Origin of the sequence: Burkholderia pyrrocinia, from assembly GCF_001028665.1 — a bacterium.
GTDB classification, from domain to species: Bacteria; Pseudomonadota; Gammaproteobacteria; order Burkholderiales; family Burkholderiaceae; genus Burkholderia; species Burkholderia pyrrocinia.
Window position 1 is genome coordinate 400,588 of sequence record NZ_CP011505.1, and the last position, 112,495, is coordinate 513,082.

A 112,495-nucleotide genomic window follows, 5' to 3' on the forward strand; every position below is an offset into this window, starting at 1 on the left:
CGCACGTAGCGCGGCGGATAGCCGTCGACGGGATCGGGGTAGAGCACGCACAGGACGGTGGCCATCGGAAGCGCTCCTGGTGACGGAATGAAGGCGGGGCGGCATGCGGATTGCGCGGGCCGCGCGGAAGTCCGGACGCGCTGCGGCCGGCGTGTTGCGCCGCAACGTTGCTGACGTTCTACGCCGGTCATGGATCGCGTACAAGCTACAGTCGATGTTTGCGTGCGCTGCGGGGCGTCTGTGCCTGTTCTTTTCATGAGGGACGCCGATAATGGGATCGTTACCTGACTTTGCGGGAGCGACGTCATGTCCGGAAGCGACTCCTCGTCTTCACCCCCCGATCTCGCGCAGGGCATCGCGCTCGACGATCTCGCCGACGGCGCGATGATCGAGGGCCATGTCGGCGACGCAGCGGTGCTGCTCGTGCGTCGCGCCGACGAACTGTTTGCCGTGGGTGCGCACTGCACGCACTACGGCGCGCCGCTGGCCGACGGCCTGCTGGTCGGCGACACGATCCGCTGCCCGTGGCACCACGCGGCGTTCTGCCTGCGCACCGGCGCCATGCTGCGTGCGCCGGCGCTCGACGGGCTGCCGTGCTGGCGCGTCGAACGCCGCGACGGTCGCGCCGTCGTGCTCGATGCGCGGCCGGCCGCCGCACCGCCTGCGCTGAATGCGGCCGGGTTGCCTGCATCGGTGGTGATCGTCGGCGGCGGCGCCGCGGCGATCGCAGCCGCCGTGACGCTGCGGCAGGAAGGCTATCCGAATCCAGTCACGCTGTTGAGTGCCGACCGCGATCCGCCGTACGACCGGCCGAATCTGTCGAAGGACTATCTCGCGGGCACGGCCGACGCCGACTGGCTGCCGCTGCGCGCGCCGTCGTTCTACAGCGAGCATCAAATCGACGTGCGATGTGACACGCGTGTCGCACGGATCGATCCCGCGCAGCATGCGGTCGAGCTGGCGGACGGCAGCCGCGTCGAATACGGCGCGCTGCTGCTTGCAACGGGCGCCGAACCGAACCGGTTGACCGTGCCCGGTGCCGACTTGCCGCACGTATGCGTGCTCCGCTCGCGTGCCGACTGCGATGCGCTGATCGGCAAGCTGAAAACGGCGCGCCGTTGCGTCGTGATCGGCGCGAGCTTCATCGGGCTCGAAGTGGCCGCTGCATTGCGCACGCGCGGGCTCGACGTGCATGTCGTCGAGCCCGACGCGCAACCGATGGCGCGCGTGCTCGGCGAAGCGCTCGGCGGCACGATCAAGGCGCTGCACGAATCGCATGGCGTCGTGTTCCATCTCGGCGCGACGCCTGCGCAGATCGCAGCGGACAGCGTGACGCTGTCGACCGGCGACGTGCTGCCGGCCGATGTCGTGGTGGTCGGCATCGGCGTCCGTCCGAACGTCGCGCTCGCGCAGGACGCGGGTCTTGCCGTCGAGCGCGGCGTGACGGTCGACCGTTTCCTGCAGACGAGTGCACCCGACATCTACGCGGCCGGCGACATCGCACGCTGGCCCGATCCGCTGACGGGTGAGCGCATTCGCGTCGAGCACTGGGTCGTCGCCGAGCGGCAGGGCATCGTCGCGGCGCGCAACATGCTCGGGCAGCAGCGGCCGTTCGACGCGGTGCCGTTCTTCTGGAGCCAGCATTACGACATGACGGTCAACTATGTCGGGCATGCGGAGCGATGGGATCGCGTCGAGATCGACGGCGACCTCGGCGCGCACGACTGTTCGATCGCGTACTGGCGCGGCGACACGCGGCTCGCGGTCGCGACGATCGGCCGCGATCTCGTCAGCCTCAACGCGGAAGCGGCATTCGAGGGGCAGATTGCCGCCGCGTGACAGCGGCCCGGCGACATGATTCGAACCAGGAGGAACAATGAATCCCGACGTCCGTGCACGTTTCGAAACCGAGTTCGCGCCGCGCATCGCGGCGCGTGTGCTCGACCTGTACCGGCCTGGCGAAGTGAAGGTCGATGTCGTGCCGCACGACGGGCAGGGCAGCCCGACCTGCGTCGACGTGATCGGCCTCACGTCGACCGTCGGTTTGCCGAACCCGTTGAATGCGCGGCTCGCGTGGCGCGACGATGCGATCGACGATCTGCTGGCCGAGCGCGACCGCGGCCGCTTCGACCGTTATCTCGCGGCGCTGCCCGTCACGATCGAACGATGGCAGATGGAATTGCCGGTCGACTTCAGCACGCGGACCCAGCGCGACCGCGAGATCCTGATCGGCGATCTGGATTTCGATGCGTGATCGCGCCGTGCCGTTCGCACGTGATGGGTGGACGGCGATCCCTGTGATCCGGACGATTCAGGGCCGCGCCGCAATCTCGTCGAGATGCCACAGCAGATCCGCCGGATCGTCGTACACGCGCAGCGCGCCCGCGCGTTCCAGTTCGTCGCTGCCGTAGCCGCCCGACAGCAGCCCGACGCCGAGCGCGCGGCAGCGGCTGGCGGCGAGCATGTCCCAGATGCTGTCGCCGACGACCACCGTGTGTTCGATCGGCACGTTCAGTTGCGCGGCCGCGGTCAGGAACAGGTCGGGGTCCGGTTTCGCATATTTCACCTGGTCGCGCGTGACGACGACGTTCTTTGCCGGATCGACGCCGAGCGCCTCGAGATTGATGGCGGCCGTTTCCATCCGCCCGCTGGTGGCGATCGCCCAGCGGATGCCCGCGCTCGACAGCGCGGCGAGCAGTTCGCGTGCGCCCGGCAGCGGACGAACCTGCGCGCGCAGCCGCTGGTACGCGGCCGCATGCAGCCGGGCGAGCCGTTCGACGCGCTCGGCGTCGATGTCGCCCGCCGTCTCGCGCAGCAGCTGGTTCAGGAAGAGGCCGCCGCTCATCCCGATCTTGCGGTGGATGCGCCATACCGACAGTTCGATGCCCTCGGCATCGAGCGCTTCCTTCCACGCGAGCACGTGCTGATAGACGCTGTCGACGAGCGTGCCGTCGAGATCGAACAGAAAAGACGTTTCAATGCGCATGTGAATCTCCTGGCCCGATCGGGTTCGGGCGAATCGTCGGTGAAAATCCTGTCGACACATTATCGGCGCACGGCCATGTCATGAGCATGTCCCGTTTCCGCGCCGTGCCGTGCCGCGATGAGTCAAGCGCCGCTGGTACAATCGCGGCGATGCGCCGGGCCGGGCTTTCCGCGCCGTACGCGCCCCCAACCCTCGTCTCGTCGATTCCAGGTATGGCAACACCGGATGCCGTCAGTTCCCAGCATGCGTGGTGGGGCGTATTGGCCCTGGCACTCACTGCCTTCATCTTCAATACCACCGAGTTCGTGCCCGTCGCGCTGCTCAGCGCGATCGGCGACAGCCTGCACATGCAGCCGACCGACGTCGGCCTGATGCTGACGATCTATGCGTGGGCCGTCGCCGTCGTATCGCTGCCGCTGACGCTGGTCACGCGTCATGTCGAGCGCCGCAGGCTGCTGGTCTGGGCGCTGGTGGTGTTCATCGTCAGCCACATCGTGACCGGTGTCGCGTGGAATTTCGCGGTGCTGATGGTCGGGCGGCTGGGCATTGCGTGCGCGCACGCGGTGTTCTGGTCGATTTCCGTCCCGCTGGCCGTGCGGCTCGCGCCGAGCGACCGGAAAAGCCGCGCGCTCAGCATGCTGGCGATGGGTACGTCGATCGCGATGGTCGCCGGCATTCCGCTCGGGCGCGTGATCGGCGAGGCGTTCGGCTGGCGCGTCACGTTCCTGATCATCGCGGGCGCGGCGGGCATCGCGCTGTTGCTGCTGCGCGCGACGTTACCCGAACTCCCGAGCCAGGGCGCGGGCTCCGTCAGCAGCATCGGCGTCTTTCTGCGCAAGCCGGCGCTGGTGGCGCTGTACGCGATCACCGTGCTCGTCGTGTCCGCGCACTTCACGTCGTACACGTACATCGAACCCTTCGTCCAGAGCGTGAACCACGCGAGCAACAGCCGGATCACCTATGTGCTGATCCTGTTCGGCATCGCCGGCATGCCGGCCGCGATCTGCTTCAACCGCGTCTATCCGCACCAGCCGGACAAGTTCCTGCTGGCGTCGATCGTCGCGTTGTCGGGCTGCCTGCTGATCCTGTTCCCGTGCGCGCTGAACATCGTCACGCTATCCGTGCATACGCTGGTCTGGGGCGGGGCGATCGTCTGTTTCGGCCTCGCGATGCAGGCGTGGGTGCTGAAGCTGGCGCCGGAGGGGACCGACCTGGCCGTGTCGATCTTCTCGGGCCTGTACAACGTCGGCATCGGCGCTGGCGCGCTGCTCGGCAACCATATCGCGGGCGACTTCGGGCTGCCGTGGGTCGGCACCTTCGGCGGCGTGGTCGGTGCGTTCGCGGTCGGGATCGCATGGCTTGCGTTGCGCCTGCACGCGAAACGGGCGGTGGTGCAGCCGACAGCGGCCACCGGTATGTAGTGACGGCGGTACGAACCGAGGCCTTCGCTTCCCGTACGACGAACCCGGATGCGCGAACCGGCAGCGCGCAGTCAGTGCGCGCTGTCAGTCCGGTTACGCAACGATGAACGGCCACGACATTCCGGATCGCGCTTCAGGCGTCATGCAATCGAATAGCCGCCGTCGGCCACGAGCGCATGCCCCGACACATAGCTGGAATCGTCCGATGCGAGGAACGCGACGATCGTCGCCATTTCCTCGGCGGATCCCCACCGTCCTGCCGGTGTCGCTGCGGCAAAGCCCTGCCGTGCATCGTCCGACGGCCAGATGCCGCGGTGATGGAACGGCGTTTCGATCAGCCCGGGGCACAGTGCGTTGACGCGCACGCCTCGTTTGAACCACTCGATCGAAGCCGTCTTCGTCATCCCGATCACCGCGTGCTTGCTCGCGATATAGACCGACGCATTCTCGAAGCCGATGAGCCCGCCCATCGATGCATTGTTGATGATGCTGCCCGAACCCTGGCGCAGCATGATTTCGGCCGCGTACTTCATCGAATTGAACACGCCGCGCACATTCGGTTCGAACACCATGTCGAAGCGTTCGGCATCCTGCTCGAGCAGTGGCGCGAACACACCTTCCGTGCCGGCATTGTTGAACGCGATGTCGAGGCGTCCGTAGGTCGATACCGTGAAGTCGAAGAGCTTGCGGAGATCGTCTTCGCTCGCGACGTCCGCGACGAAGGCCTTCGCTTCGCCGCCGGCGGTCGTGATTTCGTCGACCAGTCGATCGAGTTCGGTCTTGCGCCGCGCGGAGACGACGACCTTTGCGCCGCGACGGGCGAGTTCGATCGCAGATGCGCGGCCAATGCCGGAACTGGCACCCGTCACCAGTGCGATGCGGCCCTCGAGTTGAGCCGGATGTGTGCTTGCGTTCATGATGAGATGCTCCAGAGTGGTTGACCATCCACGTCGAAACGACGTCTGGTGCTTATTGTGGTCGTTCGTCGGTCGAGAAAAAATGGAACAATGGCGCATTCAGAATTCCTGTCGCAGGAATTAAAATCGCTTCTTCGCGAGCGTCAAAGGGGTTCCTCATGCTCAACCGGCTCGACATCCTGAAGATCTTTTCCGCGGCGGCCGCGGCGCCCACGTTCCGCGAGGCGGCGGCGCGTCTCGGCGTGTCGCCGCAGGTCGTCACGCGCGCGGTGCGCGAACTCGAAGAGATGCTGGGCGAAACCCTGTTCCACCGGACGACCCGGAGTATCCGGATTACGGCCTTCGGGCAGTCGTTTGCGCTTGAAGCGCAGGCGGCGCTTTCTGCCGTCGACGGGCTGTTCGGGCCCGCGAACGGTCAGCCCGATGAACCGGTCGGCATCGTCAGGATCACGGCCCCGTCAGGCATGGGGCGTTTTTACGTCCAGCCGATCCTGACCGATCTCGTGCAGCGGTATCCGGGTCTCGTGCCTGACCTGAGGCTGTCGGATGTGCCTTCGCCGGTGGTCGACGAACAGATCGACATCGGCGTGCGGGTCGGGGCGATCGGAGACAACCGCTTTGTCGCGCGAATGGTCGGGCCGCTGCCGATGTGGGTCGTTGGCGCACCGTCGCTGATCAAACGGCTGGGTGAGCCGAAAAACCTCAAGGCACTCGAATCGATGCCGGTGACGTGCCTGATCGACCGCGCGAGTGGCCGGGCGTGGCCGTGGATTTTTCGCGGGGAGCAACAATTCAAGCCGGTGTCGCCGGTCTATCTGACGGACGATGCCGAGGCGGAGATCGAGGCCGTGTGCGCGGGGTTGGGATTCGGCCAGTGCTCGGAATATCTCGTCCGGCAATACATCAAGAAGGGGCGCCTGGTGCGGTTGCTGTCCAGCCTCGAACCCGAACCGTGGAAGTTGCACGTCTATCGGCCGCGGCGTGGCCCGATACCCCGTCGTATCCGGGTGGTGTACGACGAACTGGTGGCGAAGCTGGCGCAGGCAACGTGGCGAGGATAGCCGGTGGCGCCAGGTTGAGTCGGCGCCACCGACCGGCCGGTAAAGGTTGCCGCGCCATGCTCCGGATGGGGACCTGACGAGGTTCGCCGCCCCGCGTCGGAGGGCACGTGGAAAGCCGACATATTGCGGCGTCATCATGGGGCCGACGCACCGGCGCCCGGTGCCCGACGATCGACTGGAGACCCTGCATGCCGATACCCCGGATTGAAACGCGCGACGCGATGGGCGATCCCGATGTCGTTTATGTGAACCCGGATCACGTGCTCTGGATGTCGCTGCCGACCGCCGCGCACCGGCGGCCGGACAGCATGGCCATCCGCGTGGACGATCGCGTCAAGGGCGGCAGTTTGCTGATGGCCGACCTTCCGCCGGCCGCTCAACTTCTGCAGGACCTCGGCCCGTTCGTGACGGTGACGCTGGCGAACCCGTCGTCCGACTATCCGGAGGGTCTCGTGCATATCCGTGCGCATGCGATCGTCAAGATCGCGACGGACGAGCACGACAAGCCGCTGGCCGACCGGACGCTGGGCTGGGTCCATGTCCAGGACGGCTCGGCTTTCAAGGTCAGGGATTACGCCGGCGTGGCCGCGCAATGGCAGGCGTCGGTCGCAGCGGCTGGCCGCTGACCGGCCATTCACGCATGCCGGATGAAGCAGCGGCCCGTCGTGCCGCTGCCGTCCGGCCCGCTTTCCCCTCAGGAAAACCCTTGGTTTACCGCGACGACCGCTGATTTCCGCGGTCGCTACCCGTCTGCAAGCGGCCGCAGCGCAACGCGCGAACCGCCGTATCCCGCACCCGTTCTCATCCCGCTCCAGCAAGGCGCCGTGCACCGATAACCAGCCAATATAGGTATGGTGCACCGCAGTGATTCGCGTATATTTCCGAATTTCAATACCTGTCAGGTATGAAAATCCGAGGCCAAAAGTATTGGACGGTGCATTTGCCCGGCGCGTATAAATCCGTCCCATGAACTCCCCACAAGCAGCGCGCCCCATGTCCTCCGCCACCGTCGAACGCATCGAAACCCGTCTCGTCGACCTGCCGACGATCCGCCCGCACAAGCTGTCGGTCGCGACGATGCACGGCCAGACGCTGATGCTCGTGCAGGTGTTCTGCAGCGACGGCGTGACGGGCATCGGCGAAGGCACCACGATCGCGGGCATGGCCTACGGCCCCGAAAGCCCCGAGGCGATGAAGCTCGCGATCGACACTTACCTCGCACCGGCGATCGTCGGCAAGGACGCGACGCGCATCCAGGCGCTGATGGCATTCGTCGGCAAGCTCGCGAAGGTCAACCACTTCGCGAAGAGCGCGCTCGAAACCGCGCTGCTCGACGCGCACGGCAAGCGGCTCGGCGTGCCGGTCAGCGAACTGCTCGGCGGCCGCCGGCGCGACCGCCTGCCGGTCGCATGGACGCTCGCTTCCGGCGACACGGCCACCGACATCGCCGAAGCCGAACGGATGCTCGACCTGCGCCGCCACAATGTGTTCAAGCTGAAGATCGGCGCGAAGGCGCCGGAAGCGGATATCCGGCACGTGGCCGAGATCAAGAAGGCCGTCGGCGATCGCGCGTCGGTGCGCGTCGACGTGAACATGGCGTGGAGCGAAACGCAGGCCGTGCGCGCGATTCCGGCGCTGGCCGATGCCGGCTGCGAACTGGTCGAGCAGCCGGTCGCGTCGGCCGCGGCGCTCGCGCGCCTGATGCGCCGTTTCCCGGTCGCGCTGATGGCCGACGAAATCCTGCAGGGCCCCGACAGCGCGTTCGACATCGCGAAGCATCACGGCGCGGACGTGTTCGCGATCAAGATCGAACAGAGCGGCGGGCTCTTCGCGGCACAACGCGTGGCCGCGATCGCGGACGCGGCCGGCATCGAGCTGTACGGCGGCACGATGCTCGAAGGCGCGTTCGGCACGGTTGCCTCCGCGCACCTGTTCGCGAGTTTCGCGAACCTGCAGTGGGGCACCGAACTGTTCGGGCCGCTGCTGATCACCGAAGAGATCCTGACGCAGCCGCTGGATTACAGCGAGTTCGAACTGACCGTGCCGGACGGCCCCGGTCTCGGCATCGAACTCGACGAGGACAAGGTCAGGCGTTTCACCCGCGACGGGCTGACGAAAGTCGCGCGGTAACCCGAGTCACGCAAAGCCGTCATTCCCCTAAAACCACGTGGAGACATCATCATGAGCGTCAAAGTTTTCGATACCCGGGAAGTGCAGGATCTGCTGAAGGCCGCGTCGAATGCCGGCGGGAGCGGCGGCAACGCGCGTACGCAGCAGGTCGTGCTGCGCCTGCTCGGCGACCTGTTCAAGGCGATCGACGATCTCGACATCACGCCCGACGAAGTGTGGGCCGGCGTCAACTACCTGAACAAGCTCGGTCAGGATGGCGAAGCAGCGCTGCTCGCGGCCGGCCTCGGCCTCGAGAAGTATCTCGACATCCGGATGGACGCCGAGGACAAGGCGGTCGGCCTCGACGGCGGCACGCCGCGCACGATCGAAGGGCCGCTGTATGTGGCGGGCGCGCCGGTGCGCGACGGCGTATCGAAGATCGACCTCGACGCGGACGACGGCGCGGGCCCGCTCGTGATCCACGGCACGGTGACCGGCCTCGACGGCAAGCCGGTCGCGGGCGCGGTGGTCGAATGCTGGCACGCGAACTCGAAAGGCTTCTACTCGCACTTCGACCCGACCGGCGCGCAGACCGAGTTCAACCTGCGCGGCGCGGTGAAGACGGGCGCCGACGGCAAGTACGAATTCCGCACGCTGATGCCGGTCGGCTACGGCTGCCCGCCGCAGGGCGCGACCCAGCAACTGCTGAACGGCCTCGGCCGCCACGGCAACCGCCCGGCGCACGTGCACTTCTTCGTCGACAGCAACGACCACCGCAAGCTGACGACGCAGTTCAACATCGACGGCGATCCGCTGATCTGGGATGACTTCGCGTATGCGACGCGCGAGGAACTGATCCCGCCGGTGGTCGGCAAGACCGGTGGCACGGCGCTCGGCATGAAGGCCGATGCGTACCAGGACATCGAGTTCAACTTCGTGCTGACGCCGCTGGTACAGGGCCAGGACAACCAGATCGTCCACCGCCTGCGCGCAGCCGCGACGGCGTAACCGCCCGACGGCGCGGCGCGGATGCGCCGCCGCCGGCCGGGTTCCCCCGAGATTCAACCGATACCGATGCGAGCGTGCGTTGCAGGACGCGGCACGCGCATGGGAGGAGCCAGCATGTCCGCCACCCTCGACCAAGCCAACGAACTGGATCACCTGCTCGCCACCGCCGTGCAGGATGACAAGGCGGCCGGCGTATTCCGCTGCCGCCGCGACATCTTCACCAACGCGGAACTGTACGAGCTCGAGATGAAGCACATCTTCGAGAGCAACTGGGTGTACCTGGCGCACGAAAGCCAGATCCCGGACAACAACGACTACTACACGACGTGGATCGGCCGCCAGCCGGTGGTCATCACGCGCGACAAGACCGGCGAGCTGCACGCGGTGATCAATGCATGCGCCCACAAGGGCGCGATGCTGTGCCGCCGCAAGCACGGCAACAAGGGCAGCTTCACGTGCCCGTTCCACGGCTGGACGTTCTCGAACACCGGCAAGCTGCTGAAGGTGAAGGACGAGAAGACGACCGAGTATCCGGTGCAGTTCAACACGAACGGGTCGCACGACCTGAAGAAGGTCGCGCGCTTCGCGAACTATCGCGGCTTCCTGTTCGGCAGCCTCAGCGCCGACGTGCTGCCGCTCGAGGACTACCTCGGCGAAACGCGCGTGATCATCGACCAGATCGTCGACCAGGCGCCGAACGGGCTCGAAGTGCTGCGCGGCAACTCGTCCTACATCTACGAAGGCAACTGGAAGATGCAGATGGAGAACGGTTGCGACGGCTACCACGTCAGCACCGTGCACTGGAACTACGCGGCGACGATGGGCCGCCGCAAGGAAGACGGCACCAAGGCCGTCGACGCGAACAGCTGGAGCAAGTCGGTCGCCGGCGTGTACGGGTTCGACAACGGCCACATCCTGCTATGGACGAAAACGATGAACCCGGAAGTGCGGCCCGTGTACCAGCACCGTGAAGAGATCAAGGCGCGTGTCGGCGACGTGCAGGCCGATTTCATCGTCAACCAGACGCGCAACCTGTGCGTGTACCCGAACGTGTTCCTGATGGACCAGTTCAGCACGCAGATTCGCGTCGTGCGGCCGCTCGGCGTCGACAGGACCGAAGTCACCATTTTCTGTTTCGCGCCGAAGGGCGAGAGCGAAGCCGACCGCACGCTCCGCATTCGCCAGTACGAGGATTTCTTCAACGTGACGGGCATGGGCACCGCCGACGATCTCGAGGAGTTCCGCGCATGCCAGGCAGGCTACGCGGGTATCACGGCGATGTGGAACGACCTGTCGCGCGGTGCGCCGCTGTGGGTCGACGGCCCGGACGAGAACGCGAGGAAGATGGGGCTGAACCCGCGCATTTCGGGCGAGCGCAGCGAGGACGAAGGGCTGTTCGTGTGCCAGCACGAACACTGGGTGCAGGTGATGCGCGATGCGCTGAAGAAGGAACGCGGGGAGGTGGCGGCATGAACTTCGATTACCGGACTGTCTGCGCGGCGCTGTATCGCGAAGCGCGCCTGCTCGACGATCACCAGTGGGACGAGTGGCTGACCTGCTACACGGAAGACGTCACGTACTGGATGCCCGCGTGGGACGACGACGATCGGCCGACCGACGACCACCAGAGCCAGATCTCGCTGATGTACTACCCGGATCGCGGCGGCCTCGAGGATCGCGTGTTCCGGATCAAGACCGAGCGCAGCGGCGCGTCGACGCCCGAGCCGCGCACCAGCCACAACGTGACGAACGTCGAGGTGCTGGCCGAACGCGAGAACGAAGTGGACGTGCGCTACAACTTTCACACGCTGAACCATCGTTACCGCGTGACCGATCACTTCTTCGGCACGATGTTCGTCACGTTGCGCAAGGCGGGCGGCGAGTGGCTGATCTCGTACAAGAAGATCGTGCTGAAGAACGACTACATCCGGCAGGTGCTCGACGTCTATCACGTCTGACGCCGTTGTTTTGTCATGAAGGGAAGTGGAGGTGATGCCATGTCCAGCTACAAGATTGCACTGAATTTCGAGGACGGGGTGACCCGCTTCATCGACTGCAAGGCCGGCGAGAAAGTCCTCGACGCGGCCTTCCGCGCGAAGATCAACCTGCCGATGGACTGTTCCGACGGCGTGTGCGGCACCTGCAAGTGCCGCGCCGAAAGCGGCAGCTACGACCTCGGCGACGACTACATCGACGACGCGCTCACCGAAGACGAAAAGGACAGCGGCCTCGTGCTGACCTGCCAGATGGTGCCGCAAGGCGATTGCGTGATCGCGGTGCCGACGTCGTCGGTCGCGTGCAAGACCGGCCAGGGCGGGTTCGCCGCGACGGTGACGAAGGTCGAGCAGCACAACGATGCGGCCGTCGTGCTCGAACTCGCCGTCGGCGAGTCCGCGCCGGTGTTCCTGCCGGGTCAGTACGTGAACATCGATGTGCCCGCGAGCGGCCAGCACCGTTCGTATTCCTTCTCGTCAGCGCCGGCCGATGCGAAGGTCAGTTTCCTGATCAAGAAGATTCCCGGCGGCGTGATGAGCACGTGGCTCGAGTCGGCGCAGCCGGGCGACAAGCTGGAACTGCACGGGCCGCTTGGCAGCTTCTACCTGCGCGACGTGCAGCGTCCGCTGCTGCTCCTCGCGGGCGGCACGGGCCTTGCGCCGTTCCTGTCGATGCTCGAGGTGCTGGCGCGCACCGGTTCGCAGCAGAAGGTGCACCTGATCTACGGCGTGACGCGCGATCTCGATCTCGTGCTGGTCGACGCGATCGAAGCCTGCGCGGCCAAACTGCCGAACTTCAGCTTCGCGACCGTCGTCGCGGACGCTCAATCGAGCCATCCGCGCAAGGGCTGGGTCACGCAGCACATCCCGGCCGATGCGCTGAACGACGGCGACGTCGACGTGTATCTGTGCGGGCCGCCGCCGATGGTCGACGCGGTGCGCAAGTACTTCGACGACGAAGGCGTGAAGCCGAACAGCTTCCACTACGAGAAATTCACCCCCAACGTCACGGCAAAGGCGGCATGACCATGCAACGATTCTCCGGCAAGGTCGTCGTCGTCACCGGCGCGGCGCAGGGCATCGGCCGCGGCGTCGCGCTGCGCGCGGCAGCCGAAGGCGGCAAGGTGCTGTTCGTCGATCGCGCGGATTTCGTCGCCGAGGTGGCGGCCGAAGCGACGGGTGGCGAGACGGCCGGATTCGTCGCGGATCTCGAAACCTACGACGGCGCGCACGCGGCGATTGACTGCGCGGTGCAGACGTTCGGCGGCATCGACATCCTGATCAACGGTGTCGGCGGCGCGATTCGCATGCGCCCGTTCGCCGAATTCGAGCCGGCACAGATCGACGCGGAGATCCGCCGCTCGCTGATGCCGACGCTCTATACCTGTCACGCGGTGCTGCCGCACCTGCTCGCGCGCGGCGGCGGCACGATCGTCAACATCTCGTCGAACGCGACGCGCGGTATCCGCCGCGTGCCGTATTCGGCGGCGAAAGGCGGTGTCAACGCGCTGACGCAGGCGCTCGCGATGGAATACGCGGAGCACAACATCCGCGTCGTCGCGACCGCGCCGGGCGGCACCAGTGCGCCGCCGCGCCGCGTGCCGCGCAATGCGGCCGGCGACAGCGAGCAGGAGCAGGCGTGGATGAGCGAAGCCGTGCGGCAGGTGACCGATTCGACATTCTTCAAGCGCTACGGCAGCCTCGACGAGCAGATCGCGCCGATCCTGTTCCTGGCCTCCGACGAGGCAAGCTACATCACCGGCACGGTGCTGCCGGTCGCGGGCGGCGATACGGGTTGAGCGGCGCGCGGTGAAGCCGCTTGCCTTGCATGTATTCATCGATAACCAACTAGCCGGCCGGCGCCGAGACGCCGGCCACGGAGACATCCATGCGTGATCGCAAAGCCATCGTTCCGGCGGGAATGGAAGCGGTGTACGAAAAAATCGGCTATGCGCCGGGCCTGAAGGTGGGCGATACGCTTTACGTGTCCGGCCAGATCGGCCGCGACGCGGCGCTGCAACTGGTCGAAGGCCGCGAAGCGCAGATCGTGCAGGCGTTCGAGAACCTGAAGCGCGTGCTGGAGGCGGCCGGCGCATCGTTCAACGACGTGGTCGACCTGACGACGTTCCATACCGACATGCGCGACCTGCCGCTGTTCATGCAGGTTCGCGACCGCTACCTCGATGCGCATCCGAAGCCGGCGTGGACGGCGGTCGGCGCGCACATGCTGGGCGGGTCGCCGGGTTATATCATCGAGATCAAGGCGGTGGCGGTGCTGCCCGACTGATCCGGTTCGCCGTCGAACGCTACTTCGCGTCCTCCGGCGTGAGCGGTGCGGGGATGTCGACAAACGACCCTGCCGGCCACTGCTTTCCGTGCCACGTAACCGGTGCGGCCAGAAAACACGATCTCAGCGCGGGCCCGGCCGGCGTGAGGTCGAAATTCGTATTGCCGCAGGGCCAGCCGTCGATGACCGTACCTGCGCTCACTTCTGCCCGGGCCCGGTCGCAACAATTTTCGGGGATGAAGATCAGTCCGTCGATCGGGACGTTGCCGAGCAGGACAGGGCGCGGGCTGTGAATCGACTGCAGCGTGCGCTTTGTACCCCAGCCGAAAAATCCGCCATCGCCGTTGTAGACGGCGTGGCTGCCGGGCGGGAAAGTCACCCCGAGCACCTCCTGAGACCTGATCGTGACCTCTTCCCGGTCGTGGTAGCCGTCGAGCGCGTATTCCCTGAGTAGCTCGGCGCCGCACAACAGGACGGGCAGGAAGAAGAACAGCGCGGTACACGCGACCCGCTTCGGCATCGGCATTCGACGAAGGAGCAGCAGGAACACCAGCAGGGTCATCACGACCCAGAAGGCTGACGCACCCGTGAACGCTGCCATCGCGATACCGCCCAGCTCGCCGGCTTCCGCACGGCTGACGGACGGGACCAGCGCCAACAGCAGCGCCGCCGTCATGGCAAACTTCCTGCAACGGGATCGAACGGGTCGGAGTTGCATCGGTCGTTTCTTCAATGAACGTGGATGGTTATTCGAAGCCGCAAAGGACGACTTTCATGAGCTTGCGCGCGATGGACCTGAGCCGGACGCTCGTCATCGGAAACTCGGGTTCGGGGAAAAGCTGGCTGGCGGAACGTATCGCCGCGTACATCGGCGCCGCCTGCATCGATCTCGATCCGATCCATTGGCTTCCGGGCGGATACAACGCTGCCCGCGAGCGGGCTGACGCGATTCGGCTGGTTCGACAGGCTGCCGGCGCCGATCGCTGGGTCATCGAAGGCATTTACGGCTGGCTGGTCGACGAAGTCAAGCGCGATGCGAGCGCGCTGATCTGGCTGTGCATCGACGAAGCCGAATGCGTGGCCAATATTCGCCATCGCGGCATTCGACGCGGCGGCTCCGCCGAGGTGTTTGCCGCGTTGCAGGATTGGGCCGCGACTTACCGGTCGCGCAGCGGATCAAGTTCACATGCTGGCCACGAGGCCATGTTCAATCGGTTCGCCGGCGACAGGATCATGCTTCGGTCGCGCGATGATGTCACACGGTTTGCCGGTCGGTTGCCGACCTGAACGAAGGCGACTTGACGATACCGGGGCTGCCCGGGCACGCCGCGTGGCACCCGTGCGTTGCGTGCACATTCCCCCGAACGTTGGCCGGTTGTCGATCTGGCGCCGGCGCACGGCATGCGTCCGGGTCGCGCGGTCGCCCCGCGGGGTGGCACGCGGATTGCCGGGTCGTTCGTGTTCCGGCGCGCCGGTCACCACGAACCACGGGCGGAACCGGACATGAAGACGATCGTGAGCGCTAGTATGGATATTGGCCGTGCGACTGCCCAAGCGTTGCCGCGGTGCGGCGCGAATGCCGCGCTTGACCGATGCCCGGCCCGTTGTCGAACCATGCGATCGCTGTCGCCGGCGACGCGGTGATCGACGAACGACACGCATTCGGCGCGCGTATGGCTGCCGGCCTGACGGCAACGTGGCGCCTCATCCGGAGACAAGCGATGACCGAACGCCAGCCCCCCGACATGACGCCTCCGCACGCGGAGCCCAGTGCGCACGACGCGCTCGAACACCTGCTCGGCAGCCTGCACCGGCATGGTTTCCTGCATTTTGCGAACGAGGTCGTCACCGCGAACGCGCGGCTGGCCGACACGTTCGTCGATGCGCTCGACAAGCCGGGCATGCAGAGCGGCATGCAGAATCTCGCGGTGCTGCTGATGGCGCTGTCGCGCATTCCGCCCGAACAGTTCGGCAAGGCCGTGTTCGCGGCGGCGGATGCGCTGCATCACGTGGGCGCGTGGCAGCCGGCACAGCACGAGCACGTTGCGCCCGGCGTGCGCGGCGCGTACCGGTTGCTGCACGACGAAGCGCTGTGGGATGCGTTGACGCCGTTGCTCGAAGGCTTGAAGGTGTTCGCGCAAGGGCTCGCGCGCGATCCGGAACAGGCTGTCGCGGCGTTCGGCGAAAAGACAGCGGGCAAGTGACAGCGCCGCAGACGGCGCCGCATTGTGTGTCGGCCGCGCGCGAGTGCGCGGCCTTGCGCTCACCGGCTCGCGCGTGAAAACAGCAACGAATCGGCGTCGTTGAAGCGGATGCGCACCGGATCCCCATAACCGGCTTTCTCCGCCACGCGGATCGACGCGACGTTGGTCGGCGCGATCAGGCACACGCTGCGTTCGAACCGCTGCTGCGCATCGAGCCACGCGAGCGCGGCCGCGAGCGCCTCGGTCGCGTAGCCCTTGCCGTGCGCCCATGTCGCGAGTGCCCAGCCGGCTTCCGGCACGCCGCGAATCGACGGCTCGATGAGCCGGTGGAAATCGGCGAAGCCGAGATCGCCGACATAACGGCCCGACGCCTTCTCGCGAATCGCCCAGTAGCCGTAACCGAGCAGCGGCCACAGCCCGCGATACGCGAGCATGCGCATCCACGAGTCGCGCGGCGCGGGCGGGGTGCCGTTGAAGATGTGCGCGACGACGTCCGGCTCGGTCCACATCGCGGCGAGCGCGTCGAAGTCGCCGAGCGGATGGCCTTCGAGGACGAGGCGCGGCGTGTCGAGAACGGGCGGGGAGGAGACGGGCGGCATCGCGGTTTCCGGGAGGGCGTAGAACAGGGCGGCCGGGCGGCCGGCACGTCGATGCCGGGTTGCCGACGGTCGTCGACTACGGCCGCATCGGTGATCGGCATGTCGAGCGGCTCGACGTTCGCGATCACGAACAAGTTGCGCTTCATCGGCTTCGACGGATCGGTGACGGCGATCACCCGGCCGGCACGGCAGAGCGCTGAAATGATATCAAAACCCCTCGCCCGGGTGAGTGCGCGCAACGCCGACCTACGGTGCGACATACGGCCCGGGCCAGTAGACCGTCCTTCGCCGCCAAGGATCCTCTCATCCGCCGTAGCGCATGGCACGGCACGGCGGTCGGCATTCGGCGAATGCTGTTCCGACGCGTCGCCCGCGCAAGCGGCAGGCCCGCCATCACGCAAGCGCTGCTTCCCGATGAAACGGATGGTCCGTGTGCCCGTGCGCATCGCCGCCGTAGAACGTCGTGCGGTCTTGGCGCGTCAGCGGCGCACCGCCGCGGCCCGCGGCACGGCCGGGTGAGATTGCACGACCGTCCCGCGCGATAATCGGGATTGCACGTGGCGCGCGTCGTGCGCGCGCCGCATTCCCGATTCGCCACCACCTCTCATCATGACGCTCGAATCCGACTGGCTCAGCCGCTTCATGGCGCTCGTCACGGTCACGGGGAAGCTGGAAATCCGCTGCGCGTTCGGCGCGCCGTGGGCGATCGCGTACGAGCGCTCGCCCGCGCGCGAGATCCCGTATCACGTCGTGCTGCGCGGCCGCGCGATCCTCGAGAATCCCGACGACGGCACGGTGCACGAGCTCGGCGGCGGCGACCTCGTGCTGTTGCCGCACGGCTCCCCGCACGTGCTGCACGACGGCAGCGGGCTGCCGCCGGTGCCGGCGATCAAGCGGCCCGGCGGTCACGTTTTCATCGGCGAGAACGCGGGCACGGGGGCGCGGCTGGACATGTTGTGCGGGCGTTTCGTGGTCGCGCCGCCGCACGACCGGCTGATCCGGCGTCACCTGCCGTCGGATCTCGTCGTGCGCGCGGCGGCGGACAGCCGGACGCCCGATGCGCTGGCCGCGACCGCGCGGCTGACTGCACTCGTGGAACTGATGCGTGCGGAATCGCTCGAGCAGCAGCTCGGCGGCCTCGCGATCCTGAACGCACTGTCGGCGGCGCTGTTCGCGCTCGCGCTGCGCGCGATCAGCGAATCGGGGCAGGCGCCGACCGGCTTGCTGGCGCTGGCCGGCCATCCGCGCCTCGCGCCCGCGATCGTCGCGATGCTCGACGATCCGGCGAGGCCGTGGACGCTGCCCGACCTGGCCGCGCTGTGCAGCATGTCGCGCGCGACCTTCATGCGTCATTTCCAGTCGAAGCTCGGGCACTCGGCCGCCGACCTGCTGACCGACATCCGGATGAGCCTCGCCGCGAATGCGCTGCGCCAGCCGTCGGCCAGCGCCGAGGCCGTGTCGGCCGACGTCGGTTACCAGTCGGTCGCCGCGTTTCGGCGCGTGTTCACGCGCTGGGCGGGGATGACGCCCGGCGACTGGCGGCGCCAGGCGTTCGGCGATCGACGAGATGCGGCAGCAGCGGACGACGGTGTTGCCGACGACGCGGAGTAGGCGGGAAGGGGGCATCGCATCGGGTGTCGTTGGCCCTGACAGCCGTCGCGGGCTGACATGACGCTCTACCGGGTCGCAGCTCAACCGGCTTTCGGTTCACACCGACTGTTGCCGGAACGAACGGTGTGCCGGCGAAGAACAAGGCCTATGCGCGAACCGAAACGAGCGCAATCGACGTCGAGAATCCAGGCCGCGGCCCCAGCGGGCACCGATTGCGTTGCGGGAAACGTATTCTCCTTTGGAAGAGCGGCCTGGCGGATGCAAACAACGGCGGCAGGCGCTGCGGGGGGCTGTTCGGCTGCACGTAAGCCCGGGCGGGGCAGCCAGCGGAATCGCGTTGGTTGCAGGAAGCTGGGCAAGCCCGTGGGAGATACGGGTCATAGGCTTTGAGTGTGACGGGACGCCGGATCGCGTCGTATGGCCGCCCGGAGGGCCTCGCATGAGGGGCCCTGTAAATTCGGATTCGCGTTGACTTTCTTCTATAGGAGATTTAATCTCCGGGGTGCCAGTCGTTGCGCGTCGAAATCTTCTCGAATGGTTGGCCGCAGGCAGCAGGAATGTCCGAGGAGATCTGATCCGGTCCCTCCACGGATGGCTGCATCGTATTTTGCAGTGCTTATGAATGTCTGCCAGATCGATCGGTGCCGACCGGCGGGATAAAAGGTAGCCGCCGGCGCGAAATGGATGTGTTGTTTGTCTTCAATCGGGTATTCGAAGGAGTTAGCGATGAGCATCAAATTGCACAATCCGGCCAGCATGGCGCCGCCGTTCTCCTGCTACAGTCAGGGCGCTTCGGTGCCCGGTGACGCACGCTGGCTGTATGCTTCCGGTCAAGTAGGCGTGACGGCGGACGGTGTCGTTCCGGACGATCCGGAGCGGCAAACCGAGTTGGCGTGGGATAACCTTCTGGCCGTGCTGGCCGATGCCGGGATGACCGCGAAGGATCTGGTCAAGGTCGACGGCTTCATCACGAGCCCGGACCTCGTGCCGTTCTTCCGCAAGGAGCGCGAACGGCGATTTGCGGGGCACGCTGCTGCAACCACGATGGTCATCGTCGCGGGGCTGGCCGAGTCCAATCTTCTGGTGGAGATTCAGGCGGTCGCGGCCCGCTGACGCAATGTCGGTTCTGGTCGGGCGGCGGACATCCGTTGAGCCGTGTTCGGCGCTTGACCAGGCGTTGGTGTCCATCGCGAGCCGTGGCAGTCGTCGTGCGCCTGCCACGGCTCGTCTGTCGGCAAGCCGTCCGCGCAACCGCGGCACCGGCGAACAGCCGCGCGCGTGCCGGTTCAACGCGGATTGCCGCGACGATCCGCCGAACGACCGGACACAACGGTATCGATGCGGCTTGGCAGGACGGGCGGGCTAGGTGCGGCGAGAAATGACCATGAAATAGCCGCACGGCTCCGCCGTCTGATTGACGAAACCGTGCTCGACGTCGGCCTGGAAGAACAGCGAGTCGCCTGGTCCCAGATATTCCTTCCTTGTCCTGAACTCCACGACGAGATTTCCGATCGTCACGACGATCTGTTTCTCCACCCCGGGCGGGTATCCGGGAAGCAGGCCGGTCGCCACGCCGGCGGGAAGGTAGTGATAGATGAGCTCCACGCGGCTGCCGCCTGTCGCTGGCGAAACGATGTGCCGTTCAAAACCCGTTTCGGGGTCGCGAAAGACCGGGCGTGCCGCCCTGCGCATGACCACCGTACTGCCTCCGGGTTGATCGCCCCCGACCAGTTCCGTCAGCGACGATTGAAGGCTGTGCGCGATTCTCGTTGCGATGCCGATCGTCGGGCTCTTCTCCCCGCGCTCAACCTTGGAGAGCATGGCACGGCTGACCCCCGAAAGTTGCGACAGTTGCTCCAGCGTCAACCCGGAAGCTTCCCGCAATCCGCGAACACGGCCCCCAAAGGCACGCGAGAGCGAGTCATTCTCGTCCGCCGTGCTCGATTCGGCGTCTTGTCCCTGCGGCATAGGTTCCTTTCCCGTGATGAGTCGAATCGACAAACGGATATTATCATCCACCATAGAAGAAACAATCAAGCTCGGAAGATGCGTCTTGCTGCGCTCGTGGGCACGCATCGTCTGGAAGGACTATTGGTACGGGCCGGGATGCGCAGCCAGGGCGGCCGTACTGACGGCTGAACGTTGCCCCCGGGCCGTACGCTTGCTTGCGTCTCCTATGGTAGATATTATTCCACCCATTGATGGGTCAATTATCTGATTTTGAGGGGCGGCGAGCATGGACACGAACACGATGAAGCTGATTGCAAAAGGCCGGAACTTCGCATCCTTCCAGTTTGGCGATCTGAAGATCGTTGCGCTCCGCGACGGATACGTCGATATGCCTGCCACGAGGCTCCGGCAAGTCGGCGGGGGGACTTTCGACCAGCCGCCCGTCGGGACGCATCTGGTCGACAACCAATTGCGACTGTCGGTCAATGCGTTCGTCATCATTGACGGCGAACGGTCCGTCATCGTCGACACCGGCGCGTCGAACACGTGGTATCCCACGATGGGAGAACTGGTGGATGGTGTCGCTGAAGCCGGGATCGACAGGTCCAGTATCACGGACGTGTTGCTGACGCACACGCATGAGGATCATGTGAACGGCCTGATCGCACCGGACGGTTCGGACGCATTTCCGCAAGCGAAGAGAATCCTCGTCGGCCCGGAGGAAATCCCGGAATTTACCGGCCGGTTGGCCCGGCTGCGGGATCGCGTCACGCCGGTTACGGACAATTTCGCCGTGAGCGACCGGATCACTGCGGTTCGCGCGACCGGGCATTCTCCCGGACACACCGCATACGAAGCGGCAAGCAGTGTCGGGCGCTTGCTGGTGTGGGGCGACATTATCCACGTGCCGTCGGTGCAGTTCGGGCGCCCCGAGATTTCATGGGAATTCGACAGCAATCAGTCGAGGGCTCGCGATACACGATTGGCACTTCTGGAGCGTGCGGCACGGCCGCATTATTACGTGGCTGGCGCCCATCTGGATTTCCCCGGTATCGGGAGCGTGACGGCGGGTGGTGACGGCTTCGCGTTTCATCCCGTTGGCGTTGAGTGACACGTTGACGAACTCGTCAACGACGAACGCGCGACGTTGTGGATCGATCACGATATCGATCGGAATGCGACGCTGCCTCACGCGCCTCAGCGGATCGAGCGGGCAGCCTGGCCGCTCGCGATCAGTTTGGCCGTCGCGCGTTCCATGAGAGAGGGCCGGCATCGGAACCGCATGCCGTCCCGAATGCCGGCGCTACCGATTACTTCACGGGCGGGAAATCGACGACCGTGTCGTTGATGCGGTTGAACGTGTTGGTGAAGATCGTCAGCGCGATCGCGAGCGAGATTTCCGCGAGTTGTGGGTCCGTGTAGCCGGCTTCGCGGATCGACGCGAATTCGTCGTCGGTGATCGTGCCGCTGGTCCGTTGCAGGTTCAGCACGAAGCGGATCAGCGCGTCGCGCGTCGCGTCGCCGGTGTTCGGCTGGGCCGAGCGGATCGCGCGCAGCGCGTCGGCCGACAGGCCGGTCATCTTGCCGAGCAGGTTGTGCGCGGCGACGCAGTAGTCACAGCCGGTGTCGGCGCTGACGAGCAACTTGATCGTTTCGAGATCCTGCTTGCTCAGCGTGCCGCCGGCGAGCACGCCTTCGGCGTTGAGCACGGCCGCGAGCGCGTTCGGCGCGAGATGGCCGACGGCGGCGAACAGGTTGGGGACGGTGCCGCCGGCGACCTTGCGGACTTGTGCGTAGACGTCGGCGGTCGCGCCGGTGGCGGATTCGATGGCGGGGATGGCGATGCGGCTCATGACTGGCTCCTTGATCGGAAAGTTGACGCCCGTTCGTTCGGGGTGACTCCACTTTAGAAGCGCAGACTGATCCTCGTAAGACGCAAAATCGCAAAATCAATGCTCAAAAGTATCAATCGACTGCGCGGCAGTTCCCGATCGCCGGCAGCCGTCGCCCGCCCCGGGCCTCGCGGCTCACCGGCGCTCTACTTCCGGCTTTTCAGGAAGGTCCGCCCTTCGGCCGTGATCGACGCGCCGGAGCGGCCGTGCACGGGATGGCTGACGAAACCCGCGCTGACGAGCTCCCGTGCGATCGACCAGCCGAGCGCCGGCGCATCGCGTCCGTAGCGAACGTCGGCGAGGCGTTCGAGCGCCCAGATTGCGGAGGCTGACAGGTTGGGGGTGTTGGACGTGTCGTTGTCGCTCATCGCTTCCTCGGAGAATGGAGATTCGGGGTGGGCGGCGCGATGCCGCGAGAGTGGCGGTGCAAGCGTCAGCGCGCCTGCAGCAACGGAATCAGCGCGTGCAGCGCCGCTTCCTCGTCGGGGCCGGTGGCCAGCACCTGGGCCGACGTGCCGCCGTGTACCTGCAGCGCTGCGATGGCGGCGCCGTCCTTCGCGTTCTCGCCATGCCCGTTCGCGATCAGCAGGATGTCGCTTTCGAAGCGGCGTGCCGCGTCGACGGCCGCGTCTCGTGCGGCGCAACCGCGGTTGCGGTTCCACGCGGGGCCGATTTGAACGTACACAACGGTTGCCACGATGCTGGAAAGCCTCCGGACGGGTGGTCGGGCGGTACGCGGTGCCGGGCCGGCAACGCACCGGGGGGCGCGCGAAACGCGGTTTTGCGATGCGTGTCGCGTACATCGGCCGGCTGGCCTTTCACGATTTCCCGCAGGGGCGCGGGGCGTCGATCGGGTGGTCGAGGTGCGCCATTCGATGCGAACATGCCGGCATCCTCACGGAAGCTGCCTTCAAGTTCGCTGAATGTCGCGAAGTGGGGGATTATAATGCATAGGTCAGGTTATGTGTATTGCATTATAATGTCGTGTGCGCTGATGCCGGTCCGCTGCTCCTTTGGCGGGCGTGCCCGGCCACACTTGCCCGGGCGCGGAGCCTGCTCGCCCGGCATTTCTTTTCGACCGACCCGAACGCCTCCCGAATGGAATCTGCAATGAACGCCGCCCCCGCCTGCCCGCAATGCGCGATGGAAAACACCTACCCGGACGGCACGCTGACCGTGTGCGCGGACTGCGGCCATGAATGGTCGGCCGGCGCCGGCGCCGAAGCGGGCGACGAGCCGGCGGGCGACGTCGTCAAGGACGCGAACGGCAACGTGCTGTCGGACGGCGATTCGGTCGTGCTGATCAAGGACTTGCGCGTGAAGGGCTCGTCGATCACGCTGAAGATGGGCACCAAGGTGAAGAGCATCCGGCTCGTCGGCGGCGATCACGAAGTCGACTGCAAGACCGACATGGGCGGCTTCATGCTGAAGGCCTGCTATCTGAAGAAGGTCTGAGCGTACACTGCGATCGTCCGTTCCCAACCGACTACCCGAGCATGATCGAGGATCGCACTTCCTACGAAGCGTTCGTCAGATTCCTGGCGACGCCGCTGAACGACGGCCGGCCTTTCGTGCTGGAGACGCGGCACGCGCTCTCGCTGCACTTCGATCATTTCGGTACGCAGAGCTTCATGTCGCTCAGGGATCCGGCCCGGCTCGAGCTCGGCTATACGCGCGTGATGATGGGCTTTCTGCTGCTGCAGCCCGAGCCTGCACATATCTGCATGCTCGGGCTCGGCGGCGGCTCGCTCGCGAAGTACTGCTACCGGCACCTGCCCGGCACGGCGATCGACGCGGTCGAGATCAATCCGGACGTGATCGCGCTGCGCGACGTGTTCAGGATTCCTGCCGATGATGCGCGGTTCGCGGTGGTGTGCGCCGACGGCGCGGATCATGTGGCGCGGGCGGACGTCCGGACGGACGTGATCCTGCACGACGTGTTTGTCGCCGACGGCACGCCGGGCCGGTGTACCGGCGCCGCATTCCTCGACGCGTGCCGCGCGCGCCTGAGCGAATCAGGCGTGCTGGCGATCAACCTGATGGACGACAACCCGGCGCTGCCGCAGCATCTCGAGCAACTGCGAGCGGTGTTCGGTGCGTCGTATGCGCTGGTGCCGTGCGGCGACGACAACAACTTCGTCGCGTTCGCGTGGAAGGACGACCGCCGGCTGCCGTCGCTGCGCATCCTGCTCGAACGCGCGCTCGCGTGTGCGCAGGCGGGCGAGCTCAAGCTGGCGGCCACCGCAAGGCGCATGAAGGCCGGGGAAGGCGTCGATCCGCAGCGGCTGGTCCGGCGTGCGCAATCGCACGGGCGATGGGAAATCGGCGCGTAACAGGCTCGTAACCGGCGCCGCGGGCGCGGCCTGCGCGGCCGCGCTTACTTCACGCGCTTGCCGAGCGCGCTCTTGGTCTTGTACGTCACGCCGTGCCGGTCGAGATACTCGCGGATCAACTGCCGCACGACTTGCGACGGCGTGAGATCCTGCTCCGCACAGAGCATCTCGAAGGCTTCTTTCTTCGCGGGGTCGATCAGGACGGTCAGGCGGGCGGTTTTCGTTTCCATTGCGAGGCGAGCGTGGTCGGTATGTTAATCAAATTATAATCGATCCGCTTTCGGCGCCGCCGCCGGAGTGCCATCCTCGCGTCCGATCAGCGCCTGCTGCGGAGCAGCGCGAGCAGGTCGTCGATCACGGGGACGATCGCGAGCGTGACGAGCACGGCGGCGAGCGGCACGGTCGACACGTAGCCGACATGCTTGAAGCCGATCGCGCCGGCCAGGCCGCCGACGAAGAACGACGCGAGCATCGTCGCGTGAATCCTCAGTTTCGAGCGGTTGGCGATCACCGCATGCGCGTCGACGTCGACGGCCGACCGGTTCCAGTAGAACAGCTTGCCGAGCTCGATGCCGAGGTCGGTCACGATGCCGGTCATGTGCGTCGTGCGGATCTCCGCGCCCGACAGTTTCGTGATCGTCGCGTTCTGCAGCCCCATGATGAAACACAGCAGCGTCACGGTCACCGGCACGAAGAACGTTTCCCACAGCGCGAGGTGGCTGCCGAGCAGCCCGAACAGGAGCAGCAGCGCGGCCTCGACGAGCAGCGGCAGCATGAACTGGCTGTGCAGGCCGCGGCGGCGGCCCCAGTTGACGAGGATCGCCGAGCAGCTCGCACCGATCAGGAACGACCCCAGCGAGCTGATGCCGGCCAGCGCGAGCCGCACGTCGCCGAGCGCCGTCTGGTCGGCGATCGCCGACACGATGCCGGTCATGTGCGACGTGTATTGCCTGACCGCGAGGAAGCCGCCGGCATTGGCCGCGCCGGCGACGAACGCGAGCGAAAACCCGAGCTGACGGTTCGCGGTCGCGCTGCGGTGTTTTCCGGTCAGGTTTCGAAAGTACTGCGCTGGCATAGGGGCTTCGCTCAATCGCCGCGGATCGCGGGCACGGACGGCTAGACCGGCGCCGGACAGCCGCGCGGGCAGGCCGCCTGCACCGGGCACCGGGTCTCTCGAATCATGTGACGAACATGATAATGCCATTATCATACTCTGTTAGCCGGATGGCGCTTTCAGTACAATGGCGCGACGTGCAGCCGGCCTGCGGTCTCACTGCCGCTCGGCCTGCGTTCGCGATCACTTCTGGCCACCGCTTCATGACCCCGACCAAGTTCATTCTTCGCTACACGGCGATCCCTTTCACGGCCATCGTGGCCGTGGTGATCTGGACTGTCATACCATCGTCGAAAGAGATCGATGCGAGACAATATGCGGCGCTGTCGCGTGCGTACGCGAGTTTCCCGCTGCCGTTCCGGCACGAGATCTCGGAAGCGATGGACCACGGCCGGATCAACGACCGGCGCTACCAGACACTCGTGCGCGATTCGCTGGGCAACGGCGTCGCGCTGGACTGGCCGGCGTCAGGCGTCGGCGACATCGCGGACGAACGACAAAAACTGGCCGAACTGATTCAGGCCGATTCGGATCTTCAAAGGCAACACCCATGAAAACTCTGCTGGTTTCTGTGGCATTCGCGATGATCATCGCGAGCCTGATTTTCGCGCTGTATTTCATGAATCACGATCGCGGCAAGTCCAAGCGGATGGCGTGGTCGCTCGCGGCACGCGTCGGGCTGTCGGTCACGCTGTTTCTGTCGCTGCTGATCGCGTACAAGCTCGGCTGGATCGAACCGACCGGGTTGCCGATCGGGCGTTGAGCAGGGCATGCCCCGTTGCATGCGGGGCGTTTTCGTAAATGCAAGTTTGATTCAGTAATCGAGGTGTTGTGATAAGAATACTTATCCTGATGCGATTGATATGAATTAAGGCGACCGGTGGGATTGCAACGTCGAAACGGTCATTTCGTATCACCGGGCCGCGATGAAATCGCAGCCCGGTGCGCGTGCACCGGCGAGGGCAGCGGCACTCTTCCGCCGCGCTACCCGCGCGCAGCCGCCTATCCGTGAGTCCGGCGAAGCGCGCGGCTCATCTCCGCGATCGGCATCGACGCAATCGAGTTCAGCAGGCGGATTTCCCCGGCATCGGGGCGGGCGATCTCGCGCACTTCATCGAGCGTCTGCGCGACGCTGCGATCGAGCGGTTCGAGAAAGCGCCGAAGCTCGTTTTCGGCCGCCTTGTCCTTGAGCCCGAGCGCGTTGCCGAACGCGACCAGCGCGTTCACGTCGATGTCGGAGAACCGCGTCGCCGTGCCGAGCGGCATCGTCAGTTCGCAGTGCGGCCAGTGATCGCCGCGATGGTCGGGCCGGTGCGTGGGCGTGTGATAGACGACCGTGCTGACGATGTCGTAGAACGGCGCAAGCCGGTAGCCGCGCGCGTCGACGAAGAACGACAGGTTCTTCAGGTGCGCGTCGCCATTGCCGACCACCACGTTGAAGATCGTCCAGCGGAACACCGACAGGCGCGCGAGTGCGCGCGTGCTGGTCTGCCCGATCGCGCGGCCGAGCTCCTCCGCGTTCGCGCGCTGATACTTGAAGCCGCGATCGTAGTTCAGCAACTGCATCGCATCGATCGTGTGCAGGCGTCCGGCCGGCTCCGACGCGGTATCGCGGTCGAAGCGGTCGATCACGTAGCACGCGGACGGCACACGAAGAAAATGCACGTCCGGGACGTCGAGGCCCATGCGCTTCGCGAGCTTCATGCAGAAGAATTCGTTGATCGCCGAATGCGGATAGCCGGCGGCGCGCATGTCCGGCTTCAGCAGATGCATCGACGGCTCGCTGCCGACCGGTTCGAACAGCGCGTAGTCCGGCGCGTCGCCGCGCAGGATCAGCAGCAGCTTCTGCTGCGCGCCGGCCGCCGACATGCGCTTGGGCGCGGTGGCCGTCAGCGCGCGCTCGGGCATGGCCTGGATGCGACGCTCGAGTTCGTCGAGCGCAAGCGGCTGCATGCTGCCGGCGGCCTCCTGTTCGCCTTCGGCCAGCAGCGTGAGCGCGCCGGCCGATTCGCGCCCGAAATACGCGAGCAGGCCCCACGCATCGGCGGCATCGACCTTCGCTTCGCGCGCGAGCGACGTCCGCATGCCTTCTTCGGGCAGCAGGTTGTCGAAGAACCACTGGACCGGGCGATCGGTCGAGCCGTCGGTGAAGGTGTCGGCGCGCAGCGCGAATGCGGGCGACAGCGGGTACGCGCGCGGCGAGGCCAGCCACTGCGCGTCGTACGTGAACGACCAGACGCCCTTGTCGTCGGTCAGCCTGCCCATGCGCAGCCCGTTCGCGGACGCGATCAGTGTTCTAGCCATGGCTGCTCCTGCGGCGTTGAGCGGCCTTGAGCGCGTTTTCCGCCGAAATCTCGATCGACGACTCCGCGAACAGGCTCACGCCCAGTTCGCCGAGCAGCAGCAGCACCTTGCCGATTTGCGCGGTCGGCTTCCCGGCTTCCACCTGGCTGATGAATTTCGGCGAGAGCCCCGTGGCGTTCGCGAGCTCGTCCCGCGTGAACCCCTGCTGGAGCCGCACGGCGCGAATGAGGTTGGCGAGGGCGCCGATCGTGTTGACGGACCGAGTCTCCGGCATGATGTTCTCCGTGCTTCGTATCTGAGCGGGAACAGTATTGCACAACTCGCGGGTTCGGGCATTGATTCGTATCCGTTCGGAAACGGAAGCGCCTCGCAGGTGGCTGGATGGTTGTTTCGTTCCTGAGCGGGAACCAAATGGCTTGAAATCGCTGGCAACGGCATTTCCGTATCCGGGCGGATACGTGATTGGCGCGCAGGACGAAGCCGGCCGCGCGTGCAACCCGGGAACGATACGGCGTGCAGCGACGCTGACGCTACGTTGTGCTTGTCCGGACCGACATGAGCGTGCACGTCTGCCTGACGATCGTGCAGCGCGCGTCAACGCCGCCGTGCAGCGGTCGGCAGCGCGTCGACATCGTTAGAATGACCGCGGCACATCAGTCCATTCCGTGACGCGTCACCCGATCGACATGAATCCATGACCGTCCAAGAACTCGAAAAACTGATGCGAAGCCTGTTCGACGACGACAGTCTCGAAGTCTTTGACGAGACCGGCTACAGCCTCTCTTTCGTCGTGCCGACCCGGCCGATGGAATTGTGATGGCCCCGAGCGGACGGTTTTGCGCGCGGCGCAACCGCCTGTTGCCGTGCGTATGCCCGAGCAGCGATCTTTATGACCGCAGCAGATAAACGTCTCCGAATCGCTTCGTTGACGCAGTCCGGCAACCGGGCGCGACGCGGCAAACAACGATTCCCGCTTTGCTTATCGCGCGGCGCCCGATGCGCGTGCCGTCAGAACTTCACGCGCAGCCCGCTGACGAGCGCGACCTGGCGGTTCGTCGACGACGCGCTGCCGATGTTCGAGATCGCCGCGACCTTGCGATAGCCGCCCGACGTCGCCGTACTCGGATCGCCGGCCGCGAGCTGGTAGATGCCGGACAGGTAGATATCGGTGCGCTTCGACAACGCGTAGTCGAACCCGAGCGTGAACTGGTGCCAGCGCGGCTTCAGCGTCTGGCCGCCGGTGCCCGGCAGGCCGCTCGCGCGCCCGTCGGTGAACGTATAGACGCCGATCAGCGTGGCCGCCGGCGTGATCTGGTAGCGCGCGTTCGCGTCGTAGTTGTTGAACTTGCGTGACGAGCCGTCGACGTAGTCGAGCTGCGTGTGGCTCCACGTGAAGCCGAGCGTCGCGCGGCCGAGCGCGTAGTTCGCGCCCACGGCGCCGATCTGCTGCTTGAGCACGCCGCCGTTCAGCCCGTAGAAGAACGCGCCGCTATAGTCGTTGCCGGTGGTCGAGGTCGCGCCGCCCACCGCGCCGCTCGTATTCGACGTCGCGTTCGGATGATTGAGCCGCACGTAGCCGCCGCCGACCGACAGCGGGCCATTTACATAGTTCGCCGACACGCCCCACGCGTTGTTGTTCGAGAAACCGGTGCCCGCGCCGCCGTTCGCCTGGTTGCTGAACGCATAGAGCAGGTCGGCCGTGAAGCCGGCGATCGTGTCGCTGCGGAACTTCACCGCGTTGTTCAGCCGGAAGCTCTGGTTCAGGTTGTCGTTGTCGCCGACGTGCGTGGCCGGCGACCAGAAGCCGGACCCCGAGTACTGCGCGACGAGATCGGTGATCGGCTCGTACTGGCGGCCGAACGTCAGCGTGCCGAGGCCCTTCTTCGCGAGGCCCACGTACGCGGAGCGGCCGAACAGGCGGCCGCCCTGGCCGAGCCCGCCGTCGCTCGGCCGGAACCCGCTTTCGAGCGTGAAGACCGCCTGCAGGCCGCCGCCGAGATCCTCCGCGCCTTTCAGGCCCCAGCGGCTGCCGCTCAGCTTGCCGCTCGTCTGCTGGATGTTGCTCGCACCGCCCTGGTTGTTCGTATAGGCGATACCGGCATCGACGACGCCGTACAACGTGACCGAACTCTGCGCATGCGCGCTGACCGAACCGATCGAAACCAAACCCAGGACTACCGATTTTTTGATCATGACCATCCTCTGTTTTTATGACTACGTCTGCGAGGATCACGATGCTATTGACGACGGGCGCCGCGATGAACGGTCGATCTGTGGTTTGTAAATCGCCGCGCGGCCGATTTGTAATGTGCATTGCCGCACGCTCGACGCGTGCGGCGCGATCGCGTCCGGCGTGCATGCTGCGGCGAACGCATCGCACCGACGGCGAACGTCGAGCGCCGGAAACGTGCGCCCGCCGTCATATCGATCGATGAAATCGTTCGATGTCCGCAACGCATGCGGCTCGCCTCGCGATGCTTTTATGCAACGGCCCCCAGTGCGGCGAACGGCCGATGCGTTATGCGCGACCGCATATCGATTTCGCAAAACGTTGGTAGGGCAGGGCGATGCGTGACGGTAGAGTCGGGCATCCGGTCGCGGGCAGGCATGCTCCGGGAGTGCGAGGGCGCCGACGTGCGCGTTCGTCCCGGTCGTACAACGAACACGGGAGCCGTTCGACATGAGTCGCGATGTGCTGTTTTTGCTGGAACCGGGCTTTACCGATCCGAAGCATCCGGGCCAACGCTTCGTCTGTCCGCATGGACTGCCGATCGAAGGGCTGCTGGCGAGCGCGCCCGACCGCGCCGGCCGCATCGACGTGCGGCGCATCGGTTTCGAGCGGCCGCGGCACGCGGTGATCGACGCGCTCGACGACGCGCACCAGGGCCTGCCGGTGCTCGTGCTCGGCCGCGACCGGCCGGCGCCGGACGACGCTCAGACGCTCGGCGACGTGCGCTTCGTCACCGACGCGCGGCGCATCCTCGAACTGTTGGCCGAGCGCCACGGGTTTCCGGTGCTTCACTGACGCAACGCTTTTCACTGTTTATCCGATTCACAGGAGCATCCGATGTCGTCAATCTCGGTGGCACGCCGCCGCCTGCTGCTCGCCGGTGCCGCGGTCGTGTCGGCCCCGTTGGCCGCAAGGGCCGCGTTCGCCGCGCCGGCCGTCAATGCCGATCTCGCCGGCACGACGTTGCGCGTCGCGACCTACAAGGGCGGCTGGCGCGCGCTGCTGCAGGCGGCCGGCCTCGACGACACGCCGTACCGGATCGAATGGCGCGAACTGAATAACGGCGTGCTGCACATCGAGGCGCTCAATGCGGACGCGCTCGATATCGGTTCGGGCAGCGAAATTCCGGCGGTGTTCGCCGCGCGCCAGAAGGCCAATGTGCGGTTCATCTCCCGCGCACGCGAAGACCTGAACAACCAGGTCACGCTCGCGCGCAAGGACACGCCGATCCGCAGCATCGCGGAACTGAAGGGAAAGCGCGTCGGCTACGTGCGCGCGACGACGTCGCACTATTTCCTGTATCGCCAGCTTGCGGAGGCCGGCTTGAGCTTCGACGACATCCAGCCGATCAACCTGTCGCCGACCGACGGGTTGTCCGCATACGATCGCGGCGATATCGACGCGTGGGCGATCTACGGCTACAACGGCCAGCTCGCGCGCAATCGCTACGGCGCGCGCGTGCTGAAGACGGGGAAGGGTTATCTGTCGGGCAATTTTCCGGTCTACGCGAATCCGCGCACGCTCGACGATGCGCGCCGTCGTGCCGCGACGGGCGATCTGCTGCTGCGGTTTCGACGCGCGTATGCGTGGGCGAACGGCCATTTCCGTGACTATGCGCTCGTGCAGAACCGCGAGACGCGCGTGCCGGTTGCCGATCTCGTCGCGATGTTCGAGCAGCGCAGCGACGACTACGCGCTGCTGCCGGTGACGCCCGACGTGGTGGCGCAGCATCAGCAGGTCGCGGATGTGTTCGCTCGCATCGGCGTGCTGGACGGGCCGGCGAATGTCGCGCCGTTCTGGGATACGTCGTTCAACTCGGTGGTTGCCGCAGCGTGAAGCGGTGCGGCAAGAAGAAGCCTATGTGATCTCACGGCTTCAAGCTCGACGTAGACCTGGCCGGGTCGGGCGATCCGGCCCGACCGGATCACGAGAACGTCGTCGCGACCATGATGCCGAACACTACCCCGAGCGCGATCCCGCAGAGCCGGCCGTAGATCGATGCGCGAACATTGTCGTCGAGCACGAAAGGCGAGCGTTTGTGCTTCCATACCGTGCTGAATGCCACCGGGCGGGTCAGCAGCGCAATGCATGCGATCAGCACCGGCGTGGCGATGAGCATCGCCACGCGCTGCCCGTTCCAGTCGACGCCGTGCATGGCGAGCGAAACCAGCGCGGCGAGCGGAACCTCGACGCACAGGCCCAGCAACGAACCGTTGACGAAGGAATCTCCCGGGGACTGGAACATGATCGGTCCTAGCGTTCGAATGAAATCGGCGCCCGGTTCGAGCACCTGAAAAATAGAAACCACCGCCGACGTCCAGGGTCGGTCGACCGGGTTCGGCATCAGTCGGAATGACGGCCGGATGGTAAGGCAAATTGCCGGCCGTTTGTCGGTCATTCAAGCTATTTAACAAATGTACTGAGTCCCGGCGTATTTTTAAGTCGCACCGGAATATCGCGCCGTGGTAATAATCGGATAATCGGCTTGCGTATGATTCAAACCCGGTCCGCCTGCTGGGATCCCTCGATATTCACTACAATCGAGCGTCCCTTTCTCGACGAACGGGTAAGCCCTTGAATTGATTCCTCTCGCTATCGTATGACGATAATGGCTGCTCGACTGCTTCCCGAAAATCGGCCTCGCGCGTAAAAACCCGCAGCCGGACCAATTCGAAACACGGACTTCCAATTAATCACCACACGCATGAACACGTCCGACAACAACGAGACCAACCGCCGTCATCTCGTCGCCTTCGCGATCGACGACAACACGCAGGCCTGGTACGAGATGGTGATCCCGTTCATCGTCTCGCTGCGCGCGACGGACTACCGGGGGCGCATCGGCGTCATCGGCTATGGCTTGTCCGACGCGAAACAGCAGCGGCTGCGTGCCAACGGTATCGAGGTCTACGCCGCGGCTGGCGTCGGCGATCTCGCATGGGATCGCTACATCTCCGCGGCCGCGGTCTTCGACGCGGATCCGGAACTGCAGACGCTCGCCCTCTACGATGCCGATATCTGGTTCCCGGGGCCGCGGTTCGATCTCTTCGACGTCGTGCCGGACGACGATGTCCTCCACGTCGCGCCTGACGCCCACTTCTGCGCATTCGTGATGTCGCCGATCATCGGCGAACGGAGGGACGCGCTGATCCGTCAGTGCGTCCAGGACGTGCTCGATCGGGTGAGGCATCCGCTGCAGGCGGGGCTCGTCGTGGGCGGTCGTGCGCCGTGGGCGCGGTTCGCGCAGTATGTCCGCGAGCAGGCCGCAAGAATCGGCCAGGACTTCGCGGCGATCCACGGACTGGACACGACGTTCCTGCATCTGTGGGGCGGCCTTGGACAGGTTCGACTCGTCGGTTGCGAACAGAATTTCGTCACGAAATGGGGGCTTCACGAGCGGCACGATTTCGATGCGGTCCGCATCGTGCTCGAGCATCAGGGCAAACCGATCCGTGGCCTGCACATGACGGGCGACGTGCGCTTTCTCAACCACTGGCGATATCTGGCTCGCCATGCCGAGCACGCGATCGCACTCGGGCACGCGTTCGCGCTGGCGCCCGAATCCGGCATGCGGGACCAGCCGGCCGATCTCGACCTGCTTCAGCCTGAACGCTTTGTCGCGAGCGGGTTGTCGCTCGTGGCCGCGCACGAGGACGTGCTGGCGAACGTCCCGCGTCTCGCCGCGGGACCCTCGTTCCGGAACCTGCAGGGCTGTGCGCTCAATGCGTGGGCGTCGCACACCGTCGAATTCGCGGTGACGCGCGAACGGATGGTGCTGGACATCTGCGTGTCGCATCTGAGCGGCCAGCCTTCGGCACCCTGCGCTCAACTGGCGCACAACGGCGCAACGGTGTCGCTGCAGGCGCCTCACAAACTCAGCCTCGCGACGCAACCGGGCGATCGAATCGCGCTGCGCGCGCTCACGCTGCCGGGGCAGGCGTGTCATACCGCGTGGGATATCGTCGTGCGGTACGCGTGATGTCGCGATAAATCGGGTGCGCCACTGCTCCCGTGACGGTTGGAACCCGGACGGCGGAGGGGCGTCATCGAGCGTGTCGCATGAGCGCTCGAACGTTGCGCGACAGCCGGGCGCATCGTGGCCCGATACCGACCGCCGCGGGTTCGTCAGGCGGCGAAGATCCGGCGCTGGTAATCGAGAATCAGGCGATCGATGTCCTGATCGGCGCGCCGCGGCTGGCTTTTCGGCTCGAGCCAGAGCCATCGCATCATCCGGTAACGGGCCTCGACGCACATCAGCCACGCGTCCCAGTCCGACCAGTGGCGCAGCAGCGGGATGTTGCGAATGTCCCGCAGCCCGTCGCGAATCTCGTACACGTGGAAATGCTTGCCGGCGCGCTGACTCAACTCGTCGAACGCGCGTGCGGCTCGCTCCGGGTCGGACAGCAGAAAATCGTGGATTTCGATGATGACGTGGCTGCCGGAGAGCTGTTCCAGCAGCGCGTCGTCGAACAGGTCGAACTCCGCTCCCTCGATATCGCACAGGATGACCCGCTCGGCCGGATCGCCGCCGTGCTCCGACAGGACTGCCGGCAGGTTGCGATCGGCCTGGCCGTGGACAGCGACCCGATCCGCCAGCCCCATCTCCGCGGCTCGGTGCTGGATGGCCTGGCGGCGCTGCTCGTCCATCTCGAAACACAGGCTGCGGCCGAACACGTTGTTGCTGACCAGGCCGATGCCGAAAATCCCGTCGGCGGCCCCCAGATCGACCAGCACCTTGTGGGGCGACCCGAGTGCTTCGAGAATCGCGCAAACGGCGATCTCGTAGGTGCCGAGCAGGTAACCGCCGACCGCGACCTCCGCCCAATGGCTGACGCCGATGGGAAACCCGCGAAGGATGCCGTACTGGACGATCGAGCCCGTCTGCTCGCGCAGCAACTGCGACAGATAGTGCAGACGAAGATTCGCGGCCTGAAGCGAGCTTTGGCTGAAGTACTGCGCGTGGTCCATTTTTCTCGTTCTCTCCGGGGGAAGAAGCGCATCGGGAAATGCGGCGGGGGCGGGGGGCGTTCGCGAATGCGACGCGCGTTGCCCTGCATCGAACGAGAATATAACGCCTAGTCGACGCCACCGTGTACGTGAGTCATGGATTGGCGTCTGTCCGATGACCAGTCACGCGCGCCCCATGATCCGGGTGCCGAGCGAGATGCCGAGTTCGGACAGCGACGCATTGGTCGCGAGCTGAAGCGTTTCCCAGCGCGACAGCGCGGCATCGAAAGCGGGGCCGTGCACGACGCCGCGCAGCGCGTCGGCGAGACCGACCGCATTCTCCGCCGCTTTCGCGACGCCGGCGGCCGTGTGCGGCCGGACGAGGCAGGCCGCGTCGCCGAGCAACACCGCGCGGCCGAACACCATGCGGTCGACCGCGAGATCCAGGATCGACTGCGCGAACGGCGCGTGCGTCGCATCGACGAGCGCGGCGAGCGTCGGCGCAAGCATCCGGCGGCCGGCGTCCACGAGTTCGAGCCGGTTGTCGTCCCGCATCGCGCCGGGCGGCAGCGAACCGTCGCGCTGCGTGCCGTCTTGCGCGAGGAACAGCGACGGCACGCGATCCTGCGTGAGCCGCCGGTACCAGACCCAGTTCACGCGCCGTTTGCCCGGTTCGATCGCGCCGTCGCGGCCGGGCACCAGATAGGTCAGGAACAGATGCGCGTCGCCTTGCTGAAACGTGAAGCGGTTGCGCAGTACCTGCAGCACCGTGTCGGGAAGCAGGTGCTCGTCGACGAGCCCGCGCCACGCGACATAACCCGCGTACGCGGGCCGCGTTTCGGGAAGCAGTTGCGCGCGGACGTTCGAGCGGCCGCCGTCGGCGCCGACCAGCAGGTCGGCCTGCTCGACGCGGCCGTCCGCGAAATGCGCGATCACGCTGTCGCCTTCCTGCTCGAACCGCTCGAACGATACGCCGGCATGCACGACGCCGGCGGGCAGCGCGCGCTTCAGGGCCGTGTAGATCACGTTCCACGCGGTCTGCGTTTGCGGCATGTAGAGGCGTTGGACGATCCGGTCGTGCTCGTCGAGATAGATCCGGTCGATGGAATCGACGCCCGCATCGCGCGGCACGGGCACGTCGCCGAACGTGAATGCGCGTTCGATCGGCGCTTGCAGCACGATGCCGCCGCCGCGGCTGTCGAGGTCGTTCGGCGATTGCTCGAAGACCTTGACGCGCCATCCGGCCGCCCGCAGCGCGGTGGCCGTGAAAAGCCCGCCCACCGATCCGCCGATGACGACCGCCAGCGGGCCCGAAACGTCGCTCATGATGGCTTCCTCCCGATGATCCGTCGCGCGTGCGGCGATTCAGCCTTCCCAGTGCTTCAGGAAGTCGAGCAGAAGCGCGTTCACGCGCTCCGGCTGCTCCTCCTGCGGCAGGTGCCCGCACTGCGCGATCGGCTCGGCACGCAGGTTCGTGGCCATGCTTTCCCACACGGATTTCATGTCGAACATCTTGCCGACCGCGTAGAAATCCTCGCCCCAGATGGCCATGGTCGGGCATGCGATCCTGACGTCCGCATCGACGAGGTCCTGCTTCACGTCCTCGGCGTTCGCGCGATAGTCGGCCAGTGCGCCGCGCACGGCGCCCGGACGTCGATACGCCCGCACGTACGTATCGAACGCGTCGCCGGAGATCGCGTGCGGGTTGTAGCACCAGTCGGAGAAGAAATAGCTCAGCCATTCGGCTTCCTTGCCGGCGATCAACGCCTCGGGAAGGTCCGGCACCTGGTGAAACAGGAAGAACCAGTACGCGCGCGCCGTTTGCGCGGTCATGTTCTGCGCGACGATGCGCGTCGGCACGTTGTCCATCACGACGAGCCGCTCGACGCGCTCGGGAAAATCTTTCGAGAAACGCGTCGCGACGCGCGCGCCGCGGTCGTGCCCGACGAGCGCGATGCGGCCGATGCCGAGCGTATCGAGCAGCCCGGCGAGGTCGCGCGCCATGTTGCGTTTGTCGTACCCGGCGGCCGGCTTGTCGGTTTCGCCGTAGCCGCGCAGGTCGGGCGCGATCACGCGGTAGCGCTGCGCCAGCGCGGGGATCTGGAAGCGCCACGCGAAGCTGGTTTCCGGGAAGCCGTGCAGCAGGACGACGACGGGCCCGCTGCCGGCATCGATGTAGTGCTGGCGGATGCCGTTCGCGGTGACGGTGTGATGGGTGATCGAAGGCGTGGCGAGGGTCATGCGGCGGTCCCGGTTCGGTTCGGACTGCGCGCAGCAGGCGCGGCAGCGAATGCCTATCGAGGATAGGTGAAGTGCGCGGCGCGCCGGATAAATTGTTCTGAATTCGTCTGGTTGCGCGCGCGGCCGTCGGCCGCCGCCGCGTCACGCGCGCCGGCGGCGCCGGGCGGTCGCGCCCGACCCGAGCTGCTTCAGCGCGGCGGGTGTGCCGTTCAGGAACGCGTCGATCAGCCGCTCGATTTCGGTGTCGAGATCGTCGGGCACCGGCAGGCCGTAGACCCACTTGCGGACGCCGAGATAGAAGATGCTCGCGTGCAGGCTCCAGACCAGTTCGATTTCCGCATTGCGCTGGGCCTCCGTCGCCGGCGTGGCGATGTCGTACTCGTGCCGCAGCTCGCGCAGCACCGGCAGGAAGACGCGTTCGCGCAGCCGCGACAGGTAGCGCGTGTTGAAACCCTCGCGGCTGAGCCCCGCGAAGATGAAGGTGCGGATCCATTCGCGCCGCAGGATGGTTTGCGCGTAGGAGCGATAGAACGCGACGAGCCGTTCCTGCAGCGAGACCGTGCGGTCGGCGATCAGTTTTTCCCAGTCGGGATTCCACGTGTAGATCTCGTCGTAGACGCGATCGATCAGCGCTTCCTTGCTCGGAAAGTACCGGTACAGCAGCGGCTGGGTCACGCCGATCTGCCGCGCGAGCTCGCGCGTGCTGCCGGAAAAGCCGTGCGTCGCGAAGTGCTCGATCGCCTTCTCGACGATCTGCCGCTCGCGCGCTTCCGGCGCGAGCCGGCGGCCCGGCGTGACGGCGTTGCCGTCGGCGTCGGTCCCGGGCTCGCGGGCCGGCGTGCTGCGTTTTCTGTCGGTCATTCATCGGCTCCTGATGGCGCGCATGCCTAAACTATCGATCGAAAAATAACACGATCGGGGCCGCGAATACGGCGTGTGGCGCGGCTTTTGTTGCGGTGCTGATTTCCTTGCGGGATCACCCTGCGTCGAACCGGACCGGCGCCCCCGTCCTGTGCTCGAGCCGGCGGATTCAGAAAATTTCAGGCTGCCGCCAAGACATTTAGGCCGGCCTTCACTACTCTAGCTTCCGAACCGCCGCATGGGCCGGATGCCAGTCGGCAAGCCGGACCGGTCGGCGAAACCGGAGCGCAACATGCTTTATCTGATCTCGCCACGCGCAGGCATGGCGGACGCCGGCGCAGTCGACACATACGAGGAAGTCGGGCCATGCCTTCGCAGCAAGTAACCGCGGGCTCCACCGCCGCACCCGATCACGTGCGCGGCGAGGACGTGTTTCTCGCGTCGATCGCGGGTTATGTCGACACGCTCGGCTTCGTCGCGCTGTTCGGCCTGTTCACCGCGCACGTCACCGGCAACTTCATCCTGATCGGCTCGGGGCTGGCCGGCGTCGGGCAAGGGCTCGTGATCAAGTGGCTCGCGTTTCCGGCTTTCATCGCCGGCATCGTCGGCGCGCGCGTGCTCGACCACCGGATGCGCGTGCTGGGCCATGGCGTGCGCGCACGTTCGCTGTATGCGCTGCAGGCCGTGCTGCTGGCCGGGTTCATGCTGGCCGGCGTGATGGCGTCGCCGATCGCCGACGCCGACGCGCCGCGGACGATCCTGTGCGGCCTGCTCGGCGCCGCGGCGATGGGCGTCCAGAACGCGCACGGCCGGCTGACGGCCCGCTCGGTCGTCGCCAACACGGTGATGACGGGCAACGTCACGCAGGCGGTGATCGATGCATTCGACTGGCTCGTGCCGCTCGCGGCGCCTGCCGAGCGGGAAGCCGCGCGTGCGCGGCTGCGGCGCATGCTGCCGCCGATCGCGGGTTTCGCGCTCGGGGCAGGAGCGGGGGCCGCGGCGTATGTGTTCGCCGCCTTCTGGGCACTGGCGCTGCCGCTCGCGGCGCTGTGCTTCCTCGCCTATCAATCCGGTCGGCCCGACGCGCGGCCGACGTCACGCTGAATTCGCGCGCAGCGTACGGCTGCGCTTGCCACTTTCAAGGAGAACACGATGATTGCACTGAAGTTGCGACAGGTATTGCGGATGACGGCCGCGTCGACGGCCGTACTCGGCGCGTTGCTGGCGACCGCGCCGGCCCATGCCGACGAGACGCGCCTGCTGGAGACCTCGTCCGCGAAGGTGCCGGCCGTCGCGGTCGGCCCGCAATACGACACGACGCACGTGTGCGTCGCACCGGAAGATTTCGACCGCTTCACCGACAGCTTCGTCGCGACCTTCGGCGGCAAGAAGTCGCAGCAGGGCGTGTTCCAGGTCACGCCGACGCCGAGCCAGACGATGTCGCAGCTCGTGCTCACGCCGGTCGGCACGGTCTCGGTGTTCGGCTTCAAGACGCCGATCCCGTACCCGTTCTGCGACGAGCGTACCGGCTATCTCGTCACCGACATGGACGTCGCGGTGAAGTCGGCGCGCGCGCACGGCGCGGATGTGATCGTCGACACGTTCCCCGACCCGATCGGCCGCGACGCGATCGTCCGCTGGCCGGGCGGCGTGAACATGCAGCTTTACTGGCACACCCAGGCGCCGCACTACGACGCGCTGCAGACGGTGCCGGAAAACCGTGTGTACGTGTCGCCGGAAAGCGCGAGCAAGCTGGTGCACGACTTCGTCGCGTTCTCGCGCGGCAAGGTCGTGTCCGACGTGCGCAAGGCGCCGGGCATCGAGATCGGCCGGCCGAACGACACGTACCGCCGCATCCGCATCGAGTCGGGTTTCGGCAAGATGACCGTGCTTGCGACGGACGGCCATCTGCCTTACCCGTTCGGCCGCGAGATGACGGGCTATGAAGTGCCGGATCTGGCCGCGACGCTGAAGCAGGCGCAGGCCGCGGGCGTGACCGTGCTGGTGCCGACGTTCACGTCGGACGGGCGCGATGCCGCGCTCGTGCAGTTCCCGGGCGGCTACGTCGCCGAGATCCACGCGCGGTCGAAATAATGGGCCGCCGGCGGATGGGACGAGCATGGCGGCGCGTGCTGCCGGCCGCCGTGCTGGCGGGCGGCGTCGCGACGTACGCCGGTACGGCGGCCGGCGCCGAGGAATCGGCGGCGCCGGCCTCGACCACGACTGCCGGCACGTCGTGCACGGCCAAACGGCCGACCGTGCTGTTCAACCGCTGGCAGGAAGACTGGTCGGTGCTCGCGAATCCGTGCGTGCCGCGCAAGCCGCTCGATGCGCTGAAGTACATCCCGCTGGGCGCCGACCCGTCGACCTACCTGTCGCTCGGCGCGAACCTGCGCGAGCGCTTCGAGCTGAACAACGCGCCGCTGTTCGGGCTCGGCGCCGCGCATGACGACAATTACGTGATCCAGCGCGCGACGGTGCACGCGGACCTGCGTTATGCCGGGCATTTTCAGGCGTTCGTCCAGTTCGTCGATGCGCGGCCGTTCGGCAAGGATACGGTCGGGCCCGTCGACAAGGACCAGCTCGATATCGAGCAGGCGTTCGTCGCGTATGTCGACCAGGTCGGCGGCGGCACGTTCAAGACCCGCATCGGCCGGCAGGAGATGGCCTTCGACTTGCAGCGCTTCGTGTCGGTGCGCGACGGCCCGAACGTGCGTCAGGCGTTCGACGCGCTGTGGGCGGATTACGAAATCGGCAAATGGCGGCTGATCGGCTATGTGACGCGCCCGGTGCAGTACCGCAACGACGCGGTGTTCGACGACGTGTCGAACCGGCACCTGCGATTCGACGGCGTGCGCATCGAGCGCAACGGCACGGGCCCCGGCGACCTGTCGGGCTACTGGTCGCGCTATACGCGCGACAACGCGCGCTATCTCGCCGGGGCCGGGAACGAGCGGCGCGACGTATTCGACCTGCGCTACGCGGGCAAATCCGGCCGGCTCGACTGGGACGTCGAGGCGATGCTGCAGACGGGGCACATCGGGCAGGACACGATCGGTGCGTGGGCGTTCGGCGCGCTGGGCGGCTACACGTTCGCGAAGACGCCGGGCACGCCGCGCATCGGCATCCAGGTCGACGGCGCGTCGGGCGACAAGCACCCCGGCGACGGGCGCATGGGCACCTTCAACCCGCTGTTCCCGAACGGCTATTACTTCACGCTCGCCGGCTACACCGGCTACAGCAACCTGATTCACGTGAAGCCGTCGCTGACGTTCAAGCCGGCGAGCAACGTGACGGTGCTGACCGCGGTCGGTTTCCAGTGGCGCGAGACGACGGCCGACGCGATCTACGGGCAAGGGATGTCGGTGGTGCCCGGCACGGCCGGCAAGGGCGGTTCGTGGACGGGCATGTATGCGCAGGCCCGCGTGGACTGGCTCGTCAATCCGAACCTGGCGCTGGCCGTCGAGGCCGTGCATTTCCAGGTCGCCGACTCGATTCGCGCGCTCGGTGCGCGCAATGCCGACTATGTCGGCGTGGAAGCGAAGTTCGGCTGGTAACGCGGCGCGCCGCGCGGCTCAGTGCTGCGCGCGCGCCAGCGCTTCGACAAAATCGATGAACGCCGTGACGCGCTTCGAGCCGCGCTGATTCGGCAGGTAGAGCGCGGTGACGACCGAGCGCGCCGCATCGGGCGTGACGTCGTACTGTTCGAAGAGCCTGCGCAGGCGGCCCGACTGGACGTCGGCATCGACCAGCCAGTCGGGCAGCAGCGCGATGCCGGCGCCGTCGAGCACGGCATCGCGCAACACTTCGCTGTGGTTCGATTTCAGGCGCCCGGCGACGAGCACTTTCGTCGTGCCGTGCGCATCGGCAAACGTCCACGCCTGCTGGTCGCCGCCGAAATGAAAGCGCAGGCACCCGTGATCGACCAGCTCGCCCGGCGCCGATGGCGTGCCGTGTGCATCGAGGTAGTCGTGGCTCGCGACGACATAGCGCTGGAACGTGCCGAGCTGCCGCGCGACGACTTCCGCGGACGGCGCCGCTTCGCCGAGCCGGATCGCGACGTCGATCCGGCTGGTGACGAGATCGACGCGTTCGTCGGTGAGCTGCAGGTCGAGGTCGAGCTTCGGATAGCGCGCGAGGAAGGCCGCGACGTGCGGCGCGATGCGGCGCCTGCCGTACGCGACCGGTACCGACACGCGCAGCGGTCCGGACGGCTCGTCGCCGCGATCGGCGACCAGCGCGTCGGCTTCCGCGAGTTCCTCGAGCAGCCGCTTCGCGCGAGCGTAGTACACGGAGCCGGCATCGGACAGCGTGACCTGTCGCGTCGTGCGGTTCAGCAGCACGGTGCCGAGCGACGCTTCGAGTGCATCCACCGCGCGCACCACCGACGACGCCGCAAGTTCGAGACGCCGTCCCGCGCTCGAGAAGCCGCCGGCTTCCGCTACTTCCACGAACGCGCGCAGCGCGGAGAATTTGTCCATGTCGTCGCCTGTGTGACTTCGTGCCTTTGTGCCATTGTGCGTACTGCAACGATGCGTTGCGTGCTGTTGGCATTCTATCGCCGGCCCGCAAGCGCTATCTTCAGGACTGGCAATGTACAGGAAGGAGCGTGCGATGAAACCCCTCGAAGTAACGGTGACCTACGACCTCATCTGCCCGTGGTGCTGGATCTCGGAGCACCGGCTTGCGGAGGCGATCGACGAAGCCGGCCTCGCCGGCAACGTGAGCGTCCGGTTCGTGCCGTTCGAACTGAACCCGACGATGCCGGCCGGCGGCATCGATCGCAAGGCATACCGGAGCGCGAAGTTCGGCAGTTGGGCGCGCTCGCAGGCACTCGACGCGCATGTCGCCGAAGCAGGCCGGGCGGCGGGCCTCGTGTTCGATCATGCGCGGATCGCGCGCACGCCGAACACGCGGCTTGCACACCGGCTCGTCTGGTACGCGCAGCAAAGCGGCAGCGCGGTCGCGCTCGTCGATGCATTGTTTGCCGCGTATTTCCGTGATGGCCGCGATATCGGCGATGCGGACGTGCTGGTCGAGATTGCGGTGCTCGTCGGTTTGCCGGGCGACGCGGTGCGTGCGTTCCTCGCTTCCGGCGAAGGGCTCGACGCGGTGGTCGCGCTCGAAGCGGACGCGGTGCGCGAAGGCGTCGCTTCGGTGCCGTCGACGCGCATCGGGCAGTCGATCGTCAGCGGCGCACAGCCGGCTGCCGTCTTTCGCGATGCATTGATTGACGCGCAGCGCGCGCCTGACCATATCGCCTGAATCCGGGCTGGCACCGCCGAGGCACGGCTTTCAGAACGATTCATGTCCCGCTCAGGATTATTGCGAATACGGCCGGTAAGCTCGGGGTCGTGCGCACCTCGCCCGCCAGGCCGGCAGGCCGGTGCGCAACGTCGCAATGTCGATACGCAACCCGGGAAACGGACATGAAGAACCTGAATTGGCGCACGCGCTTGGCGCGCTCGGGCGGCATGCTGCTCGTCGCGTGGTGCGTCGGCATCCTCGCATCGGTCGCGTTCGCCGTCGAGCCGGGTGGCGGCAACCAGGCCCCCGGCTTCTATCGGCAGACGCTCGGCGATCTGCAGATCGTCGCGCTGTCCGACGGCACGCATCCGTTTCCGATCGATACTGTTTTCCGCGATATCTCGAAGGAAGAAATCCGGCGCGATCTCGATCGCGAGTTTCTCGAGCCGCCGGTGCAGGGGTCGATCAACGCGTTCCTGGTCGACACGGGATCGAAGCGGATTCTCGTCGATACCGGCGCCGGCGTGCTGTACGGCGACTGCTGCGGCAAGCTGCTCGCGAACCTGCGTGCGGCAGGCTACGCGCCGGAGCAGATCGACGAAGTGTTGCTCACGCACCTGCACAAGGATCATGTCGGCGGCATCGTGTCGAACGGCAGGATGACATTTCCGAATGCGGTCGTCCGCGTGAACGAGATCGAGGCGAACTACTGGCTCGATCCGGACAACAAGGCACAGGCACCGGCGTTCCTCGCGTCGTTTTTCGATGCGGCGGCCGCGTCGGTCGCGCCGTACGTCGCGGCCGGACGCTTCCGGACGTTTCGCGGCGAAGCGACGCTCGCCCCCGGCATTCGCGCGGTGCCGATGCCCGGCCATACGCCGGGCCATACGGCCTATCTGATCGAGAGCGGCAACGCCGGACTGCTCGCGTGGGGCGACATCGTGCACGTCGCGGCGATCCAGTTGCAGGATCCGGACGCGACCGTCCAGTACGACAGCGATGCCGACGCGGCGCGCCGCACCCGGCGCGATACGCTGAAGCGCGTCGCGGACAAGCGTTATCTGGTCGGCGCCGCACACATCGCGTTTCCCGGGCTCGGGCATTTGCGCAGGGACGGGGAGCAGTACGACTGGGTGCCGGTCAACTACGACACGACGCCGCTTCGATGACGCGAAGGCGCGCGGCAGCAGTGGCCGCGCGTGACGGAATCAGCGCGACAGTTCGCGCCGCCATACGCCCGGCGGATGGCCGACGATGCGCGCGAACACGCGGTTCAGGTGGCTCTGGTCCGCGAAGCCGCAGGCGGCCGCGATTTCCGCGAGCGTCATGTCGGTCGTCTCGATCAGTTGCCGGGCGCGGATCACGCGCTGTTCGAGCAGCCATTGATGCGGCGTGCGCCCGGTCGTGCGCGAGAACGCACGGATGAAATAGCCGCGCGACAGATCGCATTCATGGGCCACTTCCTCGATCGACACGCCGAGATTCGCCTTTTCCATCAGAAGCTCTTTGGCGAGCGCTGCCTTGGCCGGCGACAGCAGGCCCTTGCGCTGCAGGTCGCGCGCGTGCGCATTGCCGTAGCGGCATGCGAGATGCGTGCCGATCGCGAGCCCCATCTGCTCGACGAACAGCGCGTTCAGCGCGCCGGGCGCGTCGAGGCTGTTGGCGACGGCGTGTGCGAGATGGCCCAGCACCGCGTCCTGCACGTCGGGCGCGCAGGTCAGGCCGCCGATTTCCGTTCCGTCGTGCTCGCGGCCGAGGCGGTCGAGGTAGCTGTGCGACAGCTCGACGAGCACGAAGTCGAACTTGCCGTACAGGTCGGCGCGGAAATTCCGGGAAAAATCGCGAATGTAGATCGAGTTGTGCTGAAACCGCCGCTCGGATGTGCCGGCCCCGCCGTAGATCGTGCGCCGGTGCCCGCCATTGAGCGACACGCCGATCAGGAAGCCGCGATCGCTGGCCGCCATCTCGATGCGCTCGAATTGCTCGTCGCGCATGCATTTGCGATGGAGCTTCAGGCCGCCGACCGACCTTTCAATATCCTTGTGAAGCAGGCTCGAGATGCATCCGAGCGTGTCTTTCGGCGGCGCCGCAGGGGGGGCAACGAGGGGGGCTTGCATGGTGGAACGATCCTTCGATGGGGTACGGCGCGCGAGCATTTTCACGCGCAGTTTAAACGGTGCACCCGACAGCCCCAAGATAACTTGAATAAATGTCCGCTGCCTGACGAAATGCTTGCAGCGGACCGATCCGTGCCGCGTCGGCCCGGCAGGCGTGCGAAGGCGCCATCCCGATCGGTATTGCCCCATTTATATCTGCGCGATGTGGGTTCGGTGGCGTGCCGATGCGGCGGTCGCCAGCGCATTTTCCTTCAAGATTTTTGTTTATACGGCGTTTACACTCGGCCCACTTTTTGAGATTTTGCGCCCGGCCTGCAGGGCTGGCCGGGTGCGCATTCCCGCCCCGGTGAACTGCCGTGTTCACATGGCGGTCATCGTGGGGAACCTGGAGGCGGCCATGATCCAGATCGGGACGTTGTCGGTGGATTTCGAGCAGCGAGACATTCGCTGCCATGGCGCGTCGCTGCGTATTGGCGCACGCGCGCTTGACATACTGGAAGTACTGCACCGCGCCAACGGTTCCGTCGTGTCGAAGGACGACATCATGGATGCCGTCTGGCCGGGCCTGATCGTCGAGGAGAACCGGCTGCAGGTCCATGTCGCGACGTTGCGCAAGGCGCTGGGTGCGAACCGCGACCTGATCAAGACGGTGCCGGGCCGCGGCTACCTGCTGATCGCGAATCCTGCCGCCGCACACGCGGCGGCACCGCGCGCGACCGCATTGCCGCCCGACGCCGTCGCGGCTGCCCGTCCGGTTCCGCTGGTCGGACGTCAGGCCGAGATCGAGCAGATCGTCGACATGATCGAACGCGCGCCGGTCGTCACGCTGGTCGGTGCGGGCGGCATCGGCAAGACGAGCCTGGCCGACCGGGTCGCGCACGAGCTGCGCAGCCGGTCCGGCGAGCGCGTCCTGTTCGTGGCGCTGGCGAGTGCCGCGACGCGCGACGACGTGCTGCTCGCGATTGCCGCGGAACTTGGGCTCGACACGGATGGCTTGCCGGACCTCGACCGGATCGGCGATGCGTTCGCCGCGTCGCCGGGCCTGATCGTGCTCGACAACGCGGAGCACGTCGTCGATCTGGTTGCCGACCTCGTCGATACGCTGACGTCGCGCGCCGCATCGCTGCGCGTGCTCGTGACGAGTCGCGAGCCGCTTCATATCTCGGTAGAAGCCGTGTTTCGCGTGAGTCCGCTGGCGGTGCCGGACGGCGGTGCATCCGTCGACGAGATCGTGCGCCATTCGGCCGTCGAGCTGTTCCTGGCGCGGATCCGCGCCGCCACGCCCGACTGCGCGGTCGATCCGGCCGGCATCCGGCTGATCGGCGACATCTGCCGGCGTCTCGACGGGCTGCCGCTGGCGATCGAACTGGCCGCCGCGCGCGTCGCGACGCTCGGGCTCGAGGTCGTCGCGTCGCGTCTCGACGACCGGCTGAACCTGCTGACGGGCGGGCTTCGCTCGGCGCTGCCGCGCCACCAGACGTTGCGGGCGACGTTCGACTGGAGCTACGTGCTGCTGGATGCGGCCGCGCGGTCGCTGTTTCGTCGGATGGCGTGCTTCATCGGCCCGTTTACGTTCGATGCCGCCCGCGAGGTCGCGATGGAGCCCGGCATGTCGGCCGCCGAGATGATCGCGGTGCTCGGCGAACTGGTCGCGAAATCGCTGGTGACCGTCGAGTTCGACGGCGCGCAGGCGCGCTACCGGTTGACGGAATCGACGCGCGCGTACGCGCTCGAGAAGCTGCATAACGAGGGCGAATTCGACGCCATCGCCGAGCGTCATGCGTGCTACGAACGTGAGCAGGGGGAAGCGCGGATGCAGACGCAGGCACAAGCCGCGGATCTCGCGAGCCTGCGTCTCGCCGCGGGTGCACCGACGCCCCGCGAGCCCGTGGCGGCCGAGCCGCAGGCGCTGGAAACGGACGCGCTGGCGCTCGCGTTGCTGGAGCCGGCGCACATGCGCGAATGTTCGATACCGGCGAGACGGGCGCTCGACGCAATCGAGGCCGAAGGGGCAGGAGGCGTCGACGCGGCGCGCGAGATGCGCTTGCGCGCGGCCTATGCGGCGGCGCTGCTGCATACCGATGGCGATACGCACACGGCCGCCGCGATGTGGGACAGGACGCTCGGTCTCGCGGGCCGGATCGGCGACGAGGCGTTCGACGCGCGCGCGCTGGTCGGGCTGTGGAACACGATGCTGACGCGCTCCGACATCCACGAATCGTTGCGCTACGCGACGCGCTTCGAGCGCGCCGCCGAGCGGCGGGGCGACCGGTCGCAGCGGCTGCTGGCGAACGCGATGGTCGCGACCTCGCTGCATTACTTCGGCGAGCATGCGCAGGCGCGCGAGCGGCTGGAGGCGGCGACGGCCGAGCTGGCCGAGGTCGGCGAGCCGTCGTGCGCGGAGGCGGCGCTGGGGATCGACGTCGCGACGCTCGGCCGGACGATGCTGACGCGGCTCGTGTGGATGCAGGGCGATCCGGAATATGCGATGCGACTGGCGGCGCAGGCGGTCGAATGTGCGCGCCGCGCCGGGTCGGGGCTGGCGTTATGCGTCGTGCTCGGCGCCGCGGCCGTACCGATTGCATTGCGCTATGGCGACCACGACGTGATTTCCGACTATCTCGGCACGCTGCGATCGACCGCCGAGGCGAACGGGTTCGACATCTGGCTCAGCCACGCGGAATGTCTGGCCGGGCAGTTCGACATGCAGGCCGGGCACCCCGGTGCCGGGCTCGCGCGGCTCGAGCCCGCGCTGCGGCGCATCGAAACGAGCGGATTCAGGCGCGTGCTCGCGCCGCTGACCGTCGCGTACGCGGAAGGACTGACGCGCACGGGCCGCGCGGCCGAGGCCTGCACGAAGCTCGACGCGACGCTCGCGCGCTGCCGCGCGCACGGCGAGCATCTGTTCGTGCCCGAACTGTTGCGCGCCCGGGGGCTCGCGATGCTCGAGCAGGGCCGCACCGCCGATGCGGACCTCGCGATCGCCTGCGAAGCCGACGGGCACCGTCATCTGCTGATGGGGATCCATACCGCGAACGGGCAAGGGGCCGCGATGTGGGCGCTGCGCGGCACGCTCGATCTCGCCGATCACCTGATCGAGCGTGGGCGGACCGCGCAGGCTTCGTCGCTGGTGGCGAGTCTGTCGGGGCATTTCGATCCGCAATCGCGTGCGTTCGACGTTCGCCGGCTGGCACGCGTGCAGAACTTCGTGCGCCCGGAGACGACACCGTCGACGTCCCGTACGCGCATGCGGCACGAGACGGCGGATGCAATGCAGCAGGTGGCGTAGCGGCGCGCCCGGCCCGCGCAGGACGCCGCCGCGCCATCGCGCCGCGGCCTGCCGGACCGATCGATCAACGTTCAAGGGGAAGTGGATGGTCCGTGTATCGTCAATCCGGGTGCATGCCGCGTGCGGCCGTATGCCGGCTTTCGGCGCAAGCGGGAGGCACGACAGTGCTTAAGGCGACGGAACCCGCCGAAGCGGCGGACCTCATCGTATGCAACGGCAAGATCGCGACGCAGGACGACCGGCAGTCGTTCGTGACCGCGCTCGCGGTGAAGGACGGCCGGATCCTCGCGGCCGGCAGCGGGCACGACGTGATGCGCCATGCGCGCGCCGACACGCTGCGCATCGACCTGAACGGCCGCACCGTGATCCCGGGGCTGAACGATTCGCACCTGCACATGATCCGCGGCGGCCTGAATTTCAACCTGGAACTGCGCTGGGACGGCGTGCCGACGCTGGCCGATGCGCTCGCCATGCTGCGTCGCCAGGTGTTGCGCACGCCTGCGCGGCAGTGGGTGCGCGTCGTCGGCGGCTGGACCGAATTCCAGTTCGCGGAAAAACGCGGGCCGACGGTGGCCGAACTCAACGCGATCGCACCCGACACGCCGGTCTTCATCATGCACCTGGGCGATAGCGCGCTGCTGAACGCGGCCGCGCTGCGCGCGATCGGCTATGGCCGCGACACGTCGGATCCGCCCGGCGGCGAGATCCAGCGCGATCGCCTCGGCAGGCCGACCGGCATGCTGATCGCGCGCCCGGACATGGGCGTCCTGCACACGGCGCTCGAGAAGGGCCCGAAGCTCGGCCACGACGACCAGATGAATTCGATGCGGCATTTCATGCGCGAACTGAACCGCCTCGGCGTGACGAGCGCGATCGACGCCGGCGGCGACTTCCAGGCCTTTCCGGACGACTATGGCGCGATCCTGGCGCTCGCGCAGCGCGGCGAACTGACGGTGCGCATCGCGTACAGCCTGTTCGTGCAGCATCCCGGACGGGAACTCGACGACTACGCGCGCTGGGTGACGCTGGCGAAGCCCGGCGACGGCGACGCGTTCCTGCGGATGAACGGCGCCGGCGAACTGCTGGTGTATTCGGCAGCCGATTTCGGGAATTTTCTCGAACCGCGCCCCGACCTGCCCGCGGCGCTCGAGGCCGAACTGGCCGCGGTGGTCCGGCTGCTGGTGCGGCACCGCTGGCCGTTCCGGCTGCACGCGACGTACGACGAATCGATCGGCCGGTTCCTGAACGTGCTCGAAGCGGTGAACCGCGACATGCCGTTCGACGGGCTGCGCTGGTTCTTCGATCACTGCGAGACGATTTCGGATGCGAACATCGCGCGCATCGCCGCACTCGGCGGCGGCGTGACGGTCCAGCACCGGATGGCGTTCCAGGGCGAGTACTTCATTGCGCGCTACGGCGCCGAAGCGGCCATGCGCACGCCGCCGATCCGCGCGATGCTGGCGGCCGGGCTGCCGGTCGGCGCGGGCACCGATGCGACGCGCATCGCGAGCTACAACCCGTTCGTGTCGCTGTACTGGATGGTGTCCGGGCGCACGGTCGGGGGCACGGCGCTCTATCCCGAACGCAACCGGCTCAGCCGGATGGAAGCGCTGCGCCGCTACACGGTCGGCAGCGCATGGTTCTCGAACGAGGACGACCGCAAGGGCGCGCTGGTGCCCGGCCAGTACGCGGATTTCGCGGTGCTGACGGACGACTACTTCACGATCGACGAAGCACTGATCAAATCCTTGTCGTCGGTGCTGACGGTCGTCGACGGCAAGGTCGTGCACGCGGACGACGAGTTCGCGCCGCTCGCGCCGCCGCCGCTGCCGGTCAGCCCCGCGTGGTCGCCGGTGGCCGAATTCGGCGGTGTCGGCAGAATCGGCCAACGTCGTCTGGCTGCGTCGACGCAGCCGCGGGCGGCGGCTGGCGATGGCCCGGATGCCGGTGCCGCGCGCGGTCGCGGGCGTCGTTTCGCTTGGTGCCTTCATGCGGCCGCGACAGAGGCCGTGGAGCGGTACGAAGTATCGGGTTACCCCGGTTTCGCCTGTTAGGTTGACGCGGATTCGGCGGGCATGCCGGCACGCGTCGTGCCGCGCGGCGAGAAGCATGGATAATTTTTCGCCCCCGGCGTGGGGCAGAAGGAGACGAGATGAGTTCTGCGCACACCTGCGCACGGACCGACGACGAAGTCGCCGGCGTCCGCATTCCCCGGACGCCGATGGCGATCGAGGCCGCCGAAGCGGCATGCGCGTCGCTGCCGCTGGTGATCACCGATCACGCTTGCCGGGTGTTCGTCCTCGCGTCGCTGGCCGCGCGCCGTGCAGGCGAGACCTGCAATGCCGATGCGCTGTACGTGGCCGCGATGTACGCGAACATGGGATTGAGCACCGCATATGGCCGCTCGGCCGAGCGCTACGAACTCGACAGCGCCGATGCCGCCGACGCGTTCCTGCTGCGCCATCAGACATTGCAGTGCATGCGCGACGACGTGTGGCACGCGATCGCGCTGCATACGACGCCCGGCGTGGCCGCACGCGTGTCGCCGCTCGCGCGTGTGCTGGCGTCCGCCGTATCGACCGACCTGATGGCAACCGACTTCGACGCGTATTCGGCCGACGAGCGGCGGGCGCTGCTCGCCGCGTACCCGCGCGGCGACGGGTTCAGCGACGCGTTCCTCGACGCGATCGCGCGCGGGGTCGCGCACCGGCCGGCGTCGACGTTCGGCACGTGGAGCGCCGACGTGCTCGAGCGCGCCGATCCGGATTTTCACCGGCCGAATTTCTGCGGACGCGTGCTGGGCGCACGCTGGAAAGACGCGTGAGCGGGTCCGTACGGCAGGTTCGACCGAGGTCGGCGACGGCCTGAGCGAGACCGCATCGAGCCGTCACCGGTGCGGCGTTCACGCGTTCCGGCCCGCCACGTCGTGCCGCGCATAGTCGACGTATCCCGCGCGGTCGCCGCCGTACCAGCCGACCGGCTTCGGCGCGGCGAGCGGCGCATTCGCCGCGAGGCGTTCGACGAGATCGGGGTTGGCGATATACGCGCGCGCGAACGCGACGAGATCGGCGTCGCCCGCATCGATCAGCGCATTCGCGGCATCCGGCGCGATGCCGCCGTTGACGATCAGCGTGCCGCCGAAGGTCTTGCGCGTGTTCCCGACGATGCGCGGCAGGTCGGGCTCGCCGCTCCAGCCGTTGGTGTCCGCCGCGTGCAGATAGGCGACGCCGGCTTCGTCGAGCATGCGGCCGACGTATGCGTACGTCGCATCCGGATCCGCGTCGCGCACGTTGTTGTACTTCGCGTACGGCGAGATGCGCACACCCACGCGGTCGAGCGGCATCACGCCGCCGACCGCGTCGACGATTTCCTCGAGGAAGCGCGCGCGGTTCGCGACCGAGCCGCCGTAGCGGTCGTCTCGGCGGTTCAGCGTCGACGACAGGAACTGGTGCGGCAGGTAGCCGTTGGCTGCATGGATCTCGACGCCGTCGAAGCCGGCCGCCATCGCGCGGACGGCCGCCTGGCGGAATTCGTCGACTGTCCCGGCGACTTCGTCCGTCGTCATCGCGCGCGACGGCGTCGCGTGGATCTTCGTGTAATAGCCGTTCTGCAACTGCGCCCACACCTGCAACTGCTCGAGATCGTCGTTGACGCCGGACGGCGACAGCGGAGCGTCGCCGCCGAGCAGCGTCAGCGAGCTGACCCGGCCGCCGTGCCACAACTGCGCGAAGATGCGGCCGCCGTTCGCGTGGACCGCGTCCGTGATCTGCTTCCAGCCGGCCGCCTGCTCGTCGGTGACGAGCCCCGGCGTCAGTTCGAACGACGCGGAGGCCGGGCTGACGTTGGTCGCTTCGGTGACGATCAGGCCGGCGGACGCGCGCTGTGCGTAGTACTCGGCCATGAGTCCGGTCGGCTGGCCGCGCGACGGCGCGCGCGAACGCGTCATCGGCCCCATCACGACACGGTTGGGAAGCGGCAGGCCGCGCAGGTCGTAGTGGCTGAGCAGGGAAGACATGATGGATTCCTTTGGCGTGGAGCAGGGCGGCGCCGCGTATTGGCCGGTTGCGACCGGCGCAACGGCGGGCCCTGCGAATGGTTCGGGGATGGTGTGGGTGACGTGCCGGCAGCGTTCCGGCGCGCGAACGGCCCGGTGGGCGGGATTCGCGCGTGAACCGGTGCCGGCGCCGGTTCAGGTCCGTGCGTGGCGTACCGCGTGCGGACGCCCGATCACGAGGTAGTGGGCGAGCGCGATGATCGGGAACGCGCCGGCGACCGCGGCGACGAGCGGCCAGCCGCCATGCTCGTACAGCGGGCTCGCGAGCGCGGAGCCGATCGCGCCGCCGACGAAGATGCTCGTCATGTACAGCGCGTTCAGGCGGTTGCGGCTCGCCGCGTGCAGCGCGTAGATCTCGCGCTGGCCGAGCACCATGTTCATCTGCACCGCGAAATCGAGCACGATGCCCGTGACGACGAGGCCATACAGGCCGGCGCCGTGGATCAGCGCGACCGCGTACGACAGCGCGCCGGCGACCAGCGCGATCAGCGTTGCACGTACGCCGTGGCCCGCATCCGCGAGGCGGCCGGCGACCGGCGCCGACGTCGCGCCGATTGCGCCGACCAGCGCGAACAGGCCGATGGCCGATTGCGACAGCCCGTAGTGACGCGTCAGCTCGACCGGCACGGCGGTCCAGAACAGGCTGAACGACGCGAACATCAGGCCCTGGTAGAACGCACGATGGCGCAGCACCGGCATCGTGCGGACCAGGTGCAGCAGCGAGCCGATCAGCTCGAAGTAGGTCGCGCGATGATCGGGCTGGCGCGACGGGATCGTCAGCGCGAGCACGGCCGTCACGAGCGTCATCAGCACGGCGGCGGCCGCGAACACGAAGCGCCAGCCGAACGCGTCGGCCACGACGCTCGACAGCGGGCGCGCGAGCAGGATGCCGAGCAGCAGGCCGCCCATGATCGTGCCGACCACGCGGCCGCGCGAATGGTCCGGCGCGAGGTGCGCGGCGAGCGGCACCAGGATCTGCACGGCGACCGAGCTGAAGCCGATCAGCAGCGAAATCGCGAGGAACATCCCGGGCGTCTGGACGACCGCGGCCGCCGCGAGGCTCGCGATCGACACGACGGCCGTGACGATCATCAGCTTGCGGTTCTCGAGCAGGTCGCCGAGCGGCACGATGAAGAACAGGCCGAGCGCGTAGCCGATCTGCGTCAGCGACACGATCAGGCTCGCGGTTTCGCCGGACATGTGCAGGCTGGGCGCGATGAGTTCGGTGATCGGTTGCGCGTAGTACAGGTTGGCGACGATCGCGCCGCAACTGAACGCGAACAGCAGGATGAGGCCCTGCGTGAGCTTGGCCGCGTGCCCGTGGGCCGCGGCCGGGGTGGATTCTGCTGACATGGTCGACTCCTTGGAAAGAGATGTCGGGTGCCGGTTCATCCGGCGGGCGTGACGATTGCCGTCGCGGCGAAACGGAAGCCACCGCATTGCCGTCAAGGTTATTGATCGACCGATAACAAGGGAATACGTCCGGCGCGCAATCGAGCATTGCGTGCCACGCAAAGGGGTCGGACCGTGCGGGGGTTCATGCGTGGGCGCCGAGGCCGGCCGACGCGATGCGGCCGCTGGCGAAGGGGGGCTGAGGACATCGAAAACCGCCCGGACGGACGGTGCGGCGGTCGCGATCGTCATGATGCGCCTCTCGAAACGGGCCTCCGGCGCGGATATCGCGGATCGCGAAGCCCGATGAGGCCGGTCTGGATCGACAGGACTGAATAGTCCTGAACCGCGTCTTAATTCACTTGATTCATGCGGTGCGCGCGGCGGCGCGGAAGATCGGTTTCAACGGCGTGCTTCGACCACGGGCGTCAACTGCGCTTGCCTTGCAGCGTCGGAATCTGCGCGAACAGCCCCGTGAGCCAGTCGACGAAGACCTTGAGCTTGACGGGCGTATGTCGATTGGGCGGATACAGGATCGAGATCGGCCGCGGCGGCGTGTTGAAATCGGTCAGCACCTCGCGCAGGCGCCCCGATTGCAGATACGGTTCGACCAGGTACAACGAGGTCCTGATCAAGCCGATGCCCGCGACGCCGCACGCGATGTAGGCGTCGGCGTCGTTGACCGCGACCGTGCCGCACATCTGCACGATGCGCGTTTCGCCGTCGACGATGTAGTCCCAGGGGCGCGGCCGGCCCGTATCGGCCGAGATGTGGCTGACCGCGACGTGCTGCGCGAGATCGTCCACCGTTTCGGGCGCGCCGCACCGGTCGAGATACGTGGGGGACGCGCAGGTGCAGGTCGTCAGGCTGCCGATCCGTTTCGCGACCAGGCCCGAATCGTCGAGCGCGCCGATCCGCACCACGCAGTCGACCCCTTCGCCGACGAGGTCGATCTGGCGATCGGTCACGCCGAGCTCGACCATGATGCCCGGATGGGCGGCGAGAAACTCGGGCAGGGCCGGTATCATGATCTGCTTCGCCATGGCCGGCGGCAGGTTCACTTTCAGACGGCCGCGCGGCACATTGCGCGCTTGCGACACCGATGCCTCCATGTCGTCGATCTCGCGCAGCACCGCGACCGAGCGTTCGTAGTACGCCTGCCCGTCCTCGGTCAGCGAGATCCGGCGCGTGGTGCGGTTCAGCAGCCGGCAGCCGAGATGCTGTTCGAGTCCGCTCAGCAGCGCGGACACGCGCGGCGTCGTGAGTCCGGTCGTGTCGGACGCGCGCGTGAAGCTGCCCGTCTCGACGATGCGCGTAAACACGCGCATCGAAAGCAAGGTATCCATCGTTCGGAAATCTCCAGCCTGTTCGTTGCTCGCGCCGGTTCATGCCGGCGCGATTTGTCGTGTGATGCAGCTAGGCGTCGATGCGTTTCCTGAGCGCGTCGCCCGCAAACGGCATTTCGCGCATGCGCTGCCCGGTCGCGTCGAAGATCGCGTTGGCGAGCGCGCCGGCAGTCGGCCCCATCGACGCCTCGGCTGCGCCGAGGAACGGCGCGCCCGGACGATTGATCAGATGCACCTTGATGCTTTGCGGCGCGGCGCCGAAGCGGAGAATCGGATAGCTGCTCCAGTCGAAGCTGCGGATGCGTTGCGTATCGTATTTCAGCGCCTCGTACAACGTCCAGCTCGCGGACTGGATGATACCGCCTTCGATCTGGTTGCGAATGCCGTCCGGCGACACGACCTGGCCCGCGTCGACGGCCGCTTCCGCACGTTCGAGCGTCACCTGGCCGGTTTCCGGGACGACCGACACCTCGACCGCGATCGCGACGTAGGCCATCAGGTTCTTGTATTTGCCGAATGCGAAACCGACGCCGCGGTTGCGTTCGCGCGGCGGCCGGGGCCAGCCGAATTTCGTCGCGGCGAGCTTGATCACCTGGCTCGCGCGGTGATCCTGCATGTGGCGCAGCCGGAATTCGACCGGATCGACGCCGGCCGCGTGCGCCAGCTCGTCCATGAAGCTTTCGATCGCCCAGACGTTCGTGTGCGCGCCGAGCGAGCGCATCGCCGACGTCTGCAGCGGCATCGTCGGCGAGAAGTTGTTGACGATGTGCAGGTTCGGCAGCGCGTACAGCGGGATCGCATTGCGATCCCCGCCGCCCTCGGGCTGCAGCATCGGCGTCGACGGCGCGGAGACGAACGGCGGTTCGAGCATCCGCGCGGGCAGCAGCCGGCCGGCATTGACGATCCGCTCGTTGTGCGAGCTGCTCCACAGCGCGTAGTTCCAGTCGACGATGCGGCCGCTCGCGTCGAGCGACGCGCTGAGCTCGGTGACCATCGCCGGCGTGAAGTGGTCCCACGTATGTTCCTGCTCGCGCATCCACTGGACGCGGATCGGCTTGCCGGGCATCGCGGCCGCGATCAGCGCCGCATGCGCGGCCGCGTCGTCCGCGCCGTTATGCCCGTAGCAGCCGGAGCCCTCGGTGTGAATGCAGCGGATGCTCGCCTTCGGCATCGACAGCATCTCGGCGAGCGCGTCGCGCAGCGGGTACACGCCCTGCGAGTGGGTCCACACGGTCAGCGTGCCGTTCTCGAGATGCGCGACCGAGCAGGACGGCCCGATCGAGCCGTGCAGCAGGTAGTTCTTCAGGAACGTGGCGCTCAGCGTTTTCGTGGCCGGCGCGGTTTGCGCATGCGTATTGGCGATCTCGATGCGTTGCGTCGCGATTCGCTTCAGGTCCTGATGAACCGTCGCGCGATCGGGCAGCGCCCGGCCGGGCGACCAGCGGCAGCCGGCGGCCAGCGCGCGCTGCGCGACGACCGCCTGCCATTCGCCGCGCGCGACGACCGCGAGCAGGCTGCCGTTGCGCACGATCCGCACGACACCCGGCATCTTCAGGATCGCGGCTTCGTCGAACGACAGCAGTTTCGCGTCGTACACCGGCGGCATCACGACGCGCGCATGCAGCATGCCGGGCAGTTCCATGTCCTGCACGTAGCTGACGCCGCCCGTGACCTTGTTCGGGATGTCGACGCGCGGCAGCGACGTGCCGATCACGGCGAACGTGGCCGGACTCTTCAACGGCGAAGCCGGCGTCGCGTTGCGATGCAGGTCGACGGTCCGGACCGCGTCGCCGTAGCGCATCGTGCGGCCGTCCGGCGCCTTGATGACCGCGTCGGCGACGGTGAGCAGGCGCGGCTCGACGCCGAACTGCTTCGCCGCGCCATCGACCAGCAGCCCGCGCACCTGCGCGGCGGCGTTCAGCAACGCGGAGCCGCTGTCCGCCATCGTGTGGCTGCCGGCCGTCAATCCCTCGTCCGGCGACGCGCCGGTGTCGGCGGTCAGGAACGTGATCAGCGACGGCTTCATGTTCAACTCTTCGGCCGCCACCTGCAGCAACGCGGTGCGCACGCCGGTACCCAGCTCGACCTTGCCCGTGAACACGGTGACCTTGCCGTCGGGCGTGATCTTGATCCACGCGTCGAGCAGCGGATTGGTCTTCAGGCTGCCGGCCAGCGTTTCGGTGGCCTTGGCCACGTGGACGGCGGCGCCTTCGTCCGCGATCACGACTTCGGCGGCGGCGCGCGCGGCCGGCGCGAGGCTGAACGCGACGAACAGCGCGCCGGAAACCATGAAGTGCCGGCGGCCTTCGTCGATGTCGTCGGGCGGGTTCATCAGAGCCCCCTGCTGATCATGACGGGAGCGGCTGCCGGTTCCGGGTCCGGCAGGCCCGCGACCTGGCGGACGGCCGCCAGGATCCGCATGTGCGTGCCGCAACGGCACAGATTCGGTTCCATGTGCGTGCGCAGCTCCTGTTCGGTGGGTTTCGGTTTGCGTTCGAGCAGCGCCTGCGCGCGCATGATCATGCCCGCGATGCAATACCCGCACTGCGCCGCCTGATGATCGATGAACGCTTGCTGAAGCTTGCCCGGATGTGCGGCGGTGCCGAGGCTCTCGAGGGTCCTGACGCGGCGCTCGCCGACCGCGGCGACCGGGATCAGGCACGAGAACATCGGTTTGTCGTCGACGATCACGGTGCACGCGCCGCATTGTCCGAGGCCGCAGCCGAACTTCGCGCCGTGCAGGTGCAGGTCGTTGCGCAGCGCGTAAAGGAGCGGCGTGGACGGATCGATGTCGAGCGTGTGTCGCACGCCATTCACGGTGAGGGTGATCATCGCGCGCTGTCCTCCTTTCTGAGTTTCGCGGCCAGGGTGTCGATGCCGCTCCACGCGGGGCGATCGGAATAGGTTTCGCGGAGGTAGGCGGCGAGGTCCGCGATCTGCGCATCGTCGTACTGGTCGAGGTAGGACGGCATGTAGTTCAGCGTGTCCTCGCCATGCCAGCCGATCCCGTTGAACATCATCTGGATCGCGTTGCGCGGCGTGTCGGCGGCGACCGCCGTGCTGAACGCGAGCGTCGGCCGCTCGCCGATCGACTGCATCGGCGCTGCCGGCCCGTGGCATTGCGCGCACGACGCCTGGAACAGCACCGCGCCGCGCTGGCCGGCAGGCGTCGTCGCCTTGCGTTCGGCGGCGGTCGTCGCGGGCCGTGGGGCGGCCGGCTTCTGGATCGACAGGATGTAGGCCGCGATGGCCTCGACATCCTCGGCCGGCACCGTTGCGAGATCGCGCGTGACGGGGAGCATCGGTCCGGCGGCCGCGCCGTGCTCGCTCGCGCGGCCGGTGCGCAGGTACGTGACCAGTTGCGCTTGCGTCCACGGGTGGACCGCGTTGCCGAGCGTATTGAGCGGCGGCGCTTCCCAGCCGTCGACGATGCCGCCGTCGAACGCCTTGCCGGCCTGTTCGCCGCCGATCGCATTCAGCGGCGAATGGCAGGACGTGCAGTGTCCGAGGCCGTCGACGAGCAGCTTGCCGCGATTCCATTGCGCGGATTGCGACGGGTCCGGCCGGTACGCGCCCTCGCGCAGGAACAGCACGTTCCAGAACGCGACCAGCGGCCGGAAGTTGAGCGGGAAGATCAGGTCGTTCGCCGGCGTCTTCGTTTGGACCGGTTCGCGGGTCATCAGGTACGCGTACGCGGCCGCGATGTCGTCGTCGGACATCCGCGTGAAGTGAATGTACGGAAAGGCCGGGTAGAGCGGATGGCCGTCGCGGGCGATGCCGCTGCGCAGCGCGCGCGCGAACGCGTCACGCGACCAGCGGCCGATGCCGGTGTCGGCATCCGGCGTGATGTTGGTCGCGTAGATCGTGCCGAACGGCGTCGCGAGCGGCAGCCCGCCGGCGAACGGCTTGCCGTCCTTCGCGGTGTGGCAGACGACGCAATCGCCGAGCGCGACCACGCGTGCGCCGGCCTTGATCAGTTGCGGATCGAACGACGCGCGGGCAGGTGGATCGATCGGCGCGATCGATGGCTTGTACATGATGCCGATCGCGACCGCCAGGCCGACGATCGCGATGCCTGCCGCACCGAACCAGAGTCGTTTGTGCTTCATGCGCGCTCCACGCGAACCGGTTCGTCCGGCGTCGTTCGCCAGGCGGGGCAATAGACCGCGCGTCGGCCGCGCGTGCCCGCATGACGATCGCACGCGGTAGCGCGGATCCGGTTGCCGCGACAGGCGGGCCGGCATGTGCGGTCCGGCTTGCGCGTGCTCGCGACGGACGTTCCGGTCGACGCCGCCGGATGGCGGTGCGGCATCGCCGATCGATTCGGCCATGACAAACCTGCCCGGCGGCAGCGATTCGCGGCGGAGATCATGTCGTTGCTCCAGGAGTGGGGACCGCGCGCGGGCCGTGGCCTGCGCGGTGGCTGATGGAAGGCAGTCTACGCGGGCGCCGACGCCATTTCCTGAAGCGGCGCTGAATCGTTCTGAACGGGCGTACGAACCGTTCCAGCGCTGCGTTCAAGCGTCAGCGCGGCGTGCCGAGGCCGAACGACGCGGCAAGTTGCGGCCCCTTGTCGAGCAACGAGGTTACTTCCTCCCGCCGCCGGGCCGACCATTGCGCGAGGCGCTCGACGACATCGGTCGCGTCCGGCGGCAGTGCTTCGGCGAGCGACACGGCATCGCTCGCCGCCTTCGACGTGCCGGATGCCGTATGGGGGCGCACGGTGCAGGCCGCGTCGCCGATCAGCGCGACGCGGCCGTCGACGAAAGCGGGGCTCAACGCATCGAAAATCGCCTGGTTGAACGGCGCGGGCGTCGCGAGCACCAGTTGCGACAGGGAAGCAGGCAGCCGTTCGCCGGCGAGTTGCCGCAGCGTCGCGACGGTGTCGTCGGCAAGCTGCCCCGGATGCACGGACGCGTGATGAACGTGGCCGGCCCGATCGGTCAGGTGGCGGCGCAGCGCATCCTGATCGGTTTCGTTGCGATACCAGAGCCAGTTGAAGCGGCGCGCCCCCGGCGCGAGCGAGCCGTCGAGCGCGGGAATCAGGAACGCCATGAACAGCTCGCCCGGCGCCTTGTGAAGCGTCATGTTCTCGACCAGCGATGCGATCGACGCAGCGTCGAATTCGGCTTCGTCGACGATGCCGCGCCATGCGAGGTAACCGGCAAACGATGGCGTATAGCCGGGGAAGATATGCGCGCGCAAATTCGAGCCGGAACCGTCGGCTGCAATCAGCACATCCGCGCGGATGCGTTCGTCTCCGAGGTGGACGTCGACACCGTCCGCGTCCTGGTCGAAGCCGGTGACCGTGCGGCCGTACCGGATGCGCCCGTGCGGCAGCGTCTCGCACAGCGAGCGGTAGACGGCGTCCCACGACGAAAACGGCAGCATTTCGGGTTCGTCGCGCGTGACGACGCCGTCGCGATCGATCCAGCGCCGCCGGTGCGTCGGTACGCTGATCATCTGGCGGCAATGCCGGCCATGCTGTTCGAGAAACGCCATCATGCGCCGCAGCACGGCCACGCCGCCGCCCTGGCCGCGCAGCGGGGACGGCGAGCGCTCGCAGACCATGACGTCGTGTCCGATGCAATCGAGCGTCAGCGCGGCCGCGAGGCCGGCGATCGATCCGCCTGCAATGACTATCCTCATCGTGCGTGACTCCCGTGTTCGACCGGCGGCGTGCGTCGCCGGCCGGCCGTCGTGATGCGTGGCGCGTTACGACGCAATCTCGCCAGCCATGACGTCGTCCGCATAGCACCAGACCCAACGCTCGCCGGGCTCGATCGAACGCGCGAGCGGGTGGCGGGTTTCGTGGAAATGCCGGCTGGCGTGGCGATTCGGCGACGAGTCGCAACAGCCGACGTGCCCGCAGGTCAGGCACAGGCGCAAATGCACCCACCGGCTGCCGGACTTCACGCATTCCTCGCAGTAGTCCTTGTCGGTGGTCAGGATGCGTGCTTCTGCGAGATGGGTGCAGGTCGTGGCCATCTTCCGCTCCGATGCCGGCGCAGGCGATCGCTCGCAGCGCGGCCGGCGCGAAGCTGCAAGCGGGGTTGGATACGGTTCATTGTGGACGGTCGTGTCGCGGGCGGACCTTAATTCTTATGAAGCGTGTCGGCCCGGAGGGCAGGGAGGACGTACAGTCACGAGAGCGGCCGGCGCGAGATCCGGTCGGGGTTCGACATGGCGGTCTTCCGGAGGCGCTTATGACGCAGTCGCAGCATGTCAAGGTAATCGGTTTGCCGAACAGCAAGGAGGCCTACGCAATCCGCGACTTCCTGAAGCGCGGCGTGGTCGAGTACGAATGGTGCGAGCTGACGTCCGACACCGATTGCGCGCGCGAGCTGGGCATCGCGCCGCTGCGCGACATCCGGTTGCCGGCCGTCATCTTTCCGGACGGCTCGTGCATCTTCCAGCCGACGCTGCCGGAGATTGCCGCCAAGCTCGGCTGGGTCGCCCGGCCGCGATTCATCGAGTACGACGTATCGATTTACGGCGCCGGTCCGGCCGGCCTGTCGGCGGCCGTCTACGCGGCGTCGGAAGGGCTGCGGGCCGTCGTGATCGAACGCGATGCGATCGGCGGGCAGGCGGGCACGAGTTCGCTGATCGAGAATTACATGGGGTTCCCGGAGGGCATTCCGGGCGCCGAGCTGGCCGAGCGCGCGCGCCAGCAGGCGGTCAAGTTCGGCGTCGAGCTGCTGATGATGCGGGAGGGCGTGCACGCGACGTTCGTCGACGGAAAAATTCGCGTCGACCTGGCCGACGGCTCGATCCTGACCGCGCGCTCGAACATCTGCGCGACCGGGATCGAATACCGCAGTCTCGGCCTGCCCGACGAACAGAAGTTTCTCAACGCTGGCCTGTTCTACGGCGCGGGATCGAGCGAAGCGCCGATGTGCGAAGGCAAGCACGTGTTCGTCGTCGGCGGCGGCAATTCGGCGGGGCAGGCCGCGATGAACTTCGCGCGGCACGCACGCGAAGTCACGATGATCGTCAGGGGCGCGTCGCTGGCGGCGACGCTGTCGCGCTACCTGATCGACCGGATCGAGCGCATGCCGAACGTGACGGTGCGGTACGGCTCGACCGTCGACGCGCTGCACGGCGACGGCCGGCTCGAAGCGATCGTGCTGCGTTCGGAGGATGGCGCGCGCGACGTGCTGCCGGCCACGCACCTGTTCGTCTGCATCGGCGGTGCGCCGAACACCGAATGGGCCCGGGATACGAACATCATCCGCAATCCGGGCGGCTATCTGGTGACCGGCAGCGATCTGTACGCCTGCCCGGCATTCGAGCGCGTGTGGCCGCTCGAGCGCCGGCCCTACTATCTGGAAACGAGCGTGCCCGGTTCGTTTGCGGCGGGCGACGTGCGGTCGGGTTCGGTCAAGCGGGTGGCGTCGGCGGTCGGCGAAGGGGCGATGGCCGTGACGTTCGTGCACCGGTTCCTTGGCGAAGACGCGCATCGGCCGAACGGCACCCGAGCCTGAGCCGCGCGCTCGCCCCTTGCGTCAGCGTGTCGCCGAAATCGGCAGCCGGAATGTCAGCACGGTGCCGCCCCCGTCGCGCGGCGTGGCTTCGAGCGTGCCGCCATGCGCTTCGACGATCGAGCGGCAGATCGCGAGGCCCATCCCCATGCCGTGCGATTTCGTCGTGAAGAACGGATCGAAGATCCGGTTCGCGATGTCGGCATCGATGCCGGCGCCGCGGTCGGCAACGGAGACGACCGCGTAACCGTCGTCGACGTGCGACGCGATCTCGAGTTCGCACGATGTGGCCAGTCCGTCCATCGCGTCGAGCGCGTTGGTGACCAGGTTCAGGATCACCTGCTGGAGCTGGGTGCGATCCGCCATCACGCGGATGTCGTTGCAATGCAGGTCGACGCGCAGCGTGACCTGCTTCGCGTCGATTTCGGTCGCGGTGAGATGCAGCATGTCGCGAATCAGGCCGTCGATCGCGAGCGGCGCCAGCGCCGGCGGTGCCTGGCGTGCGAGCGATCGCAACGCGCGGACGATGTCGGCCGCACGCACGCCGGACGCGCGGATGTCCTCGAGGCTCGCGAGCGCTTCGCCGAGATCGGGTTGCGTACCGCGCAGCCAGCGCATGCACGCGCCGACGCTCGACACGATGCTCGTCAGCGGCTGATTGATCTCGTGCGCGATCGACGCGGCCAGTTCGCCCATCACCGTCATGTGCGCGGTGCGCGCGAGTTCGGTCCGTGCATGCCGCAGTGCGGCCTCGGTCTCGAGCCGGCGCGCGTTCTCGTCGATCAGTTCCGCATAGAGCCGGGCGGATTCGAGCGCATTGGCCGCTTGCGGCGCGAGCACTTCCAGCATCGCGATGCGCCGCGGCGAAAACACGCCGTTGGACAATGCATTCTCGAGATACAGCACGCCGATCAGCGCACCCTGCTTCAACAACGGCAGGCAGAACAGCGAGCGCGTCGGGTGCGCGCGCAGGCTGTCGGCGTGGTCGGGCACGCCTTCGCGCTGCGCGTTCGCGAGCACGATCGGCTTGCGGGTCCGGGCGACGGTGTTCAGGATCGACAGCGGGACATCCTGCTCGGTGGGTTCGCTGCGGACGATATCGACGACCACGTCGCTGCTGACGATGCGCGCGGTCGCCTCGATCGTCAGCCGGTCGTGCCGGACGAGCAGCAGCAGGCCATAGCGTGCGCCGGCGTACACGATCATGTTGCGCATCAGCGTCTGGATCAGGCGCTCCAGCACGATTTCCTCGGACAGCGAATGGGCCGCGCGCATCGCGAGCGCGAGATCGAGATCGTCGCGCGCGGGCGTGGCCGGGCCGCCCGGCGACGGGTCCATCACGAGGAACGGATGCTGCGCTTCCATCGCCTGCGCCTTGCCGGTCGCGCCCCAGCGCCGGTAGCACGCATGGGCGAGCCGCAGCTGGTGGCGGGCCGGGCCGGCGAGCCCGAGCGACGCGGCGTGATGTGCGGCCAGTTCGTGCGCGAGGGCCTGTTCGTGTACGAATCCGTGTTCCGCCGCGAGGCTGGCCGACGCCTCATACTGCTGCATCGCGACGATATGGTCGCCGCGCACGCGTGCGAATTCGGCGTCGATCAGCGCGAGCTTGTTGCGGAACGTCGCCGGATTGCGTTCGCTCCACGCGGCGAAGCGGGCGCGTTGCGGCGCATGGCGTTCGAGCAGCCGCTCGGGCGGCGTGGCGCCGCGGTCGCTCGCGATCCCGGCCAGCACGCCGAACAGGTGGAAGTCGGACAGCATGATGTGCGCGGGCGTCGACCATGCGCTCGATGCGGCGGCATCGAGCGACGCGCGCGCCGCGTCCGCGTCGCCGTAGATGAAGGCCGCCTGGCCGGCGAGCACGTCGGTCCAGAACTGCAGGACCGACATCGGCGTCTTCGTCGACGGACGGGCGCGCCAGGTGCCGACCGGCCGGTGGTAGCCGAGCTGCAGTGCGTCGACGAATTCCGACTGGGTGGACACGAGGTCGACGATGTCGTCGTAACGCGCGCCGCGTGCGATCTGCAGCAGCGGATCGATCTCGTCGCGGATCGCCGGCAGCGCTTCGCCCATCGACAGCAGATCGCTGACGATGTGATTGCAGCTGTAGCACATCCAGCGCAGCTCGGCGCTCGCATTGCCCGCCGTTTTCGCATCGCGCGCGCGGTCGAGCGCGTACGACAGCGGCTGGGTCCAGACGCTCACCTGGTCGAGCGCGATCAGCGTCGCGGAGCGGTAGCGCTCGAAGCCGTGGCGATCGACCAGCGCGAGCGCGACCTTCGCGAATTCGAAGCCGTCTTCATACGCGTCGTGATGCCCGGCGATGCTGACGCCGTACCACGCAAGCCCCTGCACCGACGCGGCGGTGACGCCGTGGCGCAGGGTCAGCCGGACCATCGTCGCGAAATGCAGCAACATCAGCCCGCCGCTCGGATAGAACATCGCGGCTTCGAGTGCGGTCAGCAGTGACATCGTGGCTTCGACGCGCGTGTCGGTCATCACGGGCAGGTCGACGAGGTCGCGGATGGCGCGGCCGTCGAGCGCTTCCCGTACGGCGTCGCAGGCGGCCGCGAGATCGGCCTCGGCCGGCTCGGCCGACAGTTCCACGCCGAGCAGTGCCAGCCCGGCCAGCGCGACGTCGACGGCCTGCCGGTAGCGCGACTCCACCGTGAGCTGCGCGGCCTTCAGCCGGTGTGCCTCGGCGCGATCGGGCGGCGTGCGCGTACGCGCCATCAGCTCGTCGATCGCGTCGGAGGCCTGCGCGGTTTCGCCGGTCGCGAGCAGCAGGCCGCTGCGCAGGATGCCGATCCGGCTCGCGAGACCATAGTGTTGCAACCATGCGTGAGGACCGAGCAGCGCTTGCGCGGACGCGAGAAACGACAACGCGCGATCGCGCGCGGCGGCCGTGGCCGCCACCTCCGCGGCCTCGACCAGCGCCTTCGCGAATGCGAGTGCGAGCGCGCCGTCGAGCGGCGCGGTTTTCGCCTGCTCGATCTGGGCGGCGAGTTCCAGCAGCGATTCGGTCGACTGCGCGCCCGTGCGCACGAGCATCGCGGCGGCGATCCGGGCGTGGCACTGCGCACGCTCCGCCCGCCCGGCGAGCGCGTGGGCGGCCTCGACGATGCGGTCGTGAACGAAGCGCCAGCGGTTTCCCGAGAGCGACACGAGGCCCGCCTGGCGAGCGGGGTCCATCCAGAAGCGGAGTTCGGCCCACGTCTTGCCGGCGACGGCGCACAACAGCGCCTCGTCGGCATCGGTGCCGATACAGGCCAGCAGCGACAGCAGCGTTCTCGATTCAGGCGGCAGCCGCCGCATCCGGACCGCGAGCAGGCTCACGACGTTCTCGGTCAGGTGGCGCGATTCGATGTCGGCCGCATGCCATTGCCACGTTTGCGTCGCCGGGTCATGGCCGAGGAGCCGCTCGTCGATCAGCGTGTGCAGCAGTTGCTGGATGTAGAACGGATTGCCGCCGGTCCTGCGGTGAACGATGTCGCCGAGCCCGGACAGCCGGGCCGGCGCCTCCCCGAGCATGCCGGCCAGCATGCGCGTGACGTCGGGTGCGTCGAGCGGTGCCAGCGTCAGCACCGACACGCGCGCGGGCTCGAGCTGCTGCAGGAAGCGGCGGAACGCCGGCGGGTGGTCGTGCTGCCGCCCGCTTCGATAACCGGCCACGATGCAGAAATTGGCCGGCGGATCGACCGCGATCGACGCAAGAAACGCGAGTGTCGCGTTGTCGGCCCACTGGATGTCGTCCAGCGCCATGACCAGCGGTTCGGCCGGCGTCGCGAACGCACGGAAGGCATTCACGACGATCTGGCATAGATGAAATTCCGGAATCGCATCGGTATGGTCGAACGCGACGGGCTCGACATCGAGCAGCCACGCAATCTCCGGGAAGATGCCGGACAGCAGGTTGGCCTGACGGCCCACGCAGTCGCGCAGCCGCGCGGCGATCGCCGCGATTTCGTCGTCGGGCCTGGCCAGCGCGCTGCCGAACAGTGCGCGCAGTGCCTGCAGCACGGGCGCATAGGGCCGTGCGGGCTGGAACTGATCGACCTTCGCCGACGTGCACCAGGCCGCAGGCGATGCCGCTCGCGCATGGCGCATGAAGTCCTCCGCGAGCGCGGTCTTGCCGACGCCGGCCGGCCCGTCGATCAGGACGATGGCCGTCTCGCCGGTTCGCGAGACGGCCGCCAGCACCGCCTCGAGCCGGCGGGATTCGGCTTCACGGCCGACCAGCAGGTCGGGCGCGTGCAGACCGGCGAGCGGATCGCTGCCGCCGAGCGCGAACGGCTCGACGCGGCCTGCCGCCAGCCAGTCGCGCAGGATACGTTCGAGATCGTGCTGCACCGTTTCGCAGGACGGGTAGCGATCGGCGGGCTCCTTGGCGATCAGTTTCAGGATCAGGTCGTTCAGGACCGCAGGCAGGTCGTCGCGAAAGGTCGTGGCCGGCGCCGGCTGCATGGCGACGTGCGCGTGGACCCATTCGGACGTCGACGTGGCCTTGTAAGGCATCGCGCCCGTCAGCAGGCGGAACAGCGTGATGCCGAACGCGTACAGGTCGGAGCGCTCGTCGACGGATGAGCCTTCGGAGACTTCGGGCGCCGCGTAGGCGGCGAAATCGGTGCGCATCGTACTCGGTGCGGCTCGTTCCGTCCGACGGTCCCACGCATGGGCGAACGAGCGGAGCATGACCGTACCGTCCGGTGCGATGACGAAACTGGCCGGTTGCAGATCGCCATGCAGCCAGCCGCGCCGATGAAGCTCCCCGAGCGTGCGCACGGCCTGGATCGCCGCGTCGAGAAAGGCGTCGAGCGGTAGGCGTCCGTCCGCCAGCGTGTCGAACGCACGCACGTCCGGGCGAGGATAGACGAGCACCGGGCCGTCCGCGGCGCGGATCAGCGCAACCGGCATGAGCGCCCACGCCGGTTCCAGCGCGCCGTTCAACGCGTATTCGTGCTCGAATTGCCGGCAGCGCTGGTCGGATTCCCACCCGGTCTGGCACGCGGACCACACGCGCCCCGTCCCGGCGTCGGTCAGGTCGAACCACAGCACGTCGCCCGAGCGGACCGCATTCGACAGGCGGGCGCGCGCCAGCCAGTCGGCATCCATTTGCTTCGTGTCGTCCGGGTCGCGCAAGGGTTGGTTCACGGTGGGGGCAGGCTGGGTGGAGCGGGGTGAAAACGGATTGTAAACGGGGTCGGCCGGGCCGGGTTGCGCCCGTCCGGGCGGGCCCCGTGCATTGTCCGCCAGCCTGAGGAAATTTGCAGTACCCCCAAGGCCTGCGTTGTACGAGGCACCGGGCGGAGGATGGCAGGCCGGCGGCGCGGAACGGGTGGCACACGCGTAATAGCCGGTGGGCAGCCGATCGATGCATGCGGTCGTGCGGCGCACATGGGGTGCGCGACGCAACGCGTCAGTACGCTTTCGGCGTTATTCCCACGCGTGTTTGCTGAACAGATAACCCTTGCCGCGGATCGTTTTGATTCGCTTCGGTTCGAGCGCGTCATCGCACAGCTTGCGGCGCAGCTTCGAGATGTGACAGTCGATCGAGCGATCGAGGCCGTCGAACGCGATGCGGCGTAACAGCAGCGTCAGGTCTTCCCGGCCGACCACCTCGCCGGCGCGGCAGGCAAGGGCCCACAGCAGGTCGAATTCGGTCGAGGTAAGGCGAGGCGTGCTGCCGTCGGGAAGGTGAACCTTGCGATCCGTCCGGTCGATCGAGAACTTGCCGAACGCGAATCGCTGGGGCGATTCGGGCGCGCAGCCGTCCGGACGCATTCGCAGCCGTCGAAGTTGCGCCTTGATCCGCGCGAGCAGAATGCGTGGCTCGATCGGCTTATGGAGAAAGTCGTCTGCGCCGAACTCCAGGCCGAGCAACTCGTCGAACTTTTCGTCGCGTGCCGTCAACATGATGACGATGCCGTCATAGTGCGTGCGTGCCTCGCGGCAAATCTCGAAGCCGTCCTTGCCCGGCAGGTTGATGTCGAGCAGTACCAGATCGGGGCCACTCGCGACGATCGTCGATACGGCGTCGGTGCCGTCGAACAGCGTGTCCACCGCGTACTGATGCTTGCGCAGATAGTCCGCGATCAGCGCGGACAAATGGACGTCGTCTTCGATCAGCAGGATTCGGATGGGCATCGGTAAGCGAGGGGGGCAATACGGGAAAATGGCGAGCGGTCAGGCCCAGTCCGAACGCGTGGCAGCCGAAGCGAGGTGGATAATACTGCGCAACATTCCGACGGAATGTGACGAAATCTGCATCGTTCGTTGAACCTATCTGCACGGAAATCATCGCCACCTGGCGGAAAAGCGAACGGATGACGGTATGGAATCGTGTCGCCGACGAACGGCTCGATGTTCGGGTGAAATGATTCAGAGCGATATCCGGCGCGTCACCGGCAGGGAACGCCGACGACGCGTCGTTCGGGCGAGAACGTTTGCGGGAAGCCGCTTGTGCGAACGTCATTTGCGCGGGCCGATCCGAAGCCCGGTAAAGATTGCTCGACATATCATTACAAAATATTACGTACGCTGCGGCATAGGGCTCCCTACAATCCTCGCAACTGACGGGCGTGCATGCCGCACCGCGGTTTCCGCTCTGCCGTGGAAGGGCTTGCAGCGACGAAGGCGGTGACCGATAACGCGCGGTCGCCCGCATTCAGCGCGCCACTGCCGGCATTGAACGCGTGTGGATCGGTGTTGACGTTGCTCGGGCCTTCGAGGGGCAAGCATCCGGACGGTACGACTTACTGACAGGAGTGCGAAATGACGCCGTTGCAAGTCATCCGGAGCCTTGATGCGCTCACGAACGCGATCGAAGTCGCGGTCGCCCGGGCCGACTGGAGCGAGGCCGTCCGGGCCGCGGAAACACGTTCAAGGTTCGTGATGACGCTTGCGCCCGATCAACCGGACGAGGTTCGCGCGGCGATCGGGAGAATGCAGGAGGCCGATATCCGGGTCTCCACCGTCGCACGGGAAACGTTGGTGGCGCTCATCACCGAGGGCTGGATTGCGTCGTACGAAACCGGGCTGGCGACGAAGATGTCGGCGGCGAAGCCGCTGTCGCCCGGGGCGGATGCCATGGCTTCCCGATCGCCTTCTTTTCCCGTATGAGCTTCACTGCCCCGGCGATGCACATGCTCAATACGCGGACAGGTCTTTGGAAGTGCCTGTCACGGGTTTACGTTTCGTTGGCGGTATGCGATTTCGCAAATGCATCAGTCATGTCGATGCAACGCGGTGCTTCGTTGACGGCGACGATTTTCGATCATGGCGAGTTGCCCTGGTTCCGGCACTAACCCTCCCCGGATTGCCCGGAACCCCTCCGCCGGCCCCGAAACGGGCCGGTTTTTTTTAGAGGTTCAGTACGGGATAAACATATGATTGAGTAGGATGCCAAATCATATGGCGAGGGCGGATGAATTGTCTGCGGTAAGCGATGGTGACTGTTTTGATATTCAAGGTAAGCAAGGCTATCTATGGAATCGTACGCTCGCTCGGTGCCAGTCGTGATGTATCACCACGTTTCACCTTCGCCCGGGGAGCTCAGCATCACCCCGGAGCACTTCGAATCGCAGATGCATTGGCTGGCGAGTAACGGATACGTCACGTTAACGGCGGACGAATTCGCGTGCTTTCTGCACGGCGCGCCAATGCCGGAGAAGTCGATTCTGCTGACGTTCGACGACGGTTATCTGGACAACTATGTTCATGCTCATCCGTGTCTTGCGCGCTACGGTTTCAACGCGATCATGTTTCTTGTAACCGGTCGCGTCCACGACGGTCCCACCCGATCCTTTCCTGGTCGTGCCGGCAGCGCGGAACGTTCGCACGCGGAATGCGAACGCCTCGTTCTGATCGGGCAAGCCGACGATGTAACCGTACGCTGGAGTGAGATCGACGTCATGCGCGCGGCCGGCACTTTCGAATTCCACAGTCACACGCACTACCACCTGCGTTGGGATCGTTATTGCACTGATCCGGACGAAAAAATTCATCACATCCGCACGGACATCGAGACGTCAAGGCGGATTCTGACCGAAAAAATGGGCGTGGCATCAAAGCATTTGTGCTGGCCGGAAGGCTATTACGACAAGGACCATATCGACGCGGCCCGAACTGCCGGGTTCGAGTACCTCTACACGACACGCAACACTCGACGCAACGTTCCGGGTAGCGACCCGTACCGGATCCATCGCATGGCGGATAACGGCAAGAACGGAGCGTGGCTGGCGCGAGAGGTGCAGCAATACCAGCAACCGCAGTGGGGTGGGGCGTACTACTGGTTCAAGCGATTGATAAGCGCTAACAAAATGAGTGGCTGAGAGACGGTTTCATCAAGGCTGTTGGGCGAGCCGAAGGGTATTCCAGCAGATATCGCGACGATCGGTAGGGTTTGGCCCGGTTTCGGGCCAGCACAGTCCGGTCTTGAGAAGGAACGCAATCCCGGTCAACACGGCGCGAGCGGAAACAGGCAAGCGGCCCGGATTCTTCTCGCGTCGCGGTTTGGGTGATGGCGGCAACGGCTCGATCGGTGCCCGCCATTCATCGTCGATGATCGGCTTGCCCATCTTCTCGACCTCGGTTGTTCCGAGGCCTGCGGTTAACAACTCGCCACGCAAGCCGACAGCGCCACGGGGCCTTTCTGAAACCGCTTCCAACGGTTGACGAACCACATAGGCCCCCCACACCGTTCCCGACGACCGGGCCGGCCGGCACCCGACTAAACCTATAGATAATGGCCGGCGCGCCCGCCGCGCCATACGATGGCGCTCAAGCCTCCCGACACGCATCGATGCGTGTCCGGCGGGCGGAACAGGGGGTGCCGTCTCGCGAGGCGGCGCTAGGTGCGGAGCAGCATAAGCGAGTGCGGATCATGTACACGTTCGGGCGGGTGACGGTTTCCCTTGAATGCCGTGAAGTCTGCGTCGACGGGCAGCCCCGGTATATCGGCGCCCGGGCATTCGAGATTCTCGAACTGCTGGTGAAGGCGGCCGGCAGGCTCGTGTCGAAGGACGAGATCATGCAAGTGGTGTGGCCGAACACGATCGTGGTCGAGAACAACATCCAGGTGCACATCTCGACGCTGCGCAAGCTGTTCGGCGGCAAACACGGGTGGATACGGACCGAATCGGGTCGCGGCTATCGGCTCGCGCCGCCGGCCGACCTGGCTTATGCCGACCGCCAGCCGGACGGGGTCGAGCCGGCGCGCGGCGCCCGCACGGGCACCGCGCCGCGCAAATGTCCGCTGATCGGCCGCGAGCAGGAAGTGGCCGAGCTGCACGCGCTGCTCGAGCGCGAGGCGCTCGTCACGCTGGTCGGCCCCGGCGGCGTCGGCAAGACGCATCTCGCGCTGGAGGTCGCGACGGCCTGTTCGACGGTGCGCGGCATCGAGATGGTCCGGATCGATCTCGCCGGCTGGCAGGGCGGCGCGACGCTGGAGTCCGCGGTGCTGGACGCGCTCGACCTGCCGGGCGGCCCGGACGCGGGGCCGGCGGATGTCGTGCGCGCGATCGCCGGGCAGCGCGTCATGCTGGTGCTCGATAACGCCGAGCAGCATGTCGACGAGCTGGCGGACCTCTGCGAAGCGATCGCGGAGGCGAATGCCGGCGCGATACTCGTCGTGACCAGCCGCGAACCGCTGCGTGTCGCCGGCGAGCGCGTCTATCGCGTCGGGCCGCTGCCCGTGCCGCCAGCCGGCGCGGACGACGGCGAGATCGTCGCGTGCGGCGCCGTCCGCATGTTTCTGGCCCGGGCTCGCGCGATGGGCACCGACATTCCCGCGGATGCGAAGACGCTGGACGCGATCGCGACCATCTGCCGCCGCCTGAGCGGCCTGCCGCTCGCGCTCGAGCTCGGCGCGGCCCGCGTCGCGCTGCTCGGGATCCAGGGGCTGGCAGCCGATCTCGACACGTCCGTGCTGTCGTTGTCCGGCGGTCTGCGTACGGCCCATCCGCGCCAGCAGACCCTCAGGGCCACCATCGAATGGAGCTATCGGCTGCTCGGCGATGCGGAGCGCACCGTGCTGTGCCGCCTCGCGGTGTTTCCGGATGCGTTCCGGCTCGACGCGGCGTGCGCGCTGGCGGCCTGCGACGAACTGGGCGCCGCCCGGGTGCTCGACTGCCTGGTCAGCCTTGCATCGAAATCGCTGCTGGTCGTCCATTCGGTCGGACTCTCGAAGCGTTATTCGCTGCTCGAGGTCGTGCGCGCGTATGCGCTCGAGAAGCTGGCGGAGTCGGGCGAAGCCGGCCGCGTCCATGCCCGGTGTGCGTCGTTCGTCGGCGAGGCGCGCGCGGAGACGCCGGCGCCGGCAGCGTCCGCGCAACCGCTGCTGGCGGCAGGGTCGTGGGCATGACACACGGGGCGTGCGGGCGTTGCGCGAGGCGATTGCGCCTGCCGATGCGGCGCACGCTACGTCGCGATGTTCTGGATTGACAAAATTTTCAGGTTCTCATTTCATGGCCATTGTTTGCATCATCGATGACGATGCGTCGGTCCGTAAGAGTCTCGCCAGCCTGCTGAAATCGGCTGGCCATACCGCATTGCTGTTCGCGTCGGGCGAGGAATTCCTTGCGGCCGGCCCGGTGGACGATGCGGCGTGCGTGCTGGTCGATCTGAAGATGAAGGGAATGAGCGGTCTCGATGTCCAGCGTCTGCTGGTTCAGCGCAAGGCGACGCTTCCGTTCATCTTCATGTCGGCGCACGGCGACGACGAGTCGGTCCGCCGCGCGCTTGCGCAGGGCGCGGTCGCGTTCCTGCGCAAGCCGTTTCCGTCGGACGATATGCTCAATCTGATCGATCAGGTCGCATCCGGCGCGCCGCCTGCGTGAGCGGCGGCCCGTCGACCGGCCGCGCCGCATGCGGCGACGCGGTTTCGTTCTGTCGCTTCTTAGTTTATCATTCGATAATGAAGCGGATGCCTACACAGGGAATGCAATGGCGAGCACGCCGGATATGACGTCGATCGGCAACCGGGGCGCGGGCGACTCCGCGCCGATCGTCTATGTGGTCGACGACGACGAAACGCTGCGGCGCGTGTTGAGCTCGCTGTTGCGTTCGGCGGGATGGCGCGTCGAGACGTTCGCGTCGTCGCGGGCGTTTCTCGCGTTCGAGCGGCCCGCCGTACCGAGCTGCCTGATCCTCGACGTGCGTCTTGCCGACGAGAGCGGGCTGGCCCTTCAGGAGGAAGCGGTGCGTGCGGGCCTGAACGTGCCGATCCTGTTCATGACGGGTTACGGCGACGTGGCCACGACGGTCAAGGCGATGAAGGGCGGCGCGCTCGACTTCCTGACGAAGCCGTTCGACGACGCAACGATGCTCGATGCCGTCGGCCGTGCACTGGCCCGCGACGGCGAGCGCCTCGCGCGCGACCGTGCGCTGGACGCGGTGCGCGGGGCATATGCGTCGTTGACGCCGCGCGAACGCGAAGTGATGAGCCAGGTGGTCGCGGGCCTGATGAACAAGCAGATCGCAGCGAATCTCGGCCTGCAGGAAATCACGGTGAAGGTGCATCGGGCCCAGGTGATGAAGAAGATGCAGGTCCGCACGCTGCCGGATCTCGTGCGGCAAGCCGAAGCGCTGGGCGTGGGCCCGGCCGGCGCGCGCGACTGAGCGGGCGTGCCGGATCGTTCGACGCGGCGGCGCCGGCTTCGACGTGGCGGGCCGGGCCGCGATGGCGCGAACGACGGCGTTCATGCGGACGCTTCTGCTTCAACGTGGGTTCGGCGTTGCCGGCGTCGCAGCAAAGGCCAGCGAGATGCGCATCGCTCATCGGGCGCCGGCGACGGCGTTTGTCGATGAAACGGCATGACCAAGCGACAGGTAGCTCCGGTGCAGTAGCGATTCGATGGTTGCCCAATCGGCGTCGGTGACGCTGCCCGCATCTTCACGGGCGTCGCGAAGCAGCATCGCTTGCGCGCGCAACTGGCCGTGTTCGCGTGTCGCGACCGCGGACACCCTGTACAGCGATGCGGCGGCGTCAGCGCACGCGCTGCCCAACGCGCCGGGCGGATAACGTCCACGCTGCCGGTGCACGATCCACCATTCCAGTTCGAGCGCGGTGGTGCGCGAGACATCGAAGTCGCGGTTCCCGGTGTTGCGGATCAGGCTGAAATAGGTGTGCAGCGCCGGCAACGCCTTTTCGTAATCGCTGCGTTCCTTGCCCTCCTTGAACGTGAATGCGGCTGATGCGCCGTAGTAGGCACCGACGTACGACCTTAGCCACGGAAGGTGGTATTGCGTGCGCAGGGTTTGCGCCAGTTCAAGAAAGAGCGCGACGTGCTGGCGATCATAGTAGGCGCGCCACATTTTCGTTTCGAGTGTCCCCGTCGCGATGGGATCGAAGCGGCTCAGGTCGCGGTGCAACGGCCAGAAGAGATCGGCGGCGGCATAGCCGATCAGAACGACAAGCAGGACCAGGATCGTCCGTCGCCGGCGTCCCGGTCCAGCTGAAAGGATCGCGCGGTGCCGCAGGTCGTGGCTGCGGGCGCGCCCGGTCGTGTCCATGTCGAATAGCGTCGATATCGAACCTGCGTTGAACCCGCTATTTCATTACGCGCCCCAGCACCTCGCCCAACTCGGCGTCGTCAAGCACCGGGGCGATGTCCAGCTCCATCAGGTCGCTCCACTGATAGGCGAACTCGGTGAGTTTCTTCATATCATCTGTTTCGAGCAGATCGAACCCTGCGCTCAGATCGGCTCGCGTCCACCGGCCCACCAACCGGACGCCGTCGGGCGGGAGCCCGCCGGTTCGCTGAAAGCGCTCGATGGCGTCGGCGCGCTGCTGGGTATCCGGTGCCCAGTGGAAGGTCATCATGAATTTCATGGCGGTGTCTCCTGACGGTGGCTCGTCCACCTGTTTCAATTTATACGCGCGATGACGGCATACAGGTGGGTGCAATCGAGGGTGTGCACTGCAACGCAAGTCGACGCCAGGCAACGCAAAAAACGTTAGGTAAGCCTAATAGCGATATGACAATACGCGAGGCCGATCGAGCGAAGGCCGACGACGCGTCGATGTTTCCTCAGAACCGGTCTTCGCGATTCGCGACGTTCGCCGGTTTCGCTGCAGGCGGCGTCCATCCGCCGCCCAGCGCGCGCACGAGATTGACCGTCGCGATGGCGAGTGCCTGGCGGCTATGAATCAGCTGGCGTTGCGCAGTCAGTGCGTCCCGGTCCGCGTCGATGACCTCGAGATAGCTGACGTAGCCGTGCCCGTAACGGCTCAGCGACAACCGCGCCGCTGCTTCGGTGGCGCGCGCCGCGCTGTCGTAGCGCACGATCCGCTCCTTCTGCGCGGCGATGTCGTTGAGTGCGTCCTGAACCTCGCGCAGCGCACCCAGCGCGGTCGCGCGATAGTTCGCGTCGGCGAGTGCCGCGCCGGCCGTCGCGGCGGCCACCGCGGCCTCGCGCTTGCCGCCGTCGAACACCGTTTCGGCCACGCTCGCGCCGAGGCCCCACAGCGAACTGTTGCGATCGAGAAACGTGCGGAGGTCGCGGCTGGCGAATCCGCCCTGGGCGGTCAGCGTCAAGGTCGGAAGCCACGCGGTGCGGGCGACGCCGATTTCGAGCGACGCCGCGTCGACACGGCGCGCCGCCGCATAGACGTCCGGCCGTTGCGCGAGCAGCGCGGACGGCAGGCCGGGCGGCACCTCCGGCACGCGCATGGCGGAGGCCGTCGGCGCGACCGTGAATGCAGTCGGCGAGACACCGGTCAGCACGGCGAGCGCGTCGACGAGGTTTTCGCGCAGCCGCCGGCTGTCCGCGAGATCGGCGCGAGCCGTATCGAGATCGGCCGCCGCGCGCAGCGCGTCGAGGTCGCTCGCCGCGCCGGCCCGCACGCGCGCGGCGATCACATCGAGTGCGGTGCGTCGCAGCTCGATCGCGCGGGCGAGCGTCGCGAGATCCTGCTCGACGAAATGGAGCGTCAGGTAGTCGCTCGCGACGTCGGTCGCGACGCGCAGGCGGACGGCCGCGCGATCCGCGTCTGCCTGCAGCACGTTCTGCCTGCCGATCTCCGCATCGCCGCGCAGGCGCCCCCACAGATCGACTTCATAGCTGGCGTTGAACGGCACCGACCAGTTGTGCATCGTGCGTTTCGGTAATGCGTTGTCGACCGTGCCGGATACGCGCGAGCGGCTGAACGACGGATCGACGCCGACGGTGGGCGCCAGCGCGGCTTCGCGCACGCCGAGCAGCGCCTGCGCCTGGTCGACGCGCGCCGCGGCGGCGCGGATGTCGTGGTTGCCGGCGAGCGCGGCATCGACGAGTGCGACGAGCGGCGGATCGCCGAACGATGCGGGCCATTCGACGAGCGACGATGCGGATTCGCCGGGCGCATCCGCATGGCGGAACCGGTCGGATCCGACCGCGACGGGGGCGAGCGGCTGCGGCGCGATCGTGCATGCGCTCAGCAGGCCGGCGGCGAGCAGGGCGGCGATGCGGGTCATGGCTGCGTGCGGCCGCGCTGCAGCGAGACGATGACCGACAGGCCGGGCCGAATGCGCGGTTCGGTCGAGGCCGGGCCGTCCAGCAGGATCTTGACGGGCACCCGCTGCGTGACCTTCGTGAAGTTGCCGGTCGCGTTGTCGGGCGGCAGCAGCGCAAATTGCCCGCCCGTCGCGGGCGACAGGCTGTCGACGTGTCCGCTGAAGGTCCGGTCCGGCAGCGCGTCGAAGCGCAACTGCACGACGTCGCCGGTGCGGACGTGCCGGAGCTGGGTTTCGCGGAAGTTCGCCACCACCCACGGGTGCGGTTCGACGACCGTGAGCAGCGCCTGGCCGGGTGCGACATGCTCGCCGGTCTCGACGGTCTTCTTGCCGACGTGGCCGTCCGACGGCGCCACGACGGTCGTGTACTGGCGCTGCAGCTCCGCATCGCGCAACTCGGCGTCGTTCTGGTTCGACACGGCATCGGCAGCCTGCCGCGCGGCCTGCGCGCTGCGCTGCTGCGCTTCGGCCGCCTCGATGCGCGCGCGGGCGGACTTGCGTGCCGCGTTGGCGGCGTCGAATTCCTGCTGCGACAATCCGCGCGGCGTTTCGCGGGTCAGTTCGCGTGCCCGTGCGTAGTCGAGCTCGGCCTTTTCGGCGTCCGCGTGCGCCGACACGAGCGTTGCGTCGGCTTGCTCGACCAGCGCCTTCGCGCGGCTCGCATCGGAGTGCGCTTGCGCAACGCGGGCCCGCTGCAACGCGACGCGCACGTCGAAATCGCGCGGGTCGAGCCGCACGAGCGGGTCGCCCGCGTGCACGAACTGGTTGTCGTCCACCAGCACGCGCTCGACCGTGCCGGCCACGCGCGGCGAGATCACGTGCAGGTGGCCCGTCACGTACGCGTCGTCGGTGCCGCGGTCATGCGCGTCGAATTCGTAGACCAGCAGCGCGACGAGCAACAGCGCGCATCCGGCGATCAGGATGACCGGCCACTTGCGCGACCGCGCGGTGGCAGTGGGCGGCGTGTCCGGCAAGTTCGTGGTCACGATCGGGAGACTCCATGGAACAGACGGGATTCGTCACATCGCGCTATGCTTGCGCGAGCCTTTTGTGCGGGAGCCGCTCGACGATGAACACCACGTTCGCCCCCGGTGGCGCGACACCGGGGCCGGCCGCAGCGCCGGCCTCCGACATTCCGACGTTTCGTTCGATCGCCGCGATCGCGGCCGTGCTGCTCGGCGCGATCATCGCGACACTGACGTCGCGCATCACGTCGCTCGGGCTGGCCGACGTGCGCGGCGCGCTCGGCGTCGGGTTCGACGAGGGCGCGTGGATCAACACCGCGTTCATCGCGTCGCAGATGTTCGTCGGGCCGCTCGCGATCGCGGCGGCCTTCGTGTTCGGCACGCGCCGCGTGCTGCTGGCGGGCGCCGCGGTCTTCCTGGTCGTCGAGAGCGTGCTGCCGCTGTGCACGAACTTCGGCACGTTCATCGTGTTCCAGAGCGTGGCCGGTTTCGCGTCCGGCGTGTTCGTGCCGCTGACCGTCGGGTTCGTCGTCCGCACGCTGCCGCCGCGGCTGATTCCGTTCGGCATCGCCGCGTATGCGATGAACCTCGAGATGTCGCTCAACCTGTCGGCGACGCTCGAAGGGTGGTACAGCGAACACCTGAGCTGGCGCTGGCTGTTCTGGCAGAACGCACTGCTGACCGTGCCGTTCATCGTCTGCCTGATGCTGTCGCTGTCCACCGAACCGATCAAGCGCTTCGCGTCCGGCATCGACACGCGCGGCATGCTGCTCGGCGCCGGCGGGTTCTCGTGCCTGTGCATTGCGCTCGATCAGGGCGAACGGCTGTTCTGGTTCCAGTCGCCGCTGATCGTCGCGCTGCTGTGCATCGGCATCGTGATGGTGGCCGCGTTCCTGATCCACGAACTGGCGTCGCGACGCGCCGGGCTCGATCTCGGCTACCTCGCGCTGCCCAACGTCGCGTTGCTGATCCTGCTCGTCGGCCTCGTGCGCTTTACCGTGCTCAACACGAGCTTCATTCCGTCGGCGTTTCTCGCGAGCACCTACGGGCTGCGCCCGCTGCAGATCGGCGATACGCTGCGCTGGATCGCGATGCCGCAACTGCTGTTCGCGCCGTGCGTGGCATGGCTGCTGCAACGCGTCGATCCGCGCCGGCTGATCGTGGCCGGCTTCGCGATGGTGGCGGTCGCGTTCGCGCTCGGCGCGCAACTCACTCCGGTCTGGGCCGAACCCGACTTCATCCCGTCGCAATTGCTCCAGGCGCTGGGGCAGACGATGGCGCTCACGTCGGTCATCTTCTTTTTCGGCAAGCACGTGACGGCCGAGCACGCGCTGACGTTCGGCGCCGTCGTGCAGACGACGCGCCTGCTGAGCGGGCAGCTCGGCACGACGTCGATCGCGGTGATCCAGCGCATCATGGAGGCTACCCATTCGAATCTCGTCGGTCTGCATGTCACGCTGTCGGATCCGCAAACGCTGGAGCGCTTGCGGGCCGGCGCGGCGTCGCTCGTGTCGCACGGCGCGACCTTCGCGACGGGCGACCAGGCGGCTTATGCGCTGCTCGACCGGGCGGTTCGCATCCAGGCGACCACGCTCGCGCTGGCCGACAATTTCCGGGTCGCGATGGCTTTCGCGGTCGCGGGGGTGTTGATCGGCATGCTGCTCAGGCCGGCGCGTGCGCCGTGAGCGACCGACGCCGGATCGGCGCAGGTCGCGCATCGACGATCTTAGCGATCGCGCATGCCGCAACGGAATCGCGACGACCTGAAAAATCCTGAAACGTGCTGAATGGCGCACCGGCGTGACGGCCGGGCGCGCCATACGGTGACGCTTGCGCTTACGCCTTCAGGAACGCGAGCAGTTCGGCATTGATCCGGTCGGCATTGACGACGCACATCCCGTGCGCTCCGCCGGGGATCACCTTGAGTTGCGCGTGCTTCACGATTTTTGCGGACAGGCGGGCCGAATCGTCGATCGGCACGATCTGGTCGTCGTCGCCGTGCAGGATCAGCGTCGGGACGTCGATCTTCTTCAGGTCCTCGGTGTAGTCGACCTCGGAGAATTCCTTGACGCACTGATACTGGCCATAGACGCCGCCCATCATGCCCTGCGCCCAGAACGCGTCGATCGTGCCCTGCGACACCTTGGCATCCGGACGGTTGAAGCCGAAGAACGGCACGGCGAGGTCCTTGTAGAACTGCGAACGGTTCTCGGCGACGTTCTTGCGGATCCCGTCGAATACGTCCATCGGCAGGCCGCCGGGATTGGACGGCGATTTCACCATCTGCGGCGGCACGGCGCCGATCAGCACGGCCTTCGACACGCGCTTCGTGCCGTGGCGCCCGATGTAGTGCGCGACTTCGCCGCCGCCGGTGGAATGGCCGACGAGCGTGGCTTCGCGCAGGTCGAGCGCATTCATCAGCGCCGCGAGGTCGTCGGCATACGTGTCCATGTCGTTGCCGTGCGACGGCTGGCTCGAGCGGCCGTGACCGCGGCGGTCGTGCGCGATCACGCGGTAGCCGTGCTGCACGAGGAACAGCATCTGCGGGTCCCACGCATCGGCGCACAGCGGCCAGCCGTGCGAGAACACGACGGGGCGGCCGCTGCCCCAGTCCTTGAAGTAAATCTGCGTACCGTCTTGGGTGGTGATCGTATTCATCGCATGGGCTCCTTGATGGGCGGAAGCGGCGTGTTTGGGGGCGGCTGCGGCTGCGGCAGCCGGCAGCGCGGCCGCTGCAACGGCGGTCGCGCCGGCAAGCAGCATGTCTCGGCGACGCGCCGAGGGAACGGCGTCGGTGTCTGCGGGACGCATGGAGGCTCCTTGAAGAACGTGTGGTGCAACGATGCCGCGTTGGATGGATGGTTCGGTTCTGCCCGCATGCGGCGATCGCGCCGGCAGCCGGCGTGCGTTCGCGGTCGCGGGCCGGCAGGCGCGCGAAGGCAGCGAACGAACGCCGACAGGAGCCTATCCCGCGGCCCTGCGCCATGTACTGAAATCCCGCTGAATTTTCTTGAACACAGTTGCGGCGCACGCCGCACGAACGCACCGACCAGAAAAATTAAGCCAGGAATCAAGACTCTTCAGCGGCGGCTCGTTATCGTCAGCATCAGGTCATCCCGTCGCGGGTCGCTGCCGGTTCGCGTCGGAGGATGACGATCGCGACGCGGGCGGGTGCGCAACATCCGGCCCCTCGCCACTTGCCTGGGTACGCCGCCATGGACGAATTCAATCGCTGGGAGCACGTGATGACGCTGCTCGACCCGTCGCCGGCCGCGAGCCGCTGTGCACTGTCGCATCTTCGCGACCCTGACCCCGCGCGCCGTCGCCATCGCGACGATGCGTGGCCCGCGTCGAGCGGTGGCGTGCGCCGCCGGTGCGCGATCGTCGCCGCCGAGCGGCAGACCGATTCGTCGGTGTTGATCTCGTGGAGCGATCCGACGCGCTGCCGGTACGACGAGCAGCGCTGGATCAGCGCAAAGTCCCGCGCCCTCGGGCGCTGCGCGCTGACCGGCATCACGATTCATACCGGCGATGCGATCTACAAGCCGCAATGGCGCGGCGCGAAGCGCCCCGCGAATTACCGGGAGGTGATCCTCGCGTCCGAACTGGAGCGGTTCATCGTCAGGCTGTCCCGTTCATGACACGGGACGGTGCGCGCAGTCCGTCGGCCATCGCTGGCGGCCGCTGCATTTTCACCGCTAAGGAAAACTTCATGAGCACGTTCACGACACGCGACGGCGTTTCGATTCACTACAAGGACTGGGGAGCGGGGCGCCCGGTCGTGTTCATTCATGGCTGGCCGTTGAATGCCGACATGTGGGACGTCCAGATGCATCATCTCGCGTCGAACGGTTTTCGCTGCATCGCCTACGATCGGCGCGGCTTCGGCCGGTCCGGCCAGCCGTGGACGGGCTACGACTACGACACGCTGGCGGACGATCTCGCGACGCTGATCGAGACGCTCGGGCTGCGCGACGTGACGCTCGTCGGCTTTTCGATGGGCGGCGGCGAAGTGGCCCGCTACATCGGCCGGCATGGCACGCGACACATCGCGAAGGCCGTCCTGATGGGGTCGGTGACGCCGCTGGTCGCGCGGCGCGACGACCATCCGGACGGCGTCGACGTGGCCGTATTCGACGGTATCCGCGCGGGCATCGTGGCCGACCGCGCGGCATTCTTCGAGCAATTCTGGCCGCTGTTCACCGGTTCGAACCGGGCCGCTTCGGCGATCTCGCGCGCTGCGCTCGACTGGACGTCCTTCATGGCGCTGCAGGCCGGATTGAAGGGCACGCTCGATTGCGTCGGCGCGTTTTCCGAAACCGATTTCAGGGCGGATCTCGACAAGTTCGACGTGCCGACGCTCGTGATTCACGGCGGCGACGACCAGACCGTGCCGCTCGCGCTCACGGGCGCTGCCACGGCGAAGCGCGTGCCGCACGCGACGCTGAGCGTCTACGAGGGCGGGCCGCATGCGTTGTATCTGACGCACGCGCAACGATTGAACGACGAGCTGCTGGCCTTCGCCCGCGCATGACCCGGCGGCGTCGGCCGTGACGTGGCGGAGCGGGCTCGGCCGACCGGCCGGCTCACTCCGTCCATTTCGATCCGAGCACCAGGCCGCAGAAATTCGTCCGGCGATAGTCCGGGTCGCACCGCTCGAGCATGTCGGCGCAGACGTTGCCGAATGCGGTCGCCGGGCGATGCGCGGTGCCCGCGGCGATCGCCTCGAGGAACAGCTCCTTGAAACCCGGGCCGCGCGGCCACGCGCGCACGATCTCGTCGCGTTCGGATCGGCTCACGTCGTCGAAATGACGCGCGAAGAGATCCGTCTCGACACCTGCGCCGAGCAACGCCGTCAACGGCGTCATGTACGGGTGAATGCCAAAGGTCGTGTGCAGCGCGATCGCACGCCATACCTCCTCCGCATCGTCGGCGGCGACGCCGTATCCGCCGAGGAACGCGTGTGCGGCATTCGCGCCGTCGATTTCGAAGCGCCGGCGCGAATGCCGGTAGCGCTCCGTCAACCCGAAGTGATGAAACAGCGCGGCGACGTACAGCAGCTCGGCGTCGAATGCGATGCCGCGACGCAGCCCGATGATCGACGCGAATGCGAACACGCGCATCGCGTGCCGGAACAGGAGGTCCGGCTCGCCGGCGCGTACGGTCGCGGCGGCCTCCCGTGCGAGCGGGCCGTCGGGAATCCGGATGCTGGCGATGCGGTTGCCCATGGTCGTGTACCTCGCGGCGTGACGGCAGTCGCTCGACGCTGGCGCCGTGGAACCATCGTCGCGCGCCGCGCCGCTGAATGTCCTGAGCGGTGCCTGAATCGTTCTGAACGGAAAATCCGACCGGCCGTCACGACCGGAATCGGTTTCGCTGCGCTTTGTACGTCGCTTTTACCGGGTTTTTTTCGCAAGTCATGCGAACTGCGATTTCAATTAACGAGATCACGAAATTGATTTCGGCATATCGGCCGTTTTATCGTGCCAAACAGGTTCATGGGTGAACGACTGTTTCACACATTGAAAATGCAGGACGCCGTGGTGCGCGGTGCCCGGCGGGACGCTGCGCATATCGCATATCCGGGAGGTGTCGCGGCGTTCGCGGCTCTCGTCGATTCAAAAATTTTGCTCTTCCTGTTCTGATAATTTGAATCATTTCGCGACGCAAATGCCGTAGCATGGCGTCGAACCGGTGTCATTTCTGACAGGGCATCAATGAAAGAAATCGATTAAGAATTCCCATGATCAGGATTGGAACGCTTCACGTTTTTCTCGACAGACGTGAAATTCGCTCGAACGGCAAACTGCTGCGCATCGGCAGCCGCGCATTCGAAATTCTCGAACTCCTGATTCGGGCGAACGGCGCACTGGTATCGAAAGACGAGATCATGCAACGCGTGTGGCCGCACACGATCGTGGAGGAAAACAACCTGCAGGTGCATATCGCTGCGTTGCGCAAGGCGCTGGCCGGCGATCGGAACCTGATCGTCACGGTGCCGGGGCGCGGCTATCGGTTGGTCGGCGCCCGGGCCGAAGGCGTGGCGTCCGTGCGTCCCGCGGCGTCGCGGCTGACCGCCGCGCCGACCGCGCTCGTCGGCCGCGAGCAGACCGTCGCCGACGTCCTCGCGGCGCTCGACACCGCGCGCGTCGTGACGCTGGTCGGGGCGGGCGGCATCGGCAAGACGCGGGTCGCGCTCGAAGCGGCGATGCGGGCCGAGGTGAGCTTTCCGGATGGCGCCGCGTTCGTGTCGCTGGCCACGGTTGCGTGTCCGCAATTCGTGCCCGAAGCGCTGGCGGGTGCATTCGGCATCGTGCAGCCGGCCGGATCGCTGACGCTCGAAGCGGTGCTGGCCAGCGTGGCGAACCGCCGGATGTTGCTGGTGCTCGACAATTGCGAACACCTGCTCGACGCTGCCGCGCAGATCGCGACTGCACTGACCGAGTCGAATGCCGGATTGTGCGTCCTCGCGACCAGCCGCGAGGCGCTGCGTATCCAGGGCGAGCGGCTGTGTCCGATTCCGCCGCTCGATGTTCCCGGCGAAGGCGCCGGCGACGCCGAGATCCTGCGCGCAAGCGCGGTGCAACTGTTCTCGGCGCGCGTGTGCGCCTCCGATCCTCGCTTTCCGCTCGACGGACGCAGCGTGGCGCTGATGGCGTCGGTGTGCCGGCGTCTCGACGGTCTCCCGCTCGCGATCGAACTGGCCGCGGCCCGAGCGGCCGTGCTCGGCATCGATGTGCTGGCCGCGCATCTCGACGATCATTTCAGGTTGCTGACCGGCGGTTTTCGGACGGCCTTGCCGCGTCATCAGACGCTGCAGGCGATGTACGACTGGAGCTACCGCCTGCTCGGGGACGCGGAGCGCCTGCTGTTGCGGTGGCTCGGCGTGTTCCGCGACAGCTTCTCGATCGACGCGGTGCGTGAGATCGTCGGAACGAAGGGGTTGGTCGATGCGGACCTGCTCGACACGATCGCGGGCCTCGTGTCGAAGTCGCTGCTGAGCCTCGAGAGCGCGCACGGCGCGCCGCGCTACCGGCTGCTGACCACGACGCGCGCGTATGCGCTGCAGCAGCTCGCGAACAACGGCGAATGCGCGGCCGCGGCACGCGCGCATGCGAACTACTTCCATAGGTTGTTCAGGCTTGCGCCCGGTGGTGGCGACGGGCCGCGGGCCGAATCGCGGCTCGACGTGATCCGGCGCGAACTCGGCAATCTGCGCGCGGCGCTCGACTGGGCGTTTTCGCCGAACGGCGATGCGGAGGTCGGCATCGCGCTGGCGGCTGTCGCGGTCCCGTGCCTGTTCGACCTGTCGCTGGTGGACGAATGTCGCGAACGGACGCGGGCGGCGCTCGATGCAATGCGAAATATGGACGAGACCCGGGCGCGCGAGGATGCGCGCGTGCGCCTGCTGGCCGCCTATGCCGCCGCGCTCGCCCATACGTCGGGGGCGACGCAGGTCGTGCACGACGTCTGGTCCGAACTGCACGCGCTCGGGGTCGACGCGGACGAGGCCGGGTTGCCGGCGCGCGAACCGTAACGGCGCGCACCGCTGCCGAATTCAGAACGTTTCAGCCTGAACTCAGGACTTGGCCGGCCGGTGCGTCTACATTGCATGCATGGAGACCGTCGGCGATTCGCGGGCGGGCGGGCAGCAGACCGGCTCGCACCGCCGCTCATCGAGGTCGCGACGCCATTGAATGCCAGTGCGGGGCGGCCGTCGGCACTGCGTTGCCGCGGCCGCTTCGCGCGTCATCGAGCGACTACCACATGAAACCTGTCCAGTCCGACCTTTCCCGCCACGATTCGCTGCCGGCGGCCGCTCGCCGGATCGGGTAGCGCGCGCCATGCGATCGCGCGGATTCCTCGCCCGTCGCGCAGCGCGCACGCGGACCATTCCGGCATGCTGAACCTGTCCGTCACGGTCGCTTACGGCGCGCCGATCGTCGTTGCCGACCTCGTTGCATGGCGGTTGCTCGGGCCTGGCCGCTCGACGACGAAAGCGGTCTGGCGCTGTGCGTCGTTCGCCGCGCTGACCTATGTGCTGTTCGCAACCGGCGTGAGCCCGCTTGCGGTTCCGCTGTCGCCCGACCGGTTCGACCGGCTGGCGATCCAGGCGATCGGCGTCGCGTGGTGGCTGCAGTGCGCGCTGGTGTTCAGCCTGATGCTCGACCATCTGCTGCTGCCGCGCGCGTGGCGCAACCAGCGGCTGTTTCATGACATCGCCGCAGGCGCCGTGTTCGGTGCGGCCGCGGTGGCCGCGCTGGGCTACGTCCTGGGCCTGCCGCTGAGCGGCCTGGTCGCGACCTCGGGCGCGGTGGCCGTGATCCTGGGCCTGGCCGTCCAGAACACGCTGAACGACGTGTTCTCGGGCCTCGTCCTGAATACCACCCAGCCGTTTCGCCTGGGCGATACGGTGGCCATCGGCGAGCTGGAAGGGCGGATAGTCGAAAGCAACTGGCGCGCGACCAAGATGATCAACAGCCTCGGCAACCTGGTCGTCGTGCCGAACAGCACGGCGGCGAAGGCGACGATCGTCAACCTGAGCGAACCCCCGAGCGTGCACGGTGTGACGCTGACGATCGAGATCGATCCGGAAGTGCGGCCGTCCGTGGTCATCGATGCGCTCGACCGGGCTGCCGCCAGTTCGCTGGACGTGCTGGCCAGTCCCGCGCCGGTCTCGGTCGTCAAGGCATTCAGGACCAATTCCGTCGAATACGAACTCGTCTGTTACGTCGACGCGCTGCAAAAAAAGGTCGCGGTGCGCAACCGGCTCTACGATCTGGCCCACCGGCACCTGGCCGCCGCGGACATCGCGCTACGCCCGCTTGGCGGGACGGCCGCGGCGCACCGACCGGTGTCGCGCGGTCAACGGCTGTTGCGCGCGGTCGAACTCTTCCGGCAACTCGGCGACGAGGATCTGGCAGTGCTGGCCGATGCGCTGGCGTCACGCGTCTTCCACCAAGGGGACGTGATCTACGCGTCGAATTCCGATACGCGCCTGCTGACGATCGTCGGGTCCGGCGTCGCGTCGGTGTTCGTGCCGGGTGCGACCGGCGACATCGAGGTCAGGCGGATGGCGCCCGGCGACGCGATCGGCCAGTCCGTCGTGCTGGCCGGCACGCAGCTTCATGCGAGTGTCTACGCGGTGACCACCGTGACGGCCTACCAGTTGAGCAGCCGCGACCTGACGCCGCTGATCGCGAGGAAACCCGAACTCGGACGGCTGATGTGCGAATCCCTGACCGAACACATCGCGACCGAGGAGAAGATGATGATCCCGCCGGCCGCGAAGACGCATGCGTCGTTCAACCTGATCGAGTGGATCGAGAAGGAGATGAAGCGCCTGCACGATTCGTTCGGCTGACGCGGCGGGTGGGTACCCGAAACCGCGGGTCGAGCGGGTCGACCGACGTGCGGCGACCGCGTGCGGCGGTATCAGGCGAGCGCGGTGAACCGGTCGACGAGATCGGGGCGGGCGAGCTGATCGACCCACCAGTGCAGCGCGCGTCCGGCCTCGTCGCCGCGCCACGCGATATAGCAATGCGTGGTGTCGCGCATGCCGGTCACCTGGCGTGCGACGAGCTTGCCCTGCGCGATCGCGCGTGCAGCGATGCAGTCCGGCAGCGTGCCCACGGCGAGCCCTTCGCACTGCGCGGCCAGTTTTGCGGCGAGCGTGGGGACCGCGAGATACGGCTGCCCGGCGTCGATGGCGACCGAGCGCGGCTGCAGCTCGCGAGAGGTATCGCTGATGACGGCGCCGCGATGCTCGACGACCGACGCCATCGACAGCGGTTCGGGCAACGTCGCGAGCGGATGGGTCGGGGCGACGACGAACACATGCCTGAGCGTGCCGATCGGCCGCGCGACGATGTCCGGCAGTTCCGGCGGCTCGCCCGCCGCGCCGACGACGAGATCCGCGCGGCGCGAAATCAGCGCATCCCAGGTGCCGCCGAGCACTTCGGTGGACAGGCGCAGCCGCGTGTTCATGTCGAGTCCGTAGAACGTATGCACGTAAGGCCACAACGCCTCGAACGGCAGGATCTCGTCGATGCAGATGCGAACCTCGGTTTCCCAGCCTTGCTGGGCACGCAACGCCTTGAGTTCGAGCTGTTCGGCGGCATGCAGCAGCCGGCGCCCCTCTTCGACGACCACGCGACCCGCGTGCGTGAGCTTCGCCCGGCGTCCGCTCCGGTCGAACAGCGCGACGTCGAGATCGCTTTCGAGCTTTTGTACGAGATAGGTCAGCGCAGACGGTACGCGGTGCAGGAGCTCCGCGGCTTCGGCGAACGTGCCGGTGCGATCGATCGCGTCCAGTGCTTCGAGCGCTTCGAATGACAGCTTCATAGTGAATTCCACGCGTGCGTCGGGCTGTCATGTTATCGCCAAGCGCTGCAGAGTCCAATACGAACCGGAACAAATTATCCGGAGGCTGGAGCCGGGGCGCCATCCTGTTCCGGGCAAGATTGCGTCGCGCGATTGCAGCATCGATCGGTATTGGCGATGTGCGCCATTTCCGGAGCGTCAGCGCACGGGGAAGCCGTGCCGGCTGGGCCCGGGTTTCGCGGGTGCTGCGCGTTCCGCTTGCCCGCGTGTCGTCGGCGTCGGCAGATCGGTTGGCCCGCCGATCGGACTCGCCGAATCCGGTCGTTCAGCGTGGGTCACGACGGGGTCGATTAACGTTTCTTCGCGGCGGCATCGGAGGCCTGCGCACCGGGCAGGGAGCCGAACATGTGCTGGCTGCACTTCGCTTCGCTCCACGCGGTTCGCAGATGAATCCCCGCGAGCATCCGGCGTGCGAGCGGCAGGATCTGTTCGCCGGCAAGGATGCCCAGCAGGCCGGCCAGCGCGATGGTGGGCGGAGCGGGCGATTGCACGCCGATCAGGTAGTAGACCGCGCCGGCGAGAATTCCGGCAAGTAGCGACGAAATATATGGCTTCATGATTCAGATACAAGTGGATGACAACCGTGTGAAAAATACGGATAACTACCGATCCGGAGGCGATCCTGAACTCATTGGATAGCGTAGCAGGTCTTTTTTGATGTGATCATTCAATTCGATGGTTTTAAGATCTTTTAAGGCCTTGTTTTAGGGATTTTATTAATAGAATTGATTAAGTGGCGTTACCATGAATTGGCGTGTTGAATGACAAGGGCTGGCAGGCGAACCTCCCGGCCCAGCGCATTGGGCGCCTCACGGCTTGCCGGCAAGGCAGGCTATTTTTTCTCCGCGTCAAAGGACATGACCGCCATGAGCAATCCGAAACTTGAAGTACTCACCCCCCATAACAGCCAGTTGATCTTCATCGACCAGCAGCCGCAGATGGCGTTCGGCGTGCAGTCGATCGATCGCCAGGCGCTGAAGAACAACGTCGTCGGGCTCGCGAAGGCCGCGAAGGTGTTCAACATCCCGACCACGATCACGACGGTGGAATCCGAGAGCTTCTCGGGTCACACCTATCCCGAGCTGCTCGACGTGTTCCCGAACCAGAAGACGCTCGAACGCACGTCGATGAACTCGTGGGACGACCAGAAGGTGCGCGACGCGCTGGCTGCGAACGGTCGCAAGAAGGTGGTCGTCTCGGGCCTGTGGACTGAAGTCTGCAATACGACGTTTGCGCTCTGCGCGATGCTCGAAGGGGACTACGAAATCTACATGGTCGCCGACGCATCGGGCGGCACGTCGCAGGCTGCGCACGACTTCGCGATGCAGCGGATGGTGCAGGCCGGCGTGGTGCCGGTGACGTGGCAGCAGGTCCTGCTCGAGTGGCAACGCGACTGGGCACACCGCGAGACCTACGACGCCGTGATGGCGATCGCGAAGGAGCACTCGGGTGCATACGGGATGGGTGTCGATTACGCGTACACGATGGTCCACAAGGCCGCCGAGCGTACGCTGACGCCGCACGAGTCGATCGCGCCCGTGCCGGCGAAGTGACCGAAGACAGTCTCGACTGTCGATGCTGATGCGGCGTGTTCCATGCGAACACGCCGCATCGGCAATACGAAATCGCGGGCGGCGTGCGTGGTCGATTCACGGATGCCGCCCGCTGCGGGTTTGCCAGGACGTTACGACCTGCATCCCAACCTGTCCGAGAAATTGATCGTATGGAACCTTATCTGGTTTCCCTTGGCGCGGGCTTGCTGATCGGTGTCATTTACAGCGCAATCAAGGTCCGTTCTCCGGCACCGCCGCTGATTGCCCTTGTCGGGTTGCTCGGCATGGTGATCGGCGTGCAGGCCATCCCCGCCCTCAAACAGCTCTTTGGCTTCTGATCGAAACGAGGTGATGTATATGACCGCAACCGAGTCCCAACCGGATCTGATCCTTCACAACGGAAGGTTCACGACCCTCGATCGTGCGAACCCCGTCGCGACCGCCGTCGCAATCAAGGACGGCCGCTTCGTCGCGGTCGGCGGCAACGCGGACGTCATGCCGCTCGCGGGCCGCGCGACGAAGGTCGTCGACCTCGACGGCCGTTCCGTGCTGCCGGGCCTGATCGACAACCACTGCCACGTGATTCGCGGCGGCCTGAACTACAACATGGAGCTGCGCTGGGATGGCGTGCCGTCGCTCGCGATCGCGATGGACATGCTCAGGCGGCAGGTCGCCGTGACACCCGCGCCGCAATGGGTGCGCGTGGTCGGCGGTTTCACCGAACACCAGTTCGCCGAGAAACGCCTGCCGACGATCGAGGAACTCAACGCGGCCGCGCCCGATACGCCGGTGTTCATCCTGCACCTGTACGACCGTGCGCTGCTGAACGCGGCCGCGCTGCGCGTGGTGGGCTACACGAAGGACACGCCGGAGCCGCCGGGCGGCACGATCCTGCGCGACGCCGCGGGTAACCCGACCGGGCTGCTGCTCGCGAACCCGAACGCGACGATCCTCTACGCGACGCTCGCGAAGGGGCCGAAGCTGCCGTTCGAATACCAGTACAACTCGACGCGCCACTTCATGCGCGAACTGAACCGTCTCGGCGTGACCGGCGTGATCGATGCGGGTGGCGGTTCGCAGAATTATCCCGACGATTACGAAGTGATCCGCAAGCTGCACGACGCGGGCGAGATGACGATCCGGATCGCATACAACCTGTTCACGCAGAAGCCGAATGCGGAGAAGGAAGACTTCGTGAACTGGACCAAGAGCACGAAGTATCACGACGGCACCGACTATTTCCGCAACAACGGCGCGGGAGAAATGCTGGTGTTCTCGGCGGCCGACTTCGAGGATTTCCGCGTCGCGCGTCCCGATCTGCCGGCGCAGATGGAGGACGATCTCGAAGGCGTCGTGCGCGTACTCGCACAGAACCGCTGGCCGTGGCGCATGCATGCGACCTACGACGAAACGATCGACCGCGCGCTCGACGTGTTCGAAAAGGTCAACAAGGACATCCCGCTTGCCGGCCTGAACTGGTTCTTCGATCACGCGGAAACGATCACCGAAAAATCGATGGACCGTATTGCGGCGCTGGGCGGCGGCATCGCGGTGCAGCACCGGATGGCGTACCAGGGCGAATACTTCGTCGAGCGCTATGGCGCGCAAGCGGCCGAAGCGACGCCGCCCGTTGCGAAGATGCTTTCGAAGGGCATCAAGGTGTCGGCCGGCACCGACGCGACGCGCGTCGCGTCGTACAACCCGTGGGTGTCGCTCGCGTGGCTCGTGACGGGCAAGACGGTCGGCGGGCTGCGCATGTACCCGCAGCGCAACCTGCTCGATCGCGAGACCGCATTGCGGATGTGGACCGAATACGTGACCTGGTTCTCGAACGAGGAAGGGAAGAAGGGGCGTGTGGCGGTCGGGCAGCTCGCCGACCTGGTAGTCCCGGATCGCGATTTCTTCGCATGCGCGGAGGACGATATCGCGGACACGACCGCATTGCTGACCGTGGTCGGCGGAAAGATCGTATGGGGCGCGGGGCCGTTCGCGTCGCACGATGCGCCGATTCCGCCCGCGATGCCGGACTGGTCGCCCGTACGCGAGTACGGCGGCTATGGCGGCTGGGGCGCGACGCAGCGCAACGGCGCACCGCTGCAGCGCGCGGCGGCAGCCGCTGCGGCGATGTGCGGCTGCGCGAGCGCGTGCAACGTGCACGCGCATGCCCATGCGAGCGCGTGGGGTAGCGCATTGCCGACGTCGGACGCGAAGGGCTTCTGGGGCGCGTTCGGTTGTTCCTGCTGGGCGATCTGACATGTCGACGACAACCGGCCGGTACAGCCCCCGGTGGATTCGTGTCCTGCTGGCGCAGCCGTGGGTCGGCGCGCTGGTACGACTTGCGCTGGTGTCCGCCTTCCTGATCGGCGGCGTCAACAAGGCGATGCACTTCGGCGATGCGATCGCGGAGCAGGCGCATTTCGGCCTGCACCCGCCCGCGTTCTGGGCTGCACTGGCGGTTGTGGTCGAGATCGGCGGTTCGCTGTGCGTGGTATTTCGCCGCTTCACCTGGATTGGCGCGGGTGGACTCGGCGTGCTGACCGTCGTCGCGATGCTGGTGGCGAACGACTTCTGGAACCTGACGGGCGTGGCGCGCTTCATGGCGCTCAACAGCTTTTTCGAGCACCTGGGGCTGATTGCCGCGCTCGTCCTCGTCACCATGCTTGGCGATGTTCGAAGCGGGGAAGGCGACGGTCGCGCCTGATCGTTTTTTCGGCGCATTGAAGCAGGAAGAAAATTCAATCTTGGGGTCCGTTCGCGCGGCATGGCTTGCGCCAATGCTGGCGGACGGCTTCGTTGCCCCTCCGTTCGCTTCGTTCGCGGCGCCTCCCAGGCCCGCCGCTATGCCTGCACCTGCGCATGCGGCAGGTCTGCAATACGACACGGCTCACGTGTCCGTCGCCCCCGACGATTTCGCCCGTTTCACCGACAGCTTCGTCGCGACGTTTCGCGGCAGCAAGCCGACGCAGGGCGTCGTCCAGGTGACGCCCATGCCGAGCCAGGCGTTGGCTCGGCTCATCTTTATGCCGTTCGGCACGATTCCCGTGTTCGAGTTCAAGACACCGATCCCCAGGCCGTTCGGATCGGAGCGCACGGGCTAATAAGTCGTGACCGACATGGACACGGCCATACCGGGACGCGCGTGATGTCGAAGCGTGGCCCGGAATACTCGATCGAGCATGGACCGGATATCCAATCCACAGACCTTATGCCGGTCGGTCCGACATGCGTGTCTCCGCGCGCCGAGTGGCGAGCACCCACACGATCGAATCCAAAATTTGTCTAGTCATCCTTGCGATTTGTCCACATCCACTGCACCAAATCCGTGCCCGGATTCCCCACGAAGAGGCGCGCTTGAGGCCTGTATTTAGGGGATTTCCCGCGTTTACGCGGTTTTTTTTGATCAGCTCTTGTCCCGCCGTTTTTCTTCTTGCATGCTTGTATAGACAAATTCCTGAGGCGGCTTGCATGACCGAAGGGATGACGAACTTCAACGCAAGGAGAAATCTCGTGAACGGCAAGCGCATCAAGTGGGTAATCAAGACGATCGGCGCCATCGCGGCCGCGGCGGCGACGCTCGCCGCACCGGTGCAGGCGAAGGAATGGAAGACGGTGACGGTGGCGCTGGAAGGCGGCTACGCGCCGTGGAACCTCACGCTGCCGGGCGGCAAGCTCGGCGGCTTCGAGCCGGAACTGCTCGCGAATGTCTGCGGCCGGATCAAGGTCCAGTGCAACATGGTCGCGCAGGACTGGGACGGGATGATTCCCGGCCTGCAGGCCGGCAAGTTCGATGTCCTGATGGATGCGATCTCGATCACGCCGGAGCGCGAGAAGATCCTGCTGTTCTCGCGCCCCTATGCGGCCACGCCGGCAACGTTCGCCGTCACCGACACGAAGATCATCCCGAAGGCCGCGCCCGGCGCGCCGGCCGTCAAGCTGACCGGCGACGCGAACGCCGACAAGCCGACCGTCGACGCGCTGCGCAAGCAGCTGAAGGGCAAGACGATCGGCATCCAGTCGGGCACCGTCTATACGAAATTCATCAACGACAGCTTCAAGGACATCGCGTCGATCCGCGTGTACAAGACCTCGCCCGAGCGCGATCTCGACCTCGTCGCAGGGCGCATCGACGCGTCGTTCGACGACGTCACGTACTACGCGGCGAACATCGAGAAAAAGGAAAACGCGTCGATCGTGCTCGCGGGCCCGAAGCTCGGCGGGCCGATCTGGGGGCCGGGCGAAGGTCTCGCGTTCCGCAAGCAGGATGCCGACCTTAAGGCGAAGTTCGATGCGGCGATCGGCGCGGCGCTCGCGGACGGCACCGTGAAGAAACTCGCCGACAAGTGGTTCAAGACCGACGTCACGCCGTAAGCGCACGTCCGGCCGCCGTCGCGCAAGCAACGCACCGACGGCGGCGCGCATCCTGCCGATTCATTCAACGCTTGCCGGGAGGCACGCATGGCGATCCTTGAAATGCTGGGCTTCGGAACCGAAGGCTGGGGCGGCGTGCTGTTGCTCGCCGCACTGATGACGGTCGCGCTGACGCTCTCCGCGCTCGCGGTCGGCGCGCTGATTGGCGCCGCGATCGCGGCCGCGAAACTGTCGCGCCACCGCAGCGCCCGCCTGCTCGGCGATCTCTACACGACGGTGTTTCGCGGCGTGCCCGAACTGCTCGTCATCTACCTGTTCTATTTCGGCGGCTCGACGCTTGTCACGACCGTCGGGCAGTGGTTCGGCGCGGAAGGCTTCATCGGCGTGCCGCCGTTCGTGATCGGCGCGCTGGCGGTCGGGATGATCTCGGGCGCGTATCAGGCGGAGGTCTACCGAGCGGCCGTGCTGGCCGTGTCGAAGGGCGAGCTCGAGGCGGCGCGCTCGATCGGCATGCCGGGCAGCATGGTGCTGCGCCGCATCCTGATTCCGCAGGTGCTGCGCTTCGCGCTGCCCGGCATCGGCAACGTGTGGCAACTGAGCCTCAAGGATTCGGCGCTGATCTCGGTCACCGGGCTCGCCGAGCTGCTGCGCACGAGCCAGATCGCCGCGAACTCGACGCACCAGTACTTCGTGTTCTTCGTCGCGGGCGGCGCGCTCTACCTCGTGATGACGGGCCTGTCGAACCGCGTGTTCAACCGGGCGGAAGCGATCGTCGGCCGCTCGTTCCGCCGCAATTTCGCGCGCAACTGACGGAGAGCACGCATGTCCATCGATTTCGCCTTTCTCATCGACACGCTGCGCCAGTTGCTCGCGGCCGTGCCGACCACGCTCGGCCTGTTCTTCGCGTCGCTCGTGCTCGGCGGCCTGCTGTCGCTCGTGATCGTCACGATGCGCGTGTCGCCGCACTGGCTGCCGAACCGCTTCGCGCGCGCATACATCCTCGTGTTTCGCGGTTCGCCGCTGCTGATCCAGATGTTCCTCGTGTACTACGGGCTCGGCCAGTTCGGCGTGATTCGCGAGAGCTTCGTGTGGCCGCTGCTGCGCGAACCGTATGTGTGCGCGGTGCTGTCGCTCGCGTTGTGCACGGCCGGCTACACGGCCGAGATCCTGCGCGGCGGGCTGATGGCCGTGCCGGTCGGGCAGATCGAGGCTGGTTATTCGATCGGCCTGTCGGGCTTCGCGCTGCTGCGGCGCGTGATCGGCCCGATCGCGTTGCGCCAGTGCCTGCCCGCGTACTCGACCGAAGCCGTGCTGCTCGTCAAGTCGACCGCACTGGCCAGCCTCGTCACGGTGTGGGAAGTGACGGGCGTCGCGCAGCAGATCATTCAGCAGACCTACCGGACGACCGAGGTGTTCGTGTGCGCGGCCCTTATCTACCTCGGCCTGAACTTCATCGTCGTGCGCCTGCTCGGTGCGCTCGAATGGCGGCTGTCGGGCCACCTGCGTGCGCCGAAGCCGGCCGGCGCGTCCGCCGCGGCGACGCGCAACGCCCGGCGCGTCGCGTCCTGAGCGCATCCTTCCTTCCCGGAGAATCCGATGAACACCGCTGCTCCCGTTGCCCTGTCGGTCAGGAACATCCACAAGTCGTTCGGCGATCACCATGTGCTGAAGGGCATTTCGCTCGATGCGCACGAGGGTGACGTCATCTCGATCCTCGGCGCGAGCGGCTCGGGCAAGAGCACGTTCCTGCGCTGCCTGAACCTGCTCGAGACGCCCGACGACGGCACCGTCGCGCTCGCCGGCGAGGAACTGAAGATGAAGCGCACGCGCGACGGCAAGCTGCATCCGGGCGACCGGCGGCAGGTCGACCGGATCCGTTCGCAACTCGGGATGGTGTTCCAGAACTTCAACCTGTGGTCGCACATGACGGTGCTCGACAACCTCGTCGAAGGCCCGCTGCGCGTGCAGAAGCGCAGCCGCGCGGAAGCGGTCGAGGAAGCCGAGGCGCTGCTCGCGCGCGTCGGCCTCGCGGACAAGCGCGGCTACTATCCGGCGCACCTGTCGGGCGGCCAGCAGCAGCGCGTCGCGATCGCCCGTGCGCTCGCGATGCATCCGAAGGTGATGCTGTTCGACGAACCGACATCGGCGCTCGATCCCGAACTGGTCGGCGAGGTACTGCGCGTGATGCGCTCGCTCGCGGAGGAAGGGCGCACGATGCTGGTCGTCACGCACGAGATGGGTTTTGCGCGGCACGTGTCGAACCGCGTGATGTTCCTGCATCAGGGCGAGGTCGATTCGGACGGCACGCCCGGCGACCTGTTCGGCGGCCAGTGCTCGGAGCGCTTCCGGCAGTTCGTGTCGAGCCACCACGACCGCACCACGAACTGAGGCCGCCATGACCGTATTCCGTTCGGCAAAGCCGCTCGACTGGCGGCAGGTTTCGGCAGTGGCCGCCGGCGAGCCGCTCGCGCTGGCCGACGAGGCGCGCGTCCGCGTCGTCGCGGCGCGCGAGCTCGTCGACGAAATCGTCGCGCGTGGCATCCGCGCGTATGGCGTCAACACGGGCGTCGGCGCACTGTGCAACGTGATCGTGTCGCCGGCGCAGCAGAGTGCGCTGTCGCGCAACATCCTGATGAGCCACGCGGTCGGCGTCGGCGCGCCGCTCGGCGCGGCGGAAACGCGCGCGATCGTCGCGGCGGCGATCAACAACTACGCGCACGGGCATTCGGGCGTGCGCGCCGACGTCGTCGACCAGCTCGTCGCGTTGCTGGAACACGATTGCCTGCCGGAGGTGCCGGCGCACGGTTCGGTCGGCTATCTGACCCATATGGCGCACGTCGCGCTCGTGTGCATCGGCCATGGCCATGCGCGCCACCGCGGCGAGCGGATTCGCGGCGACGAGGCATTGCGCCGCATCGGCCGCGCGCCGCTCGTGCTCGGTGCGAAGGAAGGGCTGAGTCTCGTCAACGGCACGCCGTGCGTGACGGGGCTGGCCGCGCTCGCGCTCGCCCGCGCGGAGCGGCTGCTCGACTGGGCCGACTGGGTGGCGGCGATGAGCTTCGAGAACCTCGGCGGGCAGCTCGCCGCGTTCGATCCGGCGTCGCTCGCGTTGCGGATTTCGCCCGGTATCGGGCACGTCGGCGCGCGGTTGCGCACGCTGCTCGCCGACAGCGGGATGCTCGCGGCGGCAAGCGGCCGGCATACGCAGGATCCGCTCAGCCTGCGCACGATTCCGCACGTGCACGGCGCGGCGCGCGACGTGTTCGACGTGACGGCGGAGGTGGTCGATCGCGAACTGGCGTCGGTGACCGACAATCCGATCGTGGCCGGCACGCGCGACGCGCCAGTCGTGCATTCGCAAGCGCATGCGGTCGGTGCGGGCATCGCGCTGGCGATGGACAGTCTCGCGGCGGCGATGGCGCAGGTCGCGGCAATCGCCGAGCGGCGTCTCGACCGGCTCGTCAATCCGCTCGTGAGCGGGCTGCCGGCGTTTCTCGCGATGCCGGGCGGTACCTGTTCGGGCTTCATGATCGCGCAGTACACGGCGGTCGCGCTCGTCGCGCAGAACCAGCGGCTCGCGGCGCCGGCGAGCCTCGACGGCGGCATCACGTCGGGCCTGCAGGAAGATCATCTGTGCCATGCGACGCCGGCGGCGCTGAAGGCGCTCGACATCATCGAGAATACGACGCGCGTGCTGGCGATCGAGCTGCTGGCCGCCGCGCAGGCCTACGATCTGCAGGCGGACGGCGCGTCGCGGGCAGCACCCACCGACGCGCTGTGGCGGCATGTGCGCGAACGCGTGCCGGCGTACCGGGACGACCGGCCGCTCGCGGACGACATCGCGATCGCCGCCGGCATCGTCGCGGGTGTGCCGCCGCCGGTGATGTAACGGCGTGAGACCGGCCGCCGAGCGACACCGCGGCCGGCGGACGATCCATCATTCATTCGATCGAGGGCGCATGAACGAAGCGGAACGACAACTTGCCGGCCGGCTCGCGGTCGCACCGGGTGGCGACGTACCGGCGCGCGCGTTGCCGGCCTACCAGCAGATCAAGCGCTACGTCGTCGAGCGGATTGCGAACGGCGACTGGAAGCCCGGCGGCGCGATTCCGACCGAGGCCGAGCTGGTCAAGGAGTTCGGCGTCGCGCGGATGACGGTGTCGCGCGCGCTGCGCGAGCTGACCGCCGAGCGCGTGCTGACCCGGATCCAGGGCGCCGGCACGTTCGTCGAACGGCGGCATTACGAATCGACGGTGCTGGAAATCCGCAACATCGCGGACGAGATCGCGGAGCGCGGCCATCGGCACAGCGCGCGCGTATTGCTGATCGAAAGCAGCGACGATCAGGAGGCGGTCGAAGCGCTCGGGCTGCGTTCGGGGCCCGTGTTCCATTCGCGCATCGTGCACTACGAGGAAGAGGAACCGATCCAGTTCGAGGATCGTTACGTCAACCCGGCGTTGTTTCCCGCGTATCTGGAACAGGACTTCACGGTCGAGACGCCGAATCACTACATGGTGCGGCTTGCGCCGATCCAGCGCGCGGAGTTCCGGATCTACGCGCAGAAGCCCGACGCGCAGGTGCGCCGGCACCTCGTGATGGAAATCGGCGAGCCGTGCCTGTTGCTCAGGCGCCGCACGTGGGTCGGCGAGCAGGTCGCGACATCGGTGCGGTTGTGGCATCCGGCGTCGCGGTTTCATCTGGCGGGGAAGGTGTGAGCGTGCAGGTCGCCACCCGGCGGCTCAAGCCCCGGTAGCGTTATGCCTTTCATTGTGCCGGTCTAGAGCGATCGCTCTGAATTCTCGCCGCACCGCCGCATAAAAGTGTCGTCAGCCGGTGGAAGCACGCGGCGCAAATCATTTCGTATGCACTCGGCAAGATCCGTCGCGCTCCCGGGATAACGCCGTCCGGCAAGGGACGCGGCGAGTTTGTCGTCGTCATTCCCGGCTTGCCGGAGCCGCTCTTGCGCATCCGGATCGCGATCTGCATTCAAGCGACGAATGTGTGCATCGCAACAATCCATTTCATTCGCGGCAATCGTAACGGTAAGGTGAACGCACGTTCGAATTTGATCGAGCGATGCGAATCCACCACTCGACGATGCCATGAAAACGACTCCCGATCGACCTGCGCAAGCGCCACCCACGCGCCCCGGCATCACGCCGGCAGGCGGCGGCAATGCGCGCGCGGCGGGCCTGCGCCTGCCGACCACGCTGGTGGGCCCGATCGTGCTCGGCACGCTGCTCAACGCGCTGAACTCGTCGATGATCGCGGTCGCGCTCGTCAGCATCCAGCAAGCGTTCAACCCGCAGGGTGCGGTGCATGAACGCATCGACACGATGTGGCTCGTGTCGGGCCTCTATCTCGCGACGGCCGTCGGCCAGCCGACGATGGGGCGGCTCGCCGACCGGTTCGGCGCGAAGCGGATCTTCTGCATCGGCCTCGCGATCGTATTGATCGCGTCCGCGCTCGCGCCGTTCGCGCCGTCGCTCGGGTGGCTGATCGCGTCGCGCGTCGCGCTCGGCATCGGCACGTCCGCCGCGTATCCGGCCGGCATGGCGATGATCCGCACCTGGTCGCAGCGGCACGCGAACGGCGCGACGCCGACGGGCGGCCTCGGCGCGATCTCGGTCGCGGCGCAGGTGGCCGTCGCGTTCGGGCCGCCGCTCGGCGGCGCGCTCGTGCAGTTCGCCGGCTGGCGCGCGATCTTCTGGATCAACGTACCGATCGTGCTGCTGGCCTTCGTGCTGGCGTGGCTGTGGATTCCGGCCGACGTCGTCCCGCGCGGCGCGCAGCAACGCCGCACGCTGCGGGGCACGCTGAAGGAGCTGGACCTGCCGGGCGTCGCGCTGTTCATCCTGACGCTCGCGAGCCTGCTGCTGTTCCTGCAATCGGTGTCGCGCGAGCCCGACTGGCTGCTGCTCGTCGCGACGCTGGTGCTGTGCCCGGTGCTGGTCCGGCGCGAGCGGCTGGCCGCGACACCGCTGATCGACATCCGCATGCTGAGCGACAACCGAGCACTCACGAGCACGTACCTGCGCTGCGTCGGCACCTACGCGGTGTTCTACGCGATCTTCTATGCGCTGCCGATGTGGCTGCAGGAAGCCAAGCGCCTGTCCGCCGCCGATGCCGGCCTCGTGATGCTGCCGGTCGCCGGGATCGGCACGGTGGCGACAATGTTCGCGACCCGCCTTGCGCACCGCCACGGCTCGCGGCCGGTGCTGATCATCGGCTCGGCAATGCTGTGCGTCGGCAGCGTCGTGATGAGTCTCCTCACCAGCGCGATGCCGGTCTGGTCGATCGTGCTGCTGTCGATCGTGTTCGGCGTGCCGAACGGCTTCAACAATCTCGGCAACCAGGCGGCGCTCTACCAGAGCGCGCCGCACGACCGGATCGGCACCGCCTCGGGGCTGTACCGCACCGCGCAGTATGTCGGCGGCAGCCTGTCGTTTGCGCTCGTCGGGCTGGCGCTCGGCCATCCGGCGAGCGATCGCGGCCTGCGCGAGCTGGCCATCGTCCTGGCGGTCATCAGCGTGCTGCTGCTGCTCAATGCGGCATCGAGCCGGCACCTGGATGCCGCCGCTTCTTCCATCTCCCAACAGAAGTGAGGTTTTTACATGTCCATTCCGACGCTCAATCGCACGGTCGCGCTGGTCGCCATCGATCTGCAGAACGGCATCGTGTCGCTGCCGGTCGTGCCCTACACCGGCGCGCAGGTGGTGGCGAAGACGGTCGAGCTCGCGACCGCGTTCCGCGCGCTGCAGCTTCCCGTCATCTACGTGCACACGAGCTACCAGCCGGACGGCGGCGTGGCGCTGAAGGTCAGGACGGATGCGCCGTCGGCGCCGCCGAATCTCGATCCCGAATGGAGCGCGTTCGCGCCGGCGCTCGGCGTGGCGCCGTCCGACATCGTCGTGACGAAGCACCAGTGGGGCGCGTTCACCGGCACCGACCTCGACGTGCAGCTGCGCCGGCGCGGCATCACGGACATCGTGCTGACCGGGATCGCGACCAACATCGGCGTCGAATCGACGGCGCGCCAGGCATACGAGAACAACTACAACGTCGTCGTCGTCAGCGACGCGGTCAGCACGTCGTCCACCGACGCGCAGACCTTCGCGCTGACGCAGATCTTCCCGAAGCTCGGGCAGGTGGCCGCGACGGCCGACGTGGAGGCGGCACTGGAGCAGGCGTATTCGCGCTGAACGAAGCGGCGTGTTCGGCGTGCACCATTCATACAGAGCCATTTAACGAGGCATGACGATGATCAAGACCGATGCATGGGTTCTTTACGCAGGTCCGGAACCGAGCAGGAAGCAGGCGCCCGTGGCGGGCGAGCTGCGTCGCGAAACCTTCGAATTCTCCGATCTGGAAGCCGACGAGGTGCTGGTCGAGCCGCTGTACGGATCGTGGGAAGCGAACCTCGACCACGCGCTGTCGCGCAATCCGGTCGACATCTGCCGGCAGCGCCGCGAGGACAAGATCGTGCTCGGCAACGGTGCGCTGGTGCGCATCGTCGAGCGCGGCCGCGGCGTGAAGACGCTGAAGGAAGGCGAGATCTGCATGGTGATGCCGTTCGGCAAGCGCGACGAATACGGGTTCGCCGAGCTCGTCTACGCGTACGACGCGCCGGGCACGATCGGCGTGATGGCGCAGCGGACCAAGATGCGCGCCGACAACCTCGTGGCGGTGCCGACCGACAGCCGGCATTCGCTGCTGCAATGGGCGACGTACGGCCGCTACTTCACCGCGTGGGACAACTGGAAGGTGGCGTCGGCGTGCTGGCGCTCGCAGTTGCCGGACGTCGATCCGGCCGACTACCTGGTGTTCGGCTGGGGTGGCGGCACGACGCTCGCCGAGCTGCAGCTCGCGAAGCGCGAGGGTTTTCGCGTCGCGATGACGGCGAGCAACGACCGGCGCCTCGAGGAGCTCGCGAAGCTCGGCATCACGCCGGTCGATCGCCGCAAGTTCCCGAATCTCGCGTATGACGACGAGCGCTACAAGACCGATCCCGAGTACCAGGCGAGTTATCGCGAGTCGGAGCGCGTGTTCGCGGAGACGATCGCGGAACTGAGCGGCGGCCGCGGCGTCGCGATCTTCCTCGACAACCTCGGCGGCGCGCTGTATCGCTCGACGATGCGCGTGGTCGGCCGCACCGGCATCGTCACGACGGTCGGCTGGAAGACCGGGATGCGCCTGTGGAACCTGCGCGCGACGGAATGCATCAACCGCCGCCTGCACATCCACACGCATGCGTGGCGCTACGACGACAGCATCACGATCCGCGACTTCCAGGAAACGAGCGGCTGGATCGGCCAGGAGCCGACCGAGATCTTCGATTTCGACGAAGTGCCGAAGCTCGCGTCCGACTACCTAAACGGGAAGATCCAGACGTATTTCCCGATCTACCGGATCAACGCCGTCTGAGCGGCAGGTCGCGCGCCGCGCCCGCATCGCTGCACGATGATTAGTCATGCATACGATGTCGGCGCGCGGTGCGCCGTGCAATCCATCTGACTGGAGAACGGCATGGCCACTGTGGAAATCGGGGACGTCGACGCCGGCGCGGCGCCGGACGCCTCCAAACCGGCGCCGCTCGGCGGCATTCGCGTGATCGACGCCGCGACGTTGTTCGCGGGCCCGCTCGCGGCGACGATGCTCGCGGACTACGGCGCCGACGTGATCAAGGTCGAGCATCCGGACGGCGATCCGGCGCGCAAGTACGGCGCGCGCCGCGACGACGTGCCGTTGTGGTGGAAGGTGCTCGCGCGCAACAAGCGGGCGGTCACGCTGAATCTCGGCACGGCCGACGGCCAGCGGATCTTCCGCGAACTGGCGGCGCAGGCGGACGTGGTCGTCGAGAATTTCCGGCCCGGCACGCTCGAACGCTGGGGGCTCGGCTACGACGTGCTGTCTGCGATCAACCCGCGGCTCGTGCTCGTGCGGGTGACGGGCTTCGGCCAGTTCGGCCCGTATGCGAGCCGCCCGGGCTTCGGCACGCTGGCCGAGGCGATGAGCGGGCTCGCGTCGATCACCGGCGAGGCGGACGGGCCGCCGCTGCTGCCGTCGTTTCCGCTCGCCGACACGGTCGCGGGGCTGACCGCCGCGTTCGCGATCATGACCGCGCTGAAGGCGCGCGAGCACACCGGGCGCGGCCAGGTCGTCGATCTGGCGATCATCGAGACGATGCTCGCCGCGATGGGCGCGCAGGTCGCGAGCTACGACCAGACGGGCTTGGTGCCCGAGCGCACCGGCAATCGTTCGCCGAACAATTCGCCGCGCGGTGTCTACCGCACGTCGGACGGCAAGTGGGTCGCGCTGTCGACGTCGGCGCACAGCATCGCCGAGCGCGTGATGCGCCTCGTCGGCCGCGCGGACCTGATCGACGAACCGTGGTTCGCGAACGGCGCCGAGCGCGCGAAGCATGCGGACGAGCTGGATGCGGCGGTCGGCGGCTGGATCGGGCAGCGCACGCGCGACGACGTGATCGCCGAATTCGAGCGCGCGCAGGCGGCGGTCGCGCCGATCTACGACGTCGCCGACGTGCTGCGCGATCCGCAGTACGCGGCGCTCGGCTCGGTCGTGTCGGTGCCCGACGCGGAGCTCGGCGCGTTCCGCACGCACAACGTGCCGTTCCGGCTGTCCGACACGCCCGGCGCGATCCGCTGGGGCGGGCCTGCGCGCGGCACGCACAACGACGAAGTATTCGGCGCATTGGGACTGGAGCGGCGCGAGATCGCCGATCTGACCGAACGAGGGGTGATATGAAAACCAGCGCAACTTACCGCAGCTACCTTTACGTGCCCGCGCACAAGGCGCAGGTGGTGGAAAAGGCGTATGCAAGCGAAGCCGATGCCATCGTGCTCGACCTCGAGGATGCCGTGCCGGCCAGCCACAAGGCCGAGGCACGCGAGGCGGCCGCCGCGATTCTCGCGGAAGGCCCGCCGAAGCCGACCTACGTGCGGATCAACCCGATCGGCAGCCCGTGGTGCCGCGACGACGTCGACGCGATCGCGCAGCCGGCGCTGCAGGCGCTGCGCCTGCCGAAATGCGACCTGCCGCAGCATATCCAGGAGGTCGCGGGCTGGCTCGACGCGCTCGGCTGCGATGCGGGCATCCAGATCCTGATCGAGTCGGCGTACGGCGTCGAGACGGCTTACCAGCTCGCGACCGCGTCGCCGCGGCTCGAACGGATCGGGCTCGGCGAGAGCGACCTGCGCGCGGACCTGCAGATCGGCGTCGACAACTTCACGCTCGAGGTGTGCCGCGCGCGCTGCGTGGTCGTGTCGCGCGCGGCGGGGCTGAGCGGGCCGATCCAGACCGTCTATCACACGCTGCCCGATCTCGACGGGCTGAGGGAATCGACGCTGCGCGCGAAATCGATGGGGTTCCTCGGCCGCTTCGCGATCCATCCGTCGCAGCTCCCGGTGATCAACGAGGTGTTCACGCCGTCGGACGACGAGATCCGCGCGGCCGAGCGCGTGCTCGAGGCGGTCGATGCGGCGGCGGGCAAGGCCTCGGCGTCGTCGGTGTTCGTGCTGCCGGACGGCCGCGTGGTCGCGCCGCCGCTGATCGCCAACGCGCGCGTGACGCTCGCGCTCGCGAACAATCTTCGACTCAGTGGAGCACTGGCATGAGCACACCCGAGACGCTTTCCGCTCCGGCGGCGGCCGCTGATTCGATCGCACCGAACCGGACCGCGCCGCCCGACGGCATCGTCGGCGCGCTCGGCCGCTTTGCGGCGGAGGTGCGCGCCGAAGGGCTGGATCGCAGGCTGCGTGTCGAGGCCGCCGCGCGCGTGCTCGACGTGGTCGGCAACAGCCTGATCGCGCACGACGAACCGGTCGCGCAGTCGGTGCTGCAGGTCGCGCGGCGCTGGGGCGGCACCGGCCCGGCGAGCGTGATCGGCGCGCCCGACCGGCTGCCGGCCGCGAGCGCCGCGCTCGTCAACGGCACGCTCGCGCATGCGATGGATTTCGACGATTCGCACATGCGGTCGGTGCTGCATCCGAGCGCGTCCGTGATTCCGGCCGCGCTCGCCGCCGCGCAGGCGAGCGGCGCGTCGGGCGCGGCGCTGCTCGATGCGATCACGGTCGGCACCGAGGTGTGCATCCGGCTCGGCGTTGCCGCCTATAACGAGCGGCTCGGCAATTCGGTGTTCTTCGAGCGCGGCCAGCACGCGACGTCGATCTGCGGCACGGTCGGCGCGGCGGCGGCCGCGGCGATGCTGTTCGGGCTCGACGCCGCGCAGATCGCGGCGGCGCTCGGCATTGCCGCGAGCATGGGTGCGGGCCTGCTCGAAGCGAACCGCACCGGCGGCTCGGTGAAGCGGATCCACTGTGGCTGGGCGGCGCACGCGGGCGTGAGCGCGGCGGAACTGGCGGGCGCGGGCGTGACCGCGCCGCCGACCGCGCTCGAAGGCCGCTTCGGTTTCTTCCACGCGTGGTGCGGCGACCTCGCCGACGTCGACGCGGTGCTGCGCGGCCTGGGCGACGAATGGGAAACGAGCCGGATCATCTTCAAGCCGTATCCGTGCAACCACTTCACGCATCCGGGCATCGACGCGGCGCTGCAACTGAAGGCGCAAGGCGTGACGGCGGACGACGTGGTGTCTGCCGAGCTGCGGGTCGCGACGTCGACGCTGCGCACGATCGGCGAGCCGGCGGAGCTGAAGGCGAATCCGCCGAACGGTTATGCGGCGGCGTTCTCGGGGCCGTACACGGTCGCGGCGGCGCTGCTCGGCGGCGGCGGGCTCGGCGTCTGGTTCGACGATTTCGACGATGCGCTTGCGCAGGACCCCGCACGGCGCGCGCTCGCCGCGAAGGTGCGCTGCGTGGCCGATCCGTGGTGCGACACGCGCTTCCCGAATTTCCTGCCGGCCGTGCTGCGCGTCGAGCTGCGCGACGGGCAGGTGCGCGAGGCGCGGATCGAGTCGAGCAAGGGCACGAATTCGCGGCCGCTGACCGAACAGGAACTCACCGCCAAATTCGTGCTGGCGGCGAGTTCGGCGCTCGGCATGGAGCGCGCGCTCGCGCTGCGCGACGCGGTGCAGGCGCTCGCCGACGATGCGCCGCTCGACCTGCTTGCGGCGCTGACGTCAGGTACTGAAGGAGGACACCGATCTTGAACGCACCCCGCTGGAAAAAGCGGCCGCCCGGCTCGAACTGGGGCGATTTCGGTCCCGACGATCAGAAGGGGCGGCTGAACTGGCTGACGCCGGACAAGGTGCGGCAGGGCGCAGCCGAGGTCCGGGAAGGGCTGTCGTTCTCGCTGAGCCTGCCGCTCGACGTGCCGCGCGGCGGCGGCCTGAACGCGCGGCGCCGGCCGCCGGCGATCATGCCGGCGCTGCTCGGCGACAAGCCGTACTTCGGCTATCGGGCCGACGAACAGGTTGCCAACGCAACCGATGTGGTATGTGACGACTCGTTCTGCATGCACTCGCAGTTCTCGACGCAATGGGATGCGCTGTCGCACGTGGGCGGCCTGTTCGACGCGGACGACGACGGCGTGCCTGAAATCGTGTTCTACAACGGTTTCCGGATGGGCGAGCATCTGCGGGTGCCGCAGGAGGGCGACGCGACGGGCGGCGCGCGTGCGCTCGGCATCGAGGTGATGGCGCAGACGGGCGTGCAGGGGCGCGGCGTGCTGATCGACCTGCGGCGTCATTTCGGTGACACGCGCACGAAGGTCGGCTTCGCGCAACTGATGCAGGTGATGGAGGCGGACCGCGTGCAGGTCGAGCGCGGCGACATCGTCTGCATTCACACCGGCTTCGCGGATCTGCTGCTGAACGACGACGGCGGATCGCCGGCGACGGTCGCGAGCGCGTGCGTGCTCGACAGCAGCGATGCACGGCTGCTGCAATGGATCGACGAATCGGGGCTGGCCGCGCTCGTGGCCGACAACCATGCGATCGAGGAGCGCCCGCAGCATGCGCAGCCGCTCGCGCAACCGGGCGCACTGATGCCGTTGCACGAGCTGTGCCTGTTCAAGCTCGGCATTCACCTCGGCGAGCTGTGGCACCTGACGCCGCTCGCGAACTGGCTGCATGCGCACCGCCGGAACCGGTTTCTGCTGACCGCGCCGCCGTTGCATATCCGCGGCCTGGTCGGCGCGCCGGCGAATCCTGTCGCGACCGTTTGAGCCTGCGGGCGGCGGCTGTGGCGGCGGCCGCCCGCACTTTTTTTTGCAACGCGATCGGCTTGCGCAACGCGTGAATTCAATTGCCGATTGGCAAGGTATTCAGAAGGATCGACGCAAAACGGGCGATTTAATTTAGAAGCATAAATAATATCGCCCGTTATCTTAAAAAGATCGGCGCGTCAAGATTGGACTATTCTTGTGCATTGCACTAAATATCAGGGGATTGCCCCGATTGCGGAATATCGAAATCGTAATCGGGGGCGGTGATTAACCTGTTTAGTGGATGGTCGCAAACATGAATCTACGTTCGATCGATCTGAACCTGCTGGTCATACTCGATGCGCTGCTGACGGAGAAGCAGGTCACGCGGGCCGGCCAGAAGGTCGGCCTCACGCAGCCGGCTGTCAGCAACGCGCTGGCGCGGCTGCGGTTCGTGTTCAAGGACGAGATCCTGGCGCGCACCGCGGTCGGGATGGAACTGACGCCGCGCGCTCAGGCGCTGGCCATGCCGATTCGACAGATCATGCAACAAATCGAGGAATTATTTGAATCGGATTATCAATTCAATCCTTTTACGTCCGAGCGCCATTTTACGGTGCGCATGTCGGATCTCACCGAATTGCTTTTGCTGCCGGCCCTGCTGCGCTGCATGCGATTGAGCAGCCCGAATATCGGCATGGACGTCGTGCACATGAGCGCCACCAAGACCGCCGACGCGCTCGAATCGGGGCTGCTCGACCTGGCGATCAGCGCCGGCCTCGAACATTCGGGCACGCTGTCGTCGCAAATCGTGTTTCATGACCGGATGGTCTGCGTGATGAGCTGCAGCCATCCGGACGCGGGCACGCCGCTGACGCTCGAACGGTTCCTCGCGCTCGACTTCCTCAACGTGACGATCAACCCGGTCGACCACAGCCTGGTCGACAACCTGCTCGCGAACATGAACTGCACGCGACGCATCGCGCTCAACGTGCCGCACTGGCTCGTCGTGCCGAACATGCTGGATGCGCTGCCGTACGCGGTGATCATGTCGGAGCGGCATGCGCTGAGCCTCGACGATGCGCGGCTCGTGATCCGCGAACTGCCGCTCGCGATGGAGCCCGTCGCGTGGTCGCTGTACTGGCATCGCCGCTACGACGGCAGCAACGCGCACGCGTGGCTGCGCGGCCGCATCGTCGAGGTCGCGGAAGCGCTCGAGCGGCACGGCGTCGCGGCGGAGGCTTCGGCTTAGGGCGTTGGCTGTTCACGCGGGTCAGCCGACGACGAGCAGCGGCGGCAGCGTCGCGACGTCGGGCTGCTCGTCGAGCCGCCACAGGTAATCGAGCGCCGCGCGGATCTGCGCCGGGTTCCAGTGCCGCCGGCAGTTCTTCGTGAACTTCGCGTCGTAGTCGTCGCGCCGCATCGGCCGCGTCGGCGAGCCGGGCAGGTCGTCCACCTGCTTCGTGCAGGTCGTGCCGTCTTCCAGCACGGCCGTCACCCGATTCGGCGCCTGCGCCGGATAACGGGCGGTCAGCGCCGGGTCCTCGCGCACCGTGATCCGCTCGATCAGCGCGCGCAGCGCCGGATCGCGCAACGCGTCGTGCCGGTAGCTCTCGGTCGTGATGTCGCCGTCGAGCATCGCGCGCGCGACGATGTACGGCAGGCTGTGATCGGCGGTTTCGTGGGTCGATGGCGCCCATTTTTCGCGGTCGCGGCCGGCCGTCACGTAGCCGACCCCGGTCGTATCGATCTCGATGTGCCGGATGCGGCGCAGGTCGCCGACCTGCGCGGCGACGTCGAGCGCGGCCGGAATCGCGGTTTGCGTGAGCCCCTGCGCGGGATAGAACTTCACGAAGCACTTGCCGATCCGGAACGCGCCGCCGCGCCCGCCGAATTCGCGCGTGTCGACGGCGAACGGGCCGGACACCTGCGGAAAGAACCCCGCCATGCCTTCGAAGATCGGCGCGGGGCCGGTCAGCCCGGCGCGCGCGAGCTGCGTCGAGAACACCGCGTTGCGCGCCGCGTCCGCATCGGCGAGCGCCTTCCAGTTCGACAACTGCTGGACGCGCGTCTGGTTCAGCGCGAGATGGCCGTTGATCGACAGGTTCACCGCCTGCACCAGCTGCGGCGCGGGCATGCGCATCAGCTTGCCCGCGGCGAGCGCGACGGCGGGCAGGCTGTAGCACGTGTGATCCCAGCCGCGCGGGCTGATCGCGGCGGCGTCCATCAGCCGGCACGCGATCTCGTATGCGATCGCGATCGACAGGATCAGGTCGCGGCCGTTCGCATGCTGCGCTTCGGCGACGGCGAGGCATGCGGACATGTTGTCGCTCGGATGGCCGGTCTCCTTGCCGGCGTACGCGTCGTTGAAATCGTAGTAGCGCAGCGCGGTGCCGGTCGCGAACGCGGCGAGATCGGGGCTCGTGCGCTGGTTCGTGCCGACGATCGTCGACACGCCGCCCGGCGACGCGAGCGCCGCGTCGCGCGCGATCCGCACCGGGCGTTCGTCGTGCGCGGCGATCGCGCAGCCGAGCGCGTCGATCAGGTGCGCCTTGATCGTTTCGATCGTCGCGGCATCGAGATCGCGATACTGCAGGCCGGCCGCGTAGTCGGCGAGTTGTTGCGCGAGATCCGGGCGGCCGGTGGTGACGCCCGCGGCCGGCAGCGCGTCGGCGCGGGCGTGGGCGAGCGGCAGCGCGAGTGCCGCGCCGGTCAGCGTGGAAAGGAAGTGGCGGCGGTTCATGTGCGATGACTCCGGAGGTTCCTGAAACGGGGGGAGGGCGGGCTCAGAACAGCTTGCGCAGGCCGAGTGCCGCGCCCGCGCTGCTGGCGCGGTCGGCGGCCAGCGTGTAGTGGAGGAAGTTGTAGTTGTAGTTGTCGAAATCGAGCGCGGCGCGGCGCGCGTAGCCGCCCGCCAGGTACAGCGTGACGGCTTTCGACAGGAAGTAGTTCAACTGCAGCGTGACCTGCTGCGGGTTGGCCGGGTGCGGCGCGGGCGTTTGCGCGTTCGGCGGATTCTGCGCGCGGATGTCCTCGTAATAGAACGCGCCGAGCGCCTGCAGGTACGGGGTGATCATGTAGCGCACGCCGGCCCACCAGAACGTGTAGTGCGTCACGACCGACGGCGTGGCGACGCCGCTCTGGCCGTGCGTGACGCCGGCCAGCAGTTGCGCGCGGTCGACGGACACGATCGCGGCGGCGGCGTAGCGGCGGAAATGCGCGAAGCCGCCCGGCTGCGGCGTATTGACGTTGTCGAATGCGGCGGCAAACGAGAATGCGCCGCCGGCATAGTCGAAGCCGGCGCCGTAGGCGGCGTTCGACTGGAACGCGCCGGGCGTGCCGCCGAACGAATAGTGCGTTTCGAGCGTCAGCGCGCCGATCTTCGCCAGGTACTTGGCGACGTTGTTCTCGCGGAAGTTGACGCCGACGATCGCGCCGGCCGGCTCGTACAGCGTCGAGTACGCGCCCGTCGGCGAATAGCGTTCCATGACGTCGAACAGCGTCGAATACTGGTGGCCGAGCCGCAGCGCACCCCAGCGCTCGTGCTGCAGCCCGACCCACGCGGAGCGGTCGAAGCCGCCCGCGCCGGTGCCGGTGCCGTTGTTCAGGTTGATGCCGCTTTCGAGCCGGAACGCGGCCTGCCAGCCGCCGCCGAGCGCCTCGACGCCCTTCAGCCCCCAGCGTGAGCCGCTCTTGCCGCCCGACGCCATCCGCACGAGCGATGCCGACGACTTGTCGCCGGGCGCGGCCTGGTGGGTGAGGAATTCCGTATAGACGTCGGCCACGCCGTACAGCGTGATCGTGCTCTGCGCGCAGGCGCCGGCCGATACGAGGCCCAGTCCGCACAGTGCGGACATTCGCTTGCCCATGGTTGTCTCCTTCGTGGGTTTGTTTTTTTGTTTGATTTCGGCGCCGCGCCGGTCGAGCGGCGCGGCGGTGTTGCGGGGCGACGCTATCCGGGCCGGATGGCGAACGGGCGGCATCGTGGCGGGACGCATGCGCGCACCGCGCGACGCGCGCATGCGCACGTACGAAGCGCAGCCATGAAGGGCGGCGCGCGCATCACCGGGGCGCGCCTTCGGCACGCGCCTGCACGGCCGCGTGGCGCGCGAGCACGCGCTTCGCGCGGGCGACGCCGGGCGCGTCGACCATCCTGCCGTCGACGCGCAGCGCGCCGCGCCCGTTCGCGCGTGCGTCGTCGTAAGCGGCCAGCACCGCGTTCGCGTCGCGCACCGCGTCGTCGTCGGGCCGGAACGCGCGGTTGAGCGCGCCGACCTGCAGCGGATGGATGCAGGTCGCGCCCGCATAACCGAGCTCCGCGGACGCGCGCGCGATGCGCTCGAACGCGTCGAGATCGCGCAGCTCGTCGAGGCCGCCGATGAGGCCGAGCGGCAGGATGCCGGCCGCGCGCGCGGCGATGATCAGCAGTTGCTTCGGCACGCGCAGCACGTCGGCGCTCGCGCCGCTTTCGCAGTTCAGCGCGAAGTCGCCGCCGCCCAGCATCATCGCGACGACGCGCGGCGACGCCCGCGCGATCCGGTCCATGGCCTGGAACGCGCGCGGCGTTTCGACGATCGCGACGATCCGCGTGCCGCCGGGCGGTGCGCCGGTTTCCTCTTCGAG

The 112,495-nt window shown here is 67.1% G+C and carries 106 protein-coding genes and 2 pseudogenes (2 of these 108 running past the window's edge); 65 read left to right on the top strand and 43 right to left on the bottom strand.

The window, feature by feature from the left end:
• On the bottom strand, positions 1-65 hold the 5' end (the start) of the coding sequence (locus tag ABD05_RS32005; RefSeq protein ID WP_047904175.1) for an NAD-dependent formate dehydrogenase. It extends 1,096 nt beyond the left edge of the window; 65 of the gene's 1,161 nt are visible here — the first part of the coding sequence; its start codon is at positions 63-65; its stop codon lies off the left edge, out of view.
• 241 nt (positions 66-306) lie between these two features.
• Here ABD05_RS32005 and ABD05_RS32010 point away from each other — a divergent pair, with 241 nt between their 5' ends.
• Positions 307-1,839: an FAD-dependent oxidoreductase gene (locus tag ABD05_RS32010; RefSeq protein ID WP_047904176.1), complete on the top strand. Its 1,533-nt coding sequence runs from the start codon at positions 307-309 to the stop codon at positions 1,837-1,839.
• 37 nt (positions 1,840-1,876) lie between these two features.
• A complete protein-coding gene (locus ABD05_RS32015) occupies positions 1,877-2,254 on the top strand; it encodes a DUF5594 family protein (protein WP_047904177.1) in 378 nt (125 codons plus the stop codon).
• A gap of 57 nt (positions 2,255-2,311) precedes the next feature.
• Here ABD05_RS32015 and ABD05_RS32020 read toward each other — a convergent pair whose 3' ends face one another.
• The gene (locus ABD05_RS32020) at positions 2,312-2,986 is read right to left on the bottom strand and encodes an HAD family hydrolase (protein WP_047904178.1); all 675 of its coding nucleotides are present in this window, start codon (positions 2,984-2,986) and stop codon (positions 2,312-2,314) included.
• 212 nt (positions 2,987-3,198) lie between these two features.
• On the opposite strand from ABD05_RS32020, the gene ABD05_RS32025 reads away from it, so the two are divergent.
• Positions 3,199-4,407 carry a sugar transporter gene (locus tag ABD05_RS32025; protein ID WP_047904179.1) on the top strand — a complete coding sequence of 403 codons (1,209 nt, stop codon included), beginning with the start codon at positions 3,199-3,201 and terminating at the stop codon, positions 4,405-4,407.
• A 140-nt stretch (positions 4,408-4,547) separates the two neighbouring features.
• Here ABD05_RS32025 and ABD05_RS32030 read toward each other — a convergent pair whose 3' ends face one another.
• Positions 4,548-5,324 (bottom strand): SDR family NAD(P)-dependent oxidoreductase, encoded by a 777-nt coding sequence (locus ABD05_RS32030; protein WP_047904180.1) that lies wholly within the window; start codon positions 5,322-5,324, stop codon positions 4,548-4,550.
• A 158-nt stretch (positions 5,325-5,482) separates the two neighbouring features.
• Here ABD05_RS32030 and ABD05_RS32035 point away from each other — a divergent pair, with 158 nt between their 5' ends.
• From ABD05_RS32035 to ABD05_RS32075, 9 genes are all read left to right on the top strand, one after another.
• Positions 5,483-6,385, top strand: a complete 903-nt coding sequence (locus tag ABD05_RS32035) for a LysR family transcriptional regulator (protein ID WP_047904181.1) — start codon at positions 5,483-5,485, stop codon at positions 6,383-6,385.
• A 188-nt stretch (positions 6,386-6,573) separates the two neighbouring features.
• The gene (locus ABD05_RS32040) at positions 6,574-7,011 is read left to right on the top strand and encodes a hypothetical protein (protein ID WP_148669192.1); all 438 of its coding nucleotides are present in this window, start codon (positions 6,574-6,576) and stop codon (positions 7,009-7,011) included.
• Between the two features lie 367 nt (positions 7,012-7,378).
• Positions 7,379-8,515, top strand: a complete 1,137-nt coding sequence (locus ABD05_RS32045; RefSeq protein ID WP_047904183.1) for a muconate/chloromuconate family cycloisomerase — start codon at positions 7,379-7,381, stop codon at positions 8,513-8,515.
• 51 nt (positions 8,516-8,566) lie between these two features.
• Complete coding sequence (gene catA, locus ABD05_RS32050) at positions 8,567-9,502, top strand: catechol 1,2-dioxygenase (protein WP_047904184.1); 936 nt, start codon at positions 8,567-8,569, stop codon at positions 9,500-9,502.
• A gap of 114 nt (positions 9,503-9,616) precedes the next feature.
• Positions 9,617-10,975, top strand: coding sequence for a Rieske 2Fe-2S domain-containing protein (locus tag ABD05_RS32055; RefSeq protein ID WP_047904185.1), 1,359 nt, complete (start codon positions 9,617-9,619; stop codon positions 10,973-10,975).
• Entirely contained in the window at positions 10,972-11,460 is a 489-nt protein-coding gene (gene benB / locus ABD05_RS32060) for a benzoate 1,2-dioxygenase small subunit (protein WP_047904186.1), read from the top strand. The genes ABD05_RS32055 and benB overlap by 4 nt, the downstream gene beginning before the upstream one ends.
• A gap of 39 nt (positions 11,461-11,499) precedes the next feature.
• On the top strand, positions 11,500-12,522 hold the full coding sequence (gene benC / locus ABD05_RS32065; protein ID WP_047904187.1) for a benzoate 1,2-dioxygenase electron transfer component BenC: 1,023 nt from the start codon (positions 11,500-11,502) through the stop codon (positions 12,520-12,522).
• Complete coding sequence (gene benD, locus ABD05_RS32070; RefSeq protein WP_047904188.1) at positions 12,519-13,295, top strand: benzoate diol dehydrogenase BenD; 777 nt, start codon at positions 12,519-12,521, stop codon at positions 13,293-13,295. The genes benC and benD overlap by 4 nt, the downstream gene beginning before the upstream one ends.
• Before the next feature lie 89 nt (positions 13,296-13,384).
• Positions 13,385-13,783 (top strand): RidA family protein, encoded by a 399-nt coding sequence (locus ABD05_RS32075; protein ID WP_047904189.1) that lies wholly within the window; start codon positions 13,385-13,387, stop codon positions 13,781-13,783.
• Between the two features lie 19 nt (positions 13,784-13,802).
• Here ABD05_RS32075 and ABD05_RS32080 read toward each other — a convergent pair whose 3' ends face one another.
• Positions 13,803-14,459 (bottom strand): hypothetical protein, encoded by a 657-nt coding sequence (locus ABD05_RS32080; protein ID WP_047904190.1) that lies wholly within the window; start codon positions 14,457-14,459, stop codon positions 13,803-13,805.
• Between the two features lie 98 nt (positions 14,460-14,557).
• Between ABD05_RS32080 and ABD05_RS32085 the strand changes: the two genes are divergently transcribed.
• A complete protein-coding gene (locus ABD05_RS32085) occupies positions 14,558-15,070 on the top strand; it encodes a P-loop NTPase family protein (protein ID WP_047904191.1) in 513 nt (170 codons plus the stop codon).
• 434 nt (positions 15,071-15,504) lie between these two features.
• Positions 15,505-15,987 (top strand): DUF1641 domain-containing protein, encoded by a 483-nt coding sequence (locus ABD05_RS32090; RefSeq protein WP_047904660.1) that lies wholly within the window; start codon positions 15,505-15,507, stop codon positions 15,985-15,987.
• Positions 15,988-16,046: 59 nt separating this feature from the next.
• Here ABD05_RS32090 and ABD05_RS32095 read toward each other — a convergent pair whose 3' ends face one another.
• Positions 16,047-16,586: a GNAT family N-acetyltransferase gene (locus ABD05_RS32095; RefSeq protein ID WP_047904192.1), complete on the bottom strand. Its 540-nt coding sequence runs from the start codon at positions 16,584-16,586 to the stop codon at positions 16,047-16,049.
• A 59-nt stretch (positions 16,587-16,645) separates the two neighbouring features.
• Here ABD05_RS32095 and ABD05_RS39135 point away from each other — a divergent pair, with 59 nt between their 5' ends.
• From ABD05_RS39135 to ABD05_RS32105, 3 genes are all read left to right on the top strand, one after another.
• The gene (locus ABD05_RS39135) at positions 16,646-16,786 is read left to right on the top strand and encodes a hypothetical protein (protein WP_175804844.1); all 141 of its coding nucleotides are present in this window, start codon (positions 16,646-16,648) and stop codon (positions 16,784-16,786) included.
• Positions 16,787-17,195: 409 nt separating this feature from the next.
• Positions 17,196-18,197 carry an AraC family transcriptional regulator gene (locus ABD05_RS32100; protein ID WP_047904193.1) on the top strand — a complete coding sequence of 334 codons (1,002 nt, stop codon included), beginning with the start codon at positions 17,196-17,198 and terminating at the stop codon, positions 18,195-18,197.
• 726 nt (positions 18,198-18,923) lie between these two features.
• Entirely contained in the window at positions 18,924-19,310 is a 387-nt protein-coding gene (locus ABD05_RS32105) for a RidA family protein (RefSeq protein ID WP_047904194.1), read from the top strand.
• A 249-nt stretch (positions 19,311-19,559) separates the two neighbouring features.
• Here ABD05_RS32105 and ABD05_RS32110 read toward each other — a convergent pair whose 3' ends face one another.
• Positions 19,560-20,273 carry a helix-turn-helix domain-containing protein gene (locus ABD05_RS32110; RefSeq protein WP_238594229.1) on the bottom strand — a complete coding sequence of 238 codons (714 nt, stop codon included), beginning with the start codon at positions 20,271-20,273 and terminating at the stop codon, positions 19,560-19,562.
• Between the two features lie 160 nt (positions 20,274-20,433).
• Here ABD05_RS32110 and ABD05_RS32115 point away from each other — a divergent pair, with 160 nt between their 5' ends.
• A complete protein-coding gene (locus tag ABD05_RS32115; RefSeq protein ID WP_202967915.1) occupies positions 20,434-21,258 on the top strand; it encodes an MBL fold metallo-hydrolase in 825 nt (274 codons plus the stop codon).
• Between the two features lie 199 nt (positions 21,259-21,457).
• Here the strand turns inward: ABD05_RS32115 and ABD05_RS32120 are convergent, their stop codons facing one another.
• The 3 genes from ABD05_RS32120 to ABD05_RS32130 all read right to left on the bottom strand — a co-directional run bounded on the left by ABD05_RS32120 (position 21,458) and on the right by ABD05_RS32130 (position 22,724).
• A complete protein-coding gene (locus ABD05_RS32120) occupies positions 21,458-22,000 on the bottom strand; it encodes a carboxymuconolactone decarboxylase family protein (RefSeq protein ID WP_047904195.1) in 543 nt (180 codons plus the stop codon).
• Positions 22,001-22,185: 185 nt separating this feature from the next.
• Positions 22,186-22,407 (bottom strand): hypothetical protein, encoded by a 222-nt coding sequence (locus ABD05_RS32125; RefSeq protein ID WP_047904196.1) that lies wholly within the window; start codon positions 22,405-22,407, stop codon positions 22,186-22,188.
• 65 nt (positions 22,408-22,472) lie between these two features.
• Complete coding sequence (locus ABD05_RS32130) at positions 22,473-22,724, bottom strand: HPr family phosphocarrier protein (RefSeq protein WP_082146313.1); 252 nt, start codon at positions 22,722-22,724, stop codon at positions 22,473-22,475.
• 425 nt (positions 22,725-23,149) lie between these two features.
• On the opposite strand from ABD05_RS32130, the gene ABD05_RS32135 reads away from it, so the two are divergent.
• Together ABD05_RS32135 and ABD05_RS32140 are read left to right on the top strand one after the other, a co-directional pair.
• A complete protein-coding gene (locus ABD05_RS32135) occupies positions 23,150-23,494 on the top strand; it encodes a zinc ribbon domain-containing protein YjdM (RefSeq protein WP_031401187.1) in 345 nt (114 codons plus the stop codon).
• 41 nt (positions 23,495-23,535) lie between these two features.
• Positions 23,536-24,372 carry a spermine/spermidine synthase domain-containing protein gene (locus tag ABD05_RS32140; RefSeq protein WP_047904198.1) on the top strand — a complete coding sequence of 279 codons (837 nt, stop codon included), beginning with the start codon at positions 23,536-23,538 and terminating at the stop codon, positions 24,370-24,372.
• A gap of 44 nt (positions 24,373-24,416) precedes the next feature.
• On the opposite strand, the gene ABD05_RS32145 is transcribed toward ABD05_RS32140, so the two are convergent.
• Together ABD05_RS32145 and ABD05_RS32150 are read right to left on the bottom strand one after the other, a co-directional pair.
• Complete coding sequence (locus ABD05_RS32145; RefSeq protein ID WP_021158209.1) at positions 24,417-24,602, bottom strand: ribbon-helix-helix protein, CopG family; 186 nt, start codon at positions 24,600-24,602, stop codon at positions 24,417-24,419.
• Positions 24,603-24,688: 86 nt separating this feature from the next.
• A complete protein-coding gene (locus ABD05_RS32150; RefSeq protein ID WP_047904199.1) occupies positions 24,689-25,447 on the bottom strand; it encodes a YoaK family protein in 759 nt (252 codons plus the stop codon).
• A 242-nt stretch (positions 25,448-25,689) separates the two neighbouring features.
• Here ABD05_RS32150 and ABD05_RS32155 point away from each other — a divergent pair, with 242 nt between their 5' ends.
• Together ABD05_RS32155 and ABD05_RS32160 are read left to right on the top strand one after the other, a co-directional pair.
• On the top strand, positions 25,690-26,040 hold the full coding sequence (locus tag ABD05_RS32155; protein WP_047904200.1) for a hypothetical protein: 351 nt from the start codon (positions 25,690-25,692) through the stop codon (positions 26,038-26,040).
• On the top strand, positions 26,037-26,249 hold the full coding sequence (locus ABD05_RS32160; protein WP_006489184.1) for a twin transmembrane helix small protein: 213 nt from the start codon (positions 26,037-26,039) through the stop codon (positions 26,247-26,249). Before ABD05_RS32155 ends, ABD05_RS32160 begins: the two co-directional genes overlap by 4 nt.
• A gap of 239 nt (positions 26,250-26,488) precedes the next feature.
• On the opposite strand, the gene ABD05_RS32165 is transcribed toward ABD05_RS32160, so the two are convergent.
• Entirely contained in the window at positions 26,489-27,790 is a 1,302-nt protein-coding gene (locus ABD05_RS32165) for a HipA domain-containing protein (protein WP_047904201.1), read from the bottom strand.
• The gene (locus tag ABD05_RS32170) at positions 27,783-28,064 is read right to left on the bottom strand and encodes a helix-turn-helix domain-containing protein (protein WP_047904202.1); all 282 of its coding nucleotides are present in this window, start codon (positions 28,062-28,064) and stop codon (positions 27,783-27,785) included. The genes ABD05_RS32165 and ABD05_RS32170 overlap by 8 nt, the downstream gene beginning before the upstream one ends.
• A gap of 420 nt (positions 28,065-28,484) precedes the next feature.
• Between ABD05_RS32170 and ABD05_RS39365 the strand changes: the two genes are divergently transcribed.
• A complete protein-coding gene (locus ABD05_RS39365; RefSeq protein WP_274521922.1) occupies positions 28,485-28,607 on the top strand; it encodes a hypothetical protein in 123 nt (40 codons plus the stop codon).
• 191 nt (positions 28,608-28,798) lie between these two features.
• On the opposite strand, the gene ABD05_RS32175 is transcribed toward ABD05_RS39365, so the two are convergent.
• Entirely contained in the window at positions 28,799-29,983 is a 1,185-nt protein-coding gene (locus ABD05_RS32175) for a porin (RefSeq protein WP_047904663.1), read from the bottom strand.
• Positions 29,984-30,470: 487 nt separating this feature from the next.
• Between ABD05_RS32175 and ABD05_RS32185 the strand changes: the two genes are divergently transcribed.
• Both ABD05_RS32185 and ABD05_RS32190 read left to right on the top strand, forming a co-directional pair.
• Positions 30,471-30,815, top strand: a complete 345-nt coding sequence (locus tag ABD05_RS32185) for a DUF3088 domain-containing protein (RefSeq protein ID WP_047904204.1) — start codon at positions 30,471-30,473, stop codon at positions 30,813-30,815.
• A 42-nt stretch (positions 30,816-30,857) separates the two neighbouring features.
• Positions 30,858-31,856 (top strand): ABC transporter substrate-binding protein, encoded by a 999-nt coding sequence (locus ABD05_RS32190; protein ID WP_047904205.1) that lies wholly within the window; start codon positions 30,858-30,860, stop codon positions 31,854-31,856.
• Between the two features lie 88 nt (positions 31,857-31,944).
• Here ABD05_RS32190 and ABD05_RS32195 read toward each other — a convergent pair whose 3' ends face one another.
• Positions 31,945-32,418: a hypothetical protein gene (locus ABD05_RS32195; RefSeq protein ID WP_238594230.1), complete on the bottom strand. Its 474-nt coding sequence runs from the start codon at positions 32,416-32,418 to the stop codon at positions 31,945-31,947.
• 306 nt (positions 32,419-32,724) lie between these two features.
• Here ABD05_RS32195 and ABD05_RS32200 point away from each other — a divergent pair, with 306 nt between their 5' ends.
• Positions 32,725-33,999 carry a hypothetical protein gene (locus ABD05_RS32200; RefSeq protein ID WP_047904207.1) on the top strand — a complete coding sequence of 425 codons (1,275 nt, stop codon included), beginning with the start codon at positions 32,725-32,727 and terminating at the stop codon, positions 33,997-33,999.
• Between the two features lie 146 nt (positions 34,000-34,145).
• Here ABD05_RS32200 and ABD05_RS32205 read toward each other — a convergent pair whose 3' ends face one another.
• The 4 genes from ABD05_RS32205 to ABD05_RS32220 all read right to left on the bottom strand — a co-directional run bounded on the left by ABD05_RS32205 (position 34,146) and on the right by ABD05_RS32220 (position 38,069).
• The gene (locus ABD05_RS32205) at positions 34,146-34,988 is read right to left on the bottom strand and encodes a hypothetical protein (RefSeq protein WP_047904208.1); all 843 of its coding nucleotides are present in this window, start codon (positions 34,986-34,988) and stop codon (positions 34,146-34,148) included.
• Between the two features lie 162 nt (positions 34,989-35,150).
• Positions 35,151-36,293 carry an FAD binding domain-containing protein gene (locus ABD05_RS32210; RefSeq protein ID WP_047904209.1) on the bottom strand — a complete coding sequence of 381 codons (1,143 nt, stop codon included), beginning with the start codon at positions 36,291-36,293 and terminating at the stop codon, positions 35,151-35,153.
• Positions 36,294-36,332: 39 nt separating this feature from the next.
• A complete protein-coding gene (locus ABD05_RS32215; protein WP_047904210.1) occupies positions 36,333-37,208 on the bottom strand; it encodes an alpha/beta fold hydrolase in 876 nt (291 codons plus the stop codon).
• A 141-nt stretch (positions 37,209-37,349) separates the two neighbouring features.
• Complete coding sequence (locus ABD05_RS32220; RefSeq protein ID WP_047904211.1) at positions 37,350-38,069, bottom strand: TetR/AcrR family transcriptional regulator; 720 nt, start codon at positions 38,067-38,069, stop codon at positions 37,350-37,352.
• 366 nt (positions 38,070-38,435) lie between these two features.
• Here ABD05_RS32220 and ABD05_RS32225 point away from each other — a divergent pair, with 366 nt between their 5' ends.
• The 3 genes from ABD05_RS32225 to ABD05_RS32235 are packed head-to-tail and all read left to right on the top strand — an operon-like array spanning position 38,436 to position 41,626.
• Entirely contained in the window at positions 38,436-39,173 is a 738-nt protein-coding gene (locus tag ABD05_RS32225; RefSeq protein ID WP_047904212.1) for a YoaK family protein, read from the top strand.
• 48 nt (positions 39,174-39,221) lie between these two features.
• Positions 39,222-40,163, top strand: coding sequence for a VOC family protein (locus tag ABD05_RS32230; RefSeq protein WP_047904213.1), 942 nt, complete (start codon positions 39,222-39,224; stop codon positions 40,161-40,163).
• A gap of 14 nt (positions 40,164-40,177) precedes the next feature.
• The gene (locus ABD05_RS32235; protein WP_047904214.1) at positions 40,178-41,626 is read left to right on the top strand and encodes an alginate export family protein; all 1,449 of its coding nucleotides are present in this window, start codon (positions 40,178-40,180) and stop codon (positions 41,624-41,626) included.
• A gap of 18 nt (positions 41,627-41,644) precedes the next feature.
• On the opposite strand, the gene ABD05_RS32240 is transcribed toward ABD05_RS32235, so the two are convergent.
• Positions 41,645-42,550, bottom strand: coding sequence for a LysR family transcriptional regulator (locus ABD05_RS32240; RefSeq protein ID WP_047904215.1), 906 nt, complete (start codon positions 42,548-42,550; stop codon positions 41,645-41,647).
• A 133-nt stretch (positions 42,551-42,683) separates the two neighbouring features.
• Between ABD05_RS32240 and ABD05_RS32245 the strand changes: the two genes are divergently transcribed.
• Complete coding sequence (locus tag ABD05_RS32245) at positions 42,684-43,334, top strand: DsbA family oxidoreductase (protein ID WP_047904664.1); 651 nt, start codon at positions 42,684-42,686, stop codon at positions 43,332-43,334.
• A gap of 209 nt (positions 43,335-43,543) precedes the next feature.
• Positions 43,544-44,485: an MBL fold metallo-hydrolase gene (locus ABD05_RS32250; RefSeq protein ID WP_148669209.1), complete on the top strand. Its 942-nt coding sequence runs from the start codon at positions 43,544-43,546 to the stop codon at positions 44,483-44,485.
• Positions 44,486-44,524: 39 nt separating this feature from the next.
• On the opposite strand, the gene ABD05_RS32255 is transcribed toward ABD05_RS32250, so the two are convergent.
• Positions 44,525-45,433, bottom strand: a complete 909-nt coding sequence (locus ABD05_RS32255; protein WP_047904217.1) for an AraC family transcriptional regulator — start codon at positions 45,431-45,433, stop codon at positions 44,525-44,527.
• A 397-nt stretch (positions 45,434-45,830) separates the two neighbouring features.
• Between ABD05_RS32255 and ABD05_RS32260 the strand changes: the two genes are divergently transcribed.
• The 3 genes from ABD05_RS32260 (at position 45,831) to ABD05_RS32270 (ending at position 51,546) form a co-directional block, all read left to right on the top strand.
• The gene (locus ABD05_RS32260) at positions 45,831-48,722 is read left to right on the top strand and encodes an ATP-binding protein (RefSeq protein ID WP_047904665.1); all 2,892 of its coding nucleotides are present in this window, start codon (positions 45,831-45,833) and stop codon (positions 48,720-48,722) included.
• Between the two features lie 164 nt (positions 48,723-48,886).
• Positions 48,887-50,776 carry an amidohydrolase gene (locus ABD05_RS32265; RefSeq protein ID WP_047904666.1) on the top strand — a complete coding sequence of 630 codons (1,890 nt, stop codon included), beginning with the start codon at positions 48,887-48,889 and terminating at the stop codon, positions 50,774-50,776.
• Between the two features lie 98 nt (positions 50,777-50,874).
• Entirely contained in the window at positions 50,875-51,546 is a 672-nt protein-coding gene (locus tag ABD05_RS32270) for an HD domain-containing protein (RefSeq protein ID WP_047904218.1), read from the top strand.
• Between the two features lie 78 nt (positions 51,547-51,624).
• Here ABD05_RS32270 and ABD05_RS32275 read toward each other — a convergent pair whose 3' ends face one another.
• From ABD05_RS32275 to ABD05_RS32310, 8 genes are all read right to left on the bottom strand, one after another.
• Positions 51,625-52,737 (bottom strand): alkene reductase, encoded by a 1,113-nt coding sequence (locus ABD05_RS32275; RefSeq protein ID WP_047904219.1) that lies wholly within the window; start codon positions 52,735-52,737, stop codon positions 51,625-51,627.
• A gap of 174 nt (positions 52,738-52,911) precedes the next feature.
• Complete coding sequence (locus ABD05_RS32280) at positions 52,912-54,129, bottom strand: MFS transporter (RefSeq protein ID WP_047904220.1); 1,218 nt, start codon at positions 54,127-54,129, stop codon at positions 52,912-52,914.
• 467 nt (positions 54,130-54,596) lie between these two features.
• Positions 54,597-55,514 (bottom strand): LysR family transcriptional regulator, encoded by a 918-nt coding sequence (locus ABD05_RS32285; protein WP_047904221.1) that lies wholly within the window; start codon positions 55,512-55,514, stop codon positions 54,597-54,599.
• A 70-nt stretch (positions 55,515-55,584) separates the two neighbouring features.
• Entirely contained in the window at positions 55,585-57,846 is a 2,262-nt protein-coding gene (locus ABD05_RS32290) for a xanthine dehydrogenase family protein molybdopterin-binding subunit (protein WP_047904222.1), read from the bottom strand.
• Positions 57,846-58,346 (bottom strand): (2Fe-2S)-binding protein, encoded by a 501-nt coding sequence (locus ABD05_RS32295; RefSeq protein ID WP_047904223.1) that lies wholly within the window; start codon positions 58,344-58,346, stop codon positions 57,846-57,848. The genes ABD05_RS32290 and ABD05_RS32295 overlap by 1 nt, the downstream gene beginning before the upstream one ends.
• The gene (locus tag ABD05_RS32300; RefSeq protein ID WP_047904667.1) at positions 58,343-59,623 is read right to left on the bottom strand and encodes a c-type cytochrome; all 1,281 of its coding nucleotides are present in this window, start codon (positions 59,621-59,623) and stop codon (positions 58,343-58,345) included. The genes ABD05_RS32295 and ABD05_RS32300 overlap by 4 nt, the downstream gene beginning before the upstream one ends.
• A 415-nt stretch (positions 59,624-60,038) precedes the next feature.
• Positions 60,039-61,163: an FAD binding domain-containing protein gene (locus ABD05_RS32305; protein WP_053060024.1), complete on the bottom strand. Its 1,125-nt coding sequence runs from the start codon at positions 61,161-61,163 to the stop codon at positions 60,039-60,041.
• Between the two features lie 66 nt (positions 61,164-61,229).
• Positions 61,230-61,502, bottom strand: a complete 273-nt coding sequence (locus ABD05_RS32310; RefSeq protein WP_047904224.1) for a ubiquitin carboxyl-terminal hydrolase 14 — start codon at positions 61,500-61,502, stop codon at positions 61,230-61,232.
• 218 nt (positions 61,503-61,720) lie between these two features.
• On the opposite strand from ABD05_RS32310, the gene ABD05_RS32315 reads away from it, so the two are divergent.
• Positions 61,721-62,998, top strand: coding sequence for an NAD(P)/FAD-dependent oxidoreductase (locus ABD05_RS32315; RefSeq protein ID WP_047904225.1), 1,278 nt, complete (start codon positions 61,721-61,723; stop codon positions 62,996-62,998).
• Positions 62,999-63,019: 21 nt separating this feature from the next.
• On the opposite strand, the gene ABD05_RS32320 is transcribed toward ABD05_RS32315, so the two are convergent.
• Positions 63,020-68,104 carry a trifunctional serine/threonine-protein kinase/ATP-binding protein/sensor histidine kinase gene (locus ABD05_RS32320; RefSeq protein ID WP_148669193.1) on the bottom strand — a complete coding sequence of 1,695 codons (5,085 nt, stop codon included), beginning with the start codon at positions 68,102-68,104 and terminating at the stop codon, positions 63,020-63,022.
• Between the two features lie 321 nt (positions 68,105-68,425).
• A complete protein-coding gene (locus tag ABD05_RS32325; protein WP_047904227.1) occupies positions 68,426-69,136 on the bottom strand; it encodes a response regulator in 711 nt (236 codons plus the stop codon).
• A gap of 627 nt (positions 69,137-69,763) precedes the next feature.
• Here ABD05_RS32325 and ABD05_RS32330 point away from each other — a divergent pair.
• On the top strand, positions 69,764-70,111 hold the full coding sequence (locus ABD05_RS32330) for a hypothetical protein (protein ID WP_063847312.1): 348 nt from the start codon (positions 69,764-69,766) through the stop codon (positions 70,109-70,111).
• Between the two features lie 365 nt (positions 70,112-70,476).
• Complete coding sequence (locus ABD05_RS32335) at positions 70,477-71,322, top strand: polysaccharide deacetylase family protein (RefSeq protein WP_047904228.1); 846 nt, start codon at positions 70,477-70,479, stop codon at positions 71,320-71,322.
• A gap of 30 nt (positions 71,323-71,352) precedes the next feature.
• Here ABD05_RS32335 and ABD05_RS37055 read toward each other — a convergent pair.
• Positions 71,353-71,568, bottom strand: a pseudogene (locus tag ABD05_RS37055) (IS5/IS1182 family transposase); the annotation flags it as partial.
• Between the two features lie 305 nt (positions 71,569-71,873).
• On the opposite strand from ABD05_RS37055, the gene ABD05_RS32340 reads away from it, so the two are divergent.
• From ABD05_RS32340 to ABD05_RS32350, 3 genes are all read left to right on the top strand, one after another.
• The gene (locus tag ABD05_RS32340) at positions 71,874-73,352 is read left to right on the top strand and encodes an ATP-binding protein (RefSeq protein WP_158361721.1); all 1,479 of its coding nucleotides are present in this window, start codon (positions 71,874-71,876) and stop codon (positions 73,350-73,352) included.
• Positions 73,353-73,371: 19 nt separating this feature from the next.
• Positions 73,372-73,827, top strand: a complete 456-nt coding sequence (locus ABD05_RS32345) for a response regulator transcription factor (RefSeq protein ID WP_238594231.1) — start codon at positions 73,372-73,374, stop codon at positions 73,825-73,827.
• Between the two features lie 106 nt (positions 73,828-73,933).
• On the top strand, positions 73,934-74,608 hold the full coding sequence (locus tag ABD05_RS32350; protein WP_047904230.1) for a response regulator transcription factor: 675 nt from the start codon (positions 73,934-73,936) through the stop codon (positions 74,606-74,608).
• 156 nt (positions 74,609-74,764) lie between these two features.
• Here ABD05_RS32350 and ABD05_RS32355 read toward each other — a convergent pair whose 3' ends face one another.
• From ABD05_RS32355 to ABD05_RS32370, 4 genes are all read right to left on the bottom strand, one after another.
• Complete coding sequence (locus ABD05_RS32355; protein WP_238594232.1) at positions 74,765-75,502, bottom strand: hypothetical protein; 738 nt, start codon at positions 75,500-75,502, stop codon at positions 74,765-74,767.
• Positions 75,503-75,539: 37 nt separating this feature from the next.
• The gene (locus ABD05_RS32360) at positions 75,540-75,821 is read right to left on the bottom strand and encodes a DUF3303 domain-containing protein (RefSeq protein ID WP_047904672.1); all 282 of its coding nucleotides are present in this window, start codon (positions 75,819-75,821) and stop codon (positions 75,540-75,542) included.
• A gap of 199 nt (positions 75,822-76,020) precedes the next feature.
• Positions 76,021-77,445, bottom strand: a complete 1,425-nt coding sequence (locus tag ABD05_RS32365; RefSeq protein WP_047904231.1) for an efflux transporter outer membrane subunit — start codon at positions 77,443-77,445, stop codon at positions 76,021-76,023.
• On the bottom strand, positions 77,442-78,470 hold the full coding sequence (locus tag ABD05_RS32370) for an HlyD family secretion protein (RefSeq protein WP_047904232.1): 1,029 nt from the start codon (positions 78,468-78,470) through the stop codon (positions 77,442-77,444). The genes ABD05_RS32365 and ABD05_RS32370 overlap by 4 nt, the downstream gene beginning before the upstream one ends.
• 83 nt (positions 78,471-78,553) lie before the next feature.
• On the opposite strand from ABD05_RS32370, the gene ABD05_RS32375 reads away from it, so the two are divergent.
• Positions 78,554-80,134: an MFS transporter gene (locus tag ABD05_RS32375; protein ID WP_047904233.1), complete on the top strand. Its 1,581-nt coding sequence runs from the start codon at positions 78,554-78,556 to the stop codon at positions 80,132-80,134.
• 151 nt (positions 80,135-80,285) lie between these two features.
• Here the strand turns inward: ABD05_RS32375 and ABD05_RS32380 are convergent, their stop codons facing one another.
• The gene (locus ABD05_RS32380; protein WP_175804843.1) at positions 80,286-81,107 is read right to left on the bottom strand and encodes an alpha/beta fold hydrolase; all 822 of its coding nucleotides are present in this window, start codon (positions 81,105-81,107) and stop codon (positions 80,286-80,288) included.
• 557 nt (positions 81,108-81,664) lie between these two features.
• Between ABD05_RS32380 and ABD05_RS32385 the strand changes: the two genes are divergently transcribed.
• Together ABD05_RS32385 and ABD05_RS32390 are read left to right on the top strand one after the other, a co-directional pair.
• On the top strand, positions 81,665-82,090 hold the full coding sequence (locus ABD05_RS32385) for a DUF3331 domain-containing protein (protein ID WP_047904235.1): 426 nt from the start codon (positions 81,665-81,667) through the stop codon (positions 82,088-82,090).
• Between the two features lie 71 nt (positions 82,091-82,161).
• On the top strand, positions 82,162-82,983 hold the full coding sequence (locus tag ABD05_RS32390) for an alpha/beta fold hydrolase (RefSeq protein ID WP_047904236.1): 822 nt from the start codon (positions 82,162-82,164) through the stop codon (positions 82,981-82,983).
• 52 nt (positions 82,984-83,035) lie between these two features.
• Here ABD05_RS32390 and ABD05_RS32395 read toward each other — a convergent pair whose 3' ends face one another.
• The gene (locus ABD05_RS32395; RefSeq protein WP_047904237.1) at positions 83,036-83,677 is read right to left on the bottom strand and encodes an HD domain-containing protein; all 642 of its coding nucleotides are present in this window, start codon (positions 83,675-83,677) and stop codon (positions 83,036-83,038) included.
• Between the two features lie 270 nt (positions 83,678-83,947).
• Between ABD05_RS32395 and ABD05_RS38450 the strand changes: the two genes are divergently transcribed.
• From ABD05_RS38450 to ABD05_RS32405, 3 genes are all read left to right on the top strand, one after another.
• Positions 83,948-84,094 (top strand): hypothetical protein, encoded by a 147-nt coding sequence (locus ABD05_RS38450; RefSeq protein WP_158361723.1) that lies wholly within the window; start codon positions 83,948-83,950, stop codon positions 84,092-84,094.
• 98 nt (positions 84,095-84,192) lie between these two features.
• Positions 84,193-85,986 carry an ATP-binding protein gene (locus ABD05_RS32400; RefSeq protein ID WP_047904238.1) on the top strand — a complete coding sequence of 598 codons (1,794 nt, stop codon included), beginning with the start codon at positions 84,193-84,195 and terminating at the stop codon, positions 85,984-85,986.
• 363 nt (positions 85,987-86,349) lie between these two features.
• Complete coding sequence (locus tag ABD05_RS32405; RefSeq protein ID WP_047904239.1) at positions 86,350-87,813, top strand: mechanosensitive ion channel family protein; 1,464 nt, start codon at positions 86,350-86,352, stop codon at positions 87,811-87,813.
• Between the two features lie 71 nt (positions 87,814-87,884).
• On the opposite strand, the gene ABD05_RS32410 is transcribed toward ABD05_RS32405, so the two are convergent.
• Both ABD05_RS32410 and ABD05_RS32415 read right to left on the bottom strand, forming a co-directional pair.
• A complete protein-coding gene (locus ABD05_RS32410) occupies positions 87,885-88,793 on the bottom strand; it encodes a LysR family transcriptional regulator (protein WP_047904240.1) in 909 nt (302 codons plus the stop codon).
• Between the two features lie 329 nt (positions 88,794-89,122).
• The gene (locus tag ABD05_RS32415) at positions 89,123-89,389 is read right to left on the bottom strand and encodes a XapX domain-containing protein (protein ID WP_047904241.1); all 267 of its coding nucleotides are present in this window, start codon (positions 89,387-89,389) and stop codon (positions 89,123-89,125) included.
• A gap of 309 nt (positions 89,390-89,698) precedes the next feature.
• On the opposite strand from ABD05_RS32415, the gene ABD05_RS32420 reads away from it, so the two are divergent.
• From ABD05_RS32420 to ABD05_RS32510, 19 genes and pseudogenes are all read left to right on the top strand, one after another.
• Positions 89,699-90,385: a hydrolase gene (locus ABD05_RS32420; RefSeq protein ID WP_047904673.1), complete on the top strand. Its 687-nt coding sequence runs from the start codon at positions 89,699-89,701 to the stop codon at positions 90,383-90,385.
• Positions 90,386-90,555: 170 nt separating this feature from the next.
• The gene (locus ABD05_RS32425) at positions 90,556-90,723 is read left to right on the top strand and encodes a DUF1427 family protein (protein ID WP_047904242.1); all 168 of its coding nucleotides are present in this window, start codon (positions 90,556-90,558) and stop codon (positions 90,721-90,723) included.
• Between the two features lie 19 nt (positions 90,724-90,742).
• A complete protein-coding gene (locus ABD05_RS32430) occupies positions 90,743-92,638 on the top strand; it encodes an amidohydrolase (protein WP_047904674.1) in 1,896 nt (631 codons plus the stop codon).
• A gap of 1 nt (position 92,639) precedes the next feature.
• Positions 92,640-93,086, top strand: a complete 447-nt coding sequence (locus ABD05_RS32435) for a DoxX family protein (protein ID WP_047904243.1) — start codon at positions 92,640-92,642, stop codon at positions 93,084-93,086.
• Between the two features lie 73 nt (positions 93,087-93,159).
• Positions 93,160-93,480: pseudogene (locus ABD05_RS32440) on the top strand (glyoxalase); the annotation flags it as partial.
• Positions 93,481-93,892: 412 nt separating this feature from the next.
• Positions 93,893-94,753, top strand: coding sequence for a transporter substrate-binding domain-containing protein (locus ABD05_RS32445; RefSeq protein WP_047904676.1), 861 nt, complete (start codon positions 93,893-93,895; stop codon positions 94,751-94,753).
• 87 nt (positions 94,754-94,840) lie between these two features.
• Positions 94,841-95,563 (top strand): ABC transporter permease, encoded by a 723-nt coding sequence (locus ABD05_RS32450; RefSeq protein WP_047904244.1) that lies wholly within the window; start codon positions 94,841-94,843, stop codon positions 95,561-95,563.
• Positions 95,564-95,575: 12 nt separating this feature from the next.
• Positions 95,576-96,322, top strand: coding sequence for an ABC transporter permease (locus ABD05_RS32455; RefSeq protein ID WP_047904245.1), 747 nt, complete (start codon positions 95,576-95,578; stop codon positions 96,320-96,322).
• Positions 96,323-96,349: 27 nt separating this feature from the next.
• Positions 96,350-97,141 carry an ABC transporter ATP-binding protein gene (locus ABD05_RS32460; protein WP_047904246.1) on the top strand — a complete coding sequence of 264 codons (792 nt, stop codon included), beginning with the start codon at positions 96,350-96,352 and terminating at the stop codon, positions 97,139-97,141.
• A 7-nt stretch (positions 97,142-97,148) separates the two neighbouring features.
• Positions 97,149-98,642, top strand: coding sequence for an HAL/PAL/TAL family ammonia-lyase (locus tag ABD05_RS32465; RefSeq protein WP_047904247.1), 1,494 nt, complete (start codon positions 97,149-97,151; stop codon positions 98,640-98,642).
• A 70-nt stretch (positions 98,643-98,712) separates the two neighbouring features.
• Positions 98,713-99,468: a histidine utilization repressor gene (gene hutC, locus ABD05_RS32470; protein WP_047904248.1), complete on the top strand. Its 756-nt coding sequence runs from the start codon at positions 98,713-98,715 to the stop codon at positions 99,466-99,468.
• Positions 99,469-99,855: 387 nt separating this feature from the next.
• The gene (locus ABD05_RS32475) at positions 99,856-101,358 is read left to right on the top strand and encodes an MFS transporter (RefSeq protein WP_053060027.1); all 1,503 of its coding nucleotides are present in this window, start codon (positions 99,856-99,858) and stop codon (positions 101,356-101,358) included.
• A 9-nt stretch (positions 101,359-101,367) separates the two neighbouring features.
• A complete protein-coding gene (locus ABD05_RS32480; RefSeq protein WP_047904249.1) occupies positions 101,368-101,955 on the top strand; it encodes a hydrolase in 588 nt (195 codons plus the stop codon).
• 58 nt (positions 101,956-102,013) lie between these two features.
• Entirely contained in the window at positions 102,014-103,177 is a 1,164-nt protein-coding gene (locus ABD05_RS32485) for a zinc-binding dehydrogenase (RefSeq protein WP_047904678.1), read from the top strand.
• A gap of 102 nt (positions 103,178-103,279) precedes the next feature.
• Positions 103,280-104,518 carry a CaiB/BaiF CoA transferase family protein gene (locus ABD05_RS32490; RefSeq protein WP_047904250.1) on the top strand — a complete coding sequence of 413 codons (1,239 nt, stop codon included), beginning with the start codon at positions 103,280-103,282 and terminating at the stop codon, positions 104,516-104,518.
• On the top strand, positions 104,515-105,387 hold the full coding sequence (locus ABD05_RS32495; RefSeq protein WP_047904251.1) for an HpcH/HpaI aldolase/citrate lyase family protein: 873 nt from the start codon (positions 104,515-104,517) through the stop codon (positions 105,385-105,387). Before ABD05_RS32490 ends, ABD05_RS32495 begins: the two co-directional genes overlap by 4 nt.
• Positions 105,384-106,877, top strand: coding sequence for an MmgE/PrpD family protein (locus ABD05_RS32500; RefSeq protein ID WP_047904252.1), 1,494 nt, complete (start codon positions 105,384-105,386; stop codon positions 106,875-106,877). Before ABD05_RS32495 ends, ABD05_RS32500 begins: the two co-directional genes overlap by 4 nt.
• A complete protein-coding gene (locus tag ABD05_RS32505; RefSeq protein WP_047904253.1) occupies positions 106,874-107,893 on the top strand; it encodes a cyclase family protein in 1,020 nt (339 codons plus the stop codon). The genes ABD05_RS32500 and ABD05_RS32505 overlap by 4 nt, the downstream gene beginning before the upstream one ends.
• Before the next feature lie 295 nt (positions 107,894-108,188).
• The gene (locus tag ABD05_RS32510) at positions 108,189-109,124 is read left to right on the top strand and encodes a LysR family transcriptional regulator (RefSeq protein ID WP_047904679.1); all 936 of its coding nucleotides are present in this window, start codon (positions 108,189-108,191) and stop codon (positions 109,122-109,124) included.
• A gap of 21 nt (positions 109,125-109,145) precedes the next feature.
• Here ABD05_RS32510 and ABD05_RS32515 read toward each other — a convergent pair whose 3' ends face one another.
• From ABD05_RS32515 to ABD05_RS32525, 3 genes are all read right to left on the bottom strand, one after another.
• The gene (locus tag ABD05_RS32515) at positions 109,146-110,615 is read right to left on the bottom strand and encodes an MmgE/PrpD family protein (RefSeq protein ID WP_047904254.1); all 1,470 of its coding nucleotides are present in this window, start codon (positions 110,613-110,615) and stop codon (positions 109,146-109,148) included.
• Between the two features lie 43 nt (positions 110,616-110,658).
• Positions 110,659-111,741, bottom strand: coding sequence for a porin (locus ABD05_RS32520; protein ID WP_047904680.1), 1,083 nt, complete (start codon positions 111,739-111,741; stop codon positions 110,659-110,661).
• A gap of 193 nt (positions 111,742-111,934) precedes the next feature.
• Positions 111,935-112,495, bottom strand: the 3' portion of a protein-coding gene (locus ABD05_RS32525) for an HpcH/HpaI aldolase/citrate lyase family protein (RefSeq protein WP_047904255.1). It continues 342 nt past the right edge of the window; the window shows 561 of its 903 coding nt (coding positions 343-903); its start codon lies beyond the right edge, outside the window — the gene reads right to left on this strand; the stop codon is at positions 111,935-111,937.

Bases quoted from the DNA above. Each gene is read 5' to 3' on its own strand.
- ABD05_RS32010 (WP_047904176.1), top strand. From the start codon at position 307: ATGTCCGGAAGCGACTCCTCGTCTTCACCCCCCGATCTCGCGCAGGGC.
- ABD05_RS32015 (WP_047904177.1), top strand. From the start codon at position 1,877: ATGAATCCCGACGTCCGTGCACGTTTCGAAACCGAGTTCGCGCCGCGC.
- ABD05_RS32020 (WP_047904178.1), bottom strand. From the start codon at position 2,986: ATGCGCATTGAAACGTCTTTTCTGTTCGATCTCGACGGCACGCTCGTC.
- ABD05_RS32025 (WP_047904179.1), top strand. From the start codon at position 3,199: ATGGCAACACCGGATGCCGTCAGTTCCCAGCATGCGTGGTGGGGCGTA.
- ABD05_RS32030 (WP_047904180.1), bottom strand. From the start codon at position 5,324: ATGAACGCAAGCACACATCCGGCTCAACTCGAGGGCCGCATCGCACTG.
- ABD05_RS32035 (WP_047904181.1), top strand. From the start codon at position 5,483: ATGCTCAACCGGCTCGACATCCTGAAGATCTTTTCCGCGGCGGCCGCG.
- ABD05_RS32040 (WP_148669192.1), top strand. From the start codon at position 6,574: ATGCCGATACCCCGGATTGAAACGCGCGACGCGATGGGCGATCCCGAT.
- ABD05_RS32045 (WP_047904183.1), top strand. From the start codon at position 7,379: ATGTCCTCCGCCACCGTCGAACGCATCGAAACCCGTCTCGTCGACCTG.
- catA (WP_047904184.1), top strand. From the start codon at position 8,567: ATGAGCGTCAAAGTTTTCGATACCCGGGAAGTGCAGGATCTGCTGAAG.
- ABD05_RS32055 (WP_047904185.1), top strand. From the start codon at position 9,617: ATGTCCGCCACCCTCGACCAAGCCAACGAACTGGATCACCTGCTCGCC.
- benB (WP_047904186.1), top strand. From the start codon at position 10,972: ATGAACTTCGATTACCGGACTGTCTGCGCGGCGCTGTATCGCGAAGCG.
- benC (WP_047904187.1), top strand. From the start codon at position 11,500: ATGTCCAGCTACAAGATTGCACTGAATTTCGAGGACGGGGTGACCCGC.
- benD (WP_047904188.1), top strand. From the start codon at position 12,519: ATGACCATGCAACGATTCTCCGGCAAGGTCGTCGTCGTCACCGGCGCG.
- ABD05_RS32075 (WP_047904189.1), top strand. From the start codon at position 13,385: ATGCGTGATCGCAAAGCCATCGTTCCGGCGGGAATGGAAGCGGTGTAC.
- ABD05_RS32080 (WP_047904190.1), bottom strand. From the start codon at position 14,459: ATGACGGCGGCGCTGCTGTTGGCGCTGGTCCCGTCCGTCAGCCGTGCG.
- ABD05_RS32085 (WP_047904191.1), top strand. From the start codon at position 14,558: ATGAGCTTGCGCGCGATGGACCTGAGCCGGACGCTCGTCATCGGAAAC.
- ABD05_RS32090 (WP_047904660.1), top strand. From the start codon at position 15,505: ATGACCGAACGCCAGCCCCCCGACATGACGCCTCCGCACGCGGAGCCC.
- ABD05_RS32095 (WP_047904192.1), bottom strand. From the start codon at position 16,586: ATGCCGCCCGTCTCCTCCCCGCCCGTTCTCGACACGCCGCGCCTCGTC.
- ABD05_RS32100 (WP_047904193.1), top strand. From the start codon at position 17,196: ATGACGCTCGAATCCGACTGGCTCAGCCGCTTCATGGCGCTCGTCACG.
- ABD05_RS32105 (WP_047904194.1), top strand. From the start codon at position 18,924: ATGAGCATCAAATTGCACAATCCGGCCAGCATGGCGCCGCCGTTCTCC.
- ABD05_RS32110 (WP_238594229.1), bottom strand. From the start codon at position 20,273: ATGCGTGCCCACGAGCGCAGCAAGACGCATCTTCCGAGCTTGATTGTT.
- ABD05_RS32115 (WP_202967915.1), top strand. From the start codon at position 20,434: ATGGACACGAACACGATGAAGCTGATTGCAAAAGGCCGGAACTTCGCA.
- ABD05_RS32120 (WP_047904195.1), bottom strand. From the start codon at position 22,000: ATGAGCCGCATCGCCATCCCCGCCATCGAATCCGCCACCGGCGCGACC.
- ABD05_RS32125 (WP_047904196.1), bottom strand. From the start codon at position 22,407: ATGAGCGACAACGACACGTCCAACACCCCCAACCTGTCAGCCTCCGCA.
- ABD05_RS32135 (WP_031401187.1), top strand. From the start codon at position 23,150: ATGAACGCCGCCCCCGCCTGCCCGCAATGCGCGATGGAAAACACCTAC.
- ABD05_RS32140 (WP_047904198.1), top strand. From the start codon at position 23,536: ATGATCGAGGATCGCACTTCCTACGAAGCGTTCGTCAGATTCCTGGCG.
- ABD05_RS32145 (WP_021158209.1), bottom strand. From the start codon at position 24,602: ATGGAAACGAAAACCGCCCGCCTGACCGTCCTGATCGACCCCGCGAAG.
- ABD05_RS32150 (WP_047904199.1), bottom strand. From the start codon at position 25,447: ATGCCAGCGCAGTACTTTCGAAACCTGACCGGAAAACACCGCAGCGCG.
- ABD05_RS32155 (WP_047904200.1), top strand. From the start codon at position 25,690: ATGACCCCGACCAAGTTCATTCTTCGCTACACGGCGATCCCTTTCACG.
- ABD05_RS32160 (WP_006489184.1), top strand. From the start codon at position 26,037: ATGAAAACTCTGCTGGTTTCTGTGGCATTCGCGATGATCATCGCGAGC.
- ABD05_RS32165 (WP_047904201.1), bottom strand. From the start codon at position 27,790: ATGGCTAGAACACTGATCGCGTCCGCGAACGGGCTGCGCATGGGCAGG.
- ABD05_RS32170 (WP_047904202.1), bottom strand. From the start codon at position 28,064: ATGCCGGAGACTCGGTCCGTCAACACGATCGGCGCCCTCGCCAACCTC.
- ABD05_RS39365 (WP_274521922.1), top strand. From the start codon at position 28,485: ATGACCGTCCAAGAACTCGAAAAACTGATGCGAAGCCTGTTCGACGAC.
- ABD05_RS32175 (WP_047904663.1), bottom strand. From the start codon at position 29,983: ATGATCAAAAAATCGGTAGTCCTGGGTTTGGTTTCGATCGGTTCGGTC.
- ABD05_RS32185 (WP_047904204.1), top strand. From the start codon at position 30,471: ATGAGTCGCGATGTGCTGTTTTTGCTGGAACCGGGCTTTACCGATCCG.
- ABD05_RS32190 (WP_047904205.1), top strand. From the start codon at position 30,858: ATGTCGTCAATCTCGGTGGCACGCCGCCGCCTGCTGCTCGCCGGTGCC.
- ABD05_RS32195 (WP_238594230.1), bottom strand. From the start codon at position 32,418: ATGACCGACAAACGGCCGGCAATTTGCCTTACCATCCGGCCGTCATTC.
- ABD05_RS32200 (WP_047904207.1), top strand. From the start codon at position 32,725: ATGAACACGTCCGACAACAACGAGACCAACCGCCGTCATCTCGTCGCC.
- ABD05_RS32205 (WP_047904208.1), bottom strand. From the start codon at position 34,988: ATGGACCACGCGCAGTACTTCAGCCAAAGCTCGCTTCAGGCCGCGAAT.
- ABD05_RS32210 (WP_047904209.1), bottom strand. From the start codon at position 36,293: ATGAGCGACGTTTCGGGCCCGCTGGCGGTCGTCATCGGCGGATCGGTG.
- ABD05_RS32215 (WP_047904210.1), bottom strand. From the start codon at position 37,208: ATGACCCTCGCCACGCCTTCGATCACCCATCACACCGTCACCGCGAAC.
- ABD05_RS32220 (WP_047904211.1), bottom strand. From the start codon at position 38,069: ATGACCGACAGAAAACGCAGCACGCCGGCCCGCGAGCCCGGGACCGAC.
- ABD05_RS32225 (WP_047904212.1), top strand. From the start codon at position 38,436: ATGCCTTCGCAGCAAGTAACCGCGGGCTCCACCGCCGCACCCGATCAC.
- ABD05_RS32230 (WP_047904213.1), top strand. From the start codon at position 39,222: ATGATTGCACTGAAGTTGCGACAGGTATTGCGGATGACGGCCGCGTCG.
- ABD05_RS32235 (WP_047904214.1), top strand. From the start codon at position 40,178: ATGGGACGAGCATGGCGGCGCGTGCTGCCGGCCGCCGTGCTGGCGGGC.
- ABD05_RS32240 (WP_047904215.1), bottom strand. From the start codon at position 42,550: ATGGACAAATTCTCCGCGCTGCGCGCGTTCGTGGAAGTAGCGGAAGCC.
- ABD05_RS32245 (WP_047904664.1), top strand. From the start codon at position 42,684: ATGAAACCCCTCGAAGTAACGGTGACCTACGACCTCATCTGCCCGTGG.
- ABD05_RS32250 (WP_148669209.1), top strand. From the start codon at position 43,544: ATGCTGCTCGTCGCGTGGTGCGTCGGCATCCTCGCATCGGTCGCGTTC.
- ABD05_RS32255 (WP_047904217.1), bottom strand. From the start codon at position 45,433: ATGCAAGCCCCCCTCGTTGCCCCCCCTGCGGCGCCGCCGAAAGACACG.
- ABD05_RS32260 (WP_047904665.1), top strand. From the start codon at position 45,831: ATGATCCAGATCGGGACGTTGTCGGTGGATTTCGAGCAGCGAGACATT.
- ABD05_RS32270 (WP_047904218.1), top strand. From the start codon at position 50,875: ATGAGTTCTGCGCACACCTGCGCACGGACCGACGACGAAGTCGCCGGC.
- ABD05_RS32275 (WP_047904219.1), bottom strand. From the start codon at position 52,737: ATGTCTTCCCTGCTCAGCCACTACGACCTGCGCGGCCTGCCGCTTCCC.
- ABD05_RS32280 (WP_047904220.1), bottom strand. From the start codon at position 54,129: ATGTCAGCAGAATCCACCCCGGCCGCGGCCCACGGGCACGCGGCCAAG.
- ABD05_RS32285 (WP_047904221.1), bottom strand. From the start codon at position 55,514: ATGGATACCTTGCTTTCGATGCGCGTGTTTACGCGCATCGTCGAGACG.
- ABD05_RS32290 (WP_047904222.1), bottom strand. From the start codon at position 57,846: ATGAACCCGCCCGACGACATCGACGAAGGCCGCCGGCACTTCATGGTT.
- ABD05_RS32295 (WP_047904223.1), bottom strand. From the start codon at position 58,346: ATGATCACCCTCACCGTGAATGGCGTGCGACACACGCTCGACATCGAT.
- ABD05_RS32300 (WP_047904667.1), bottom strand. From the start codon at position 59,623: ATGAAGCACAAACGACTCTGGTTCGGTGCGGCAGGCATCGCGATCGTC.
- ABD05_RS32305 (WP_053060024.1), bottom strand. From the start codon at position 61,163: ATGAGGATAGTCATTGCAGGCGGATCGATCGCCGGCCTCGCGGCCGCG.
- ABD05_RS32310 (WP_047904224.1), bottom strand. From the start codon at position 61,502: ATGGCCACGACCTGCACCCATCTCGCAGAAGCACGCATCCTGACCACC.
- ABD05_RS32315 (WP_047904225.1), top strand. From the start codon at position 61,721: ATGACGCAGTCGCAGCATGTCAAGGTAATCGGTTTGCCGAACAGCAAG.
- ABD05_RS32320 (WP_148669193.1), bottom strand. From the start codon at position 68,104: ATGGATGCCGACTGGCTGGCGCGCGCCCGCCTGTCGAATGCGGTCCGC.
- ABD05_RS32325 (WP_047904227.1), bottom strand. From the start codon at position 69,136: ATGCCCATCCGAATCCTGCTGATCGAAGACGACGTCCATTTGTCCGCG.
- ABD05_RS32330 (WP_063847312.1), top strand. From the start codon at position 69,764: ATGACGCCGTTGCAAGTCATCCGGAGCCTTGATGCGCTCACGAACGCG.
- ABD05_RS32335 (WP_047904228.1), top strand. From the start codon at position 70,477: ATGGAATCGTACGCTCGCTCGGTGCCAGTCGTGATGTATCACCACGTT.
- ABD05_RS32340 (WP_158361721.1), top strand. From the start codon at position 71,874: ATGTACACGTTCGGGCGGGTGACGGTTTCCCTTGAATGCCGTGAAGTC.
- ABD05_RS32350 (WP_047904230.1), top strand. From the start codon at position 73,934: ATGGCGAGCACGCCGGATATGACGTCGATCGGCAACCGGGGCGCGGGC.
- ABD05_RS32355 (WP_238594232.1), bottom strand. From the start codon at position 75,502: ATGGACACGACCGGGCGCGCCCGCAGCCACGACCTGCGGCACCGCGCG.
- ABD05_RS32360 (WP_047904672.1), bottom strand. From the start codon at position 75,821: ATGAAATTCATGATGACCTTCCACTGGGCACCGGATACCCAGCAGCGC.
- ABD05_RS32365 (WP_047904231.1), bottom strand. From the start codon at position 77,445: ATGACCCGCATCGCCGCCCTGCTCGCCGCCGGCCTGCTGAGCGCATGC.
- ABD05_RS32375 (WP_047904233.1), top strand. From the start codon at position 78,554: ATGAACACCACGTTCGCCCCCGGTGGCGCGACACCGGGGCCGGCCGCA.
- ABD05_RS32380 (WP_175804843.1), bottom strand. From the start codon at position 81,107: ATGAATACGATCACCACCCAAGACGGTACGCAGATTTACTTCAAGGAC.
- ABD05_RS32385 (WP_047904235.1), top strand. From the start codon at position 81,665: ATGGACGAATTCAATCGCTGGGAGCACGTGATGACGCTGCTCGACCCG.
- ABD05_RS32390 (WP_047904236.1), top strand. From the start codon at position 82,162: ATGAGCACGTTCACGACACGCGACGGCGTTTCGATTCACTACAAGGAC.
- ABD05_RS32395 (WP_047904237.1), bottom strand. From the start codon at position 83,677: ATGGGCAACCGCATCGCCAGCATCCGGATTCCCGACGGCCCGCTCGCA.
- ABD05_RS38450 (WP_158361723.1), top strand. From the start codon at position 83,948: ATGGGTGAACGACTGTTTCACACATTGAAAATGCAGGACGCCGTGGTG.
- ABD05_RS32400 (WP_047904238.1), top strand. From the start codon at position 84,193: ATGATCAGGATTGGAACGCTTCACGTTTTTCTCGACAGACGTGAAATT.
- ABD05_RS32405 (WP_047904239.1), top strand. From the start codon at position 86,350: ATGCTGAACCTGTCCGTCACGGTCGCTTACGGCGCGCCGATCGTCGTT.
- ABD05_RS32410 (WP_047904240.1), bottom strand. From the start codon at position 88,793: ATGAAGCTGTCATTCGAAGCGCTCGAAGCACTGGACGCGATCGATCGC.
- ABD05_RS32415 (WP_047904241.1), bottom strand. From the start codon at position 89,389: ATGAAGCCATATATTTCGTCGCTACTTGCCGGAATTCTCGCCGGCGCG.
- ABD05_RS32420 (WP_047904673.1), top strand. From the start codon at position 89,699: ATGAGCAATCCGAAACTTGAAGTACTCACCCCCCATAACAGCCAGTTG.
- ABD05_RS32425 (WP_047904242.1), top strand. From the start codon at position 90,556: ATGGAACCTTATCTGGTTTCCCTTGGCGCGGGCTTGCTGATCGGTGTC.
- ABD05_RS32430 (WP_047904674.1), top strand. From the start codon at position 90,743: ATGACCGCAACCGAGTCCCAACCGGATCTGATCCTTCACAACGGAAGG.
- ABD05_RS32435 (WP_047904243.1), top strand. From the start codon at position 92,640: ATGTCGACGACAACCGGCCGGTACAGCCCCCGGTGGATTCGTGTCCTG.
- ABD05_RS32450 (WP_047904244.1), top strand. From the start codon at position 94,841: ATGGCGATCCTTGAAATGCTGGGCTTCGGAACCGAAGGCTGGGGCGGC.
- ABD05_RS32455 (WP_047904245.1), top strand. From the start codon at position 95,576: ATGTCCATCGATTTCGCCTTTCTCATCGACACGCTGCGCCAGTTGCTC.
- ABD05_RS32460 (WP_047904246.1), top strand. From the start codon at position 96,350: ATGAACACCGCTGCTCCCGTTGCCCTGTCGGTCAGGAACATCCACAAG.
- ABD05_RS32465 (WP_047904247.1), top strand. From the start codon at position 97,149: ATGACCGTATTCCGTTCGGCAAAGCCGCTCGACTGGCGGCAGGTTTCG.
- hutC (WP_047904248.1), top strand. From the start codon at position 98,713: ATGAACGAAGCGGAACGACAACTTGCCGGCCGGCTCGCGGTCGCACCG.
- ABD05_RS32475 (WP_053060027.1), top strand. From the start codon at position 99,856: ATGAAAACGACTCCCGATCGACCTGCGCAAGCGCCACCCACGCGCCCC.
- ABD05_RS32480 (WP_047904249.1), top strand. From the start codon at position 101,368: ATGTCCATTCCGACGCTCAATCGCACGGTCGCGCTGGTCGCCATCGAT.
- ABD05_RS32485 (WP_047904678.1), top strand. From the start codon at position 102,014: ATGATCAAGACCGATGCATGGGTTCTTTACGCAGGTCCGGAACCGAGC.
- ABD05_RS32490 (WP_047904250.1), top strand. From the start codon at position 103,280: ATGGCCACTGTGGAAATCGGGGACGTCGACGCCGGCGCGGCGCCGGAC.
- ABD05_RS32495 (WP_047904251.1), top strand. From the start codon at position 104,515: ATGAAAACCAGCGCAACTTACCGCAGCTACCTTTACGTGCCCGCGCAC.
- ABD05_RS32500 (WP_047904252.1), top strand. From the start codon at position 105,384: ATGAGCACACCCGAGACGCTTTCCGCTCCGGCGGCGGCCGCTGATTCG.
- ABD05_RS32510 (WP_047904679.1), top strand. From the start codon at position 108,189: ATGAATCTACGTTCGATCGATCTGAACCTGCTGGTCATACTCGATGCG.
- ABD05_RS32515 (WP_047904254.1), bottom strand. From the start codon at position 110,615: ATGAACCGCCGCCACTTCCTTTCCACGCTGACCGGCGCGGCACTCGCG.
- ABD05_RS32520 (WP_047904680.1), bottom strand. From the start codon at position 111,741: ATGGGCAAGCGAATGTCCGCACTGTGCGGACTGGGCCTCGTATCGGCC.